At 34.0% G+C, this 115343-nt stretch carries 107 protein-coding genes and 4 tRNA genes (1 of these 111 running past the window's edge); 68 read left to right on the top strand and 43 right to left on the bottom strand.

Features of this window, described 5'->3' with window-relative positions:
• The 4 genes in view from ispD to J3U57_RS03915 are tightly spaced (at most 23 nt apart) and all read left to right on the top strand, a layout consistent with a single transcriptional unit that may run on beyond the window.
• On the top strand, positions 1 to 127 hold the 3' end of the coding sequence (gene ispD, locus J3U57_RS03930; protein ID WP_267333230.1) for a 2-C-methyl-D-erythritol 4-phosphate cytidylyltransferase. The gene continues 575 nt to the left of window position 1, outside the view; only the last 127 of its 702 coding nucleotides appear in the window; its start codon lies off the left edge, out of view; its stop codon occupies positions 125 to 127.
• Between the two features lie 8 nt (positions 128 to 135).
• Positions 136 to 621: a 2-C-methyl-D-erythritol 2,4-cyclodiphosphate synthase gene (gene ispF / locus J3U57_RS03925; RefSeq protein ID WP_267343738.1), complete on the top strand. Its 486-nt coding sequence runs from the start codon at positions 136 to 138 to the stop codon at positions 619 to 621.
• Between the two features lie 23 nt (positions 622 to 644).
• Positions 645 to 1667, top strand: a complete 1023-nt coding sequence (gene truD / locus J3U57_RS03920) for a tRNA pseudouridine(13) synthase TruD (RefSeq protein ID WP_267343739.1) — start codon at positions 645 to 647, stop codon at positions 1665 to 1667.
• A 4-nt stretch (positions 1668 to 1671) separates the two neighbouring features.
• A complete protein-coding gene (locus tag J3U57_RS03915) occupies positions 1672 to 2301 on the top strand; it encodes a protein-L-isoaspartate(D-aspartate) O-methyltransferase (protein WP_267333227.1) in 630 nt (209 codons plus the stop codon).
• A gap of 233 nt (positions 2302 to 2534) precedes the next feature.
• Here J3U57_RS03915 and pnuC read toward each other — a convergent pair whose 3' ends face one another.
• Together pnuC and nadR are read right to left on the bottom strand one after the other, a co-directional pair.
• On the bottom strand, positions 2535 to 3224 hold the full coding sequence (gene pnuC, locus J3U57_RS03910) for a nicotinamide riboside transporter PnuC (protein WP_267333226.1): 690 nt from the start codon (positions 3222 to 3224) through the stop codon (positions 2535 to 2537).
• A gap of 2 nt (positions 3225 to 3226) precedes the next feature.
• On the bottom strand, positions 3227 to 4462 hold the full coding sequence (gene nadR / locus J3U57_RS03905) for a multifunctional transcriptional regulator/nicotinamide-nucleotide adenylyltransferase/ribosylnicotinamide kinase NadR (protein WP_065633000.1): 1236 nt from the start codon (positions 4460 to 4462) through the stop codon (positions 3227 to 3229).
• 241 nt (positions 4463 to 4703) lie between these two features.
• Here nadR and J3U57_RS03900 point away from each other — a divergent pair, with 241 nt between their 5' ends.
• Both J3U57_RS03900 and recD read left to right on the top strand, forming a co-directional pair.
• Positions 4704 to 6305: a mucoidy inhibitor MuiA family protein gene (locus J3U57_RS03900; RefSeq protein ID WP_267343740.1), complete on the top strand. Its 1602-nt coding sequence runs from the start codon at positions 4704 to 4706 to the stop codon at positions 6303 to 6305.
• A gap of 26 nt (positions 6306 to 6331) precedes the next feature.
• Positions 6332 to 8188 (top strand): exodeoxyribonuclease V subunit alpha, encoded by a 1857-nt coding sequence (gene recD / locus J3U57_RS03895; RefSeq protein ID WP_267343741.1) that lies wholly within the window; start codon positions 6332 to 6334, stop codon positions 8186 to 8188.
• A gap of 438 nt (positions 8189 to 8626) precedes the next feature.
• Here recD and J3U57_RS03890 read toward each other — a convergent pair whose 3' ends face one another.
• The 12 genes from J3U57_RS03890 to trxB form a co-directional block, all read right to left on the bottom strand.
• Positions 8627 to 9352, bottom strand: coding sequence for an amino acid ABC transporter ATP-binding protein (locus J3U57_RS03890; protein WP_065634203.1), 726 nt, complete (start codon positions 9350 to 9352; stop codon positions 8627 to 8629).
• Entirely contained in the window at positions 9349 to 10050 is a 702-nt protein-coding gene (locus J3U57_RS03885; RefSeq protein WP_065634202.1) for an ABC transporter permease subunit, read from the bottom strand. Before J3U57_RS03885 ends, J3U57_RS03890 begins: the two co-directional genes overlap by 4 nt.
• A gap of 1 nt (position 10051) precedes the next feature.
• Positions 10052 to 10786, bottom strand: a complete 735-nt coding sequence (locus tag J3U57_RS03880) for an amino acid ABC transporter permease (protein WP_065799040.1) — start codon at positions 10784 to 10786, stop codon at positions 10052 to 10054.
• An 80-nt stretch (positions 10787 to 10866) separates the two neighbouring features.
• Positions 10867 to 11775, bottom strand: a complete 909-nt coding sequence (locus J3U57_RS03875; protein ID WP_267333222.1) for a glutamate/aspartate ABC transporter substrate-binding protein — start codon at positions 11773 to 11775, stop codon at positions 10867 to 10869.
• Positions 11776 to 12004: 229 nt separating this feature from the next.
• Positions 12005 to 13546 (bottom strand): apolipoprotein N-acyltransferase, encoded by a 1542-nt coding sequence (lnt, locus tag J3U57_RS03870; RefSeq protein ID WP_267343742.1) that lies wholly within the window; start codon positions 13544 to 13546, stop codon positions 12005 to 12007.
• A complete protein-coding gene (gene corC / locus J3U57_RS03865) occupies positions 13539 to 14411 on the bottom strand; it encodes a CNNM family magnesium/cobalt transport protein CorC (RefSeq protein WP_267333220.1) in 873 nt (290 codons plus the stop codon). The genes lnt and corC overlap by 8 nt, the downstream gene beginning before the upstream one ends.
• A gap of 73 nt (positions 14412 to 14484) precedes the next feature.
• Complete coding sequence (ybeY, locus tag J3U57_RS03860) at positions 14485 to 14949, bottom strand: rRNA maturation RNase YbeY (RefSeq protein WP_267333219.1); 465 nt, start codon at positions 14947 to 14949, stop codon at positions 14485 to 14487.
• A 19-nt stretch (positions 14950 to 14968) separates the two neighbouring features.
• Entirely contained in the window at positions 14969 to 15439 is a 471-nt protein-coding gene (gene rlmH / locus J3U57_RS03855) for a 23S rRNA (pseudouridine(1915)-N(3))-methyltransferase RlmH (protein ID WP_267333218.1), read from the bottom strand.
• Positions 15440 to 15443: 4 nt separating this feature from the next.
• A complete protein-coding gene (rsfS, locus tag J3U57_RS03850; protein WP_065634195.1) occupies positions 15444 to 15761 on the bottom strand; it encodes a ribosome silencing factor in 318 nt (105 codons plus the stop codon).
• A 178-nt stretch (positions 15762 to 15939) separates the two neighbouring features.
• The gene (gene cydC, locus J3U57_RS03845) at positions 15940 to 17571 is read right to left on the bottom strand and encodes a heme ABC transporter ATP-binding protein/permease CydC (RefSeq protein WP_267343743.1); all 1632 of its coding nucleotides are present in this window, start codon (positions 17569 to 17571) and stop codon (positions 15940 to 15942) included.
• Positions 17565 to 19283: a heme ABC transporter permease/ATP-binding protein CydD gene (cydD, locus tag J3U57_RS03840; protein ID WP_267343744.1), complete on the bottom strand. Its 1719-nt coding sequence runs from the start codon at positions 19281 to 19283 to the stop codon at positions 17565 to 17567. The genes cydC and cydD overlap by 7 nt, the downstream gene beginning before the upstream one ends.
• Before the next feature lie 12 nt (positions 19284 to 19295).
• Complete coding sequence (gene trxB / locus J3U57_RS03835) at positions 19296 to 20249, bottom strand: thioredoxin-disulfide reductase (RefSeq protein ID WP_267333215.1); 954 nt, start codon at positions 20247 to 20249, stop codon at positions 19296 to 19298.
• A gap of 320 nt (positions 20250 to 20569) precedes the next feature.
• Between trxB and J3U57_RS03830 the strand changes: the two genes are divergently transcribed.
• Positions 20570 to 20755, top strand: coding sequence for a hypothetical protein (locus J3U57_RS03830; RefSeq protein ID WP_065633294.1), 186 nt, complete (start codon positions 20570 to 20572; stop codon positions 20753 to 20755).
• Positions 20756 to 20822: 67 nt separating this feature from the next.
• On the opposite strand, the gene J3U57_RS03825 is transcribed toward J3U57_RS03830, so the two are convergent.
• Positions 20823 to 21488, bottom strand: coding sequence for an NAD(P)H-dependent oxidoreductase (locus J3U57_RS03825; RefSeq protein ID WP_267343745.1), 666 nt, complete (start codon positions 21486 to 21488; stop codon positions 20823 to 20825).
• An 8-nt stretch (positions 21489 to 21496) separates the two neighbouring features.
• Positions 21497 to 22759: an AmpG family muropeptide MFS transporter gene (locus J3U57_RS03820; protein WP_267343746.1), complete on the bottom strand. Its 1263-nt coding sequence runs from the start codon at positions 22757 to 22759 to the stop codon at positions 21497 to 21499.
• 266 nt (positions 22760 to 23025) lie between these two features.
• On the opposite strand from J3U57_RS03820, the gene J3U57_RS03815 reads away from it, so the two are divergent.
• Together J3U57_RS03815 and mltB are read left to right on the top strand one after the other, a co-directional pair.
• A complete protein-coding gene (locus tag J3U57_RS03815) occupies positions 23026 to 24015 on the top strand; it encodes a 2-hydroxyacid dehydrogenase (protein WP_267333258.1) in 990 nt (329 codons plus the stop codon).
• Between the two features lie 56 nt (positions 24016 to 24071).
• Positions 24072 to 25151, top strand: a complete 1080-nt coding sequence (mltB, locus tag J3U57_RS03810; protein WP_267333212.1) for a lytic murein transglycosylase B — start codon at positions 24072 to 24074, stop codon at positions 25149 to 25151.
• A gap of 118 nt (positions 25152 to 25269) precedes the next feature.
• On the opposite strand, the gene J3U57_RS03805 is transcribed toward mltB, so the two are convergent.
• Complete coding sequence (locus tag J3U57_RS03805; protein WP_267343747.1) at positions 25270 to 26082, bottom strand: sulfite exporter TauE/SafE family protein; 813 nt, start codon at positions 26080 to 26082, stop codon at positions 25270 to 25272.
• 306 nt (positions 26083 to 26388) lie between these two features.
• Between J3U57_RS03805 and J3U57_RS03800 the strand changes: the two genes are divergently transcribed.
• From J3U57_RS03800 to J3U57_RS03790, 3 genes are all read left to right on the top strand, one after another.
• Positions 26389 to 26808, top strand: coding sequence for an OsmC family protein (locus J3U57_RS03800; RefSeq protein WP_065633299.1), 420 nt, complete (start codon positions 26389 to 26391; stop codon positions 26806 to 26808).
• Positions 26809 to 26919: 111 nt separating this feature from the next.
• On the top strand, positions 26920 to 28275 hold the full coding sequence (locus tag J3U57_RS03795; protein ID WP_267343748.1) for an APC family permease: 1356 nt from the start codon (positions 26920 to 26922) through the stop codon (positions 28273 to 28275).
• A gap of 85 nt (positions 28276 to 28360) precedes the next feature.
• The gene (locus J3U57_RS03790; protein WP_267343749.1) at positions 28361 to 28987 is read left to right on the top strand and encodes a LysE/ArgO family amino acid transporter; all 627 of its coding nucleotides are present in this window, start codon (positions 28361 to 28363) and stop codon (positions 28985 to 28987) included.
• A 216-nt stretch (positions 28988 to 29203) separates the two neighbouring features.
• Here J3U57_RS03790 and J3U57_RS03785 read toward each other — a convergent pair.
• The 3 genes from J3U57_RS03785 to J3U57_RS03775 form a co-directional block, all read right to left on the bottom strand.
• Positions 29204 to 29279 (bottom strand) — tRNA-Lys (locus J3U57_RS03785).
• A gap of 20 nt (positions 29280 to 29299) precedes the next feature.
• Positions 29300 to 29375: transfer RNA gene (locus tag J3U57_RS03780), tRNA-Val, on the bottom strand.
• Between the two features lie 35 nt (positions 29376 to 29410).
• Positions 29411 to 29486: transfer RNA gene (locus tag J3U57_RS03775), tRNA-Val, on the bottom strand.
• 201 nt (positions 29487 to 29687) lie between these two features.
• On the opposite strand from J3U57_RS03775, the gene J3U57_RS03770 reads away from it, so the two are divergent.
• The 6 genes from J3U57_RS03770 (at position 29688) to tusA (ending at position 33975) form a co-directional block, all read left to right on the top strand.
• A complete protein-coding gene (locus tag J3U57_RS03770; protein WP_267343750.1) occupies positions 29688 to 30635 on the top strand; it encodes a PilN domain-containing protein in 948 nt (315 codons plus the stop codon).
• On the top strand, positions 30628 to 31101 hold the full coding sequence (locus J3U57_RS03765; protein WP_267333207.1) for a hypothetical protein: 474 nt from the start codon (positions 30628 to 30630) through the stop codon (positions 31099 to 31101). Before J3U57_RS03770 ends, J3U57_RS03765 begins: the two co-directional genes overlap by 8 nt.
• A complete protein-coding gene (locus J3U57_RS03760; protein ID WP_267333206.1) occupies positions 31098 to 31466 on the top strand; it encodes a hypothetical protein in 369 nt (122 codons plus the stop codon). Before J3U57_RS03765 ends, J3U57_RS03760 begins: the two co-directional genes overlap by 4 nt.
• Positions 31459 to 32787 (top strand): secretin N-terminal domain-containing protein, encoded by a 1329-nt coding sequence (locus J3U57_RS03755; protein ID WP_267343751.1) that lies wholly within the window; start codon positions 31459 to 31461, stop codon positions 32785 to 32787. The genes J3U57_RS03760 and J3U57_RS03755 overlap by 8 nt, the downstream gene beginning before the upstream one ends.
• Before the next feature lie 127 nt (positions 32788 to 32914).
• On the top strand, positions 32915 to 33721 hold the full coding sequence (locus J3U57_RS03750) for a Cof-type HAD-IIB family hydrolase (protein ID WP_267333204.1): 807 nt from the start codon (positions 32915 to 32917) through the stop codon (positions 33719 to 33721).
• A gap of 17 nt (positions 33722 to 33738) precedes the next feature.
• On the top strand, positions 33739 to 33975 hold the full coding sequence (gene tusA, locus J3U57_RS03745; protein WP_267343752.1) for a sulfurtransferase TusA: 237 nt from the start codon (positions 33739 to 33741) through the stop codon (positions 33973 to 33975).
• Positions 33976 to 34008: 33 nt separating this feature from the next.
• On the opposite strand, the gene J3U57_RS03740 is transcribed toward tusA, so the two are convergent.
• A complete protein-coding gene (locus tag J3U57_RS03740; RefSeq protein WP_267333202.1) occupies positions 34009 to 34416 on the bottom strand; it encodes a protein YgfX in 408 nt (135 codons plus the stop codon).
• Positions 34417 to 34678: 262 nt separating this feature from the next.
• Between J3U57_RS03740 and J3U57_RS03735 the strand changes: the two genes are divergently transcribed.
• The 4 genes from J3U57_RS03735 (at position 34679) to J3U57_RS03720 (ending at position 38192) form a co-directional block, all read left to right on the top strand.
• Positions 34679 to 37210, top strand: coding sequence for a PBP1A family penicillin-binding protein (locus J3U57_RS03735; RefSeq protein ID WP_416379648.1), 2532 nt, complete (start codon positions 34679 to 34681; stop codon positions 37208 to 37210).
• 14 nt (positions 37211 to 37224) lie between these two features.
• On the top strand, positions 37225 to 37788 hold the full coding sequence (rsmD, locus tag J3U57_RS03730) for a 16S rRNA (guanine(966)-N(2))-methyltransferase RsmD (protein WP_267343753.1): 564 nt from the start codon (positions 37225 to 37227) through the stop codon (positions 37786 to 37788).
• Complete coding sequence (locus tag J3U57_RS03725) at positions 37788 to 38045, top strand: DUF1145 domain-containing protein (RefSeq protein ID WP_267333200.1); 258 nt, start codon at positions 37788 to 37790, stop codon at positions 38043 to 38045. The genes rsmD and J3U57_RS03725 overlap by 1 nt, the downstream gene beginning before the upstream one ends.
• Positions 38046 to 38116: 71 nt before the next feature.
• A tRNA-Gly gene (locus J3U57_RS03720) sits at positions 38117 to 38192 on the top strand.
• Between the two features lie 272 nt (positions 38193 to 38464).
• Here the strand turns inward: J3U57_RS03720 and J3U57_RS03715 are convergent.
• The 9 genes from J3U57_RS03715 to J3U57_RS03675 form a co-directional block, all read right to left on the bottom strand.
• Positions 38465 to 38863 (bottom strand): hypothetical protein, encoded by a 399-nt coding sequence (locus tag J3U57_RS03715; protein WP_267343754.1) that lies wholly within the window; start codon positions 38861 to 38863, stop codon positions 38465 to 38467.
• 19 nt (positions 38864 to 38882) lie between these two features.
• Positions 38883 to 40049: a hypothetical protein gene (locus J3U57_RS03710; RefSeq protein ID WP_267343755.1), complete on the bottom strand. Its 1167-nt coding sequence runs from the start codon at positions 40047 to 40049 to the stop codon at positions 38883 to 38885.
• 20 nt (positions 40050 to 40069) lie between these two features.
• Positions 40070 to 40888 (bottom strand): PoNe immunity protein domain-containing protein, encoded by an 819-nt coding sequence (locus J3U57_RS03705; protein ID WP_267343756.1) that lies wholly within the window; start codon positions 40886 to 40888, stop codon positions 40070 to 40072.
• 6 nt (positions 40889 to 40894) lie between these two features.
• Entirely contained in the window at positions 40895 to 41713 is an 819-nt protein-coding gene (locus J3U57_RS03700; protein WP_267343757.1) for a PoNe immunity protein domain-containing protein, read from the bottom strand.
• 6 nt (positions 41714 to 41719) lie between these two features.
• Positions 41720 to 42538, bottom strand: coding sequence for a PoNe immunity protein domain-containing protein (locus J3U57_RS03695; protein WP_267343758.1), 819 nt, complete (start codon positions 42536 to 42538; stop codon positions 41720 to 41722).
• 6 nt (positions 42539 to 42544) lie between these two features.
• Complete coding sequence (locus tag J3U57_RS03690) at positions 42545 to 43135, bottom strand: PoNe immunity protein domain-containing protein (RefSeq protein ID WP_267343759.1); 591 nt, start codon at positions 43133 to 43135, stop codon at positions 42545 to 42547.
• Positions 43136 to 43373: 238 nt separating this feature from the next.
• Positions 43374 to 44882 (bottom strand): hypothetical protein, encoded by a 1509-nt coding sequence (locus J3U57_RS03685; protein ID WP_267343760.1) that lies wholly within the window; start codon positions 44880 to 44882, stop codon positions 43374 to 43376.
• Positions 44882 to 47581, bottom strand: coding sequence for a type VI secretion system Vgr family protein (locus J3U57_RS03680; RefSeq protein WP_267343761.1), 2700 nt, complete (start codon positions 47579 to 47581; stop codon positions 44882 to 44884). The genes J3U57_RS03685 and J3U57_RS03680 overlap by 1 nt, the downstream gene beginning before the upstream one ends.
• Before the next feature lie 578 nt (positions 47582 to 48159).
• The gene (locus J3U57_RS03675) at positions 48160 to 48831 is read right to left on the bottom strand and encodes a JAB domain-containing protein (protein ID WP_267333195.1); all 672 of its coding nucleotides are present in this window, start codon (positions 48829 to 48831) and stop codon (positions 48160 to 48162) included.
• Positions 48832 to 49575: 744 nt separating this feature from the next.
• On the opposite strand from J3U57_RS03675, the gene J3U57_RS03670 reads away from it, so the two are divergent.
• From J3U57_RS03670 to ggt, 18 genes are all read left to right on the top strand, one after another.
• Positions 49576 to 50811: an NRAMP family divalent metal transporter gene (locus tag J3U57_RS03670; RefSeq protein ID WP_267343762.1), complete on the top strand. Its 1236-nt coding sequence runs from the start codon at positions 49576 to 49578 to the stop codon at positions 50809 to 50811.
• 15 nt (positions 50812 to 50826) lie between these two features.
• Entirely contained in the window at positions 50827 to 51603 is a 777-nt protein-coding gene (locus J3U57_RS03665; RefSeq protein ID WP_416379647.1) for a LamB/YcsF family protein, read from the top strand.
• Positions 51604 to 51681: 78 nt separating this feature from the next.
• Complete coding sequence (locus J3U57_RS03660) at positions 51682 to 53280, top strand: 5-oxoprolinase/urea amidolyase family protein (RefSeq protein WP_267343764.1); 1599 nt, start codon at positions 51682 to 51684, stop codon at positions 53278 to 53280.
• The gene (locus J3U57_RS03655; protein ID WP_267343765.1) at positions 53273 to 55021 is read left to right on the top strand and encodes an acetyl/propionyl/methylcrotonyl-CoA carboxylase subunit alpha; all 1749 of its coding nucleotides are present in this window, start codon (positions 53273 to 53275) and stop codon (positions 55019 to 55021) included. Before J3U57_RS03660 ends, J3U57_RS03655 begins: the two co-directional genes overlap by 8 nt.
• 599 nt (positions 55022 to 55620) lie before the next feature.
• Positions 55621 to 60252, top strand: a complete 4632-nt coding sequence (locus tag J3U57_RS03650) for an autotransporter outer membrane beta-barrel domain-containing protein (protein WP_267343766.1) — start codon at positions 55621 to 55623, stop codon at positions 60250 to 60252.
• Between the two features lie 360 nt (positions 60253 to 60612).
• Positions 60613 to 61218, top strand: a complete 606-nt coding sequence (locus J3U57_RS03645) for a TetR/AcrR family transcriptional regulator (RefSeq protein WP_267343767.1) — start codon at positions 60613 to 60615, stop codon at positions 61216 to 61218.
• 301 nt (positions 61219 to 61519) lie between these two features.
• Entirely contained in the window at positions 61520 to 62515 is a 996-nt protein-coding gene (locus J3U57_RS03640; RefSeq protein WP_267343768.1) for an MDR family oxidoreductase, read from the top strand.
• Between the two features lie 209 nt (positions 62516 to 62724).
• Positions 62725 to 62955: a ChaB family protein gene (locus tag J3U57_RS03635; RefSeq protein WP_267343769.1), complete on the top strand. Its 231-nt coding sequence runs from the start codon at positions 62725 to 62727 to the stop codon at positions 62953 to 62955.
• Positions 62956 to 63078: 123 nt separating this feature from the next.
• Positions 63079 to 63363 (top strand): YciI family protein, encoded by a 285-nt coding sequence (locus J3U57_RS03630; RefSeq protein WP_267343770.1) that lies wholly within the window; start codon positions 63079 to 63081, stop codon positions 63361 to 63363.
• Between the two features lie 399 nt (positions 63364 to 63762).
• On the top strand, positions 63763 to 64149 hold the full coding sequence (locus J3U57_RS03625; protein ID WP_323849437.1) for an RNA polymerase sigma factor: 387 nt from the start codon (positions 63763 to 63765) through the stop codon (positions 64147 to 64149).
• A 224-nt stretch (positions 64150 to 64373) separates the two neighbouring features.
• Entirely contained in the window at positions 64374 to 64712 is a 339-nt protein-coding gene (locus J3U57_RS03620; protein WP_267343771.1) for a carboxymuconolactone decarboxylase family protein, read from the top strand.
• Positions 64713 to 64892: 180 nt separating this feature from the next.
• Positions 64893 to 66323, top strand: a complete 1431-nt coding sequence (locus tag J3U57_RS03615) for a 6-phospho-beta-glucosidase (RefSeq protein ID WP_267343772.1) — start codon at positions 64893 to 64895, stop codon at positions 66321 to 66323.
• A 23-nt stretch (positions 66324 to 66346) separates the two neighbouring features.
• Positions 66347 to 66664: a PTS cellobiose transporter subunit IIB gene (locus J3U57_RS03610; protein WP_267333184.1), complete on the top strand. Its 318-nt coding sequence runs from the start codon at positions 66347 to 66349 to the stop codon at positions 66662 to 66664.
• A 147-nt stretch (positions 66665 to 66811) separates the two neighbouring features.
• On the top strand, positions 66812 to 68827 hold the full coding sequence (locus J3U57_RS03605; RefSeq protein WP_267343773.1) for a BglG family transcription antiterminator: 2016 nt from the start codon (positions 66812 to 66814) through the stop codon (positions 68825 to 68827).
• Positions 68828 to 68831: 4 nt separating this feature from the next.
• Positions 68832 to 69170: a PTS cellobiose transporter subunit IIA gene (locus J3U57_RS03600; RefSeq protein WP_416379563.1), complete on the top strand. Its 339-nt coding sequence runs from the start codon at positions 68832 to 68834 to the stop codon at positions 69168 to 69170.
• A gap of 8 nt (positions 69171 to 69178) precedes the next feature.
• Positions 69179 to 69664, top strand: a complete 486-nt coding sequence (locus J3U57_RS03595; RefSeq protein WP_267333181.1) for a hypothetical protein — start codon at positions 69179 to 69181, stop codon at positions 69662 to 69664.
• A gap of 14 nt (positions 69665 to 69678) precedes the next feature.
• On the top strand, positions 69679 to 71013 hold the full coding sequence (celB, locus tag J3U57_RS03590) for a PTS cellobiose transporter subunit IIC (protein WP_267343774.1): 1335 nt from the start codon (positions 69679 to 69681) through the stop codon (positions 71011 to 71013).
• Positions 71014 to 71352: 339 nt separating this feature from the next.
• Positions 71353 to 73002 carry a gamma-glutamyltransferase gene (gene ggt / locus J3U57_RS03585; RefSeq protein WP_416379562.1) on the top strand — a complete coding sequence of 550 codons (1650 nt, stop codon included), beginning with the start codon at positions 71353 to 71355 and terminating at the stop codon, positions 73000 to 73002.
• Between the two features lie 113 nt (positions 73003 to 73115).
• Here the strand turns inward: ggt and rplI are convergent, their stop codons facing one another.
• From rplI to rpsF, 4 genes are read right to left on the bottom strand one after another with little or no spacing between them, the layout of a single operon-like run.
• Positions 73116 to 73565 carry a 50S ribosomal protein L9 gene (rplI, locus tag J3U57_RS03580; RefSeq protein ID WP_065634399.1) on the bottom strand — a complete coding sequence of 150 codons (450 nt, stop codon included), beginning with the start codon at positions 73563 to 73565 and terminating at the stop codon, positions 73116 to 73118.
• A gap of 21 nt (positions 73566 to 73586) precedes the next feature.
• Positions 73587 to 73814 (bottom strand): 30S ribosomal protein S18, encoded by a 228-nt coding sequence (gene rpsR / locus J3U57_RS03575; protein ID WP_025314965.1) that lies wholly within the window; start codon positions 73812 to 73814, stop codon positions 73587 to 73589.
• Between the two features lie 4 nt (positions 73815 to 73818).
• Positions 73819 to 74127, bottom strand: a complete 309-nt coding sequence (gene priB / locus J3U57_RS03570) for a primosomal replication protein N (protein ID WP_416379561.1) — start codon at positions 74125 to 74127, stop codon at positions 73819 to 73821.
• A complete protein-coding gene (gene rpsF, locus J3U57_RS03565) occupies positions 74114 to 74497 on the bottom strand; it encodes a 30S ribosomal protein S6 (RefSeq protein ID WP_065634401.1) in 384 nt (127 codons plus the stop codon). Before rpsF ends, priB begins: the two co-directional genes overlap by 14 nt.
• 303 nt (positions 74498 to 74800) lie before the next feature.
• Between rpsF and hinT the strand changes: the two genes are divergently transcribed.
• The 12 genes from hinT (at position 74801) to msbA (J3U57_RS03510) (ending at position 89831) form a co-directional block, all read left to right on the top strand.
• Positions 74801 to 75148, top strand: coding sequence for a purine nucleoside phosphoramidase (gene hinT, locus J3U57_RS03560; protein WP_065634402.1), 348 nt, complete (start codon positions 74801 to 74803; stop codon positions 75146 to 75148).
• Between the two features lie 7 nt (positions 75149 to 75155).
• Positions 75156 to 75791 carry a hypothetical protein gene (locus J3U57_RS03555; protein ID WP_267333178.1) on the top strand — a complete coding sequence of 212 codons (636 nt, stop codon included), beginning with the start codon at positions 75156 to 75158 and terminating at the stop codon, positions 75789 to 75791.
• Entirely contained in the window at positions 75791 to 76834 is a 1044-nt protein-coding gene (gene nagZ / locus J3U57_RS03550; protein ID WP_267343775.1) for a beta-N-acetylhexosaminidase, read from the top strand. The genes J3U57_RS03555 and nagZ overlap by 1 nt, the downstream gene beginning before the upstream one ends.
• A complete protein-coding gene (locus tag J3U57_RS03545) occupies positions 76815 to 78056 on the top strand; it encodes a sigma 54-interacting transcriptional regulator (RefSeq protein WP_267343776.1) in 1242 nt (413 codons plus the stop codon). The genes nagZ and J3U57_RS03545 overlap by 20 nt, the downstream gene beginning before the upstream one ends.
• A 2-nt stretch (positions 78057 to 78058) precedes the next feature.
• Positions 78059 to 79087, top strand: a complete 1029-nt coding sequence (gene rfbB / locus J3U57_RS03540) for a dTDP-glucose 4,6-dehydratase (protein ID WP_267343777.1) — start codon at positions 78059 to 78061, stop codon at positions 79085 to 79087.
• A 446-nt stretch (positions 79088 to 79533) separates the two neighbouring features.
• Entirely contained in the window at positions 79534 to 81486 is a 1953-nt protein-coding gene (locus tag J3U57_RS03535; RefSeq protein WP_267343778.1) for an HAD family hydrolase, read from the top strand.
• Positions 81487 to 81515: 29 nt separating this feature from the next.
• Positions 81516 to 83783: a glycosyltransferase family 8 protein gene (locus J3U57_RS03530; RefSeq protein ID WP_267343779.1), complete on the top strand. Its 2268-nt coding sequence runs from the start codon at positions 81516 to 81518 to the stop codon at positions 83781 to 83783.
• A 39-nt stretch (positions 83784 to 83822) separates the two neighbouring features.
• The gene (locus J3U57_RS03525) at positions 83823 to 84914 is read left to right on the top strand and encodes a glycosyltransferase (RefSeq protein ID WP_267343780.1); all 1092 of its coding nucleotides are present in this window, start codon (positions 83823 to 83825) and stop codon (positions 84912 to 84914) included.
• Between the two features lie 142 nt (positions 84915 to 85056).
• Positions 85057 to 85257, top strand: coding sequence for an acyltransferase family protein (locus J3U57_RS12760; RefSeq protein ID WP_416379645.1), 201 nt, complete (start codon positions 85057 to 85059; stop codon positions 85255 to 85257).
• A gap of 347 nt (positions 85258 to 85604) precedes the next feature.
• Positions 85605 to 86021, top strand: coding sequence for a hypothetical protein (locus tag J3U57_RS03520; RefSeq protein WP_267343781.1), 417 nt, complete (start codon positions 85605 to 85607; stop codon positions 86019 to 86021).
• Between the two features lie 288 nt (positions 86022 to 86309).
• The gene (gene msbA / locus J3U57_RS03515; RefSeq protein ID WP_267343782.1) at positions 86310 to 88046 is read left to right on the top strand and encodes a lipid A export permease/ATP-binding protein MsbA; all 1737 of its coding nucleotides are present in this window, start codon (positions 86310 to 86312) and stop codon (positions 88044 to 88046) included.
• A gap of 24 nt (positions 88047 to 88070) precedes the next feature.
• Positions 88071 to 89831 carry a lipid A ABC transporter ATP-binding protein/permease MsbA gene (msbA, locus tag J3U57_RS03510; RefSeq protein WP_267343783.1) on the top strand — a complete coding sequence of 587 codons (1761 nt, stop codon included), beginning with the start codon at positions 88071 to 88073 and terminating at the stop codon, positions 89829 to 89831.
• 46 nt (positions 89832 to 89877) lie between these two features.
• Here msbA (J3U57_RS03510) and J3U57_RS03505 read toward each other — a convergent pair whose 3' ends face one another.
• Together J3U57_RS03505 and J3U57_RS03500 are read right to left on the bottom strand one after the other, a co-directional pair.
• Positions 89878 to 90942, bottom strand: coding sequence for a glycosyltransferase (locus tag J3U57_RS03505; protein WP_267343784.1), 1065 nt, complete (start codon positions 90940 to 90942; stop codon positions 89878 to 89880).
• A 17-nt stretch (positions 90943 to 90959) separates the two neighbouring features.
• Positions 90960 to 91937 (bottom strand): glycosyltransferase family 8 protein, encoded by a 978-nt coding sequence (locus J3U57_RS03500; protein ID WP_267343785.1) that lies wholly within the window; start codon positions 91935 to 91937, stop codon positions 90960 to 90962.
• A gap of 174 nt (positions 91938 to 92111) precedes the next feature.
• Between J3U57_RS03500 and J3U57_RS03495 the strand changes: the two genes are divergently transcribed.
• Positions 92112 to 93071 (top strand): glycosyltransferase family 8 protein, encoded by a 960-nt coding sequence (locus tag J3U57_RS03495; protein WP_267343786.1) that lies wholly within the window; start codon positions 92112 to 92114, stop codon positions 93069 to 93071.
• A gap of 7 nt (positions 93072 to 93078) precedes the next feature.
• Here the strand turns inward: J3U57_RS03495 and J3U57_RS03490 are convergent, their stop codons facing one another.
• From J3U57_RS03490 to J3U57_RS03480, 3 genes are all read right to left on the bottom strand, one after another.
• On the bottom strand, positions 93079 to 93744 hold the full coding sequence (locus J3U57_RS03490) for a sulfatase-like hydrolase/transferase (protein ID WP_267343787.1): 666 nt from the start codon (positions 93742 to 93744) through the stop codon (positions 93079 to 93081).
• 79 nt (positions 93745 to 93823) lie between these two features.
• The gene (locus J3U57_RS03485; RefSeq protein ID WP_267343788.1) at positions 93824 to 94222 is read right to left on the bottom strand and encodes a hypothetical protein; all 399 of its coding nucleotides are present in this window, start codon (positions 94220 to 94222) and stop codon (positions 93824 to 93826) included.
• 486 nt (positions 94223 to 94708) lie between these two features.
• Positions 94709 to 95650: a glycosyltransferase family 8 protein gene (locus tag J3U57_RS03480; RefSeq protein WP_267343789.1), complete on the bottom strand. Its 942-nt coding sequence runs from the start codon at positions 95648 to 95650 to the stop codon at positions 94709 to 94711.
• Between the two features lie 132 nt (positions 95651 to 95782).
• On the opposite strand from J3U57_RS03480, the gene J3U57_RS03475 reads away from it, so the two are divergent.
• The 4 genes from J3U57_RS03475 (at position 95783) to tsaB (ending at position 100682) form a co-directional block, all read left to right on the top strand.
• Positions 95783 to 96760 (top strand): glycosyltransferase family 8 protein, encoded by a 978-nt coding sequence (locus J3U57_RS03475; RefSeq protein WP_267343790.1) that lies wholly within the window; start codon positions 95783 to 95785, stop codon positions 96758 to 96760.
• A gap of 11 nt (positions 96761 to 96771) precedes the next feature.
• Positions 96772 to 97743: a glycosyltransferase family 8 protein gene (locus tag J3U57_RS03470; protein ID WP_267343791.1), complete on the top strand. Its 972-nt coding sequence runs from the start codon at positions 96772 to 96774 to the stop codon at positions 97741 to 97743.
• 332 nt (positions 97744 to 98075) lie between these two features.
• The gene (locus J3U57_RS03465) at positions 98076 to 99986 is read left to right on the top strand and encodes an ATP-dependent DNA helicase (RefSeq protein WP_267343792.1); all 1911 of its coding nucleotides are present in this window, start codon (positions 98076 to 98078) and stop codon (positions 99984 to 99986) included.
• Positions 99987 to 100001: 15 nt separating this feature from the next.
• Positions 100002 to 100682 (top strand): tRNA (adenosine(37)-N6)-threonylcarbamoyltransferase complex dimerization subunit type 1 TsaB, encoded by a 681-nt coding sequence (gene tsaB, locus J3U57_RS03460; protein WP_267343793.1) that lies wholly within the window; start codon positions 100002 to 100004, stop codon positions 100680 to 100682.
• 44 nt (positions 100683 to 100726) lie between these two features.
• On the opposite strand, the gene J3U57_RS03455 is transcribed toward tsaB, so the two are convergent.
• Positions 100727 to 100993 carry a GrxA family glutaredoxin gene (locus tag J3U57_RS03455; protein WP_065634979.1) on the bottom strand — a complete coding sequence of 89 codons (267 nt, stop codon included), beginning with the start codon at positions 100991 to 100993 and terminating at the stop codon, positions 100727 to 100729.
• Positions 100994 to 101478: 485 nt separating this feature from the next.
• Here J3U57_RS03455 and J3U57_RS03450 point away from each other — a divergent pair, with 485 nt between their 5' ends.
• The 4 genes from J3U57_RS03450 (at position 101479) to J3U57_RS03435 (ending at position 104392) form a co-directional block, all read left to right on the top strand.
• Complete coding sequence (locus J3U57_RS03450) at positions 101479 to 102156, top strand: DUF2884 family protein (protein ID WP_267343794.1); 678 nt, start codon at positions 101479 to 101481, stop codon at positions 102154 to 102156.
• A gap of 80 nt (positions 102157 to 102236) precedes the next feature.
• Positions 102237 to 103088: a bifunctional methylenetetrahydrofolate dehydrogenase/methenyltetrahydrofolate cyclohydrolase FolD gene (gene folD, locus J3U57_RS03445; RefSeq protein ID WP_267343795.1), complete on the top strand. Its 852-nt coding sequence runs from the start codon at positions 102237 to 102239 to the stop codon at positions 103086 to 103088.
• Positions 103089 to 103155: 67 nt separating this feature from the next.
• Positions 103156 to 103647, top strand: coding sequence for a peptidylprolyl isomerase B (gene ppiB, locus J3U57_RS03440; RefSeq protein ID WP_065634976.1), 492 nt, complete (start codon positions 103156 to 103158; stop codon positions 103645 to 103647).
• Positions 103640 to 104392, top strand: coding sequence for a UDP-2,3-diacylglucosamine diphosphatase (locus J3U57_RS03435; protein ID WP_267343796.1), 753 nt, complete (start codon positions 103640 to 103642; stop codon positions 104390 to 104392). Before ppiB ends, J3U57_RS03435 begins: the two co-directional genes overlap by 8 nt.
• Here J3U57_RS03435 and modC read toward each other — a convergent pair.
• Genes modC through modA form a run of 3 tightly spaced genes read right to left on the bottom strand, consistent with a single transcriptional unit; the run spans position 104371 to position 106511 of the window.
• Positions 104371 to 105051, bottom strand: a complete 681-nt coding sequence (gene modC, locus J3U57_RS03430; RefSeq protein WP_267343797.1) for a molybdenum ABC transporter ATP-binding protein — start codon at positions 105049 to 105051, stop codon at positions 104371 to 104373. The genes J3U57_RS03435 and modC overlap by 22 nt on opposite strands.
• Positions 105052 to 105057: 6 nt before the next feature.
• Complete coding sequence (gene modB, locus J3U57_RS03425) at positions 105058 to 105747, bottom strand: molybdate ABC transporter permease subunit (RefSeq protein ID WP_267343798.1); 690 nt, start codon at positions 105745 to 105747, stop codon at positions 105058 to 105060.
• Positions 105748 to 105755: 8 nt separating this feature from the next.
• Positions 105756 to 106511: a molybdate ABC transporter substrate-binding protein gene (modA, locus tag J3U57_RS03420; protein WP_416379560.1), complete on the bottom strand. Its 756-nt coding sequence runs from the start codon at positions 106509 to 106511 to the stop codon at positions 105756 to 105758.
• Positions 106512 to 106890: 379 nt separating this feature from the next.
• Between modA and J3U57_RS03415 the strand changes: the two genes are divergently transcribed.
• From J3U57_RS03415 to dgt, 7 genes are all read left to right on the top strand, one after another.
• On the top strand, positions 106891 to 107670 hold the full coding sequence (locus J3U57_RS03415; protein WP_267343799.1) for a TOBE domain-containing protein: 780 nt from the start codon (positions 106891 to 106893) through the stop codon (positions 107668 to 107670).
• A gap of 12 nt (positions 107671 to 107682) precedes the next feature.
• Positions 107683 to 109143: a molybdate ABC transporter ATP-binding protein ModF gene (gene modF, locus J3U57_RS03410; RefSeq protein WP_267343800.1), complete on the top strand. Its 1461-nt coding sequence runs from the start codon at positions 107683 to 107685 to the stop codon at positions 109141 to 109143.
• A 394-nt stretch (positions 109144 to 109537) separates the two neighbouring features.
• Positions 109538 to 111541 carry an excinuclease ABC subunit UvrB gene (uvrB, locus tag J3U57_RS03405; RefSeq protein WP_267333150.1) on the top strand — a complete coding sequence of 668 codons (2004 nt, stop codon included), beginning with the start codon at positions 109538 to 109540 and terminating at the stop codon, positions 111539 to 111541.
• A 26-nt stretch (positions 111542 to 111567) separates the two neighbouring features.
• Positions 111568 to 111918: a RidA family protein gene (locus tag J3U57_RS03400; protein ID WP_267343801.1), complete on the top strand. Its 351-nt coding sequence runs from the start codon at positions 111568 to 111570 to the stop codon at positions 111916 to 111918.
• Between the two features lie 214 nt (positions 111919 to 112132).
• Positions 112133 to 112633 carry a 5-(carboxyamino)imidazole ribonucleotide mutase gene (gene purE, locus J3U57_RS03395; protein WP_267333148.1) on the top strand — a complete coding sequence of 167 codons (501 nt, stop codon included), beginning with the start codon at positions 112133 to 112135 and terminating at the stop codon, positions 112631 to 112633.
• A gap of 1 nt (position 112634) precedes the next feature.
• Positions 112635 to 113711, top strand: coding sequence for a 5-(carboxyamino)imidazole ribonucleotide synthase (gene purK, locus J3U57_RS03390; protein ID WP_267343802.1), 1077 nt, complete (start codon positions 112635 to 112637; stop codon positions 113709 to 113711).
• Between the two features lie 29 nt (positions 113712 to 113740).
• Complete coding sequence (dgt, locus tag J3U57_RS03385) at positions 113741 to 115228, top strand: dGTPase (protein ID WP_267343803.1); 1488 nt, start codon at positions 113741 to 113743, stop codon at positions 115226 to 115228.
• The last annotated feature ends 115 nt before the right edge of the window (positions 115229 to 115343 follow it).

Raw genomic sequence — 115343 nt, 5'->3', positions numbered from 1 at the left:
TTCTGCTATTGAGTATTGTGGAGGGCATCCTATATTAGTTGAATGTCGCCGAGACAATATAAAAATTACTCAACCTGAGGATTTAGCATTAGCTACTTTTTATTTAACTCATTCAACTTTAAAGTAGGTACCAGTATGAGAATAGGGCATGGATTTGATGTTCATAAATTTGGTGGTGATGGACCAATTACTCTCGCCGGCGTGAAAATTCCTTATCAATATGGTCTGATAGCGCATTCCGATGGCGATGTAGTATTACATGCTATTACCGATGCTTTAATCGGTGCATTAGCGTTAGGTGATATTGGAAAGTTTTTTCCTGATAACGATCCGCAATACTTAGGTATAGACAGCCGCATATTATTAAAAAAAGTTTATAGCACAATACAAGCTAAAGGGTATCAACTGGTTAATTTAGATACCACAATAATTGCACAGGAACCAAAAATGCGCCCCCATATTGATCAAATGCGGATTAATCTTGCCGAAGATCTGAATGTTCATTTTGATCAAATTAGTGTTAAAGCAACAACTACTGAACAATTAGGCTTTACTGGGCGTAAAGAAGGCATTGCTTGTGAAGCAGTAGTGTTATTAACTAAAATAGTTAAAGACAATTAAATTGAAAAAAATAGGTAGTATCTGTGTTAGCTGAACTAAATTATTTTTATGGAAAACCCACCACAATTGGCCAGTATAAACAAAAATTTGAAGATTTTGTTGTTACAGAAGATCTTGGTTTTGAGTTGACCAACGATGGTGAACATGTTTTTGTTTTTTTACAAAAACGTGATTGTAATACCATTTTTGTTGCCGAGCAGTTGGCAAAATATGTCGGTATTTCGGCTAAATTTGTGAGTTATGCAGGGTTAAAAGATCGTCAAGCTGTCACTCAACAGTGGTTTAGTTTACATATGCCAGGTCAAGCTACGCCTGATTTTTCGAATTTTAATTTAGATGGATGTAAAATACTAAAAGTAACTCGCCATAATAAGAAATTAAAAATAGGTGCATTAAAAGGCAACTATTTTAATATCAACCTAACATCATTAAGCAATAAATCCGAAATTGAATCAAAATTAGCTTTGATTATACAATTTGGTGTACCAAATTATTTTGGTGAACAACGTTTTGGTCGTGAGCAAAATAATGTTGTTCAAGCAATAAAATGGGCCAATGGTGAAATATCTGTTACTGATCGTAAAAAGCGTAGCTTTTATCTTTCCGCTGCTCGAAGTGCAATTTTTAATAATATTGTCAGCCAACGAATTGCACAGAATTTGCATCAAACAGTGCTTGATGGTGATATATTACAGCTTGCTGGTCGTGGCAGTTGGTTTGTTGCCCAAGCTGAAGAGTTACCCTCTTTACAACAACGTGTACATCAAGGTGAAATCAATATAACAGCACCTATGGTTGGTGATTCGCCATTAGGGACAACATCTGTCGCTTTTGAATTTGAGCAATCTTGTCTACAAAGTTGGTCTAATTTTAACTCATTATTTGCCAAAGAGCGCGTTGAAACAGCAAGACGTTCGATAGTCGTTTATCCATCACAATTGAGTTGGCAATGGTTAGATGATAATAATGTTAATTTGAAATTCTATTTACCATCAGGTTGTTATGCAACAAGCGTGATACGTGAATTGATAATAGGAAGTGAGTAAATACATGCAAAGTTTAAAAATGCAATCTTTAATTAAATTGTTGCGTCAGCAAGGAATCAAAGATGAGCGTGTCTTAACAGCGTTTGCTGCTATTCCTAGGGAGCATTTTGTTGATGAGGCACTTTCTCATCAGGCTTATGATAATCGGTCTTTACCTATTGGTAGTGGGCAAACTATTTCACAACCTTACATTGTCGCCAAAATGACAGAATTATTGAAACTAGAACCCCATTCAAAAGTACTTGAAATTGGAACTGGCTCGGGTTATCAAACGGCGATATTAGCTAAGTTAGTCGATCATGTTTGTTCTGTAGAAAGGATTAAAAGTTTGCAATGGAATACTAAACGGCGTTTAAAACAGTTAGATCTTCACAATATTTCAACGCGTCATGGAAATGGCTGGTTAGGTTGGCCTGAACGAGGTCCTTTTGATGGTATTATTGTTACGGCTGCTGCATCTGAAGTGCCTAGTAAATTACTCGAACAATTAGCCGATAAAGGTCGATTGGTTATACCGGTAGGTAATGAACATAAACAAATTTTGCAGGTTATTGAACGAAACGGTGATAATTTTATTGTCAATAATGTTGGTGATGTTAAGTTTGTTCCGTTAGTAAAAGGTGATATTGAATAACCAAAGCCATCAAATTGATTGATGGCTTTTATTTAATACATTTGGATTGTATTCTAGGCCTTTCTTATTTGTGGCGATCTCAAGTGAGTTTGGTAATTGTTACGTATTACGTTTTATACTAACTATATAATCTATATTTTATAGATTCTTATTTGGGCGTTTTACTTTCCTTTAGTATCCTTTTATTCTAAAACGTGAAATTGAACTTCTATACCTGACTCAAGCGTAACAATTTACTGTTTTTGTTCAGAATGTTTCCATTCACAAATTCCATAAATAGCATTGAACAAATAAATCAGGTATTGAGTTGCAATGATAATATTATTGGTATAAATATTTAAACCAATAACCAAGACATTCAAAATCACCCACAAATACCAATTGAATGAATATCTCATCATCAGTAAAAGTTGAGCAACCACACCTAATCCAAAAATAAAACAGTTTGTAATCAGTTGATATATTGTATTATCTACGCCAATAGCATTAGTTAAATAGACATTAAAAAAGACAGCTATAATCAGAAAAATAAGGGTATATAAAAAAGCTTGCTCACTAAGTGATCGAACTTTGACATGTTGATGACTATCCAGGTTTTTTTGCCAAGTGATTAATCCATAAACATGTGAGCCAAAATAGTAAAAAGTAGGCAAGCCTGCACCAATATTGCCACCAAGAAAGTTAGCGCAACACTCAGCGACTACAGCTAGCATTCCTAGCACATTCCCTAAGTTTTTGCGTTTAGCTAATAAGATTACACATAACAATCCACAAAATGCACCAGCATACGACACGGCATAACGTAAATTGAAATTATTAAATGGATCTGTATATAAAAAAGCTAAGGTGACACAAAGTACACAGAAGTAAGGATAAAATCGATTACGTCCTATAGTGATAATAAAATTGGCTAATTTATTCATGATTAAGACTCTTCATCGTTGATAAGTTGATTGACTAGTTCAATACAGCGTAAATATCGTTCATCATAGTCAGGTGAATCGATTTGAACATAGCTAATATGGTTTTTTTCTAATAATGAGATAAGTAGCTGCTGAAAGTCCTTTCGCTGTTTTGGGCTACCTAAACTACGTAATCCATCAGCAACCCAAGGAGTGTTATTACCCAATAAAATAACCAGATCAAATCGATAGTTGTTGATCATGGCTTGTAAAAATGGATGCTCTTTACCTTCATATTTTTTGCAAAATGCTTGTGTGGTAATAAAATCAGTATCAATGAACGACACTTTATTGGCATGTTTGATTGCAAAATCGATATATTGTGCATGTCCTAAAGCAATTTTATCGTAATCAGCATATTGTAATGCTCGTTCATCACCACCAAGTTGAGAAAATACATAATCACGACCATATTCCCAAGCACTAGTGGTATTAAACATATTGGCTAACTTATTGACTAATGTCGATTTACCGCTTGATTCACCACCAAGAATAGCGACAGTTCGTACAAAAAACGGTCTAACTTCAGTTGGAATATATTGCCAATTTTTTAAAGGCGCTTGACGAATTTGAGTGCCACTTACTTGCATAAATCGGCGTGTAGGATCAATAAGTACGGTATCTAAATCGAATAAATCTTTATACATCGCTACATCTTGTGGTTCACTGGAATAGACACAACTAGGATTAATGCCTTTTTCCTTAAATAACTTTTTAACGCGATCACTCCACTCATTCCAACCATTTGGATATGAAGGAATACCATCTTCTTCTAAAAGCTCAATATGGATATTTTTTTGATATTTAAACGTTTGTAATAACCAACGAATCCGATCGTTAATTGTTGGTTGGCGTGACATTGCACTTTGTTTAAATAGCGCCATATCTCGCATCGTATCGGAACAAAGAATCACATAAAGTTCGTCAACTTGGCTAATAGCTCGTTGAATAAGATAAATATGGCCAGTATGTAGTGGATAAAACTTGCCAAAAATAACGCCTACTTTTTTATGTTTACAATTGGGATCAATTTGCAAATAGTGATGGAGTGATTGTAACTTTTGAGCACTAGGATTTTTGATTTTATCATTAATTAGTTGGCTCAAATAACCTTTGGTCATTTGGCAGGCATCAGCAACTGTTTGTAATGATAAATTTTTGCGTTTTATGGCTGTTTTTAAATAACTAAAACCATTCATATCGCCCCCTTATCTTTTGTTTTTTATCTGAAACAAAATTTACAATATTATAATTAAATGTTCAATATATTAAACAAAAATTTTTCTTGATTTAATGAATTGATTTTAATTTGATAGAAATTCAATCAAAAATAGTAAATACTAGTTAGTCAAATTGATTCATTAGACAATTTTGTTGGTATGGTTAACCGGCTTTATTCTCTTGTTTAGAAGATAAAAATATTGAATAAAAGGAGAAAAAATGAACATATACAAGCTTACTTTTTTTATTGCGTTAGCTTCAAGCAATGTTTTTGCCAATAATGTTTCGTTGAATAAAGTGACAGTTTTTTTACAAGGTGCTGAATTACAAGGTCAGTCAAATGTAACTTTAATAAAAGGTGAAAATGAGATTTTACTAACCAACATTGCTAATAGTGTTAATCCTCATTCCATTAATGTTGGGTTTAGTAATGATGCAAATATTAATATATTGTCAATCGGCGTTAATAATCAAGATCCCGATAATAATGAAGATAGTGCAGAAATGAAATCTTTATTAGACAAATTACAACAATTACAAAATACCCATGATAGAACAGCAATTGAATTAAGTGCAGTTGACCAGCAAATTGCACTACTAAAAAATAATCGACTTGATCAATTAGTTAAAAGTGATCATGATGATCTTAACAACATGAAAAATGTGTTAGATTTTGTTAAAACCAATTTGGTAACCTTTCTCAATGAACAAAATAAATTACAAAAAGAACTTGCTCAGACAGATACACAAATCGCCGATATTCAAGAAAAAATCGATAACCTTAAAAATGAGTCAACCAATGGTTTAACAAATGTCATTAATGTAAAAGTCTACTCAGATAAAGCAATCACTTTACCAGTGACATTATCTTATGTCATTAATGATGCTGGTTGGTCTCCTGTATATGATATTCGTGTTGCCGATATTAATTCTAACTTGCAATTAACTTATAAAGCGGATATTTATCAAAATAGTGGTTTAGATTGGCAAAATGTCGATTTTAGTTTATCTACATCAAACCCTAAAGAAGGCATAACTGCACCTAAGTTAATGCCTTGGCAAATTGATGTATTTTCTGAAAAAAATGGCCCTTTTTTAGCTAGCAGTGAAAAAAGATATAATGATATTAGTACCACTGCTGTAAAATCCTTAGATCGTCTGGCTTTTGAAAGCGCTTCAGATAATGTGTTGATTGACAATTTGGGTATTAATACTCATTTTAATGTAAAATTACCTTATACGATAAAATCTAACAGTTACGGTAATATACTTACTTTACAAAATAAAGAAGTTCTGGCTCAATATCATTATATTGCTTCGCCAAAATTAAGTAGCAATGTATATTTAGAAGCGCAAATTTCTGATTGGGATAAATTGAATCTTTTACCTGGAAAATCGACAGTATTTTTTAATGGCGATTATCTAGGTGAAAGTTTTATTACAACCAAAGGCGTGAAAGATACACTGGATCTGTCCCTTGGACATGATAAAAATATTTTTATTTCACGCGATCGAAATTTAAATGAAACATCAAAGCCTTCCTTCTTTGGTGATGATATATCGCAAAAATATGCTTACACCATTGATGTTAAAAATAATAAATCGTTACCAATAGATATTGTTATTTACGATCAATTGCCTGTAATTTTAAATAAAATAGTCAAGCTTGAAGATGCAAAATATGACGACGCAATTTATGATAAAGAAAGTGGTTTATTGTCTTGGCAATTAAAATTAAACCCTAAAGAAACTAAAAATCTTAATTTGAGCTTTAAGCTAACTTATCCAAAGGATAAAGTGAGTGAAATTTCAGGGTTATAAACACGATCAGATAAAACGAATAACGTATGCTAACACAGTGGTTAAATCAGTTTAAACAAAATAGTCAAATTAATTTACTCGATATTCATTTAGCCCAGTTTTTAACAAAAAAAGCTCAACTAGCTGATGATATTGTCGTTAAACGTTTGGCTTTTTTGGTTTTATTGCTCAGTTTTGAGGTAAGAGCGGGGCATGTTTGTTTGGATATTTCCCAAATAAACGAGCAAAACTATGATCCGCAGCTTTGGCGTGATTTAGCTTCCCCCACTTTGCAAGATTGGTTAACCACTATTTTGCAAGCACAAAATAATCAGATAATCAGCGACGGCACGTTGCTTTCACCGCTTGTATTTATTGATAATAGACTCTATTTTCAACGTATGTACCTAGATGAAAAGCAAGTTGCATCTTATTTTAATCAACCCTCATCTGAACAACAATTAGCATCACAGGCTGATTTAATTACGATTTTAGATCAATTATTTACTCAACGATCGGCGTCCATTGATTGGCAAAAAATCGCTGTAGCAGTGGCGTTAACGCGTAAAGTGGCTATTATTTCGGGTGGACCTGGTACCGGTAAAACCACAACAGTGGCTAAAATATTAGCTGGCATTTTGTTAACCAATCCTAATTCTCGCATTGTTGCAACTGCTCCAACGGGGAAAGCTGCATCAAGGTTAACACAATCACTTAGCCAAGCCATAGCACAATTGCCTGTTAATCAAAAAATTAATATTAAGGCTGAAGCCATTACTTTACATCGTTTATTGGGCGCTAAAGCAGATAATCGTTCTTTTCATTATAATAAACAAAATCCTCTTCACGTTGATGTATTGGTGATTGATGAAGCATCAATGGTTGATCTTAATATGATGTCGCGAGTGATTGATGCATTACCCGTTGCGGCACGTTTAATTCTATTAGGAGACAAAGACCAACTTTCATCGGTTGAGGCTGGCGCGGTATTTGGTGATCTTTGCGCTTTTATTGGTAAAGGCTATAGCCCTTCACGCGCCAAGGAGTTAACGCAATTAACCGGTTATGTTGTGCCGAGTGAGCAGAAAGTTGCAACAATTACCGATAGTATATGCTTATTACAAAAAAGTTACCGATTTGATCAAACCTCAGGTATTGGTGTATTGGCTAATGCGGTAAAAGAGGGCAGTGTTAGCAAGGTAAAAGCACTGCTCATGAATGCTGAATTTAATGACATTCATTTCTATAATTTAGCATCAAAACAGACCTATCAGTCTATTTTAAATGAAAGTGTTAAACATTATTCAGATTATTTAAAGGCAATAAAGTCTAGTGGTGATAATGATATTATGTCCATTTTAGCTAAGTTTGCCAACTATCGCCTGCTTTGTGCTTTGCGATCAGGAATGTTCGGTGTTAGCGGCTTAAACTCACAAATTGAATCTCTATTAGCTAACCATAAGTTAATTCACATAAAAAATAAAGAAGCATGGTATATCGGCCGACCTATTATGATTTTACGTAATAGTGCCGCATTAGGGTTATATAATGGTGATATTGGCATAGCCCTACCTGCTGAGCATGATAGTAGTAAATTACGTGTGTATTTCCCTTTTGCTGATGGTTCAATCAAAGGGTTTTCACCCTTCAGGTTACCTGAGCATGAAACGGCTTATGCAATGACTATTCATAAATCACAGGGTTCAGAATTTGATGATGTAAATATTATATTGCCAACTGATTATTCACCATTACTCAATCGCTCTTTACTTTATACTGCAATTACGCGAGCTAAAAAAACTGTATCGATTTATGCCGATACTCAAATTTTAGCACTTTCCGTTAAAAGTCAAATACATCGTGAAAGCGGGTTAGCTCAACAAATAGAAAATACTTGCCCATAACATAGTGATGGTAACGTTTTTAGTCTAAAAAGTTTGCTAATTGTTTTAGTCAATAATAGTGTTAAGCTGTTTAAGTTCGTAAATATAATTAGCGGGTAGGATAATTTAGGTAGCCTAGACATAGCTTCTGGAATAATTTGTTATGCGTTTTTAAAATACCAAATTGATGGTGCATAGTTTATTATTTTCTTAAATCAATCCTTATTTATTGTTAAGCTATTTAGATATACCTCATTACTGGCAATATTTGACTTGCAAAGATAACTCATCAATTTTAGTGAAGGTTTTTTGTCAAACTAACTAGATAAAAATAAACGTTGTTAATACATCATGAAGAATGATTTATCTACATAATTTTTTTATGTAGATGATAAGCAGTAATCTAGGTAAACAGCACTTGCTATATTAACCAAGTGCTGTTTATTTTTATGATGATAATTAATGAATAATCTTCGCTAAAAAGTCTTTAGCACGATCTGATTGTGGATTAGTAAAGAATTGTTCTTTTGAGGTGTCTTCGATGATCTCACCTGCATCCATAAAGATAACACGATGTGCAACTTTACGAGCAAAGCCCATTTCATGCGTCACTACCATCATAGTCATACCTTCATAAGCTAACTCTACCATAACGTCCAACACTTCATTAACCATTTCAGGATCGAGTGCAGATGTTGGTTCATCAAATAACATAACAATAGGATCCATACAAAGTGCACGGGCAATTGCTACTCGTTGCTGTTGTCCACCAGAAAGCTGAGCAGGGTATTTATCTGCATGCGCCAGTAAACCTACACGTTCTAATAGATTTAAAGCTTTTTCACGCGCCTCTTCATCTGCTCTTCCCAATACTTTGATTTGAGCAAGGGTTAAGTTTTTTAATATTGTTAAATGGGGAAATAATTCAAAATGCTGAAACACCATGCCTACTTTAGATCGAAGTTTAGCTAGGTTGGTCGATTTATCCGTGATTTCTGTGCCATCTATAATAATTTTACCCTTTTGTACAGGTTCTAAACCATTTACAGTTTTAATTAGTGTTGATTTTCCTGAGCCAGATGGGCCACAAACAACGACTACTTCGCCTTTTCCCACTTTTGTTGAGCAGTTCTTTAATACTTGAAATTGTCCATACCATTTTGATACATTTTCTAAGGAGATCATCGATTTATCCCTTTTTTGAAATAATTAACTAAACGTGAAGCAGTAAAACAAATTATAAAATAACTTGCTGCTGCAAAAATAATCATAGAATATTTTACCGTGCCACCTTGCACGTTGCCGATTTGTGTCACACTTGCGCCAAATAAATCAATCAAGCTCATGACGTAAACTAAAGATGTATCTTGGAATAAGATAATACCTTGAGTGAGTAATAGCGGTACCATTGATCTAAATGCTTGCGGTAAAATGATTAATCGCATCGCTTGCGCTTTGGTCATACCGAGTGCGTAAGCAGCGTGATATTGGCCTTTAGCGACAGCGTTAATACCTGCGCGAATAATTTCAGAATAGTAAGCTGCTTCAAATAAAGCAAAGGCAATCATTGCTGATACAACGCGAACATCGGCATAAGGTGGTAAGTTAAATACATATTTAATAACTTGCGGAAGCGCTAAATAGAACCATAACAGTACTAAAAGTAGTGGGATGGAACGAAATAAATTCACATAGCATTTAGCAAATATGTTAAGTATTTTGTTATTTGATAAACGCATTAATGCAAGCACTGTTCCCCAAACAATGCCAAAAACGACCGCATTGAGTGTAATTCTTGTGGTCAACCATAAACCACTTAATAAAAGATGATAGTTGTCTGATACTAATGAAGGTATATTAGCAATCCAATCGAATAACTGCATTTTATCCTCCATGATTCATGTTAGGTAAGCGCGTATGTTTTTCAACAATTCGCATAATAGTCAGTACTGCATAATTGATTAACATAAATGCAATAGTGACGCCACAAAGTATCTCCACAATACTATTAGTCGATTCATTAATGCGATCAATTTGACCAATGAGATCGATTAGCCCAATAGTTGACGCCACAGATGAATTTTTAATGATATTCGTCATTTCTGAGGTTAATGGTGGAATTATACGTCTATAAGCATTAGGTAATAGAATGTATATGTATGCTTGACGATTCGTTAATCCAAGTGCGATAGCCGCATAACGTTGACCTTTAGGTAAAGTCTGAATACCTGTTCTTACTTGTTCTGCGATACGTGCTGAAGTAAATAATCCTAAAGCAATTGCTGCTGTGATAAAAGAGCTGACATTTGGCGATAAGCCAGATATAAACCATGTTTTTAAGCTACCTGTTAAAATTTCTGGAAATAACATATACCATAAAAACATTTGTACAAGTAATGGAATATTACGAAACAGCTGAATATAACTTGCCGCAAAGTTATTAAGAAACTTATTGTCAAGTGTTCGGCATATCCCGACCAAAGATCCTAACACAAAGGCAATGATCCAAGCGGTCACAGCTAACGACACTGTTACAAAGATGCCATCTAATAGCCAGTTTAAGTAAATCCCATCACCATAAGGGGTGGGTTCAAAAAATAGTGTCCAATTAAAACTCATAATATATTTAATTCACTAATTTAGGTTATGTACTAAATGTTAATACATTTAGTACATGGATTAGAAAGATAAGAATAGTATTAATCTAATGCTTTATCATTAGGATTTGCAAACAGCTCAACCATTTTTGGTGAAATTTCAAGTGCCATGTTGGCGCCTTTTGGTGGAACAGGTTGAGTGAACCATTTGTTGTAAGATTCAAGTGCTTTTCCTGATTTTTGTGCGTCAGAAATAGTTTTGTCCATTAATTGTTTAAATTGAACATCACCTTTTCTTAACATACAGCCATAAGATTCATAAGATAATGGTTCGCCAACAATTTTCCAATCATTTGGTTTTATTGCACGCGAACGTTCCCCAGCAAGTAACGCATCATCCATTAAAAATGCTTCAGCACGTCCTGTTTCAAGCGCATTAAATGCATCACCATGATCTTTAGGGGTAATAATACGAATACCTAGGTTTTCTTTAGCATTGATTTGATTTAAACGAATTTCAGACGTAGTGCCGGCAGTGGTAACCACATTTTTGCCTTTAAGATCTTCAATACTTTTAATATTACTGTCCGCTTTTACTAAAAAGCGCGTACCAACAATAAAAATACTATCTGAAAAATCGACAGTTTTTTGACGTTCAAGATTATTCGTTGTCGAACCGCATTCAAAATCATAAGTGTAGTTATTTAGTAGTTGAATACGTGTTTTAGACGTAACTGGTAAATATTTTACTTTAAGATTTGGTAAATTAAGTTCTTTTTTAACTGCATCGACAATTAAATTAGAATAATCTTGCGAATAACCAATAACTTCTTGATTATCACCGTAGTAGGAAAACGGAATTGACGATTCGCGATGACCAACAACAATCACACCACTTTCTTTGATTTTAGCTAATGTACCACTGAGTTCTTCTGCAACTGCAGTTCCAGCCATTAGACCTAACATTGCAAATGATAAAACTAATTTGGTTAATTTTGTTTTTTTGTTCATAGTCATCTCCTACTGTTTATTTTGTATCATATTAAATTTATTTAATATTTTTACAAAGGGCGTATATTATAACTTATTTTTTAGCATAAAAGTACTTTTTACTGTTTATTTATAGATTATTGGAGCTAGATACATTAATTGATATTTTGCATTTTTAGCAATTAATGAAGCCTCAGGTTTTAGTTGGAACTCAATTTAATTTAAGCAATAATTATGCCAGTATCTTAAATTATGAACGTTTTTTTATAAAAGTGATAATACACATGAATAGGATAAGAACATAATAAGGTAGATTTCCCCATCTTGCATAAGGGGTTAAACCAGTGGTTGGGGATAATGTTGCATTTAACACACCTTCAGTAAATGCAGGTATTTGCTGAATAATATAGCCTTTTTTATCAATAATTGCAGTTATGCCATTATTGGTACTACGGATTAAGGGTCTGCCAAACTCTAATGCTCTTGCTTGTGCCATTTGTAGATGTTGTTTTGGCCCAATACTATCACCAAACCAAGCATCATTTGATACAGTCAGTAAAAAATCAGTATCCTGTTGAAAGTTATGCCATATGTAATTAGATAAAATCACTTCGTAGCAGATTGCCGTTGTAAATTTAAATCCTTGCATTGTTAATTGGGGTTGCTTTTTATCGCCTTGTTTCATTGATGACATAGGAATGTCTAGCAATGCGGCAATCGGTTCAAGTACAGATTCTAACGGAATAAATTCACCAAAAGGGACTAAATGATGTTTTTGATAACGATTGGTTGTTGGATACTGATAAGCTTCTTTACCTCCTAACACTAAGAGCGTATTGTAAATATCACCGTTAGCTTGGTCTTCAGCGTTTTTTAAACGGTAATCAATAATACCCACCGCTATTTCGGAACCTTTAGCCCTCGCTTGGTTATCTAAATAATATAAAAACGGTTGTTGATTTATTTCGAAGTCAGTAATGCTCGCTTCTGACCAGATGATGATTTTATCTTTGCCTAAAGATTGTTGTGTGAGTTGATAATAAGTTTTTAACGTGCTTTCCAATTGTTCACTATTCCAACGTAATGATTGTGGAATATTGCCTTGGATTAACGAAAAGTTGGCTATACGATTCTGATCTACAGTTGTCCAATTAATATCTTTGAGTGAAATTGGTGCAATAAAGATCGCTATTAGTGCAATTATCGCACCAAGCACGTGCTTTTTATGAACCTTGGAGCGCAATTGGTGTAAAATATAAAGTATTAATCCACAGATAATACTAGTAATTAAGTTAACCCCTTCTATACCAATAATAGGAAAATATGCACGCAAAGGGCTATCTAGTTGGCTATATCCAAGCTCTAGCCAAGCAAATCCTGTTAAAATATAGCCACGTAGAAATTCGCTAAATTGCCAAATTACAGGTGCAGTAATAACAAGTTGTTTAAAAGAAAAGGCAGGAGCATAGCGATCCAGCGTTCTTAATAACAGTGCAAAGAGCATTGGATAAAGCGATAAATAGGCAATTAATAGTCCCAATATGACAATAGCCATTGCGGTGGGTAATTCACCATATTGTTTGATACTGATATAAATCCAATGCACGCCACCAACAAAATAACCTATTCCCCAAGTTAACCCTATCAATAAGGCCTGTTTTTTGGATTTGTCAGCAATTAACCATAATAGACCAATAAATGAGATAAAAGCTAAAGGCCAAATATGAAAAGGCGCATAACTAAAAACAGCTATGCCCCCCAAAATTAAACTTAGGAAAAGGTGTTTAAGCATTTTCTGGTAGCTCTAAATTAGGTATAGTTGCACCTTCAGGAATTGTTACATGTAATTGAATGATACGCCGGCGATCGACTATCGTCACTTTAAATTGATAGCCATCAATCAAGATACTTTCGCCGCGTAACGGTAAACGACCGAAGTGTTGCATAACCAGTCCACCAATGGTATCCATTTCATCATCACTAAATGAAGTTGCAAAAATTTCATTGAAGTCCTCAACAGGTGTAAGCGCTCGGACGGTATAAACGGATTGAGATAAACGACGAATATTACGATCTTCGACTTCATCGTATTCATCTTCGATATCACCAACAATCAGCTCTAGAATATCTTCGATAGTAACCAGTCCTGATATACCACCAAATTCATCAATGGCCATTGCCATATGGTAACGCTGCATACGAAACTCTTTCAACATATGGTCAACACGTTTACTTTCGGGCACAATGACCGTTGGTCGTAGGATTTTTTTTAAATCAAAATCAGCAACACCTTGGCGAATAAAAATCAGTAAATCTTTGGCAAGTAGCACACCTTCGATGTGATCTCTATCTTCACTGATCACTGGATAACGGGAATGCCCATGTTCAGAAATGATATCTAAACATTGATCAAGCGTGTAATTGTCTTTGATTGTGATTATTTGAGAGCGGGGAATCATAATGTCACGAACGCGTTGTTCTGCAATATCCATCACACCTTCAATCATATCAAGCGTATCAGGATCTATGAGTTCGTTTTCTTCTGCTTCGCGGATAACTTCGATCAGTTCTTCTTTATCTTTTGGTTCTGAATTAAATAACTGACTTAACCATAGTGTAAACCCTTTTTTGGTTCTCCGGTGATTATCATCACTCATTTGCTCTCTTCCTTTGTTTCGATTTATTGTTTAATTAGTTGTGGTAGATAGTTATATTAACTAAATGCTTACATTAGTCAATTGCTTGATAAGGATTATCAAAGCCTAATTGCCGCATAATGTCTATCTCAATATTTTCCATTTCTTCGGCTTCTTCGTCAAGGATATGATCATAACCTAATAGGTGTAAGCAACCATGAACAATCATATGCGCCCAATGTGAAGTTAGTGATTTATGTTGCTCTTGCGCTTCAGCTTCTACCACTTGTTTACATATGATTAAATCGCCTAATAGTGGCACATCAATTTCAATCGGTGATTCAAATGGAAAAGATAATACATTAGTCGGTTTATCTTTATGGCGATAAGTATTGTTTAGCTGTTGGCTTTCAGCTTGGTCAACAATGCGGATGGTAATTTCTGCTTGATCCATAAATTGTGGTAAAATCACATCTAACCACTGCATTATTTGTGTTTCGCTTGGTAGGTTGTCAGTTTCTTCACTTGCGATTTGCAAATCTAAAATAATTTCGCTCATTTTATTTTCCTAATGACGATTATTCACGATGATAAGGGTGATTGGTGGTCAAGCTCCAAGCGCGATATAAACTTTCGGCAACAATTACCCGTACCAGTGGATGGGGCAAAGTAAGTGGAGAAAGTGACCAACTCTGTTCAGCTGCAATTTTACATGCAGGAGAAAGACCTTCAGGACCACCAATCAGTAAGCTCACATCGCGACCATCGGTTTTCCAGCGCTCTAATTGTTGAGCTAAATTGTGTGTTGTATATGCTTTACCAGGAATATCGAGTGTGACAATGCGATTACCTTTACCGCAAGCATTTAACATCATTTCACCCTCTTTATCTAAAATGCGGACAATATCCGCATTTTTGGTGCGCTTACCGGCAGGAATTTCAATTAGTTCTAAAGGCATATCTTTAGGAAAGCGGGAACAATAATCATCAAAAGCTGTTGTAACCCAATGAGGCATTTTGTTGCCAACAGCAATAAGTTGAATCTTCACTAGATTAACTCCACAGTTTTTCCAGTTCGTATAGTTGTCGGCTTTGTTCCTGCATAATATGTACGATAACTGAATCCATATCAACTACTACCCAATCTGCATCATTTTGACCTTCACTACCTAAGACCAAATATCCTTGTTTTTTTGCTTCATCGAGTAAATGTCCAGCTATTGAGGCAACGTGACGATTAGACGTACCAGTACAGATAATCATATAATCTGTAATACTTGATTTGCCTCGCACATCTAGGGTAACAATGTCTTTGCCTTTTAGATCATCAATTTTATCAATAATAAAATCTTGTAACGATTGTTGCAAAATAATCTCTCTACTGTTAAATATAAAGCGTCATTATAGCATATTTTTTAAATAGAATGGTGGTGATAATACGCCGAACTTTTGGTAGCAAAATTAATTTAGCCGTTTACTCACTTAACAATCACTAGCTATCCCCAATAAACGTTGTGATCATTGGGCAGTAGGGAAATGTAACTATAACTTAAAGTGTAATAACCCGATCAAATAATGGATTATTGGTTAAACGATGAGTAACCATAAGTAACGTTTTTCCAGCACATGTCTGTTTAATTAATTGAATTATCTGCTGTTCGGTTTGTTGATCGAGACTTTCAGTTGGTTCATCCATCAAGATCAAAGGCGAGTTGTGGAGTAAAGCTCTTGCGATACCTATTCGTCGAATTTCGCCTCCCGATAATGTTCGTCCACCTTGTCCAAGGGGTAAATCTAATCCTTGTTCGGTTGCAAGTAGTTTGTCCAGTTCGACTTGATGTAATACCTCTTTTAATTGCTTATCTGATGCTTGGTCATTACCAATAAGTAGATTTTGACGAAGGCTATCACTAAAAATAGTGATAACTTGGGGTACAACGGCAATGACTTTGCGCAAAGTTGGCTCATCGAGTTGTTCGATAGGCGTGTTATTGATAAGAATAGTACCAGAATTGGGTTGCCAGCTACGCGTGACTAAACTTAGTAATGTTGATTTGCCGCAACCGGTTTTACCCACTAATGCTATATGTGCTCCAGCTTCAACCGTTAATGAAAAATGGGTTAATATCGCAAAAGGTTGATTTGGATAACTAAAATTTATGTGATCAAATTGTAATTTCGCTGAATTTAAATCAATTGTTTTGCCATGTTCAACAAACTGTATATCGGGTGTTTGGTTGAAAATATTCGTTGTACGTTTTGCCGAGGCAATGACTTGACCTAAAAAGATAAATGCCGCAGGAATTGGCATTAAAATTTCGTTACTGGCAAGGCAAACAAATACAAATAATGCAACGAGCGGTGATAAGGTATATTGGGTTATGAGCCAAAGCACCAGTAATGTTAAAAAGCCTGCAATTAGTATAACCAGTGCGGTTGATAATGCCACTAAGGTTGATTGGCGTTGTTGGTTGTAAAGCCAGTTTGATTCAAGTTCATCAAGTTTAATTCGGTAACGGCATTGTGCGTTAAATAAAGTGAGCTCAGCTTGCCCTTGTAAATAATTGATTAACAGCGATCGATACTCACTTTGTTGCTGAGCTAGCTGTTCACCCAATTGCTTACCAGCATAATAAAAAATAATGGGCACAGCAAGTAGGGTTACCGTAAGTATAATACAAATGATTAATGCAATGGGTAGATTAATGGTACTTAATCCAATAAATAGCAGCACAATCATGACTAATGCCGTTACAATTGGTGAAAATAATTTTAAATAAAGATGATCTAGTGCATCAATATCAACAATAAAACGATTAAGTAAGTCAGCTTTTTGATAATGCGCTAATTGATTAGTACTTAGCGGCAATATTTTTTTAAAGGCCAACGTTCTTAAATACGCTAAAATTTTAAAGGTCGTGTTATGATCCACTAAGCGTTGCATATAGCGTGAAGCTGTTCGTGTAATTGCTGCCGCACGTACACCTGCCGCCGGTAACATATAATTAAACGTATACAAACCTGCAACACCAACTACCGCTGTTGAGGCTAAAAACCAACCGGATAAAGATAATAAAAAAACACTGGCAAATAACGTCAGTATAGACAGTGATAATCCCAAAATAATTTGCCAAAAATAGTGTTTATACAGTGCAATATAGGGGCGTAAAATGGCTAACATGCATGCTCCTTGCCGTTAATACTCTGTAGTTTTCCCTGTGACAATTGCCATATTTGATCATACTGTTGCATATCTTCATTTTGGTGAGTAATGGTAATCGTGTTGGTCGCAATATGTTGTTGATCAATTTGCTGTACCGTTTGCTTATCTAAGCTGGCTGTGGGTTCGTCAAGAATCAATAATTGACACGGTTTTAACATTGCTCTAGCTAACGCTATACGTTGGGCTTGTCCAACTGATAGTCTCACTGCATCTTCTCCCACTTGTGTATCTATACCAGAGGGCAATTTGGCTATAACATCTAGTAATTGCGCTTTTTTTATGACGGTTTCGAGTTCTTGGTCTGATGCATTTTGTTTACCCAGTAAAATGTTTTCGCGCACAGTGCCATTAATTAAGTAAGGATTTTGACCAATCCAACTAATTTGTTGTTGCCATGTTTTGATCTCTATTTGGCTAAATTCAATATCATTAATGGTTAGCGATCCTTGGTAGGGTAAAAAGCCCAATAATACATTCATTAATGACGTTTTGCCTTCACCACTGGTGCCTATCAAAGCTAGATTGAACGGTGCCTTTAGCGTGAAAGTTAAAGGCCCTACAATAGGCAAGCCTTCGCTAGACATGACGATTAAATTAGTTGCTTTAATCGTCTGTAATGTTTGCTTAAATTCAATATTGGTTTGTAAGTTATGACTTGCTTGTTTTGGTTGCTGTTGGCTTAAAAATGTTTCGATATTATCGGCTGCTGCAATCGCTTCTGCTTTGGCGTGATAATATGTGCCAAGATCGCGTAGTGGTTGAAAATATTCAGGCGCTAAGATAAGCGCAAAAAAGCCTGCAAATAACGTCACTGTGCTATTGTATGAACCAAAATTAAATTCACCTAGATAAGAAAAACCAAAATAGACTGCAACAATTGCAATTGATATTGAAGTGAAAAATTCTAATACCGCAGAGGATAAGAATGCTACTTTTAATACTTGCATGGTTTTGATGCGAAAATCTTCAGATGCTTGGGTTATTTGTTTGGCTTGTTTAACACCTTGATTGAATAACCGAATGGTTGCTAGTCCTTTTAGGCGATCTAAAAAATGCCCACTAAGGTAAGCGAGTGCTTTAAAATGGCGACGATTAATATCGGCAGCCCCCATTCCAACTAAAATCATGAAGATAGGAATAAGTGGGGCTGTACATAGTAATATACCTGCCGCAGCCCAGTTGAACGGTAAAATAGCAAAGAAAATTAATATAGGAACCATACTCGCTAGCCGCATTTGAGGCAGATAACGAGCAAAAAAATCGTGCAGCTTGTCAACTTGTTCAATGAGTAAAGTGCTCCAAGCACCTGTAGTGCTCTGATTTAAATAAGCCGGGCCTAGTAATTCAAGTTGATTGATAAGCTGGTGTCGAATGTTTTTGCGAATTTTTGTAGCCAATGAAAAGTTGATTTTTTCACGAAAATAAATCAATGCAGCACGCGCTAGAAAGGTAATGACGAGCGCTAAAAAATAGGGCAGTACTTTATTTAAATTACGTTGTTCAATAATTAATTTTTGCAAAATAATAGCCAATAGCGCTGCTTGAACAATGATCAAAATAGTGAGTAAAAGGCCAGTTAATAGTGAAGCACGCAAATCAGCTTTATGTAGTTTTGCGTGCTGTTTTAACCAACTAAGTAGATAGGTTTGACGTTGTTTATCTAAAGACATGAAATTTTATTTTTATTTTAAATTATCCAAATAATGCTCGGCATCTAACGCCGCCATACAACCTGTTCCCGCGGATGTAATCGCTTGTCGATAAACATGATCCATCACATCACCTGCAGCAAAAATACCTTCAACACTCGTTTGCGTTGCATTACCTTGTGTGCCTGATTGTACTTTGATATAACCACCATTAAGTTCAAGCTGTCCTTCGAATATTGCGGTATTGGGTTTGTGACCAATAGCGATAAATACGCCCATCACAGAAAGTTGCTCGGTGAGATTGCTATCTTGTGTGCTACGCATTCTAACACCTGTTACCCCCATATTGTCACCCAGTATTTCATCCACGACTTGATGAGTATGCAATATTACTTTACCTTCTTTTACTTTTTCATTTAGTCGATCCATTAATATTTTTTCTGCTCGAAAACTATCGCGTCGGTGTATTAAGTGTACCTCACTCGCAATATTGGCAAGATAAAGTGTTTCTTCTACAGCAGTGTTACCACCACCTACGACTGCAACTTTTTGATTTCGATAGAAGAATCCATCACAAGTGGCGCAAGCCGAAACGCCTTTACTTTTGAAAGCTTGTTCTGATGGTAATCCTAAGTATTGTGCTGATGCTCCGGTAGCAACAATTAATGCATCACAGCTATATTCAGTTTCACTACCGTAAAGTTTGTAAGGTTTCTTGCTAAAATCAACACGATCAATTTGGTCGATAATAATTTCTGTATTAAATCTTTCTGCATGTTCTTTCATTTTGACCATTAATTCAGGACCGGTTAGTTCGGGTGCCCCAGCTGGCCAATTTTCAATTTCGGTAGTGGTTGTTAGTTGTCCACCTTCTTGTGTGCCAGTAATCAATACTGGTGATAAATTTGCTCTTGCAGCATAAACGGCTGCCGTGTAACCGGCAGGGCCAGAACCAAGTATTAATAAACGAGCATGTTTAGTTTTCATATTACTATCCTTATTATTTAAATATTCTGGCTATTAGCAACCAAAGCTGTGCAATTTATAACTGATAAGTTTAACATTATCAATCCATGTCATGAAAAAAAATGATTATTGCAGTAATAGGTTATCGCAATAATTTTTTATTGTTGTAATTTTCAAAGTTTATCTTTATATTTTCATTTTTTTTAAACTATTTTCTTATTTTTAAAACTATATTTTGTTTAATTTCTTTTTTTAAGTCATTAAAATTAATCTTTTAAATTTTTTATAACTTTATTCCGGTTATCTGTTTAGATTACCCGTATAAACTAAAAGGATATAAGATGAATAATACTACTATAGAAAAAGTCGAGTCAGTGCTTTCAAAAATTAGTTGGGCACAACAAATGTTAAATTCGGTGCAACAACAGGTTAATGATCCTCAACTTGGTAATATTTTATCAGGCATTGAGTTTATAATAGATTGCGCTTCTTCTGATGCAGAAGCGCTATATAATTTAGTGAAATAAAGGGTAGTGTGATGTTAGTTGGCTTATCCTTCATCTCGCCTAGTGACGAGTGAAGGCAATTACTGCCTTATTTGTCATTAGGTAAATAAGTTGTCATATCGGCAAGTGGCCAGCGAATATGTGGTGAACTAGGTTCATCAGCCCGATATCCAAAGGCGATACAAAGTCCAACACCAAATACTTGACCGCTGAATTGAGGAATTGTATTTTCAAAAATTTTGATGACTTTATCACTCTCAAACCCACCTATTGCACAGGAATCGATGCCTTTGAAAGCAGCAGCCGTCATCATATTTGCGCTTGCTATATAGATTTGCATTTCTGACCAGTGATTGAGGGTTAAACCGTCAGCGAGTCCATGTTTACAAAAATTGATAAAAGATTGACATGCAATGTCGATAGCGGTTTTATCCTCTGGATTCGGTAAGGTTCGAGCAATGGTTCGACGTAAATAATCACTTTGTAATGTAAAATTATTAGCCTTACGATAAAGGGCAACAACGTAATGCGAGCAGCTAGTTACTTGTTCTTGATCATAACAAATTGCACGTAATTGCTTTTTAATTTTATCATTGCTCACCACAACAAAATGCCAAGGCTCCATGCCAAATGATGATGGAGATTGACGTGCTGCTTCTAGAATATATTCCATATCGATATCATTGATTTTTTTATTGATGTCGAATTTTTTACATGCATGTCTAAATTCAAAGGCCTGATTTAATTGATCCATTTTCTCTCCTAATGTTGTGTATTCCATGGTGCAACTTTAATTAATAATAGCATACCTGGTAAGGCTAAAATCGTACATAAAGTAAAAAAGGTTGTCCAACCTAGATGTTCGACCATCACGCCCGTCGTTGCATTTATCAATGTTCTGGGAATTGATGCGATACTTGTAAATAAAGCAAACTGTGTTGCTGTATAAAGTGGATTAGTAGTTTTCGCGATAAACGCGACAAATGCGGCAGAACCTAATCCCACCCCTAATGCTTCAAATCCTATAACAATGGCTAACATAATTTGTTGATAACCGGTAATGGTTGTAAATGGCCCTTCAATCGATAACCAAGCAAAGCCTAAAATAGAAATAACCTGTACAAAGCCAAAAGCCCAAAGCGCTCGATTAATCCCAATTTTGATCATCAATATTCCACCAACTAACGCACCAAAAACACTCGGCCATAAAGATGCATTTTTAGCAATCCAACCAATATCTAATCGACTATAACCCATTTGTAAATAAAAAGGTGTAGCTAAAGAGGTTGCCATACTATCGCCCAATTTATAAAGAAATATGAAGGCTAAAATAATGATTGCATTTTTAACACCTTGACGAGTGATGAACTCACTAAATGGTTTTATGATGATCGCTTCAAGATTATGATTTTTGACTGGTTGGTTAAGTGGTTCTTTGACCCATAACGTCATAATGATAGCTGGAATCATAAATAGTGCAGTAATAATAAAAACACTATGCCAAGCTAAATAACTAGACAATATAAGCGATAATGATCCAGGTACGAGTCCTGCAATTCGATAGGCATTGGTGTGAATACTATTCCCTAGACCCAGTTCATTATCAAGTAAAAGCTCTCTTCTAAATGCATCTAAAGCAATGTCTTGCGTCGCCGAGAATAGCGCGATAATAAAACAAAGTGTGGCAATGAGCCAAATATTGAGTGAAGGCGATAAAAAACCTAATAAACTAATGGATAAAACTAATATGATTTGCGATATGAGCATCCAGCCTCGGCGTCTGCCTAAATGGAATAATGAGGTATTATCCATAAAGGGGGCCCAAACAAATTTAAAAATATAAGGCATTTGCGTTAAAGAAAATGCACCAATTGTTTTAATATTTATTCCTTCGCTTTCTAACCACGCAGGTAAAAGTTGTAGTAATAAATAAAATGGCAAACCAGATGCAAAACCTGTAAAAATACAGATGAGCATTTTAGTTGTAAAAATGGTTTTAAAGATGGTGTTTTGCGTATTATTCATTATTTAACATTAATGGTTAGTTTTTTTGCAAAGTGTTATCATAGCACATTAATAACAAATAATTGTTAAAGCCAATAAAAAGCGTTTTACTCTGACTAGATTGACTAAACGTAAAAATTTTAACTCGTTTTGACTTATTTTAATAACAATCTTAATCTAGGTAGTTAAACGCTTTTTGGACAGACTTAAAGTAAAAACATTCAAAACAAATAATCACGATATTCATTGCATAAATTTGAAAGAGGTTAATTAGTATGAAAGGTAAAATCAAAATAGCGGTTTTTAGTAGTAAACATTATGATAAAGAACATTTAGAGATTGCTAATAAAAAATATGGCTTTGAGATTGAATACTATGAACATAAACTTAGTCATAAAACAGCAGTTACAGCCCAAGGTTATGATGCCGTATGTGTATTTGTTAATGATGAAGTTGATAAGCAAGTTTTACAAAAATTAGCCCATTATGGCATTAAAATACTCGCATTACGCTGTGCTGGGTTTGATAATGTGGATTTAGCTGAAGCTAAAAAATTGGGTATTACCGTCGTGCGAGTACCGGCTTATTCACCTGAAGCAGTTGCTGAGCATGCTGTTGCGTTAATGATGACACTCAATCGTCGAACTCATAAAGCTTATCAGCGTACCCGTGATGCTAATTTTTCACTGGAAGGTTTAACTGGTTTTAACATGCACAACCGCACCGCAGGGGTGATAGGTACAGGTAAAATTGGTCAAGCAGTTATCCGCATCTTAAAAGGGTTTGGCATGAATATTCTTGCTTATGATCCCTATCCAAATGATATCGTTGTCGAATTAGGTGCTCAGTATGTTCAATTAGACGAACTTTATGCAAAATCAGATGTCATCACGTTGCATTGTCCAATGTCACCGGAAAATTATCATTTATTAAATAAAGATTCATTTAACAAAATGAAAAACGGCGTAATGATTATCAACACCAGCCGTGGTGGCTTATTGGATGCTACTGCTGCAATCGAAGCGTTAAAGCAGACCAAAATCGGTGCGCTAGGTATGGATGTTTACGAAAACGAACGAGATCTCTTTTTTGAAGATAAATCTAATGATGTCATTTTAGATGACGTATTTCGACGTTTATCATCATGCCATAATGTGATTTTTACAGGGCATCAAGCTTTTTTAACTCAAGAAGCATTATTAAATATATCTGACACAACTTTAAATAACATACAACAGATATCAGAAGGAAAAGCAAATCCTAATATTGTTGAGTAACGCCAATAATTTTGGGATATTGCTTATTGTTTTAAATAACAAAATATGGATGAATTATGCAACGTATTGTTATCGTAGCTTCTATGCTTTTATTGCTTGCTGCTTGCACAAGTAACAAGCAATCTTCACCCACACCGATGCAAGAACATCGAGGACATGCGAATGTTAAAGGCGGTGTTTACCTAGAACAAAAACATAATCAACCGCTAACCAATAGCGGTCCGTTAGAAATTACTAAAGAAAAATTTATCGACCGAATGGTCAATAAATATCGTTTTGATCGCCAACAATTGCGAAATGTACTTGCTCAAACAAATAAACTCGATTGGGTGATTAACTTGATGGATAAACAAGCACCAAAAACAGGTGTATCAACGATACCAAATGGCGCCTGGATTCGGTATAAAAATAAATTCATCACTGATAGCAATATACCTAAAGGTGTTGATTTTTGGAATAAGTATGAACCCGATTTGAAACGCGCTTACCAAGAATATGGTGTGCCACCCGAAATTATTGTTGGGATTATTGGTGTTGAGACTGGTTGGGGGCGAGTAATGGGTAAAACAACTATTATTGACGCTTTATCTACACTCGCTTTTTATTATCCAAGACGCGCACAATATTTTTCTGAAGAGCTGGAAGATTTCTTGTTAATGTGTCGTGATGAAGGTGTCGATCCTTTTGACTTGAAAGGATCGTTTGCAGGTGCGATGGGATATGGTCAATTTATGCCATCAGCTTTCCGAAATTATGCTGTAGATTTTGATCGTGACGGACATACCGATCTTTGGAACCCTGTCGATGCGATTGGTAGTGTGGCTAACTATTTTAAAGCTCATGGCTGGAAACGTGACAAAAAAGTGGCAGTTATGGCGAATGGTCAAGCGCCTTTATCACTTGATACTGGGTTTAGTACTAAATATTCGATTGAAACCTTAGCTAATGCCGGTTTGAAACCACAAAGTTCTTTAGAGGGTTACAAAGAAGCAAGTTTACTACGTTTGGATATGGGGGATCGTTATCAATTTTGGTATGGTTTACCCAACTTTTATGCCATAACACGTTATAATCACAGTACCCATTATGCGATGGCAGTATGGCAATTAGGATTAGCTGTTAAAGAGGCAAGATAGCGTTAAATAGATAATTTAATAAAAAAGGTCGCTTTAGCGACCTTATTTTTAAGAAGGAATTAATCTTATCTTTATCCATCCTCGTTATTCGTTACTATTAATAAGTGCTATATTTTCATTACAGAGAAGATACCAATAATTTTAATGCTAACAGTAATAAAAAAATGCCGAAATACTTGATTAATTTATTAATTGATAATTTTTGTGCTATTTGAACACCAACTTTAGCCATGGGTATACTGGCTAGCATAATTGAAAATACAGCTGGTAGATACACAAATCCAAGACTGTATTGAGGAAGCTCTGGAATGTTCCAGCCAGCAATGATATACCCAATTGTTCCACCTATTGCAACTGGCAGAGTAAATGCCGCTGATGTGCCAATGGCTTTACGCATATCGATACCACATTTTTTCAAGAATGGTACCACTAATACACCACCACCTACGCCGACCAATGCCGCAAAAACACCAATAAACGCACCAACAAGCACAAAAACACTATTCCCTGTACTTATTTTTTGAGTGGTTTGATTGTGATTAACTTTACTGGTCTTAAAAATAAATTTCCCGCCAATGTAGAACAGAAAAGCTATAAAGATCCACCTAAGATAGATACCGGGAATATAAGGGGTCATATACGATCCAATTATTGTACCGACAATGCAACCCAATACCATTTTCTTTAACACAGACCATTGAATATTATGGTTTTTATTTTGCAACCAACTCGATGATAAACTCGTACCAATGATTGTTGCTAATGATGAAGCAACTGCAATATGGTTGATCCAGTTGTTACCAAAATTGAAATGGTCAAGTGTAAAAATCAAAGCAGGAACGATTAATGCACCACCACCAATACCGAACATGCCAGCCAGCAAACCGGCAAATGCGCCAATACAGATGAAAATAACAAATTCAACAAGCATTTTAAGTCCTTATAGTGATTAACGTAAAACAAATCACTTATCCATTTGTTAATTAGATAAATTGATCACTGGGTTAATTATTTTAACAACAGTGTCGATTATTTTTCTCATTGGCTGGTTATTTTACCTGACATATTTGAATGGTAGCAATCTATCAAAGAGTAAATAATCAAATATTAGCAATGAGTTTAATCACAATCTAATACGCTAAAAGATGACATAATGATCAAAAAAGCTTATGTTATTGAGTAATTCAAAAGAAGTCACAAAATATTATGACAATTTTATATTGAAAGGAGTGAAATAATGAAAGATCGTTTAAAGTGGATTGATGATTTTGGTTTTTTAGGTGAAACCGCAAGTGGCCACTCATTGGTCATGGATGGAGGCATTGAGCACGGAGGTCGTAATCGTGGCGCTCGTCCAATGGAACTTTTACTGCACGGTGCTGCTGGCTGTATGGCTTATGATATTATCGCTATCTTAAAAAATAATAAAAAAGATGTGCGTGATCTTTGGATTGATATTGATAAAACGCAGGCAGAATCTTCACCCAAGGTTTACACCTCAATTAATTTCCATATTGTGATTACCGGTGTAAATATTGACAATGAAAGCGTTGAAAAAGCGGTAAAGCTTGCGTCAGAAAAATATTGCAGTGCTTCAATTATGTTAGGTAAAACAGCCAAAATGTCTTATACCTATGAGATTAGAGAGCAACGTTAACTATTTTATATAACTTATAATTATAATCTAATAACTAGCTGATCTTAGTCTGTTTTGCATTAATCGTATAACATTCTATTTTGTTGAATGAAATGTAATAAGAGTATGATTATGCAGCAGTTAAAGAAAAATATGCGATTCCGAGATTTAGTGATTTTGGGATTGCTTTTTATTGGTCCAGCAGCACCAGTAGGATTATTTGGTGTGTTATACGCGATCAGTGAAGGTGCCATTGCTTTAGTGTATATTGTCGCTACTTTCGTTATGGCTTTTACCGCGTATTCTTATGCTAGAATGGCTCGTGCTTTACCACATGCCGGCGCAGTTTATGCCTATTGTTCTGTTGGTATTCATCCCAATGCTGGTTTTTTAGTTGGCTGGTTATTGCTACTTGATTATATGTTTATTCCTGCTGTTGCTTATCTATTTAGTGGTATATCACTCAATGCATTGATTCCCGAAGTGCCTGTATGGATCTGGACTTGTTTAGCCGTCGTGATTACCACAACATTAAATTTAATTGGGGTTAAAAAATCAGCAAAAATCACATTAATTATCTTAATTCTTGAAATTATTATCCTATTTGCTGTGTTATTGGTGGGTATTTGGATTATCGTAAATAGTGATATTAGCCGCAATTGGTTATACCCTCTTATTGGTGGTGAGCTATTTACTTGGGGCAAATTATTTAATGCAGTGTCTATCGCAGTTTTATCTTATTTAGGGTTTGATGCAATTGCTACTTTTTCTGAAGAAAATAGTGGCCAACGTAACATAGTGAGTAGAGCGATTATCTGCTGTCTAGTTTTAGCGGGTGCTTTATTTGTAGTACAAATTTATGTTGGTGCTTTACTTAATCCATATAGTGCAGATTATTTAAATAGTCATCCTGAACTAAAAGGTAAAGCTTATTATGACATTGTTAATCACGAAATTAATGTATGGCTAGGATGGTCGTTAAGTTTAATGAAAGCGATCGGTGCATCATTTGCGGCAATGGTTGGGCAGGCTGCGGCAAGTCGTTTATTATATAGTATGGGACGAGATAAACGTTTACCTTCATTTTTAGCCAAAGTTGGTCAAAAAAGTGGTGTGCCAACTGTTGCAATTTTATTTGCGGCGATCTTTAATTTAGTTTTAGTTGTTATTGCGGCAAATAATGATAAGGGGCTGCCTACTTTAGTCTCATTTGTTGATGTCGGTGCATTAACTGCCTTTATAATGTTACATGTTGCAGTAATTGGTTATTTCAAATTCAAAAAAGCTTCTAAAGGATGGCTTTCTTGGGTTTTTGATATCTTAGTGCCTATTGCTGGTATTGTAGTATTATTACCGGTATTAACGCATATTGATAACGATGCAAAAATTGTTGGCGCAGTTTGGTTAGCTATTGGCACTGTCATGCTCTACTTGAATAAAAATCGCAATCAACCGCTTTGGTTAGAACAAAATAACCAAGACAGTTAATCGATTTTCTTCAACGGATATAACAACTTGATTGTAGCACATGATTATATAATAATACCTTCATTTTTAATTAGGTGTTATAACCATGCTTTCAGAAATAGTAAACGGTGCGTTAATTTCAGCCAGCTTAATTATTGCTATTGGCGCTCAAAATTTGTTTGTTTTAAAACAAGGATTATTAAAAAACCATATCTTTTATGTATTAGCCATTTGTTTTGTCTGTGATTTTGCCTTAATGTCTATTGGTATCTTAGGTCTTGGTACGTTTATTAGTCGTAATCCGTTAATTACCAATATATTGGCAATATTGGGCGCGCTTTTTCTAATTTGGTATGGTTTTGGTGCATTTAAAAGTGCGATTAATGGTACGAGTAGCATGCAAATAGAATCGCAAAGTACCGATAATACTAGCCGGGTAAAAGTTGTAATGGCAACCTTGGCCGTCACTTTACTTAATCCACATGTATACTTGGATACCGTTGTCATTGTTGGCGGTATTGCGGGCACGTTAAACAGTCAACAAAAATTGGCTTTTTTGATTGGTGCTGTTTGTGTTTCTTTTATCTGGTTTTTCAGCATTGGCTATGGGGCAAGATTACTTACCCCTTTATTTAAACAAAAAAGAATGTGGGTAATTTTGGACTGTATTGTCGGTGCTGTGATGTTTTATATTGCTTATCGATTAGTTACGTACGTGTTTTTTGCAAATTAGACCAACCAAATTCGATTGATGATTGATAATTCATCGTTTATTTGTTGATAACATTTATTTGAATTATTTAAAATAAATTTGCTAAGTCGTGCATTTAATCTTTCAAGATTAGCATGTAGTGTTGAAAAATTGATTCCAAACAGATTTGTCGAATGCGAGTGTATTCATGGTCACTCTATAGTTATTAAAATAAACTTGAATCGCAATGAAAAAAGATGGTGGGTCGTGAGCGATTCGAACGCTCGACAAACGGATTAAAAGTCCGCTGCTCTACCGACTGAGCTAACAACCCATATAGAAAACTGCTAAAAGTGGTGGGTGATACCGGGTTCGAACCAGTGACCCCCTCCTTGTAAGGGAGGTGCTCTCCCAACTGAGCTAATCACCCCAAATGTTTTATTTCTAAAACGTCACGGTAAAGATTGGTGGGTGATACCGGGTTCGAACCAGTGACCCCCTCCTTGTAAGGGAGGTGCTCTCCCAACTGAGCTAATCACCCTTACCGTGTGGATGTGCATTATAAGGCACGTCTTATTTCAGTCAACCTTTTTTTTTATATTTCTGCAAAAATAGCCTTGTTCGGTTTAAATTTAAACATTTTTTGGATGATACTTCACAAAAACACGTATTTGCGATTTTTATTTTGGCAATGATGCTTATGATTGAGTCATGAAAATTAAATTACATGAGCTGCTAATTGATGAAGATTATAAATAAATATCGAGTGGTTATGTTTGTTGAGCCATCAATCATACGATATAAAGTAATAAACAACCGGGATCGATTAACAGCTTCATTGTCTGAAGATTTAATGGAATATCCTTATCAGAATTTTGTTGATATTGACCTATTGCTCAGTGCATTACAAGAAAAGTTACCTACACTTGCTTCTTTTGAATTAAATTTGCATGAAGATTATATTCAATCCACTAAACTTGAACTTCCCCAAGTTAAATTAAATTTAAATGAAATACTTTTATATGTTGAAGCCTCTATCTATAAACTGTTTGAAATGCCAGCCAGTCACGCGTTTTTTGATTTTGTTTATTTGGCTAAATCACAAAAACAATTAATGGTTGCGATTTGTGATCGTAAATATGTGAATCAATGGGTTGAGCTATTTAAAAAACATCATTGTCGGTTGAGTTTTATCGGTTGTGTTTTTAAACAGTATAAATTCAATTTTTTACCTTGGAGACAGTCAAAACATAAATCACAAAAACTTTATTTAGCAATGACTACATTAAGTTTAATTGGAATTTTGAGCTGCCAATTTTGTTATTGGTGGCTGCAAGTTAGCAGCGAATTAAATTATTATTTAACACAATGTTCTAATCAACAAATAATTAAACAAAACTTAGCTCATCAGCTCTCAACATATAAGCCCGATCCTTCACCGAGTCAACAGCAAATCAAATGGTCATTATTATTGATTTCACAGCTTTTACCACAAAATATTTGGTTGACCTCGTTTACTTATACCCCCAATAAAGTGAGTTTATTAGGTCATAGCTTCAACTATAAAGATATTACAGACTTTAATTTAAATTTATTACAGCAAGACCTTATTGAACAAGGACACGTTAAAACGATCAGTAATGATAATCAAAGTTTATTGTTTGATATGGATTTAAAGCTACATGAATAATGATTTTTTTTATAGACCATTTTGGCAACAATATTTAATTTGCATTTTATTTCCTATTATTGCGTTTTTAATAGGCTATTTAGTTTTAATTGAGGATATACAAAATGAGTCAATAAAACAGCGTGCGTTATACCAAGAACAGTTGCAACAAATTGCATCATCGAAACTAAAAATTGCGCGTTATCAGGCAGGAAAACAACATGCATTACGCGTGATTAATCAAAATCAACTCGCATATTTTATCGAGAAAAATCAATTGGTATTAAACATGTTTAAATATCATCAAACGGATACGGGTGTTAGGTGGGAAGTTGGACTTAAAGGTAATTTTAGTCATTTTATTCATTTTCTATCCGAACTCAATAATGAATATTTTTATTTGGATTTTGAAAGTTTAACTATCACCAATCAAGAAACGTATCTTCAAATTATTTTTACGTTATTGTTCAAAAAGGAGAAGGAGTGAAAATCAACTTTTTTATAGCCCAATGTTTATTATTGATTAGTGCTTTTTCTCGCGCTGATAATGAAGTAAATCGTGATCCTTTTTTACCTTCTCAACAAGTGACGTGTAGTGAACAACAAGAGAGTTTACTAAAGCAGATCAAAGTCTGGCAATTTAAAGGGATAGTAGCTCAGGTGAATAATTCTTATCATCAAATTTGGCTTTATTCTGAAAATCAGTGGTTATCAATCACCGATGATATTGTGCCACATGTGTTATTTCCTTGGTTTATCCAATCTTTGCAAAATAATCAAATGATATGGCAGGCAAATCTTACGAACTATTGTCATGACACAGTGCAATGGATGATGCAATTAAATGAATAGTACACAAATGATGTGTTTTTTTCATCAAATTTTAAATGAAGTGAAATTAAAATTAAAGGTTGTCGGTTTGGGTCTGTTGATAATGATAGTCGTGACTACCAAGATTGATGCCAATCAAATCACGGCTGATCGATCATCTGATTTGAGCATCTCAAACAAGGTTTCAATTAATTTTTATCAAACTGATATTGCTATCATTTTACAGGCTTTGGCTGACTGTAAAGCATTAAATTTAGTTATGGCTGATGATTTGTCTGTGAAGCAAACTATTAAATTACGTGATGTGGAATGGCAAAAAGCTTTAGATATCACTCTTCGATCAGCAAATTTACAGGCAAAAATAGAGGAGAATATTTTATTCATTTCCAAAGCTGACGATCCTGAACAGTTAAGACAAAAACGGCAAGCTGAGATGAAGCAACAAGAGCAAACACAAGCACTAAAAGCACTTTCTATTGCCGTTAACCATGCCGATTTGACTACATTAATCGATGCCATTAAGCTGCAGGGCTTATTATCGGAACGAGGTAGTGTTATGATGGATAAACGGACAAACTCATTAGTCATCACCGACATTTCAAAGCAATTGGATCTGATTAAAAAACTGGTTGAAGTTATTGATAAACCTATGCCACAAGTCCACATATCAGCACATATTGTCACAATGAGTGATGAAAGTATGGATGAGCTTGGTATTAAATGGGGATATGCGGGGGGATCCTCACAATTACTAGATAAGTTTGATGTTGGGCTTGGTGTGATTAATTCAACTTCAACGTTAGGATTTAACTTAGCAAAACGTTCTGGGAGTTTACTTAATTTAGAACTGTCAGCATTAGAATCGGAAAATCAACTTGAAATTATTGCTAGCCCTAATTTATTAACTGCCAATCAAAATACGGCGTCTATTAAACAAGGAACAGATGTGCCTTACGAAGTATCAAGTGGTAATAATGGTGCAACGACAATAGAATTTAAACAAGCTGTTTTAGGTTTAGAAGTCACACCTAAAATACTTGACGATAAAAAAATGATTTTGGACTTGTATATTACACAAAACACTACTGGTCGTTCTATTAAACGCCGTGATGGTGGGGAAGCATTAGCGATTGATACGCAAGAAATTAAAACACAAGTTATGGTGAAAAGTGGTGAGACTGTTGTACTAGGGGGGATTTTTCAACAGTTAAATGATAAAACTAAACGTGATGTGCCCGGTGTTAGTGAAATTCCATTGGTCGGTAACTTATTTAAATATAAAGGTAAAAAACAACAAAAAAGAGAATTAGTTATTTTTATAACCCCACAATTAGTTGAGTAAATGCCAACAGCGTTGTATTATACAAGGTCTTATTTTTGATGGTTTACTTTGCTTATAATTTATTATATTCAAATTATAAGGTTTTTATTCATCATAATTACAACTTATTATTACTATAGAGAATATTATGTTTCGTGTTGTTGCTTCTGATCTGGATGGTACTTTATTAACGCCTAAGCATAGCTTGTCACCTTATACAAAAAAAGTGCTTCAAGCTTTACGTCAAAAAGATATTCATTTTGTTTTTGCAACTGGGCGTCATCACATAGATGTCGCGCAAATGCGTGAAAATATGGAAATTGATGCTTTTATGATTACATCTAATGGTGCTCGGGTACATGACAGTGCAGGTAATTTAGTTTTTAGTCAAAGCATTAAACCAAGTTTAGCCAGCGAACTTGCTAAAGAATGTATTGATGATCCACTAGTTTATACCCATGTTTATCGAGGGGATAATTGGCTTATCAATAAAGAAGATACTTATTCTCTTAGCTTTTTTCGTGATACTGATTTTACTTATCAGTTTTTTAATCCACTTGATTTTGCAACTGATGATATTGCTAAGATCTACTACACAACAAGTGGCGATGAACTCCACCCACACTTAGTAAAAATCAAAGAAAGACTTGATGCAAAATATGGCGATAAAGTAAGTATCACATTTTCGTCATTGAATTGCCTTGAAGTTATGGCGGAAAATGTATCAAAAGGTAGTGCACTTAAAAAAGTCGTTGAAAAGTTGGGGCTCGAATTAAAAGATAGTATCGCTTTTGGTGATGGCATGAATGATGTTGAGATGTTATCTTTGGCAGGTAAAGGTTGTATCATGGAAAATGCTAGTGCTGATTTAAAGCAAAGATTACCTAACTTAGAAGTCATTGGATCAAATGTTGATGACGCTGTTCCTCATTATTTGAGTCATTTATTTCTTTAAAAAATCTGAATAATTTTATGAATCTTAATTTTGATAAAGAACTTAATACGTTAGGATTACGATGTCCTGAGCCTATTATGTTAATTCGAAAAACGATTAGAGAACTTGAGATAGGTCAAGTTCTTCATATTGTAGCTGATGATTTTGCCACAACGCGTGATGTGCCAAGTTTTTGTAGGCATATGGATCATGAGCTATTAGCATCTCAAATAGAATCGGAACCTTATCACTATTGGATAAGAAAATCGCATTAATATTTGTTAACAATTTAATGAATACGATTCATATTAATCAATCAATTCAATTTGAAACAAATAATAACGTAGCGTTCGCCAATCGTTAGGTATTAGATGATCTGTCATCAATAATAATGTACATCGTTTACCATTATGACGTGATTGTAAATTAAGAATTATCATATAGCGAAGCAATAAAGGTTTGCGTAATAAATACCAACGTTGCTTATGCCAATATATCTGGTTGATATGGTGAAATAAAGCAAATTCTCCTTTTATTGTTTTGCAATAGCGTAGCGCTCGAAACCATTCGATAACCAAGATTAATGTCACAATAAAGGTATAACTATTTAATGTGGTATGAGCAAATTGTAATAAACACAATATGACTAACATCAAATAAAAAATTGAAAAAATAGCAATTTGTTGATAAGAATTCGTCAGTTTTGTGCTCCACATATTAATACCTCGATCTTGATAAAACAGGATTATTACATGGTATTGTTAAAAATTGCTTAAAATTAAGCTTAATATGGGAGATAATATCCAGAATTATGTTATTTTTATCATATAGATGTGTAATTACCAAAAGCGCTGGATGACTAAATTAATGATATATTTATTCACAACTATATGAATTAAAACATTTTAGGGTAACAAATATAGCATTTGTTGCCCATATTTTATTTAAAAATTAAATTAGGAATAATTTGTGATATTAATTAGAGTGTTGAAATTTATTCTAAAACTTTTAATCGGCTGCTTTCTTTGTGGTTTAATTATTGGGATCGCTGGATATGCCTATTATTCAAAGGATTTACCCGATGTTGCGACATTGAAAGATGTGCGCTTACAAACGCCAATGCAAGTATTAAGTAAAGATGGTGAATTGATTGCTATTTTTGGTGAACGTCGACGCACTCCATTGAAGTATGATGAAATTCCGCCCATTGTGGTTAATGCCGTGATTGCCACCGAAGATGCGCGTTTTAATGAACATTTTGGTATCGATCCTATTGGTATTGTCAGAGCAATGTATATTGGCGTGAAACAGAAAGGCTTTTCACAAGGTGGTAGTACTATCACTCAACAAGTGGCAAAAAACTTTTTTTTAACGCCAGAAAAAAGTATCTCACGTAAAGTAAAAGAGATGATTTTAGCGATTCGTATGGAAAAAGAGTTATCAAAAGAAGAGATCATGGCGCTCTATCTTAATATGATTAACTTTGGTTCCCGCGCTTACGGCGTTGCTGCTGCTGCTTATACCTTTTTTGGTAAAACCCCTGATCAGTTAACTATCGATGAAGCTGCATTATTGGCAGGTTTACCTAATGCACCTTCGGCTTTTAATCCAATATCTCATCCTGATCGCGCTTTGACAAGGCGTAATTGGGTTTTAAGTCGTATGCTTGATCAATCCTATATTACCCAAGCTCAATTTGATGAAGCGATAAAAAAACCATTAAGTGTGAGTTATCATTCACCACAGATAGAATTTTCAGCCCCTTATGTTGCTGAAATGGCACGACAATTTATGTATGATAAATTTGGTGAAAATGCTTATACTGACGGTTATAAAGTCTATACAACTATTTCCAAAACAGACCAAATAGCCGCAACTGAGGCCGTCCAAAAAAATATTATTGATTACGATATAAGACATGGTTATCGTGGTGCTGAAAAAATATTGTGGAAAAGTAACGAACCCCCATTGAATGCAGAACAAATTCAGCAAGCGTTAGATAAATATATTTGTTACAACCAAATGTGTCCAGGGGTTGTTATGCAATCTTCCGACACCGAAGCCAAAGTTGTTTTATCCGATAAAAGTGATATTAAAATATTATTTGCTGGTATGAAGTGGGCTCGTCCATTTATTAGTGATAACCAACAAGGTGCGTTTCCCAAAAAAGTATCGGATACACTAAAACCAGGTCAATTAATTTGGGTGAAAAAATCAGGTGACAATTGGGATTTAGCACAAATTCCTGCGGTAAATGCGGCACTAGTCTCTTTAGATTCTGATAATGGTGCTATAAAAGCAATTGTCGGTGGTTATGATTATAATTTAAGTAAATTTAATCGGGCAACACAAGCGCTACGTCAATTAGGTTCAAACATCAAACCCTTTATTTATACAGCCACGTTAGAACAAGGTTTGACTATGGCTACCTTGCTCAATGATGCGCCTATTGTGCGTACCAGCGGTAGTCAAATATGGCAACCTAAGAATTCCCCTCCAAATTACGCAGGACCACTTCGTTTAAGAATTGGTTTAGGGATGTCTAAAAACGTGATGATGGTTAGAGCGTTAAGGGCCATCGGTATTGATTACGCAGCAAGTTATTTGGAGCGTTTTGGTTTTCCGAAAGAAAACATTTCACATAATGAATCTTTAGCACTTGGATCAGCATCATTTACGCCGTTACAAGTGGCAAGAGCTTATTCGGTTATTGTTAATGGTGGTTATTTGATTTCACCTTATTTAATTGAAAAAATTGAAGAAAATAATGGTGACAGCGTGATATATCAGCATCAACCTTTAATTGCTTGTCACAATTGTCAGGATGATGAAGTCTCTAATGACTCAAAACATCTATCCCTTAATAATGTTGAAGATGTCGCTAATGAGTCAGGTAATGAAGAGCCTGAACAAGCCAATCTTAAATCTGATGATAAATTGATATTACCAGACATTAATGATGCTAATAAAACAAATGATAATACACCTAAATATGCGCCTCATACTATAAATAGTGGTATTGCATTTATTATGAAAGATGGCCTACGCTCTATCGTCTTTGGCGGCTCAGATTGGCAAGGCACGGCTTGGCGTGTTAAAGCTCTAGGTCGAAAAGATGTGGGAGGAAAAACAGGTACGACCAATCAGTCCAAAGATGTTTGGTTCTCAGGATTTGGTGGGAATATTGTTACAACTGTTTGGATGGGATTTGATGATCATCGCAGGGAATTAGGACGCACTTTCCGAGCCGAAGCGGGCGCTGTGACAGCAAATCCGGTGTGGGTTGATTATATGAAAGTAGCATTAAAAGATGTGCCAGTACAGGAAGATGTACAACCTGAAAATGTTATCTCTGTCACGATCGATCAAAAAACAGGATTACTCCCTAATCCTGGTGCGAAAACCATGTCAGAGTATTTTATTAAGGGAACTGAACCTACAACATATGCGACACAAGAAGTCGGTACCAGTGTGACTGATTCACAAGGTAATACTTCAGAGCTATTCTAACTTAAGGATTTTAAATGAATGGTTCGATAAGAATTATTGGTGGCAAATGGCGTGGGCGTAAATTGCCAGTTCTAAATAAACAAGGTTTGCGTCCAACCACCGATAGAGTAAAAGAAACATTGTATAACTGGTTAATGCCAGTTATACATAGTAGTGAGTGTTTAGATTGTTTTTCGGGAAGCGGATCATTAGGTTTTGAAGCTGCATCGCGCGGTGCGCAAAGTGTTACTTTACTTGAGAAAGATAAACAAACAGCTCAACTATTAATCAAAAACACACAACTGTTAGCAAGCACAGCTATTGATGTTTGTCATACTGATACTTTACAGTGGCTTAATCGTTCAGCTTATAAACAATTTGATATAGTATTTATCGATCCGCCTTTTCATCAAGCTTTAGTGGTAAAAACCATTAGCCAGCTTGAAGAGAATGGTTGGTTTAAACCTTCTGCTTATATCTACATTGAAACTGAAATAAATTATAATGTCATGAATGATATTCCATGTAATTGGTATTTACATCGCGAAAAAACCGCAGGGCAGGTGCACAGCTACCTTTTTATACGAGAAGACGTTTAATGTTTATATTTATTGGTAAAGTTTTATATTCCTTAATTTGGTTGTTTTTTTTATTTAATCTTATCTATCCTTATCCAAGACCGGCAAACATTGTAGCCTATGTTGGATTAATCGCTTTTGCTATAACCCATGGTTTACAAGCATGGATGTTACAATCAACGATGACAAACCAAGAAAAAGAGCAGGACAAATATAAAGCACTTCGTCTTTTTATTTTTGGTGTTTTTGAATCACTTAGCTGGAAACAAAAAAAATAGAGAAAAAAGTGGTTGTCAGATACAAAAATTTTTGTATAATGCTCACCACTTCTTTAGAAGTCTCCAAATATGCGGGAATAGCTCAGTTGGTAGAGCGCAACCTTGCCAAGGTTGAGGTCGCGAGTTCGAACCTCGTTTCCCGCTCCAATATAACATCGAGTATAGTCCATTAAAGTCCACAAAGCTTAGAATTCGCAAGTGATTTAACGGTTTTACTTTTCAGTATAGAATAGAGTCATCCAAGAGAATTTAGCCCAAAAAATGTGTTATTGTAGTAATGTATTTTCTGAACAGTTCGTCTAAATATTGACTAGCTATCTAGGCAGCAGCACATTACTGGAGCTACAAGGAACTTCTTGTATCGAGTTAGATGATATGTCCACGCCAAAACAAAATATAATGACTTCGCGTAGCTTTGGTCAGTTAACCGGTGAGTTATTTGATTTACAGGAAGCTATCTTCAATGGTATAGGTTTTACGGGCACAGTAGGGACACCAGCGCCCAAGTTGAATGAAACTCGCTGCGCGTTGTCACCGATGTCCCTTAGCGCATTGCATTGCCATGTGACTTTATCATTCATGGTGGTGTAGTGTTTTTCTAAACATAATCCACCTCGAGCAGCCGCTAAAGCCTGTAAATCTGCTTGTCTATGGCGTTTTTTGCCATTAATCGCACTACACAGTGCTTTGGAATATTCGGGGGTGCTTTGTCCTTTAATACTCGGCCACTTGGCAAGTGAGTGTAGGATTTTTTGTTGTAAGGCGGTTAGTGCATGTTTGAGGGCACTGCCGCAATCGGGGGGAAGTGTTAAAGTCATAATAAACCACTCAACTAATTCACTCCGTTACATTATCATCTATGGGGGGCGATACTACGGTAAACCATAGATTATCCAGAATACTCGCTACTACAAGTTGTGTTTGTTGTGTTTTTGTTACAGCTTGTGTTGTTAAAGCAAGGAGTAACCAATAACTTAATGCTTTACTGGGATGACCGAAATAGGTATCTAACGGATAGATTGCAGGGTACTCCATTTCACTAAGTATGATGTCATATTCAAAAAATAATATTCTCAAATCCGCTACAGCTTTTTCATCGAATTGACTATACCAAAGTTGTTGAATATGACTAAATGCGGGTTGAATTTCATGCATTTGTGTAATTGCCATAGGAAATTCATCCCGATTTGTTTGCATTGATCGTAAAACGTAACTTTGCGCACGTAAATTCGGGATGTTTGTGTATAAAGACTCATTAGCCAGTAATAAAGCACTCATAAATGCAGAACTATCGGTTGACAGTGCATTATCTGCAATAATCAAATAGAGCATAGGCTCTTTATTATCGATGAGCTGATTAATATCATCCTGCTGTGAACCAAATATTGACTGATAATCAAACTCAAGAGGAAGACTTCCGCCTAATTGCTTATATGCCTGTCGAATCAATTTTGTTTGTTCAATGTGGTATTCAGGCGAACCTAGTAATAACACCTTAAGTGTATAGTTATTGCCTATTTGATTTAAATAGTCATAAAAATTAGCGAATATCCATTCATAGGATTCAAGATAAAATCTGTGATTAGTTTTACGAAAACTAAAAAGTTCATGGGCAGAAAAATGCAATTGACCTTGATTTTTTAATAGGTCATCAACTGATAAATCTTGAGGCGTAATGACAACACTACCAAGCACAGCCAACGATTGCATTGACCATTCTTGCCATTGCCTATTACGGTTTTTGATTTGTTCATCCCAAATTTTGATTTTTTCCTCTTCTAAACCATACAAAAAAATGCGTACACTAAATAGCAATCCCGTTACAAATAGTGTAATACCACTAAGAATCACAATAAAAAGTGTATTATTGCTTACACTCACAGAAGTAACAAACAGCATAAAAAATAATACACACACAAATACCAGTAGCATGATACTGATCCAGTTCCACAGTCTAATTGGCTTAGGTGTTGGTAGTTTTGCAATATCTGTTTTAGTCCACACGTTTTAATTCCTATCTTTCTTTAGGCTATTGATTGACTACGTGCATACTCCACCATATCTTTAGGGTAGTACATAAAGCGGTGTAACGTACTGTCATCAATATTTTTTAAATACGCAACAGCAGCGGCTTCAAAACACCAGTAGCCATAAAATGAGCAACAATCTCGCGAGTCGCCTTGTTGCAATAAATGACTATCAATATAGACATAGCCTGCTTTACGTAATCCATCGTACCAACGGCGTAAGTATTCATCTAAGAACTTTAAGGTATCTTTAGGTGTTTCTGCATGAATCGCTTTATAAAGGGGGTTGCGAAAGCTCAGTTCTCGTGGCGTTTTTGCTTCGGTAATCGGATAGTTAGGAATTTTCATAGCAATCAGACTATCTAACGCTTTTTCTCGATTTTCTTTGTCAAAATCAACAGCTTTAACAATGGTTTCAAACCAATCTTGGCGGTCAAATAAAATAGCTAAACCTAATAGATTCGATAATGTTTCCGTTTCAAAATACTCAGTTAAAATTGTAATTTCTGCCTTGTCATCTGGGTGAGCATGATTATATCGGTTAACGTGATCAATTGTATTTTCGGTATAATTTATTACTGTGTCCATCGTCGGCAATAAATCAGCAATCGGTTTACCTACTGTATAATCAAGGCATAACTGTTGATAATAAAGATCTATCATTGATTCCATAAAAGGATCTTTAATAGATTGTATCTTTTTTTTAAACTCTTTTATCTCCCAATTAAACCTTTCTTGAACATATGGATAAAAATCTTCATCTAATAGTTTCTGGCGGCGTTGTTGTTCAAATTCGGATAACTCAGAATCAGTCATTTTCAATTAAGCTCCATGATTTGCCCGTGCATACTCCACCATATCTTTTGGGTAGTACATAAAACGGTGTAACGTACTGTCATCAATATTTTTTAAATACGCAACAGCAGCAGCTTCAAAACACCAGTAGCCATAAAATGAACAACAATCTCGCGAGTCGCCTTGTTGCAATAAATGACTATCAATATAGACATAGCCTGCTTTACGTAATCCATCGTACCAACGACGCAAGTATTCATCTAAGAACTTTAAGGTATCTTTAGGTGTTACAGCATGAATCGCTTTATAAAGGGGGTTACGAAAGCTCAAAACTTTCGGCGTTTTTGCTTCGGTAATCGGATAGTTAGGAATTTTCATAGCAATCAGACTATCTAACGCTTTTTCTCGATTTTCCTTGTCAAAATCAACAGCTTTAACAATGATTTCAAACCAATTTTGGCGATCAAATAAAATAGCTAAACCTAATAAATTTGATAATGTTTCCGTTTCAAAATACTCAGTTAAAATTGTAATTTCTGCCTTGTCATCTGGGTGAGCATGATTATATCGTTTAACGTGATCAATTGTATTTTCGGTATAATTTATTATTGTGTCCATCGTCGGCAATAAATCAGCAATAGGTTTACCTACTGTATAATCAAGGCATAACTGTTGATAATAAAGATCTATCATTGGCTCCATAAAAGGATCTTTAATAGATTGTACCTTTTTTTTAAATTCTTTTATCTCCCATTCAAACCTTTCTTGTACATAAGGGTAAAAATCTTCATCTAATAGTTTCTGGCGGCGTTGTTGTTCAAATTTGGATAACTCAGAACCAGTCATTTTCAATTAAGCTCCATGATTTGCCCGTGCATACTCCACCATATCTTTGGGGTAGTACATAAAGCGGTGTAACGTACTGTCATCAATATTTTTTAAATATGCCACGGCAGCAGCTTCAAAACACCAATAACCATGGAATGTGCAACAGTCTCGTGAATCACCTTGCTGTAATAGATGAATATCAATATAGACATTGCCTGCTTTACGTAATCCATCGTACCAACGGCGTAAGTATTCATCTAAAAACTTTAAGGTAGCTTTAGGGGTCTCGGCATGAATTGCTTTATAAAGTGGATTTCTGAAACTGAACTCTCTGAAAGTTTTTGATTCGGTAATCGGATAGTTAGGAATTTTCATGGCAATGAGACTATCGATAGCTTTCTCTCGATTTTCTTGATCTAAATCGACGGCTTTTACAATAATTTCAAACCAATCTTGGCGTTCAAATAAAACACATAGGCCTAATAGATTAGAGAGAATTTCAGATTCAAAATATTCTGTTAGAATAGAAATATTCATTGTGTCATTTGGATTAGCTAAATTATGTCGATCTACAAAACTGATTGAATTTTTTGTATATCCAATAATAATTTCTAGGCGAGAAAATAATGTCGAGATTGGTTTGCCTACAGTGTAATCTAAACAAAACTGTTCATATTGAGCATTTATCATCGACTCAACAAAAGGGTCTTTAGTCTGTTTTATTTGTGTTTCAAATTGATTTATTAACCAATTTAGATTATTTTGTACATAAGGATAAAAATCCTCATCTAATAGTTTCTGACGGCTTTGTTGTTCAAATTTGGATAACTCAGTATCAGTCATTTTCAATTAAGCTCCATGATTTGCCCGTGCATACTCCACCATATTTTTTGGGTAGTACATAAAACGGTGTAACGTACTGTCATCAATATTTTTTAAATACGCAACAGCAGCAGCTTCAAAACACCAGTAGCCGACAAACCAGCAACAATCCCTAGAATCGCCCTGTTGTATTAAGTGGCTATCAATATAAACATTGCCTGCTTTACGTAATCCATCGTACCAACGGCGTAAGTATTCATCTAAGAACTTTAAGGTATCTTTATGGGACTCGGCATGAATCGCTTTATAAAGGGGGTTGCGAAAGCTTAGTTCTCGTGGCGTTTTTGCTTCGGTAATCGGATAGTTAGGAATTTTCATTGCAATGAGACTATCGATAGCTTTCTCTCGATTTTCTTGATCAAGGTCGACAGCTTTAACAATGGTTTCAAACCAGTCTTGATGTTCAAATAAAATAGCTAAACCCAGTAAATTCGATAACATATCTGTTTCAAAATACTCGGTTAAGACAGTAATATTTATGTAATCATCTGGGTTAGCATGATTATAGCGCTCAACATGATCAATTGTGTTCTGAGTATAGTTTATTACTTTTTCCATAGTTGTAAATAAATCTACGACAGGTTTACCTATTGTATAATCAAGACATAATTGTTGGTAATATAAAGTTATCATTGGTTCTAAAAAAGGATCATCTATTTTTTTATCTCTTTCAATAATTCATTTATCTGCACATTTAAGTTATTTTGTACATAAGGGTAAAAATCTTCATCTAATAGTTTCTGGCGGCGTTGTTGTTCAAATTCTGACATATTTGTTTGTCTCCTCAATTTATTCTTTACTTAGGCTTATTACTACTGCCTTTGTTTTTAATACGTCGATGTTTTTCTTGGATAATATTTTCAATAGTAGGCTCACCATATTTATGTATTACCACACCATGATGGACAACGTGATCAAGATCCGTTTTAGTGTCATCAAGTAAAGCTTCGATATGTGATAGTCCAGGTTCAAATAATAAAGATACAACTATAATATGCCTACAATATAAACTCTGTAAATTTTTCCGAATAATAGCATTATTAATATCGGTTAAAGAATCCCCTCGTAATTTTGATGATTCAATTTTAATACGATCGTTAATCCATTTATAACTCATCTGTACGATAGGTTTTCCTTTATCCGTTTCTTTCAATACACCTAATCTACTTGCAACATATTTAGTCGTTGGCCTCGCTACACCCGCAGTGGCTTTTGCTTCAATTACTGCGTATTTTTTCCCTTGGTTAGTAAGCGGATCTGCTCGCCATAAGCCGTCTATCCCTGTATCATTGCCTATTGCACTGTTATGGTTTAGTTTTTTAGCATCATTGAGTTTACCTAAATGTAATGAACTCGGTGATTGTTTCCATGTCCCTTGCTTAGCTTTATCATGCCCCTCCCATTGCCCTTTCCCCCAACCCAACTCTTCTAGGCAATAATAATCAGCAATATGTTCGCCCACACCACCAATAACAAAGTTCATATTGATATTGTTAAACTGACTTTTGATTCGAGCTGTCAAGTTACCTCGACTTTTTGTTACTGTCGGTGTGCTATCCTTATTTGTTGTGGATGCACCAGCGTTTTTGTTTTTAGCGGTGACGTTACTGGTTGTTGCTGAATTTTTGCGGCGCATGATACAACGCTCAATAGCAATTCGCACAGCAGGAGCGAGTATATCTTCAATAATGGTGGTTAATTGGCCGCTAACAACACGTAAAAACTCATCTAGCTTTTCAGGTAATCCAAGCCAACGAGCCGCTGTATATTCACTAAGTTCAGTAACGCTTTTAACTCGAATATCATCAAGATATCCTTGCAACACAGGAACATCTATCATCTGTGTTAGATATTTTTCCGGATTTAGTGGCAAGTCCATTTTAAAAAGGCGATTAGCTTCTTCTAAAATCGCCACAACCACATCAAACATCACTGGACCATAAAACTGCGGTTTTCTAATCAATGATTTAAATGCTAATCTAAATCCGCCACCGACACCGGGAATAACACAGATAATCCCCATCAACAGTTGAAATTTCGCTTGTGAAGACTTAGCGCGTGATGTTGAATTAAACAAATCCCAAGCTGCTTTTGCCACTTCAGATACAGCTACTGCTAATGACAATGGTGGAATACTTGATGCTACTGCATAAGCCATATCGCCCATAATTTCAGCATAGGCTTTTTGTTCATCTTGAGTTAATTCTTCGCTACCTTCTTCGTTTTGTTCTTCATTTTCAAATTCATGCTCTATTTCTTCATCATCTTCTAATATAATTTCATCATCGTCGTATTCGTTAGTCATTATCCTTTCCCTAGTTTTTGTTTACCGATTTCAAGGTACTCTTCTGTGTAAGCGAGCTGACTGTCGATATAAGCCTTTAGTTCGTCTGAAGTCATCTTGATATGTTCATTGAGTTGTTCCGTGACACTCGTTTTAGAATAATCATCTACCTCATATTCTTTAATGGTTGGTAAAATTGCATCATCGGTACTGTAACCAAAATAAACATTTGCTTGACCAAGTGGAGTATCTTCGAGCAAAGCTTCGCCATTGTCATCTAAAACACCTTCGCGCACAGAACCATCTTCAAATTCAACCCGATAACTCGCTCGAGGAATTGGATTTAAATCACTGTCATGGTAAAAGAGTTTAAGCTGCCCAGAGCTATCAACAAACGGAACAGGTAAAAGTGTGGGTGATAGGTTGAGTTGTGATGGCCCCATTTTTTCAAGCGCCGCGGATTTAACACTGACATTACCTGACGTTCCTAGCTCTATGCCACTTCCACTAATTTTGATATAGGAACCCCCGCATACAAGGGTAATATCCTTTGATGCTGAAATTAATAACGAACCATCCACACTATCAACCCTAATATCTTGCTTAGCGGCAATTTCCATTGCATCATTTTGTGCCTGAACTTCTACCTTGCCTTGATTGGCAAACAGCTTCATGCCTGTTTTATGAGCAAATAAACTGATGGATTCTTCAGCCGCTAAGGTAATGTTTTGCAGTGCACTAATATCGGTATGGTTTTCGGAGGTCGTCGTTATACTACTTGCAGAGGATAATTGGATATTGTTATCACTGGTTAACGCAATCCCTTCCGGTGCATAGGCTAAAATGCCGGCTTGTTTGAGCTGCGTTAAGGAGGCTTGGAGTTGTTGTTGATTATCAATGTCAGAAGGGTGCGCTTGCGCGGTTTGCGCCGCGTTATGTAGCGCTTTAGCAATTGACAATGCATTTTCCAGTTGCGTGATAGCACCTTGCATATCAAGCTGCTTACCTTGCGCTTTCGGTTCCGTTTGGGCAGTAAGATAGAGTCCTTTATTAGCCGCTATCGCTCCCCACTCGTCGGTTCGCAGCTCAAACCCTTCACCGCGTTGTTCTTTATTCTGATTAACTAAGTGACCGATATTGAGTTGAGTTTTGCCATATTCGGTGGCCAATTTAATGTGCTCTTGACCGCGTTTATCATCCATCCGTAGCTTGTTGTTGGCCGGTGTGCGAATAACATTGCGGTGTTTGTTGATCGTTGCCACGTGGTCAGGATGAGTTGAGTCATGCAAGGCATGAGCAATATACGGCCTATCTGGATTTCCCTCAGTGAATGCGATGGCAACGCCCGTACCATCAATTAACGGGAAGTGAAAACCATAGGTATCACCCGCATACGGTTTGGCCAGCCGTACCCATAAGCTCTCTTCGCCGTTTTTCCACGTTTTTAGGTCAAAATCAAACTTAACGCGATAACGACCTATGGTATCAATATACCCATAGGTATCGTTATCCGGACTAGTCACTCTCGCAGGTAATGTGCCAGTCACTTGTGGCCAACGGAGTGGCTGTGGTCGATACGGTTTTAATACGTCATATGGGATGGCGGTAAAGTGACATCGATAGGACTCACTGCGGTCACCATAGCTTTTAGTCGAAAGGATGATAATCCCCTCATCAATATCATCAATGGCACTGCCCTCGATAATCATCCGTTGACCCGGCATTAAGTTATAGTCGTTACATTCCCCCTGAATAATCAGTTTTTGACTGAGGTGTGCCTGATGGCGAATGCTCGCATACCACTGACCGCTTTCAACCTCACTATCATCACCTTTGTTTTTGTAGTGCTCACCATAACGGTAGTCCGTACCCACAGTGGTATCATCTTTAGCATCAGTATTAACCTGTGAATATTGGTCAGCGTCTGCGGTGCGGTAATTGTAATCTTGGGTAATAACATCCTTAGGCTGCGTCGTACTGGTAAACTGCACATCCCAAACGCTGTTTTGCCTGCCATCCACCATGCCGCTGGTGGCTTTAACCGCAATCTGCCCAGCATCCTCAAAGCCTTGTTCATAGTCACTGAGAACTAACACATCACAGTGATGCTCAGCATGGCTTTCAAATCGAAACCAAATTCCAACATCACTCAATAGACGCTGGATAAATTCGAGGTCACTTTCTTGCCACTGAGTAATAAACTCGCGCGCTGGGTAGCTATCTTTGAGCTCAAGCCGATAATCCACCCCCGTAAAACTATGCCGTCTGAGTATTTCTTCGACCACGCTAACCACACTTTGATTCTGGTAAATCGCACTGTAGTGGTCGTTTGCAAATAAGGCAAGGCGTGGCTGCAAGACGACACAGTAGCGGGCTTCGTCTTTACTGACAGATAACAAACTAAACTCAGTGATCACTCCATACAGGGTGCGCGGAAGTATCGGCATATCTAGGGAACTGATGTATGCTAATTGCTTCGCAAGGCTGGGGGCTTCAAAGGTTAACGAGGCAGGCTGACTCAATAAATGATTGATTCGCAGCTGTTTATTGGGGCTGGTAAAGATGATTTCATACCGCCAAGGGGTATTGAGTGATTCACGTCCGACAACCGAGACTATCGAAAGTGATGAGAGATCACTAAGTTTTAATGTATAACGGTTGTTCAAAGAATCAGAAATGATAGAACCAAGATACCCTGTTTCTCGCTGTGAGATCAACATAGGAATTTCTTATTATTTGCAATCAATTTTTATTATTGTTCACTTATTAAATTGTTTTATACGTAATAACGATAAGCGAATTAATTCTCAGAATGATAGGTTATTTATTAATTTATATCAATTATTTTTATATTATTGTAATATTAGCCTGTAGTTAATGTTGGTAATAATCTTTAAATCACATTTTTTGTAAACAATATCAGTAATAAGCATTGTACAAATAGCCATGCACTTTTGGTACTTTTCGGGCTTTCAACCGCATACGTCCAGATACTATAACCATATTCTAATCGTTTGTGGTATTTGAGTTTTTCAAAATTTTTTTTAGATGATAAGTATATTCTAGTGCTTCAACAGTGTGTTTTAGTGTGGGTAAACTTTGCTCTACTTGTTGTATTAGTTTATCATCTTCTAAACTATTGCTTTGCAAAGTTAATTGTACCACCTCGTTTATTGATTGTTGCTGTAATAACTTAGCTAGCTTATTTACCTGACTTAGATAAATTGTTTTTAATTTTTTAGTTATGTTATTTAATCTGTGTGTAAACGTCAAAAAGATAGATTGTAAATGATGTTTATTATTTTTTATTTAATAATTTTTCTATTTGTTTAAGTGTAATTCCCATTATTTTGGCGATAGCTTGCTTATCCATGCCTTTTTCTAATAAGGTTGTAACCATGATGATCTCTAATTTTTCCCTTCTAACTTTTTCTGATTTTGTTTTATGTTTTTCACATGCTAGTTTCTCTTTTGCTATGGCTTTTTCTTCTTTGCGGATTTGTTCCATAATTTGATAAGCAGGGACATATTTCAAGCTTTTTTCCAGTTCGTCCATTAATCCAATAGCTTTGAAACTAACATAAGTTTTGGTTGAAATAATTAGATGATCAACTAGTTCGATGTTAAGAATTCGTCCAACTTGAATTAGGCGATCGGTCATATCTTTATTACACACAGAGGGGGCTAAGCGTCCTGAAGGGTGATTGTGTACCGCAATCACACGTGATGCATTTTTCATTACAGCCACTCGAAAGACATTCATTGTTTCGATATTGACTGATTTGTAGGCGCCTAAAGCGATAAGTTCAATATGTACAATATAGCCAGCAGCGTTTAAACCGATAATCCAGAAATGTTCTTTTTCTTGATCTATTTTGTTATCACGTAGTAATACGTTTTTCATGATGTTATAAACATCATCAGTTCCTTCAATATAACGTTTATCATTTTTGCCCAGCTTAATATCCATTCGCAATTCGTATTTAGATAAAAAATGTACGAAATATAACATAAATCAGATGGTATTGTAAGCAATGGCTTTTGCGTCCCTTATTTATCAAGATTTATTGCTTATTTCGTAGTGATTTTAGGATAATAATAAACGGGATAAGTAAACGACATTGAATGTGCTTTTCGACAGTAAAAATATTTGAACGTGTTGAGAAAAACTTTACATTTAGACATGATTAATGCTCACGAGATCATTGATTGTTCAATGCCAAATTATAGACATGTTCGCGTAAATCGACTTTTTAAACCGCTTCAAACAATAGAATGAGGTTAAATAGGCACTTTTTTATATCGTACGATCGAGTAAAGATCGACAAATGGCATCGTGTTTGTGTTGCCATATTGATATAAAATAGACAAATTTATGTTACTTTTTATACTTAAATATCTATATTACCTTAAACATCTTTACATAAAATGTTATTTTTAGTAAGGTTACTTTACATTGTTTGCACCATTTGATGGCATGATTTTTTCTCATTTTGGTGCAAAACTAGCCATCTTTTTGAACACTATAACTCAATTATTATCCGTTACTAAAACATTATAATTATTTTTTATTAGTTTTTTACTTTAAAAACAGTAATTATATTTATCCACTTTTATAAAGATGTTAAGAACTACTGGCATAGTAATTGCTTGTAATAATATTGAATATAATTAAGTCAATAATTATAGAAATAAGTTTAGAGGAAATATGCATATGGAAAATCATAGCAGTAGTACAGTTGCTTTTGTAAAAAAGCGGCGCTCTTCGTTAATAAGTGCCATTTTTCTAATGGCCACTTCGGCAATAGGTCCGGGATTTATTACTCAAACAGCCACCTTTACCGTTACTTTAGGTACCGCTTTTGCTTTTGGTATTTTAGCTTCTATTATTATCGATTTTGTGGTGCAACAAAATATTTGGCGCGTTGTTGCTTTAACCAAAATGAACTCTTCAGATATTGCTAATGCAACTATTCCTTTTAGTGGCTATGTTTTAGCTATGCTTATTATATTTGGTGGATTAGTTTTTAATATTGGTAATATTGCTGGAGCTGGATTAGGTTTAAACGCATTGGTTGGACTCGATCCTAAATGGGGAGGGGCAATCAGTGCGTTAATGTCAGTTTATATATTTTCATCCCGACAAGCCAGTCACTTTATTGATCGCTTAATGATCGGTTTTGGTTTATTAATGATTATTCTGACATTATTTGTGGTGTTTGCTTCACATCCACCAGTAGGTGAAGCGTTAAAAGAAACGGTTTTCCCTAGTAGCATTGATTTTGCTTCGATTACCACAATTGTAGGAGGTACGGTTGGTGGTTATATTTCTTATGCTGGTGCTCATCGATTACTAGACAAAGTAATGGTGGGTGTTGAACATATTGACTATGTTTCAGGTGCAGCAACTAAAGGCATAATGGTCGTTGGTTTAATGCGTTACATTTTGTTTTTAGCTATTTTAGGTGTTGTTGCAAGTGGTGTGACTATTGATATTTCAAGTTATGCGGCTAATCCTGCATCACAGGCGTTTCAAGCAGCGTTAGGGGAATTAGGACTACGCATTTTTGGTTTGATTTTATGGGCAGCTGCAATAACGAGTATTATTGGCGCTGCTTATACTTCTATGACATTTATAACGCCGTTCAAACGTAATATTACAGAAAGACAACGAAAAATTGCCACCATTATATTTATTGTTACTTCGCTTGCTGTTTATTTAATTATGGGAACAGCCCCAGTGTCATTGTTAGTCTTTGCTGGAGGCTTTAATGGTTTAGTATTACCACTGGGTTTAACTATTTTTGTTTATATTGGATGGCGACGATCTGATCTGATGTCTGGTTATCATTTTCCTCGATGGTTATTATGGTCCGGTGTCGTAGTCTGTGCTATTACTTGGTATATGGGAGCCATGTCAGTAGCGACTATCTTCAATTATTTAAAATAGAAGGGCAATATGATCATCGACAAATTGATTGATTTAAATAGTGACCTTGGCGAAAGTTTTGGTCAATGGAAAATGGGTAATGACGAAGCAATTCTAAAAATCGTAAGTAGTGCAAATATTGCCTGTGGTTTTCATGCTGGTTCCCCTGAGGGAATCTTAAAAACATTAAACGCTGCCAAATTAAATAATGTGGCCATTGGTGCGCATGTTGGTTATCCAGACTTAGTGGGTTTTGGTCGTCGAAATATGGACATTGCGACCGAAGAATTAATTGCCGATGTCATTTACCAGATTGGCGCTTTAAAAGGGTTAGCAACGTCAATTGGTAGTAAAGTGAGTTATGTTAAACCTCACGGTGCGTTATATAACACTATTGCACATGATAAACGTCAAGCAATGGCAGTGATTGAAGCAATTTGTCTTATTGACCCAGCATTGACATTGGTAGCACTTGCAGGTTCGCAGTTAATTAATTGGGCAAAAGATAAAGGCTTAAATGTTGTAGCTGAAGCTTTTGCTGATCGTGCTTATCATGCTGATGGGACATTAGTTTCTCGAAAACAAGAAGGTGCAGTATTGCATGATCCTGATTTAGTTGCTCAGCGAATGTTACAATTGGTCAATGAAGGCGGTGTTACCTCGATTGATGGTCAATTTGTTCGTATTGATGCTGGCTCAATTTGTGTGCATGGTGACAGTTCTGGGGCTTTAGCTATGGCGCAAAAAGTGAAAGAAAGATTACAACAAAATGGCATTACAGTAACCTCATTTGCAAAGGTGAAAGATGTGTAAACTTGCCCACAACGTTGTACATTTAGACAAAATATCTCTATTTAGTCTTGAAGTATTTACCATTTACCGAGGTGTTTAATGCGTTTTTTACCTGTTAATATTGATGCACTGATTGTTGAGCTCGCTTCCCTTGAGCAAACAATGGCTCTGACGAATTCGCTGCAAAGCTTGTTAGCACAAGGAAATATAAAAGAGATTATTCCCGCAGCGCGCACCATTTTGATTCGTTATAATCCAATAACAATTGATGCGAATACTCTTGCTAACCACATTGTAAAACTCGATATAACATCGGATGTAATAAAATCAGGTGAACTAATAACCATTCCTGTTCGTTATAATGGTGAAGATTTAGATCAAGTTGCTCAATATTTGGGTATAACGGTTGATGAAGTTATTACGCGTCATACCAGTAATGAATACCAAGTTGCGTTTTGTGGATTTGCTCCAGGCTTTGCTTATATGGTATCGAAAACAGCTCAACTGGATGTACCACGTCGACAGTCACCTCGGGTTCGTATTCCAGCAGGTTCTGTTGCTTTAGCTGGCGAGTTTAGTAGTATTTATCCACAAGCAAGTCCCGGTGGTTGGCAATTAATAGGTATCACAGACGTCGCTGTATGGGATATTTATCGTGAGCAACCAGCTCTATTTAAGCCGGGCACTCGTGTTAATTTTGTAGATGCGAGTAAAACGGCAGTACAATATCATTTACCTACGACTAAAAGGCCAAATAGTGTTATTGAACCAACATCCGATATCAAAATATTATCGACCGGTTTACAAACGCTTTTGCAAGACAATGGTCGAATGGGGCAAGCAGCTTTAGGTATTTCAGAATCAGGAGCAATGGATAAAACGGCGCTACATAGTGCTAATCGTGTTTTAGGCAATCCAATTAATGAGGCCGCATTAGAAATTACTCAAGGTGGGTTTAGTGCTCAAATAAATAGCCCTATGCTAGTTGCGGTAACAGGTGCGGTCTGTGATATCACGATATCAACCTCAACAGGTGAAAGATATCAAGCCTCAATGTATCAACCTATTCAGTTAGAGCATGGTGATACGATTTATTTAGGCCACGTTAAAAGTGGTGTACGAAGTTATTTTGCGGTGAGAGGTGGGTTTGAAGTATTACCGATTTTAACTAGTTGTTCTTTTGATACTCTTGCACAAGTCGGGCCTGCACCGCTTAAAGTTGGTGATACGTTAGCAATTAAACATCAGCAAAAATTAAATCCTGTTTCTTTAACTCAAACACCGGCTTTACATTATCCGTCTTCTAATGATGTGGTTGAGTTAGATATTGTACTAGGACCGCGTACGGATTGGTTTACAAAGCAAGCAATATCGCTACTTACTTCACAATTATGGCAAGTTACACCAGCTTCTAATCGGATAGGACTGCGCTTATTAGGCGATACACCATTAGCACGTGAAAAGCATCAAGAACTACCTAGTGAAGGAACCGTTATTGGCGCTATACAGATTCCAGCAAATGGACAACCCGTGCTGTTTTTAAATGATCACCCTTTAACGGGCGGTTATCCAGTCATTGGTGCTGTTTGTAACTATCATTTAGATTTAGCAGGTCAAATTCCTGTCAACGCTAAAATAAAATTTAATCCTATTGGGATGTTTAAAGAATTCGAAGGGAGTCATGTTGATCATGTCTGAACATAATAAAAAAATAGTGCATAAAGTATTGATTGCTAACCGTGGCGAAATTGCTGTGCGTATAATACGTGCTTGTCGTGATATCGGATTTTTGTCGGTTGCGATATATGCTGATGCCGATCTTGAGTCGCTTCATACCCAAATGGCTGATGAGGCATATGGTTTATTTGGTAATAAACCAAGCGAAACTTACCTAGATATTGATAAAATTATTACCATCGCAAAAAAATCTGGTGCAACTATGGTTCATCCAGGTTATGGTTTTTTGTCTGAACGAGTAGAATTTGCTAAAGCAGTACAAGATGCGGGTTTAATTTGGATTGGGCCGAATCCAGAAACCATCGAAATATTAGGCGATAAAGTTGAAGCCAGAAAACTTGCTATTGAAGTCGGGGCACCGTTGGTGATGGGTACTAAAGAGCCCGTTAAAAACGCCAAAGAAGTGGTTGAGTTTGCACATATGCATGGCCTGCCGATTGCGATAAAAGCAGCTTTTGGTGGCGGTGGTCGAGGTTTAAAAGTTGCGTGGCAAATGGATGAAGTTGAAGAACTTTATCATTCTGCTGTGCGTGAAGCAGCCGCCGCATTTGGGCGTGGCGAGTGTTTTTTAGAACAATTTTTGCATAATCCACGTCATGTTGAAGCGCAAATTATTGCTGATAGCTTGGGTAATATTGTGGTGGTAGGGACTCGGGATTGTTCATTACAACGCCGCAACCAAAAGTTAATTGAAGAATCGCCGGCGCCTTTTATTAGTGAGCAGTTAGAACAACAAATTATAAAGGCTTCGATTGATATCTGTGCTAAGGCAAACTATGTTGGTGTGGGTACAGTTGAGTTTTTATTAAGCCAAGATGGTAAATTATCTTTTCTTGAGGTCAATACACGTCTACAAGTTGAGCATCCTGTTACCGAAGAAACAACCGGCATTGATCTGGTTATTGAACAACTCCGCATTGCGCAAGGTTTACCACTTAGCATTGAGCAAATGCCAATTCCTCGTGCCCATGCTATTGAATTTCGTATCAATGCAGAGGATGTGGCAAATGGTTTTTTACCTGCTGCAGGGACGATTACTCGATTTGATGCCCCATCTGGACCTGGTGTACGCTTAGATAGTGGAGTAAAAACAGGATCGACTATCCCAGCAACATTTGATTCCTTGATGGCTAAATTAATTATTGTCGGTAAAAATCGAGAACAAGCAATTGATAGGGCTAAAAGAGCATTAGCTGAGTTTGTCATTGATGGCGTTGCATCCGTTCTACCATTTCATCGAGAAGTACTTGAAAGTCCTGATTTCACAACTGATTTCAAAGTACATACTCGTTGGATTGAAACAGAATTCTCTGCAACTTTACAACCTGCCAAAAGACAAATACCACATTTAGAACCAAGTATCACCCATACTTTTATTGAAATAGATGGTAAACGTTGCAAACTTGGTTTGCCTACAAATCTTTTTGCTGGATTATCAACATCAACTAAACTTTCTTTGGCAGAACCCTCTTCGACACTAGAGCCCAATTCCACTTTTAGTGTTGAGTCACCTGTATCGGGAAGTTTATTTAAATGGTTAATCGATGATCATCAAAGTGTCAATCAAGGTGAAGTGATAGCAGTTATGGAAGCTATGAAAATGGAGGTTCCTATCACAGCACATCGATCGGGCATTTTAACGCATGAACTCAAAGAAGGTGAATACATTAATGCAGGGACTAAAATTGCTGAAATAAGTTAAACCAATGTGAAGTTATTAATAAGCTTCTCCAAATTAATAATTTTATCAACACATAACATATATTGGTGAGTATATTAATGTGAAATACTTGCCAATATGTTTATATGTAATTTTAAAATCATTTCTAACTGTGTTGATTTGATGATTACTGTAATAGGTAAATTTGAATCAAATATATCAATATATTAAAAGCCAATATTAATCATTAATATACGTGATTTTGATTATTTTGTCTTAAAATTGATTTTACTCAATATTATGTAAATTTTTATAATTTGATTGCTGTTTTACTCTCCATGTGGTGAAATATAAATTGATAATTCGGTATGTATACAATTGATTGTAAAAAAGGTATCGAGTTACCAAAAGCTTTTCTTTTTTCCATCTTAAATTTTTAAAAATAGTTTTTAGCGTTATTTATTCAACAAGTCATTCTAGTTTTAGAGAATTATTGTGTTATTCAAATTACTTAGTCAATAAATAAACCAGTTTTTAAAATTTAAGTGCAACATTATAAAAATAACCAATTAATTAAGTTTTTCATGTTTTTCTATAAAAAAATTGGATGAAAGCCAATAATTGCTTTTGTGAGAGGAAATATGAACAAAGTATCTAAGTTAATTTGGAACACATCGCGTCAACATGATATTGACAGCTTAAGGAAGGCACAATCTAAACGTAAAACATTTTTGATTAATATCATTACAACCAGCATAACTGCGGCTATGATTTCGCCTAGTTATGCGAACTGTAGTAAGAATGATCAAATTAATCAGTCTTGTTCTACCACTCATTCTTCAACTTTATTTAACACTGATACTGCTAATTATATTCAGCGCTTTTCAAGCATTAGCACGCGTGGGCGTTCAATCCATTTGAGCCAAAATAGCGATGTTACAAATAATAGTGGCAATGGATATGAATATACTTCTGCGACTGATACAGACAGTTTAATCTTTGGACAAACAGCAGGTAAAATTACAGGCAGCACTAGTGGTCTAAACTTGGTACATCAAGGTACAAATACTTTATCAATAAATACTGCTGGAACCATACTGGGCGGTACAGATTATGGAATTGTGGCTGAAAATGCTGAAAACTCGACAGATATTATTATCACACAATTAACCAATGGCAGTATTACAGGTGGAAAAACAGGGATTTTAGTTGTTAATAATGGGAAAAGTACAACGAATGTTAATACTTCAGGTGCTGTTAATGGTAACCAAGAAGATGGGATATCGGTGATTAATGGTAATCAGGCAACCGACATTTCAATAAATAATGCTAAACCAGAAGGGGTTATTACGGGTGGCAATCGTGGTATAAATGTCGATAATCAAGGTATAGGTAATACCGAAATTCTGGTTTCAGGTTCGGTAAAAGGGGTCAATGGCGAAGGTATTTTTGTTAAAAATAGTAATCAAAGCAAAATAATTACTATAAACCAATTAGAAGAAAAAAGTATAATTTCTGGTAATACTTATGGTATTTCTGTTTATAATTCTGGTTCAGAGAAAACCAGTATTTTGACAAAGGGAAAAGTAATAGGAAGTAATAGTGATGCAATTTACTCTGAAACAGCTGAAACAGGATCAGATGTATTTATCACTCAGTTCGAACAAAGTGAAGTTACCGGTCATAATAATGGGATTACCGTTATTAATAAGGGTAGAGGAGAAAGTACTTTTAACCTTTCTGGTAAAATAATTGGTGAACAACAAGATGGGATTGTGGTTCAAAATTTAAACCCAGACTCAACTAAATTATCCATAACACAGGGTGGAGGAAGTATTTGGGGAAATGTTAATGGTTTAAATTTATTAAATAAAGGTAAAGGAGCGACAACCATTACAACCAGAAATGGTGTGGAAGGACAACAGAAAGATGGCATTATTGCGATAAATGAAACGGGTTCGGATCTTTTAAAATTAGATCAAACATCAGGTTCAATTAAGGGGCATAATAATGGGCTAAATTTTGTCAACAAAGGTAACAGCTCTATTATTATGAATATATCAGGTGATGTTACTGGTCAACAAGAAGATGGCATTAAGGCTATCAATCAAGAAGAAAGTGCTACAAATATCAATCTTACACAGTCTATAGGATATATCCGTGGTCACAATAACGGTATAAATGTCATAAATAATGGTCGAGGTTCTACTCAGATAGATTTGAGCAGTTATATTTTGAGTTATCAAAATGATGGTGTTTCAATCACTAATGGTAATACAGCCAATTCTCTTACGATAAATCAATATAATGGTACTATCACTGGTAATGGAAAGGGTATTAATCTCAAGAATAATGGTAAAGGAACAACCAATATCGGTTTATCCGGTACTGTGTCAGCTAATACTAATGAAGCGGTATTTGCAGAAAATGGTAATCAGACAGATGAATTAAATTTTATTCAGTCTGGTGGGAGCATAAATGGCAAGACAAATGGTGTTTATTTAATTAATAATGGATTGGCTTCGACCTATATTGAGACATCTAGTGTCATTGTGGGTGATTCTCAACATGCTTTATTGGTCGTTAATAACGATACAACTAATGATTTAAACATTAAACAGTCTGATGGCAGTATTACGGGTTTTTATAATGGTATTAATGCACTCAATAATGGTCAAGGGTTAACAGATATCGAAATTGCTGGTGAAGTAAATGGCTATAATGCTGAAGCGATTTTGATTAATAATGGTCTTAAAACCAGAGAGTTAAAATTTACAGTAACACAATCTGGTGATATAAAAGGTCATAGTAAAGGCGTGAATTTGATAAATAATGGCGAGGGATCATCTACTTTAGTTTTAAATGGTAAAATTAACTCGACGTTAGATGATGCGATAGATGTCTCTAATCAAAATAATACGACAGGCATAGATCTGACACAATCAACAGATAGTATTATCCAAGGTGCTAATAATGGTATTAAGTTAAATAATTCAGGTAAAGGCAATGTTGTAATCGTTACATCGGGGATTGTAGTAGGTAAAGCAAAAGCGGGTATTGAGGTTGATAATGGGACAACAAGCTCAGGTGTAAGTATCAAACAAAACCAAGGAGCCATTCATGGACGAGATAATGGTATTTATGTAAATAATAACGGCACCGATAATACAGTTATTGATATAGCTAATAAAGTTTACGCTGATGGTAACGATCAAAATAATAACAAAGATGCCGGTATTTACACTACAGGTCAATCAGGTACGGCAACGTATATTAACCTTAATAATGGTGCTAATGTTTATTCTATACTTGGTACAGCTATCAGAAACGAAGTAACGAATTCAACTATCAATCTTAATGATGGTTCTAAGGTTAGTGGTAAAATTTTGCTTGGAACAGGTAATGACACGTTGAATATTAACCAAGGTGCTGATATTTCTGATATAACTGTACTTGATGGTGGGCATAAAGCTACCCGAGATGGAGACTTGTCAGAGAAAGACGTCCTTAATTTTAGTACGCATCTTACTGGTTCTTCTGACTCAACAGGCAGTATCAACAATGTCGCTATTTTAGATTGGGAAAATATTAATGTTGGTCAAACAGGCATTTTATCACTAACAGGTGATCTTAATACTGATAAATTAACCCTTAGCTCGGGATCGGTGTTAGATTTAGTGCCATCCTTGCATCAAGCTACAGTGCGAGGAAGTGTGTATAATGCTGGTACTATTACACTTAATAATGGTTATGCTGGGGATAATTTAACTATTACAGGGGATTATAATGGTGTAAATGGCAGATTGTTACTTGATACAGTCGTTCAAGATAGTAATAGTCCGACCGATAAATTGCTCATTGGTGGCAATGCTTCAGGCCATACATCAGTAAACATAAATAATGTCGGTGGATTAGGTGCTAACACCGGTATGACTAATGGTATTGAGATTGTTAATGTCAAGGGTATAAGTTCAAATGATGCGTTTAACTTAGAAGGTAATCATATAGATGTTGGTGCTTTTGAATATTATTTATATAAAGGCGGTCTTAATCAAGAAAACGAAAACTGGTATTTGCGCTCTTATAAACCAACGAACCCAACAGACCCCGATAAGCCGGTTAATCCAACAAACCCGGATAAACCGGTTAATCCGACTAACCCAGATAAGCCGGTAAACCCAACAGACCCAGATAAACCGGTTAATCCGACTAACCCAGATAAGCCGGTAAACCCAACAAACCCGGATAAACCGGTTAACCCAACAAATCCAGATAAGCCCGTTAATCCGACTAATCCGGATAAACCGGTTAATCATAAAGTATCTTATCGTAAAGAAGTGCCAATGTTTGCCGCAGTTGCTGCTCAATTACGTCAAGCAGACCTTATAATGCAAGGTAATATGCACCAACGTATAGGTAATACATTATTACCTGATGATTATACTAGTTGGGGAAGACTAATTGCTGCACGTTCAGATATTAAACAAGATGGTGACGTTGATGCACGTAGTAAAGGGAATTATACCGGTTTGCAAGTTGGAAGTGATGTTTGGTTAAGTGAAGATACTAATTGGCGAGCAGGGGGCTACTTTGGTTATTTATATGGACGGTTACATATGAATGGCTTTGCTAGTGGTGACTTTGGTCAAGTTGGTAAAAATAATCTCAACTCTTACTTTATTGGCGCTTATGGTAATTACATGCAAAACGATGGCACTTATTTAGATTTGGTTCTACAAGGTGGGCGTCATGAGGTGGATATTAAACCTGATGAAAATAAAAATAGTAGTCAAAAAGGTTATGGTATTAGCGCTTCAATCGAAGCGGGAAAACCATTTAATTTAAATTATTATGATTGGAAATTAGAACCTCAAGCACAAATTATTCATCAATGGTTAAATATCAATAACAGCCATATAAGTGGACAAACAACGGTTAAACAGGACGATAATGATTCTTGGTTATTCCGAGTTGGTGCACGATTAGAGAATAATTTTCAGACTGATTTAGGTACGTTACGACCTTATACCCGTGTCAATTTGTTCTATTCGCCAGATGGTGATGATAGCACTATTTTTGCAAGTCCAAGTGCTTCAACAAAAATTAAAAGTGGTGCGGGTTATACAAGTACAGAGCTTGCTATTGGTGGAAGTTACGAGATCAATAGTCAAATAAGTGCATACACTGAAATTGGTCATACTTGGTCTAACAGCGGTGATGCAAATGTCAAAGCACCTATTACGGGATCTTTAGGGCTTAGAGCTAATTGGTAGTTTGAGTTAGATCCTAATTTTATTTTAGACAAACCGATATCTTATTTAAGTAGGGTATCGGTTTTTTTATTGAGTTCATTTAAAAAATGTAATTAACACTAAGGATATTAAGCTGATTGAAACCATTAAGTATTTATCAAACTTAGTTTTAGTAAGTAGGATTTATTTATCTTATTGTTAATAAATAAGGCATCAATATTGTGATTTTTTCTACGTTTAATTGTCTTTAAATATTCCAAGTATTATTAAACTATTATAGTCGTATGTTTTACTAAGTATATAATCTGGTTGCTTTTGTCTAACTGACTGCTTATTATTAAAGAACTAGAATTGTGTAAAAATCGAATAATCGTTATTTATATGTCATCTCAAACACTCTCAAAAAAAGGAAATGATACTAAAACAGCATTAATTCGTAGTGGTATGGAGTTAATGACAACATATGGTTATCTATCATCAAATATTGAAAGTATATTAAAGCAGGTCGGAGTGCCAAAAGGTTCTTTCTATTACTACTTTAAAAGTAAAGAGGATTTTGGTCATGCCATTATTACCTCATACAACAATTTTTTTATGTATAAATTAGATAAACATCTAACTAATAATGCAATTTCATCACCTTTAGCCAGAATACAAGCGTTTTATGAAGATGCGAAGCGAGGTATGGCAAAGTATGATTACAATCGAGGCTGTTTAATTGGTGAATTAATTCAAGAAGAATCGTTACTGCCAAAGGGGTATGCAACAGTTCTTGAACAAATTTTGCTAAATTGGCAAGCTAAACTTGAAAAATGTCTACTTCTTGCACAGCAATGTGGTGAACTAAAATCAAATAGTGACTGCAAGGCATTAGCTGAATTTTTCTGGATTGGTTGGGAAGGCGCGGTTACACGTAGCAAGTTAATTAAACGATCTGATCCATTAGATTGTTTTATTCAACTGTTTCTCGATAAAATTGTCCACTAATACCGGCAAGATTATTTATAATAAGACAATAACAATTTGTAGATTATATACATTTAGAAAATGATAGTATGACTAAATATTCCCCTTTTTTGAATCATCAAACATAATAAACCCGCTAAAACAAAAGTTATGTGTAGAATAAAAGTATCTGATTGTCATCAGTTGCAATTAACTAGACGATCGGTCTATAATATTTAGACTATTTGTCTACAAACAGTAATTCAATAAGTTAACTTTATTACTAAGCTTTATTGTAGTGAATTACCCAATCCGATTTACAAAAATTTGATAAGGAATATGTATGTCATTTAACGCCATTATTTTAGAAAAAGATGAGATTAATGGGTTTTCACATTCATTAAAAACCATCACTAAACAACAGTTGTTGCAACAACAGGGTGATACTCTAGTTCAAATTCACTATTCAAGTATCAATTATAAAGATGCATTAGCGTTAACTCATAAAAGTCCTGTTGTTAGGCAATGGCCTATGGTGCCGGGTATTGATGGTGTGGGTACAGTTATTGAATCTAACAGTGATCGATATCATGCTGGTGATACTGTTATTTTAAATGGTTGGGGATGTGGTGAAACCCATTGGGGGTGTCTGGCGCAATATGCTTACTTAAAATCAGATTGGTTAATTCCATTACCCCAAAATATCACACCCTATCAATCGATGATTATTGGTACCGCTGGATATACCGCTGCATTGTGTGTAAAACGTATTGTTGATTTTGGGATAAAACCGCAAAGCGGAACTATACTTGTGACAGGGGCGAGTGGCGGAGTTGGCTCGGTTGCGGTAGCTTTATTAAGCAAATTGGGTTATCAAGTTACTGCGTCAACAGGTAAATTAACTGACACAGAATATTTAAACAAACTTGGTGCAAGCAATATTATTGATAGTAAACAGTTGAAAGAGGCAGGTAAACCTCTACAAAAAGAACAGTGGTCAGCCGTTGTCGATGTGGTTGGTTCTCATACCTTAGCTAATGTATGCGCCCAAACTCAGTATGGTGGCATTGTAGCCTGTTGTGGTCTCGCTCAAGGCATGGATTTACCCGCAACGGTTGCTCCGTTTATTTTACGAGGCGTCACACTAGCAGGTGTAGATAGTGTGATGGCAAGCTATGATAAACGAATTGCTGCTTGGCAATTAATAGCAGAAAACATGGATGAAAAGCTGTATTCTCATATAGCTCAGACTATTACATTAAATGAATGCTTTGAAGTGGCAAATAAGATGATCGCAAGTAAAATTAAAGGTCGCTTTGTAGTTGATGTAAATAACTAAATCGATATTTAATAAAGTGGTGTAATTTTACACTGCTTTATTAATCCTGAAATTGATTTAGATAAAAATTAACCCAATTCATTGATTAATAATTCTTGTATTTCCTATAAAATCAGACTAAATTTAATCTTAACTGTTTTGAAAGTAGAGTTCGCAACAACCGTTTAGAATTATCCATATTGTATGATTAATTTATAGGGGAATGTGATATGCCTTATCAAACACGAGACGACCTACCTGAGTCTGTTCGACATGTTTTACCAGCACATGCTCAAGATATTTTTAAAGAAGCATTTAATAGTGCCATAAAAGAGTATCAAGATCCTAAAAAAAGACGAGATAATAGTTCACCTGAGCAAGTTGCTTTCCGTGTTGCCTGGTCGGCGGTTGAAAAGCTTTACCATAAAGATGAAAACGGCAAATGGGTCGCTAAATCGTAACGTTAATGCTGTACACTTGTTTTAACAAACCATAATGCTATATGATTGATGCTCAATTAAAAATAGTATAATCCAAGCCAACATGTATGGTTGGCTTATTTATATTCAAATTAAGAGATTAAAATGTTCATTTTTTCAATTACCTACCTCAAGCCGATTAGTGAAGTAGAAAAATACTTACCACAACATATCGATTATTTAGAACGTCATTATCAATCAGGGCATTTTATTGCTTCTGGTCGCAAAGTTCCTCGTACTGGTGGGGTGATTCTTTGTCGTGCAGAAAGTAAAGAACAAGCACTAGCAATAATGCAAGAAGATCCGTTTTATATTTATCAAATTGCCGAGTACGACATAATTGAATTTGTACCAACTAAATATGCCAACGGATTTGAAGCATTTATTTAATACTTACCAATTGAATATTCAAGCTTAAATATTCAATTTAGTGATATCTTCAAAATTTCATAAATATGATAGGAATTTGCTTGACTAATTGATCGTCATAATCCGCACGCAGATTTAATCAATATCTAAAATTGCAAATTTTTATGAATCCTTTTGCCACTATTCATCCTCTATATAATCAAATAAATGTTATTTAAAAGTCTTAGGAAATGATACTTTTAGCATAACAAAATTAAAAAATTCACAATAATTAAATTATATGAACCTAAAAAACGAAAAACTCATTCAAGCGGCTTGTATGGGCAATAAACAAGCTTTAGAACAACTACTTATCCTTTGCCAACCTGATAAAGGTTTGCTAGGCGAACTTGTTCTTCAGCTGAAGATGTTGAAGATGCTGTGCAAATCGCTCTTTGGCTAATGTATAGAAAAATTGGCACATTGAAAACAATAGCGACTTTCGCCAGCTGGTTATTTCGAATTATTGAAAGGGAGTGTTATCGATTATTTAGAGCTAGACAATCAAAAAGTATTAATAGTGAATTTAATCTAGAAAACATCGCTATGCAAAATACAGATTTGAGTCTGCATATTGATTTAACCAATGCTATTGGTTCGTTACCATTCATCTATCGTCAAGTATTAATTTTGCGCGATATTGAAGAATATAGTGCCCCCGAAGTTGCTGAAAAATTGGGTATCACTATTGAGGCAGTAAAAAGCAGATTGCATCGAGCAAGAATGATTATAAAAGAAAAGTTGGATTCAAAAACCTATCTAAATTAATAGATTTAAAAAAGGAGAGTTTATGTATTGTCGTAATTCTGTAAGTTTGCATTTAATAAGAGGCGTGTGTGCCTTGATGCTAGTTTTAGCACTTTTTTTATTTCAGTTTCCTTTATTTGCTAAGCTTGCTTGTTTGGCTTGTGTTGTATTTTTATTGCGTGGCTGTCCGGCATGTTGGTTTAGCGGATTAATTTATAAATTAAAAAATAACAAGGCGTAACAATATGAGTAATTACCAATCATCTAATGTTTTTAAATATGTCATTACTTTATTGAAATATGCACCTAAAGAAACTCAAGCTTTTATTGATTTTGATCATAGAACGATTAAGCGGACTGAAGGGCATATTCCAGTCAAAATAAGAGAACTTATTGCATTAGCTGTTGCACTTACGACACAATGTGCGTATTGCATTGAAGTTCATAGTAAGAACGCTAAGCGCTTAGGTGTAAGCAAAGAAGAGTTAGCAGAGTTAATTTCTATTGCTGCTGCGGTAAGAGCCGGCGCAACAATGGGACATGGCTTTTTAGCTATACGTTTGTTTGATGAAACCACTTCTTAATCCCTTCATTTTTATCTTTTAAGATAAGTTGATACTGTTCTAAATATGTCCTAATTATGTTTAGGACATTCCAGCAATGCATATCTATTTTCCTGATCAATACGGAAAAAGTTGGTTAGTAATTCAGCTTTTTTCCTTTTATACTGAATTCAATCTCTCATTTAATACAGGTATTTGATCATGAATAACAAAGGTTTACCAAAAGGTTTTTTATGGGGTGGTGCTGTTGCTGCACATCAATTAGAAGGCGCATGGCAAGCTGGTGGTAAAGGGCCTAGTGTTGCGGATGTGATGACAGTTGGATCGACTAAAAGTTATCGTAAAATCACCGAAGGTATAATTCCCGGTGAGTATTATCCTAATCATGAAGCTATCGATTTTTATCATCATTATAAAGATGATATTAAACTCTTCGCTGAAATGGGGTTTAAATGTTTTCGAACTTCGATTGCATGGACTCGCATTTTTCCTAAAGGTGATGAACTGGCACCCAATGAAGAAGGCCTAAAATTTTATGATGACCTATTTGATGAATGTTTAAAATACAATATTGAACCAGTTGTTACCCTCTCACATTTTGAATTACCTTATTATTTAGTTACTGAATATGGTGGTTTTCGTAATCGTAAATTAATTGATTTCTTTGTGCGCTTTGCAGAGGTCTGCTTTGATCGTTACAAAAATAAAGTCAAATATTGGATGACCTTTAATGAGATCAATAACCAAGCTAATTTTAATGAAGATTTTGCGCCTTTTACAAATTCAGGTATCTACTATAAAGCTGGCGATGATCGCGAACAAATTATGTATCAAGCGGCACACTATGAGTTGGTTGCTAGTGCAAAAGCGGTTCAAATTGGTCATGCTATCAATCCTGATTTCCAAATCGGTTGTATGATTGCATTCGTACCAATCTATCCGGAAACCTGTAAACCTGGTGATATCTTAATGGCACAAAAAGTCATGGAACGTAAGTATTTCTTTACCGATGTTCATGTTCATGGTCAATATCCTAACCATATTATCAAATACTGGCAACGCAAAGGCTTTAAATTAGACGTGACAAGTCAAGATCTCGAAGTGTTAGAAAACGGCACTGTTGATTACATTGGTTTTAGTTATTACATGTCTAATGCGATTAGAAAAAAATCAGATAACTATGAATATAACGAAAAAACCGATTTAATTGGTAATCAATACGTTAAAAAATCTGATTGGGGTTGGCAGATCGATCCTGAAGGTTTGCGCTACACATTAAATTGGTTAACTGATATGTATCACTTACCGCTTTTCATCGTAGAAAATGGATTTGGTGCATATGATAAAGTTGAAGCTGATGGTAGTATTCATGACAGCTATCGTATTGAATATCTTCGAGAACATATTAAACAAATGAAGTTAGCGGTTGAAGAAGATGGCGTTAATTTGATGGGATATACCCCTTGGGGCTGTATTGATTTGGTATCAGCGGGAACAGGTGAAATGGAAAAACGTTACGGCTTTATCTATGTCGATAAAGACAATAAAGGTAAAGGCACTTTAAAACGAAGTCGAAAAGAGTCATTTGCTTGGTATAAAAAAGTCATTGAGTCAAATGGTGAAAATTTATAACGGATAAGTTTATAGGAGACACTATGAAAAAGGCATTAATTATTTGTGCTGCTGGTATGTCATCATCGTTAATGGCAAAAAAAGTCACGGAATTTTTTGCAAAAGAAGATAAAGCTATTACCGTTGATGCAGTTTCAGCCACTGAAGGCACTAACATGATCAAAAACAGTGACTTCGGACTTTTTTTAATTAGTCCACAAACCATGATGATGTTCGATAAATTCAAAAAATTAGGTGATGAAGTAGGTAAACCCGTGGTTAGTATCCCTTTTCAAGCCTATATCCCTATCCAATCAGGGATTGAACAATTAGCAAAGTTGATTGAGGATAATATTAACTAAGTTGAATTTGTATATACAGGTTGGCGCTGTCTTTGCTATGCCTTAAATAACAGCGCCTTATTACCTTGGTCGGTGAGTTTTTCGCGTAGATAAATTTAACCACGATATTTTGTATAGCGGTTTTAGTTGCCACAGGTAAGAATGATAATGATAAAAAACAAACAACGTGACCTTATTGCTTTAATGGTCTGTTCTAAAAATATATTCAAAAGTAGTGCCATGCTCGCAAAAGCATTGTCGTTATCCGATAGAACGGTACGTACTTATCTTCATGATCTCAAATCACTCATTGAAGAAAATGGTGCCATTATTGTGAGTAAGCAAGGTTATGGGTACCAACTACAAGTAAAAGATAGAACCGTATTTAATCAATTTTTAATTAAACATCACTTATTGGATCCCAATCAAGAACAAGTTAATTGTCGAGAACTTTGCCAAAGAAAACATCATATCCTAAATCTTTTATTACTTGAAAGCCAAACAATAGATATTGAAACATTATCAGAACAGTTATTTATTAGTACATCGCAATTATGCAAAGACATGCAAGATATCAAGCTTCAACTGCAACCTTTTGAACTCACTTTAAAAAAAAATCGCAGCTTGTTTTATGTTGATGGTGCAGAAAAAGCAAAGCGACATTTCATTATGAGCTATTTTTTTCATGAAGAAACACTCAATTTTTTACACCGTTTGAGTTATCTCAATAAATTTAGTGATGTAATAAGTTTTGATACTTTAACCATTATTATTTTAGATGAATGTCGTGAAGCAAAAATTAAACTATCTGATGTAATGATGCAAAATATTGTGTTGCATTTGGCATTAAGTATAAAACGTTTACAATCAGGATTATTAATTCAAAATCTTGATTTGCCCAGCTCAGCTAATCACGCTTTGGAGTACCAAGTTGCTCAAAAAATTATTAATCGAATTGAAGTCGTAATTGGATTTTCTTTCCCTAAAGAAGAGCAGATGTACTTAACTTTACATTTGATGAGTAAATCCAATGTTATTGAGCAGAATTTAGATAGCCAATTAAGCTTAATATTGAACAATTTGCTAGTCAAAATTCAACATGAAACAGGTTACCAATTTTTGAACGATGAGCAGTTAAAAAATGGATTAGTACAGCATTTAAAACCGATGTTAGTACGCTTAGAACAAAATATAACTTTAGAAAATCCATTACTTAAAGAAATCAAAACCTGTTCGGCTGAACTGTTTGAATTGGTTAAACATTATTTTAGCCAACTTCCAAACTTAAAAAACTATTCTATTCAAGATGATGAGTGGGGTTATTTAGCCCTCCACTTTTTAGCATCAATCGAAAAACTAAAAAATGAACAAAAAGCGAAAGTTTTAATTATTTGTGCTACAGGCTTAGGCAGTGCTCAACTATTAAAAAATCGGGTTGAACGTGAATTTCAAGAACGAATTAAAATTGTCGACACACGAGGATATTATGAAATTGATCCCGAAATGTTAGATGAGGTGGATTTTATCATCTCTTCCGTCGATCTTTCATCAAAAGTGTTTAAAATTCCCGTTTTTCAGGTTTCTGTATTTTTTACTGAAGACGATGTGCAAAAAATTCGTTGTTATCTTGCTTCAAAAAAACATTTTAATTCTGTGAATCGTACCGCATTCAACAAAGTAATGCCCAGTGTTTCAGGTGAATTAACGCATATTGAGCAAGTTATTGATGATTTAAGTGCCGACTATTTTTATATCTGTCAACATCCTATATCAAAAGATGAATTGTTAGTTCGATTACTGGATCGATTATCGATAAATGAATCCTGCTGTTATACAAATAAAATGCTAAAACAGATAGATAAGCGTTCGTTACTAGGCGATATTTTTTTTAGTGATACCATTGCCGTCCCTCATCCGGCTGAACCTGTAGGCAAGCTGTCAAAAATAGGCATTGCTCTTATTCCTGAAGGGCTATTTTGGCAGCAAAATCACCCGAAAATACATTTTGTTTTTTTGATTTCACCGTCTATTTATCAAAATCCCAACTTAGCGATGATGACTAAAGCGATTGTCAATTTAATAGATAGCTTTGATATGCAAGCCAAATTACTCAAAACGCAAAATTTTAATCAATTTAGACAACTTTTTATTCAACTTATTGAAAAGGAGCATAGCCATGAATGATGAAATGAGTTCCGATGATCTTCAATTGATTGCTTTTAACATTATTTTACATAGTGGTAATGCCAAAACCAAAATTCATGATGCATTTAACGCTATGCGGCAAACTGATTTTAACTTAGCAAAACAACTCCTTGAACAAGCCAATGAACAGATTCTTCAAGCACACAAATCGCAAACTGGTTTACTGCAAAGTTATGCTAATGGCATCAAAATCAACATGGAAATTATTATGGTGCACGCACAAGATCATTTAATGACAACCATGACTATGCGAGAAATTGCCATTGAAATGGTCCATCTGTACGAACTCAATCATCAGCTTACCGAAAAATTACGAGGTTAAATCTAATCATGGACAAACAGTTAAAAATACATCAGAAAGCAAGTTTAACTAACCTTTATTTCAATCGCTTTTTAGCCGTTCGTTACAGCACCGCGTTATTCCTATTTTTAAATCTCTATTGGTTGGTATTTTTACTTGGTTCACTGTCATTTATGGCTATTTTACCAGCTATGATTTTTATTCTGGGCACATTAGCCAGCTTTGAACAAATTAAATTATATCGACAACATCAAAATAGATTACCGTTTGCCAAGTTATTTTATCAAACCATTTTTATCAGTTATTGCATGGTAACTATTACTGTTTATAGCTCTGTGTTTCATTTATTTTTTCCATTTTTAAAAGTAGCACCAACAACATTAACTACTATTTTTGTGCTCTTGTTGGGGTGTCTAACTATTTCGCTGTTAATGCTCTATAAATTGAAAAAGATTGAGCGTAACAAAGATAAACACTATCAAAGAATTCTAGCTTACCAAGCGATCATTAATTAGATGAGGAAAACAAGATGAATACTGGATTTATGTTTTTACAAAAGTACTTGATGTCGCCTATGGCAAAAATATCACAATTTAAAATTGTACGAGCAGTGATGGCGGCAGGTATGGCATCAATTCCTTTTTGTATCGTAGGATCGATGTTTTTAGTCTTTAATACATTACCGATGACTTTTACTGGTTTAGAAAGTCTATTTGAGAATACGATTTTTCGAATAAGTGATCTTTATATGATTGCTAATACAGCAACCATGGGGATTTTAGCGATCTATTTTAATATTGTTGTTGGTTATGAACTAACTAAAATTGAACAAGAAGAGACGGGTTTAAAAGTTAGTCCACTCAATGGAGCCATGCTTTCCATATTTGCTTTTATGATGACTTTACCTGAGCTTGTTTTGAAAAATGGCTCTGTCGTTTTACTTAATGATACAACAGAATTGGTTTTTAATGGTTTACGCTTAAAACCTTTTATTTTTCGGTTAGGTACTTCGGGTATTTTTATTGCTATTGTCATGGCGATAGTTGCAACTCAACTTTATTTTGTTTGTGTTAGACGAAATTGGGTTGTCAAAATGCCCGAAACTGTTCCGTTAGGTGTTTCACGATCGTTCACTGCTTTAATTCCAACATTTGTCATCGCATTTACTATCATCATTCTTAATGGCATTTTAATTTACTTTGGTACCGATATTTTTGATATTATTGGTGTGCCATTTACTTTTGTGACCAATCTAACCAAAAGTTGGCTTGGTATCATGGTAATTCTATTTTTAATTCATGCACTTTGGGTTGTTGGTATTCATGGTGCTAGTATTATCGGTGCGTTTATAACGCCAATAATGTTAGCCAATATGGCTGAAAATGCTTCTGGTTCACATATTCCTTTTGCTGGTGAATTTAATAATTCATTAGTCATTTTAGGCGGATCTGGCTCAACGCTATTAATGACCTTTTTTATTGCTTTTTTTGCTAAATCTAGTCAATTAAAAATATTAGGTCGGGCTTCGGTTGTGCCTGCGATTTTCAATATTAATGAACCTATTATCTTTGGTATGCCAATCGTTTATAACCCATATCTTGCCATACCATTTTTATTAGCGCCAATGGCTTGCGGTACGTTGGGTTATTTTGCTATAAGTAGTGGTTTTATGAATCCTATTATTGCGTTAGTGCCTTGGCCATCCCCAGCAGGATTAGGTGCTTTTATTGGTACAGGTGGAGATTATAAAGCCGCGATTGTTGCTATATTTTCGGCCATTTTGGCATTATTGATCTATTTACCTTTTGTAAAGTTATACGACAACAAACTTTTTAAAGGAGAACAACAAAAGGTAAATAGTTAAATACAGAACCTATATTCTGCCTTTGATTCTTGTTAGAGCGTTTAAATTTTTATTAAAATGATGACGCTCTTTCTATTTCTCTCTCAAATTCTCATATTTGACATATGCCTCAAATATTTTGGTTCACCTTAATTTGATATTGTTTAATATTTACTCAATTTTTTAAAATTATATGCTATATTGATAATTCCCTTTTATTCAATAGTATTATGATTTAATCATGTTTTGTTGGTACTTTGAGTAAAAGGGAAGGACGAAAATACAATATTGATGAGGAGGTACAAAATGTTAAATTGCAAAGGCCAGTTGATAAAGTATTGCTACCTTATCCTGTTTTTTATGTTTTGTCAGCCCATATATGCGGTTGAAAATGGTAAACAAAAATTTGAATCAGGCGCAATAGCGTCGCCTGATTATTATGGTGCGATTGCTGGGCAAGAAATGTTAACCAAAGGTGGTAATGCTGCTGATGCTGCTGTTGCTACCGCCTTTGCATTGGCTGTGACTTATCCTGAAGCAGGTAATATTGGTGGCGGTGGTTTTATGACGCTTTGGATGGAGGGAAAGCCCTATTTCATTGATTATCGAGAAACTGCCCCACAAAAAGCCGATAAAGATATGTTCCTTGATGAAAATAAGAATGTTATTACTGACTTAAGTTTGTATTCTCATAAAGCTTCGGGCGTACCTGGAACGGTTGCAGGCATGTGGGCAATCCATCAGCGATTTGGTAAATTAACCTGGAAAGAGGTATTAGCACCTGCAATTCGTTTTGCCAATGATGGGTTTACTGTCAATAAACAGTTGATTGAACGTTATCAAGAAGTTGAAGCATCAGCCCCTACTAATGGTCACTTTAAACAATACTTTGGTTCAATGCAAGAAGGTAAAGTGTTCAAACAACCTGAACTTGGCAAAGTACTTGAAAGTATTGCTGAGCAGGGAAGTGATGGCTTTTATAAAGGAAAAACGGCAAAATTAATTGCACAGCAAATGATACAAAATGATGGCTTAATTAGTGAAAGTGATTTAGCTAATTATCAAGCTAAATGGCGAGATCCACTTGTTGCAAATTGGCATGATATGCAGATTGTGACAGCGCCTCCACCAAGTTCAGGTGGTGTGGGCTTAATTCAATTACTTTTAATGAAACAAGATTTAGCAAATGATTTTGAAAATGTTTCCGTTAATTCTCCACAATATATCCATTTATTAGCTGAAATAGAAAAGCGAGTATTTGCCGATCGCGCTGAATATATGGGTGATCCCGATTTTGTTACTGTGCCCGTTGCGAAATTGATTGATGCTAAATATGTGGCAGAAAGAGCTAAACAAGTGAATCCAACAGCAATTTCTATCACCGAACAAGTTAAACCTGGTTTAACTAGTGAACCTGAAAAACTGCAAACAACGCATTTTTCAGTGGTAGATAAATGGGGTAATGCGGCTTCTAATACTTATACGCTTAATGGCTGGTTTGGATCAACGGTTGTGATTGAAGGCACAGGCATTATTTTAAATAATGAAATGGATGATTTTAGCAGTAAGCCAGGTGTTGCCAACCAATTTGGTGTAGTGGGTAAAGATGCTAACGCTATTGAACCTAACAAACGACCCTTATCGTCGATGACGCCAAGTATATTGATTAAAAATAATGATGTGGTTATGGTCATTGGTACGCCTGGTGGTTCAAGGATTTTTACTTCAATCTTCCAAGTGATAACAAATGTATTTGATAATCACATGTCATTGAAAGCCGCTATGGATGCACCACGTTATCATCATCAATTATTACCTAAAAATGTGATTTTTACCGAACCTTATCAAAAGAAAGTCCCTGAGGATTTTAAACACAAACTAGAACAAATGGGCTATCGTTTTGAGCAACAGGATTTTAATGGTGATATTCAAGCGATTAAGGTAACTGATAAACAACCAGAGGCTGTTTCAGATAGTCGTGGAAGAGGAACATCCCTCGTCATTAACTAAAATAGTTGATTTAATGTAATAAATTGCTATTTAGTTAAATTTGCTTTGTAATGGTAATCGAGAAAATAAAAAAACCCGTACATAATTGACGGGTTTTTATCATTGTAGAATGATTATTCAGGAATAATATCAACAATAAGTTTAGCAAAAGCTTCACTATGAACTTGGAAGAATACTTCGTGTTCACCAGTGGTACGCAATACACCATTTGGTAAGCGAACTTCGCTTTTTGATACATTAATACCACGAGCTTTAACTGCATCAGCGATATCACGAGTACCAATTGAACCGAACAATCTACCTTCATCACCTGCTTTAGATTGGATAGTAACTTTACCTAGAGCATTGATTTCAGCAACGCGTTGTTCTGCGGCTTTTAATGTTTCAGCAAGTTTAGCTTCTAATTCAGCACGACGTGCTTCAAAGAATTCAATATTCTTTTTAGTTGCAGGTACGGCTTTACCTTGTGGAATCAAAAAGTTACGTGCATAACCTGCTTTAACATTAACTTGATCACCTAAGCTGCCTAAATTAGCAACTTTATCGAGTAGAATAATTTGCATTATATGTTCCTCTGTTGCTAATTACTGATGGTTGTCAGTATATGGTAATAATGCCAAGTAACGAGCGCGTTTAATAGCGCGAGCTAATTGACGTTGATATTTTGCGCTAGTACCAGTAATACGGCTTGGTACAATTTTACCACTTTCTGTGATATAGCTTTTTAATAAAGAAACATCTTTATAATCAATTTCTTTAACGCCTTCTGCAGTAAAACGGCAGAATTTGCGACGACGGAAATAACGTGCCATTTGGCTATTCTCCTAATAGTTTAATTTGGTCAGCATGTAAAACTATTTGACTGGTTTTATCTCGTTTAGTATGTGTGCTGATAAAGCCACTTACTAATACTTTGCTGCCTTTTTTAATACTGTAACTTAACTCTTGTTGCCCGCTGACGATAACTGGTATTGTACACCATGCTTGTCTTGGGAGTTCTGCTTCGATTTGTTCAGAAACGTGTTCTAAATAAAACTGACAGTGCGAAATCCCACTCGGACTCATTCTTCGTATCGGTGTTTTAGTAACAATACCCGATAACTCTAAACGATTATTCTTCGGAATCATCATCCATGTTTACATCGCTAAAATCTTCTTCAGCGTTACGACGCTCGTCTTTAGCTTTTAACATAGGTGAAGTTTCAGTTACAGCGTGTTTTGTACGCATAATTAAACTGCGAATTACTGCATCATTAAAACGGAAGTTATCTTCAAGTTCATTTACTGCTTCTTGAGTAGCTTCTACATTCATTAACACATAGTGTGCTTTATGCAGTTTTTCGATAGGATAGGCTAATTGGCGACGACCCCAATCTTCTAAACGATGGATTTTTCCACCATCAGTGGTTAATGTACCAGTATAACGTTCAATCATACCAGGTACTTGTTCACTTTGATCTGGGTGAACCATAAATACAATTTCGTAATGACGCATTATCGCTCCCTACGGATTAATCAGCTTTCTGTCGGGGCAACCGCAACCCATTGAAAGCAAGGAACATGAAAAATAGGCGGTTGAAATCGACGGGGCATTATATATCAACACAATATAATTGACAAATGGTTGCATTAGATTTTTTACTTGCAAAGTACGGATAATTTTAAGTGTCATGGCAAATTTGATATTACACCTGTAAAATGTAACGATTTGTATACATTTTTCTCTTCAAAATATGCTATGCTTGCAATAATGAAGTTATGAAATCATAAATATTGATAAATGAAAAGGAGAAACACGATGGCTGAGGAAACCATTTTTAGTAAAATTATTCGGCATGAAATTCCAGCAGATATTGTTTTTCAAGATGAAAAAGTCACTGCATTTCGAGACATTTCTCCTCAAGCACCCACCCATATTTTAATTATACCTAATAAATTGATCCCAACGATTAACGATATTACCGAACAAGACGAATTAGTATTAGGTCATATGATGACTGTCGCTGCTAAAATAGCAAAACAAGAAGGCATAGATGAAAGTGGTTACCGCTTAATTATGAATTGTAATAAAGACGGCGGTCAAGAAGTGTTTCATATTCATATGCATTTACTTGGTGGTAAGAATTTAGGTCATTTAATAGGTTAATTATTATATGAAACAGATCAAGCATGTTGTCATTATTGGTGCATTAAGTTTTATCTTAGCTGGTTGTCAGATTTTTAGTCAAACTAAACCTATTGAAATAAAACCACCGGTTGAAGACTCGCAAGTAAATAATACTGATGTGATTGAGACGCCGCCATCAATTGTGAAATCAACTGATTGGAATAGTATATTGTCACCGTTTGTGCATAAAATATTGCAATCCTCATCTTCAATTGATGGTAATAAAGTTTTGCTGATTAGTGATATTCAGAATCGTAGTGGTGATTATTTAGCAAAAAATCAGATTGATGAAACATTGCACAGCTTAATGAATAAACAAAATCTTTTTGTTATTGCTGATAAGCAATCTATCATCCAAGCAAAACAAGCGTTGGGTATTTCTGCTGATGATAAACTGGTTTCACGTAGTAAAATGATTGGCTTAGCGAAATCTATCAATGCGGGTTATGTGTTATTTACAACGATTAATAAACTGCCGACAGACAACAATGATGCTAATCTTTCTATGGAGTTACTGTCAACGCAAACTGGTGAAATCTTAACTCGCGTAACATCAAAAGATTTCCCTCAACAACACAATTCGTCATCATCGGTTTCTTCAACCCAAGAGGAAACTAAATAATGGGGCCGTTGTTAATTGATGTTGAAGGTATATCATTAAGTGAAGATGATAAAAAACTTCTGCAAAATCCATTAGTTGCTGGAGTGATCTTATTTGGCCGTAATTATCAAGATCCAGCACAATTGAGTGATTTAATTAATCAGATTCGAGCTGTCTCATCAGAGCGTTTATTAATATCTGTTGATCATGAAGGTGGGCGAGTTCAACGTTTTAAACAGGGCTTTACTATTATTCCTCCTGCGCAATCTTTTGCCGCTCTAAATGCGTTACCTCAAGCTAAATCCTTGGCATTTGATGCCGGTTGGATGCTTGCTACAGAGCTTATGGCTTTCGATATCGACCTTAGCTATGCACCAGTATTAGATTTAGGTCATGATTGCTTAGCAATTGGAACACGCTCATTTCATGAAGATGTCAATATCGCTTATCAAATTGCTTCTGCAATGATTGATGGAATGCACAGTGCTGGTATGAAAACAACTGGCAAGCACTTTCCGGGGCATGGTCATGTGATTGCTGATTCACACAAAGAAACACCAATTGATCACCGTGACAAATCATCAATAGAGCAAGATATGCAGATTTTTGCCAAACTTATTGCCGATAACAAACTTGATGCAATTATGCCAGCACATGTAATTTATCCAGCTTTTGATGATAAACCTGCCAGTGGTTCTCCTTATTGGCTCAAAACAGTCCTTCGCCAGCAACTGCATTTTAATGGTGTGATTTTTTCTGATGATTTATCGATGGAAGGTGCGTCCATCTTGGGTAACCATGCGCAGCGTGCTCAAGCAGCATTATTGGCCGGTTGTGATTTACTTTTAGCCTGTAATAATCGTCAAGGAACATTGTCTATTTTAGAGCAATTAGACGTTTTAAATAAAACACAGCCTTTAACTACAAGTAAAGCCAAACTGTTACTGGCTGACAGCAAAATTACTAATAAAGATTTGAAGACAAGCCATGATTGGCAACGTCGTCATGTAAATTTAATGAGACTAAACGAGAAGTGGGCAGATTATGCAAGCCGCCATCATTGAAATTAATCATAACCAGCAACTCATTGCATATAATGACAAGGCAATAGAGCTATTTGGTTCAACGTCGTTAATATTAAATCAACCATTTGATTATCAGATTATTTTTAATCTTAAACATCTCGATGAATTAGAACAACAAGACGACTTAATTATTGTTTTAAATTCTCAGTACTTTTTATTACAAAAAGTCGTGGAATCATCAAAAATCGTCTTTATTGTTCAGTCTATTGAATACTTAAAAAAACACTTGTCAAAAATTAAAGTAGTTAATCATCATGCGTTTGCTATTTTTGCCACTCAAAGTGTTGTAATGCAAAAACTTATTAAACAATCAAAAGCTTTTTCAATGCAAAGAGAACCGCTTCTCATTTCTGGTGAAACGGGTACCGGAAAGGACCTGCTTGCCAACGCTTGTCACCAGTATAGTGCACGAGGTGATCAAACTTTTCTTGCATTAAACTGTGCGGCGATGCCCGATGAAGTGGTTGAAAGTGAATTGTATGGTCATGCAGCCGGAGCTTATCCAGGCGCAATTGAAAGTAAAAAAGGTTTTTTTGAGCAAGCGAATGGTGGCTCAGTTTTGCTTGATGGCATAGATGAAATGTCATTTCAAATGCAAACTAAATTACTACGTTTTATCAATGATGGCTATTTTCGTCGTGTAGGTGATGATAATGAAGTTTATGTTGATGTCCGTATTATTTGTGCAACAAAAGTAGATTTAGCCAATTTAGTTGAGCAAGGTAAATTTAGAAAAGATTTGTATTACCGGCTCAATGTCCTTTCATTGCACCTACCTTCATTGCAAGAGCGTAAAGAAGATATCGCTCCTTTAATCAAGATTTTTGTCAATGAATTTGCAGACAAGCAAGGAATTAATCCTCCTGAAATTGATAATGAAGTTTTTGATTATTTATCAAGTTACTCATGGCCGGGAAATGTTCGGCAACTCAAAAATATCTTATATTCTGCATTGTCTCAATTAGCGTGCTCTAAATTAACAATAAAAGATATTGAACTACCAATGCAAACTTCATCAAAATTGTCTAATTTCGATAATATCGAGAATAAGACACTCGATGAAATAACCAAACAATTTGAAAAAGAGATCTTATTAAAATTGTATGATCAATATCCAAGCTCAAGAAAATTGGCCAAACGATTAGGTGTATCGCATACTGCGATTGCCAATAAGCTTAGGGATTATGGCATAGGGCGGTAGTTTTGTCTAATAGCAAAAAAATTTTAATAACTGGTGGTGCGGGTTTTATTGGTTCGGCTGTTATTCGCTATATTATTGAACAGACAGTGCATCAAGTTATTAATATTGATAAACTGACTTATGCTGCAAATTTGCAAGCACTTGCAGAGGTATCTGACAATAAACGTTATTTTTTTGAAAAAATCGATATTTGTAATAGACCAGAGCTAGATCGGATTTTTCAACAATATCGTCCTGATGCAGTAATGCATCTTGCAGCTGAAAGTCATGTCGATTGCTCTATCAATCGTCCTGATGTATTTATCGAAACAAATATAGTGGGTACTTATACTATACTTGAAGCATATCGCTGTTATTTTGATACTTTAACTACATTAGCAAAGAATAATTTTTGCTTTCTTCATGTTTCTACCGATGAGGTGTATGGGGAACTGCAAAATTCAAACCATCTTTTCACTGAATCGACTTCTTATGCACCAAACAGCCCGTATTCAGCATCAAAGGCATCGAGCGATCATCTAGTTAGATCTTGGTATAAAACTTATGGCCTACCAACAATTATCACTCATAGCACAAATAATTATGGTCCTTTTCAACACACTGAAAAATTAATTCCATCAGTCATTTCAAATGCACTTGCCGGTAAACCGATCCTTATTTATGGTAATGGACGACAAATACGTGACTGGATATATGTAGAAGATCATGCTAAAGCTTTATATTCAGTTTTAATCAATGGTAAAATAGGCGAAACATATAATATTGGTGCTAATAACGAATCAACCAATATAGTATTAGTTGAAAAACTTTGTAAAATACTCGATGAACTTGCTCCCCAATATAAAAATGGAATAATAAAATATCGGGATTTAATTCAATTTGTATCTGACAGACCGGGCCATGATTATCGATATGCTATCGATTCATCTAAAATAACGAAAGAATTAGGTTGGCAACCTCAAGAGGAGTTCGACAGTGGGTTGAAAAAGACGGTTATAGCATATTTAAATAGCAAACAAATAATAAGATGAATTTTAGATTACCTAATGTTTCAATTTCAATATGTGTGTATAATGTTAAAATTTATTCAAGACACTGTTAAAAGTGAAGCTCTATTTTCTTAATAATAGTGTGAGGTAGGCTTTAAAAAATTTTATCGTTTTTAAGTGAATTTGTAAGAGTATGATGAAAATAGTTTCAGCTCAAATTCTTACTTCATGCCTTTTTAAATAAATTGCCGTTTTTAGAGACATTATTCTGTTAATTATAATTTATAGAAATTAGTTTAAGCATTACTTTGTGAATTATTGTATTTAAATAATGTATTTTCTTAAGATAACAGAGTAATTTTAAAAAGCTATACTTACCAAAATCATGTAAATTATTTATATTAAATATACAAATATATATTGCTTTTTGTCAGAAACAGAATATGTATGCATATAATTTTTATACATTTAAAAGGTTTTAAATACTTATGCTAGATAAAGTAAAAAAATTAATTGACACTCATGAAATAATTTCGTTTGATATTTTTGACACTCTATTATTAAGAATATATGCAAAACCTACAGATTTATTTTTGCATATGGAAAAGCTTTATAATATTCTTGGTTTTTTTAAAGCGCGAATAGCGGCTGAAACTAATGCTAGAGCCCACACTTCGGCAGGGGAAATAACATTAGATGAGATATATCAACAATTACCAGATTATTTCCGAACCTTTAAATGTAAAGAAATAGAGCATGAAATAGCGGCTTTAAAAGTCAATAAAGATATCTATCAAGTTTACAAATACGCCTTGAAGAAAAAAAAGAAAATAATTATCACTTCAGACATGTACTTGTCAAAAGATATATTAATTAATATCTTACATAAAAATGGTTATAACAAATATGATCATTTTTATTTATCTTCTGAAACTTTAGTTACAAAACACAATGGCACACTTTATACACTTATTTTAAATGATTTAAATATCACTGCTCCTAATACACTATTACATATTGGGGATAATTATTATTCCGATTATGAAAGAGCGATAGAGAAAGGAATTGATGCTTATCATTACAAAAAAGCAATAGATCAGTTATTTGAAAGCAATATACGTACTAAAATGTACTATGATCAAAATCCTAATGATGTTGGTGCCTCAATATTGCTTGGATTACTTGCTTATAATCATCTAAAATTTGATAAAAATTATTGGAAAAACTTTGGTTATAATTATGCCGGTCCGACCGTATTTTCTTATGTTTATTGGTTAAAAAAGTCATTCGAAAAAGATAATATCAATAATGCACTTTTCGTTGCTAGAGATGGATATTCATTAAAAAAAGTGTTTGATCTAATGAATGATGATGAAGTTAAATCAAGTTATATTTATGCACCAAGGGTATTGAGTACTCTGTTTTATCTAGATTTTAATCAAAATAAGTATATTGATCCCAATGAAAAATTTTCAGCAGTCAAAAACATATTATCTCACTATAAAGAACGAAATAATATTTTGAAAGAAAAAACACCTAATATCACTTCAACTGAAGAAGGTGTAGCTTTTATTGAGCAACATATTGATATATACAAGAAACTTGCTGAAGAGGAAACGAAATCTTATAAAGATTATATAGAAAATTTATCCTTAAAAGAAAATCTCGCTATTATCGATACCTGTTCAATTAATTTATCATCGCAAAGATTGATTGAAAAAATAATAGGGAAGCAACTTTATGGATACTACTTTTTGTTACAAGCTAATGAAAATACAAATATTAATCTAGATGATTATATATTAAGAGCTTATCGAGAAGATAAATTTTCGTGGATAAAAGATTGGGATGTCATGGAATTTTTTATGACATCACCTGAACCGCCAATCAAAGATTTTAGAAATGGGAACCCAATCTATAAAAAACCAGATAATAATGACAAAATTCGTAGTGAAATCTATCCTGTTCTCTCGCAAGGTATTGTAGAATTTGCGAAGGATTTATTGTCTTCATTTCCAAATTGGAACCCATTTATTACGTGGAAAAATATTTTTGATTGGGTCAATATTTTTTGCTCTGTTTCCACTCCAAAAGATAAAAAGATGCTTGCTAATGTCAATCATGCTTTTGATTTTAATCATGAAAAATATGTTCCAATTTGTAAAGAATGGTATAATTTTGAATATGAGAATAAAATTCAGACCAAAAATAAATTCAAAATAGGTAATTTAGTTGTTTTCAAAAAATTATCTAAGAAGAATTTATCATCATATTTTTTCTTTAATTTGCCAATCTTAACAGTCAATAAGGAAAATAAGCGTATCAATTATCATTTGTTCAAATATATTCCGGTTTATAAAAGAAAAGAAAAGAAGAACAAAATGAAATATTATGCTTTCAACCTACCTATTTTAACAATTACTAAGAAATATTATCGATAGAAATATAAATTTTTAGGAATACATTAACGATGAAAAGTAGTTATATAAATTTTGTTTTAACTGGTGATAATAATTATGTAGCTCCATTAGGTGTTTGTATGACTTCTATTCTGCTTAACCTAGCCGAGAATAGACGAGCACGTTTTTTTGTATTTGTTCAAGGTTTTACTAAAGATGATAAGAAGAGGCTTGAAGATGTAAAAAAAGTGAGGCCGTGTGAAATCATTTTTGTAGACATGGAAGATTATATCCATCTTTTTGACTGTATCGATACTAGTAAATTTGTTTTGCAATATGTAAATCTTGTTGTTTACTATAGATTGTTAATGTTAGATATATTACCAGATGATGTTGATAAATGTTTTTATATTGATGGTGATATGATTATTGATTCTGATCTTTCTTATTTATATGATAAGTTTGATGAAGAAAACGTTATGGGTGCTGTTGTTGAAATACTTGCTATGCAATATAGAGATAGTATTTTAAAACATTTTATGGAATGGAAAGATCTAAAAAATTTTCAGAATAATCCATTAAAGTATCCTTATTTTAATGCTGGTTTCTTTTTATTAAATGTTAAAAAAGCAAAAGAATTAGAGTTATTCAAAAAAGCTTTTGAATTTTTAGATAATCATCCAAACCCTCCGTACGCAGATCAAGATACGCTTAATTATATTGTTGGTCAGACTCATCCACACTTATTGGAACATTTTCCTCCTTCATATAATGTGTTTTGTGATATGCATCACGACATTGATTTATACTATGATGCTTTTTACGATAAGAAAGATATTCAAGAAGCCTTCACTCATCCTAGAATCTATCACTATGGTGGGGCTAACAAGCCTTGGATAAATCGAAAAGTTAGATTTTTTTATTCAATATGGTGGCGATATTGTCATTTATCTCCATGGTCAGATTTGCCCGAACCTGAACCGGAAGAAATCAATCATGAGGAATTAATAAATACAACGTCAAATATAAATAATTCTGATGAGTATAAAAACCTTAATAATTCAAATAACTCATGTTCAACTTTTAAATTATTTAATTTTATTCCGTTTTTTAAGAAAAAGATTAAATATAATGAGAAAAAATATTACTTTTTAGGTATACGCTTGTATTCTAAGAAACAAGTAAATTCTTATTTCAAGTGCTACCGAATTTTAGGACTGAAATTTAAAAAAATCAATTTGCAGAAAATGTTTGAATTCAAAATTGAAGATGTGAAAAACGTCATGAATTGGCATTTTCAAGACTCAAAAAATAGAGCTGATCGGTTATATGATAAATTGATGCATCATGTTGATTGTCAATTACAAGGATTGCGAGATGATATCCATTTGGCGATTAATAATTCTGATAATCCAACAAATACAATGAATGACGAATATAACCAATTATTAGATTCTAAATTTGAAAATATTAAAAATGAAATAAATGACATAAATGACAAATTTATTGACATTAAAAATGAGTTCAATTTGATATACAAAAATAGTTTAGAAAATTTTGCTTTATTGAATAAAAACTTTGAAACAGAAGTTAATAAACTTGTAGCTGATAATTTAGATACAAAACAAAGTTTAAATGTTCGAATGCAGGGTTTAGATAAGAAAATAAGTATTAATAATTCTGTGTTTATCACACATCAAAAAACTTTCTTACCATATAAAAATATGTTTAATAATAAAGAGATTGCAATACTTGCTACAGGTCCATCTTTGAATGATTATGTACCTATCCCTAATGTGATTCACATTGGAGTAAATAGAGCGTACAAATTTGATAAAGTAGATTTTGATTTTTTATTTATCCAGGATATCTCCGGATTAAAAAATGAAATTTCAAACATAAATCACTATGGACAAGGTAAATGTCAGAAATTTTATGGCGATGTACTAACAATGGAAACATGTGCAATACCTGAAAGCTATTTAATTAAATATGGTGCAAAACGTTATTATACGGGAGGAATGCATACACCATTTGTGAGGGATATTTCTTCTTGCTTGTTGCCTGATTTTGGTTCAGTGGTTTTTTCTGCTCTAGCATTTGCCCTTTATACCAATCCTAAGAAAATTTATTTAGTTGGATGTGATTGTACTGAAGAGGGTTACTTTGATGATAATAAAAAATCAATTTCACCTTCTTTAAAAGGTGATTTGCCAAATATTTTACAAGGTTGGCAAAATTTCAAAACCTTTTCCAATCATGTTTATCCAGATACTGAAATAGTTTCTGTTAACCCTGTAGGTTTGAAAGGATTATTTCAGGAAATTGTGGTAAAATAATGTTTAATCCCATTAGCTCAGGTAAATTTTGATAAATTTATGAATGTTTTTCCAATACTTACTGTTATTATACCTGTATATAATACAGCTAATTATTTAAAAAGATGTTTAGATAGCGTCATTAATCAAACAATAAATAATATTGAAATAATATGTATTAATGACGGATCTACCGATGATTCTTTATCTATTTTAGAAAAATATCAAGAAATAGATCAAAGAATCAAAATCATTTCGAAACAAAATGAAGGTTTATCTGTAGCTAGAAATGTTGGTATATCAAATGCTTCAGGAAAATTTATCACATTTGTTGATTCTGACGATTATATTGAAATAAATACTTATGAATTAGCTCTCCAACACTTCAACTCAGATGATATAGATGCAGTTTATTTTTCAACTAATTTAGTATTTGAATCTCAATGTTCTGATACGAATCAGGAAAAATATTATATACATAAATATCATGGGAGTATTAGTTTAACTCCTGAGATTCTAAAAAATATGGATGTGTGTGCATGGAATAAAATTTACAAGCAACAGCTTATAAAAGAATATAAAATCAGTTTTCCTAATGGTCTGTTATACGAAGATAATCCTTTTTTTTGGTCATACATGTTAGTTTCTCATAAAGTGTATTTTATGAATGAAAAGCTATATAACTACACGATACGAGATAATTCAATAATGGGATTAACCTCAAAAAGAAATATTGAAAAATTAGGAAAATATAATAATGGATTAGACAAATTATTATGTTTTGAATATCTTTTAAAATTCATTTTTAAATGGAATTTATTTTCAAAAATAGAACCAATATTATGTGATTTATTTGAAAAAAATCTTTGGGATAGCCTTTATTATGCAAAAAAGAATGGCAGAAAAAAAGTATTATCCAAAGCAACGGATTTAGTCAATAAATTTCAATTACTCGATTTTTATCCTACAAATCCTTTTATTATTTCATTGTATAAAAAAAATTATTCCCACATTGAAAATGTCAACTCTCTTTTTCTAAATCTTTGGCAAAGAATGATTGGGGTTTGGAAAACAGATAAATGCTACATAATTTGTTTTTTAGGAATAAAAATAAAAGTCAAAACTAAGCCTAACAAAATCAAAAATAACTAATGTTAGCTTTATAATCGTGTAATTTATCTAATTTTATAATTAATAGAAATTTAATCCAAAATAATAACGTGATAAATATAAAGAAACCTGAAATGAAAATAAAAACAAGAATTGAAGCGCTAGATGGACTTAGGTTTGCAGCTTGCATGATGGTTATTTTTTATCATTATTTGCTAGCCCATTATCTGGCTTTATTCCTCAAGCTTATGTTATTAATGCCTTATATTTCGGGGATTTTGGGGTAGATATATTTTTTCTAATTAGTGGATTTGTTATTTCATTATCATCAGAAGGAAAAAGTTCATTTGGTTTTATAAAATCCAGAATAAATAGAATCGTATAGACTTTTGTCATTTTTGGTTTGATTATTTATATCTTTTCTATTTCTATTCCTATGATTGATCCTTTGGAAAGAATAGTATCACTTCTTTATAGTCTCACATTTTATTCACAAGCTTTTGGCCATGCTTTTTTCAGTAGCATTTATTGGACGATACAAATTGAAGTCGCTTTTTATATTTTAGTTTTTATTATGATGCAATTGGATTTATGGAAAAGATACAAAAATCAAATATGCTTCATTTGGATTATCATATCTTTTATTAATCAGTTTGTTTTAAATTCAACTTTAATTATGTCCTGCTTACACAATATGCAGGTCATATTGTAGCCGGTATTGTTATTTTTAACATGAGAAAAAATAAATGTGAGCCATCAGATATTATATTGATTCTTTTTAGCACGATATTAATTTATAATCGAATGGTGTATTTTAATAATACTGATGCTATCAATTTATTCCACTATCAAGTATCACATGTTGCTCTTTTACTTTCTGCTGTTTGGGTAGTCTCGTTAGTTTGGTATGCTTCTAACTTAAATGGTGTAGGCAAATATTATAATTTGATCAAGTTTTTAGGTGCGATGACTTATCCTTTATATTTAATTCATTCTGATATCGGTTTTTGGTCTCATGCAATATTTGAGCGTTTATTTTGGGATAAATATCCGTTCACCCGCGAAGTTATTGGTTATGGCATGACAATTTTTATTGCCTTGTTTGTATCTTTCCTTATATCTGCTATTTATATTAAATATCTAGATTAGCCGATTAATCATCTGTTTAATAAAATTTGGCATTAAATAATAACTAACTCAATTATTAATAGTTCTAACTTCTAACCTTAACTTGTTAATTATAATATAATTTTATATGGACATTTAAATTTCCACTCTATAGTTTTTTTATTGTTAAATATAACTAATGTGGAGATAAAAACTTTTTTTTAATCATTGTTTATCTAATTATAAATACGAAATTTTTAATAAAGCTAACTTCAATAGTTACATTTATAGTATAATAAGTTCAATTGTTATTACGTCATAGTGTTCGCAATGTCTCAAAAATATAACTCTTACACGGCTCTTAAAAAGCTTTGGCCATTCATTAAACCTTATAAAAAAGCATTGTTCGTAGCTATTTTGGGGTTACTACTAAATGCCGCAACCGATGCTACTTTAATATCATTAACTAAACCATTACTTGACAACGGGCTAATGGGAAAAAATTATGCTCTACTGATAGCTATTGCTTTTGGTATTATTGGCTTAATCGGATTAAGAGGAATTTCTAATTACGCATCTACTTATTGCCTTTCGTGGTTATCAGGTAAAGTAATAACAAATTTTAGACAGATGATATTTGATCATTTAATTAAAAGTCCTACCAGTTTTCATGATAAGCAATCCGTTGGTGATCTTGTTTCCATTATAACTTTTAATACTCAAATGTTATCAAAAGCTTCTTCCGATGCACTGATTATTCTTATTCGAGAGATAGCTTATGCAATAGGATTATGTATTGTTATGCTATATGGTAGTTGGAAATTGGCTTCAGTGCTTATTATTTTAGTTCCATTAGTTATCTTAATAGCTCAATATATAGCTAAAAAGTTTAGACAAACCATCGCTTCCATGCAACAAGGAATGGGACAAATTACTACAGCAACTGATGAAATGCTGAAGGGACATAAAGAGGTTTTAATCTTTAATGCTCAAAAATATGAAAAACGTAACTTTAATTATATTACAGATGGTGTTCGGCGTGGTATGCTCAAAATAGAGTTAGTCTCAAGATTGTCAACTCCTATCATTCAGTTAGTTGCTACTTTAGGATTAGGCTTTATACTTTATTTAGTTGCTAGTCAACATCTTGATATTACGCCAGGTTCATTTACTGTCGTTTTTTCAGCGATGGTGGCGGTTATGCGGCCATTAAGGGAATTAACAAGCTTGCATGTTGAATTACAAAAAGGTGCAATTGCTTGCGAATCACTATTTGATCTTTTGCATTCGCCTTTAGAAGAGGATCGCGGTAGTATTGTTGCCGATAAAATTAAAGGAAATATTGAGTTCAAAAATGTAACCTATACCTATCCCACAAGGAATGCCCCAGCGCTGAATAATCTTTCGTTAAAGATTGAAGCCGGTCAAACTATAGCTCTTGTTGGTCGTTCAGGGGCAGGTAAATCCACCATTGCAAGCTTACTTCCACGTTTTTATGATGTATCTATAGGTGAAATTCTAATGGATTCTATAAATATTCAACAATATACATTAAGATCATTACGCAACCAAATTGGTTATGTTTCTCAAAATGTACATTTATTTAATGGAACGATTGCTGAAAATATAGCTTATGGTGAAAAACATCTTTACAGTAAAGAAGATATAATTAGAGCAGCAAAGCTAGCTAATGCAATTGAATTTATTGATAAATTGGATAAGGGAATTGATACCGAGATCGGAGATAACGGTATCTTGTTATCCGGTGGGCAACGACAACGAATTGCAATAGCACGTGTTTTATTACGAAATAATCCAATTTTAATTTTAGATGAAGCAACTTCAGCATTAGATAATGAATCTGAACGATTGGTTCAAGATGCTATAGATATTTTACAAAAAAATAGAACATCAATTATTATTGCTCATCGTTTATCTACTATTGAAAAAGCAGATCGAATATTAGTTATCGATGATGGTAAGGTTGTAGAAGATGGAAATCATCAATCATTAATGTCCGCAAATGGAATTTATGCTCAAATGCATAAAATGCAATTTAATTCTTAGAATAAACAAAAGATAATATTGAATATGACACAACAAAATATAAATGAAATAGATAAAGATTCATCAACATTGAGAACTTTCTTAAAGTTATGGCCATTTATTGCAGAACATAAATTTATCTTATTTTTATCTGTTATTTTGCTGATTGCTAGTGCTTTTGCTGATACTTCATTAATTGCATTATTACGACCATTACTTGATCTCGGTTTTTCTATGAATGATCAAGAATTTTTATTTATGGCACCTTTTTATATTTTTGCTTTAGTTTTGTTGAGAGGGATTGCTAATTATGGTTATTCCATTTTTCTATCATTAGTTTCTGGTAAAATTGTGATGAAAATTCGGCAAAAATTATTTAGCCATTTTGTTGATGCACCAGTTAGTTATTTTGATCAAAATTCAACAGGTAGATTGTTGTCAAGAATTACTTATGATACTGACCAAGTCGCAGCGTCTTCATCAGATGCTTTAATTACAATAATTCGTGAATCAGCCTTTATTTGTGGGTTGTTTTATACAATGTTTTATAATAGTTGGCAGTTATCACTATCTTTGATTATCATTACCCCGATTGTAATTGCTTTAATCACTTATATCTCTGTTAGATTTCGGCGATTAGCCAAAAATATGCAAAATTCGATGGGTAATGTCACTATGTCTGTTGAGCAAATGCTAAAAGGGCATAGAGAAATTATAATATTTGGTGCACAGGACGAAGAATCGAAAAATTTTGAAAAAGTAAGTAATAAATTTAGACGTGATGGAATGCGTTTAGTTTCAATATCAGCATTATCAACACCGATTGTGCAGTTAGTAATCTCATTTGCTATTGCATTTGTTTTATTAACTGCGAGTAATCCAGATTTGAATATCACTCCAGGTGAGTTCACCGTCGTTTTTTCCTCATTGGTTGCTTTAATGCAACCAATAAAAAGCTTAACTAGTGTTAATGCTGGATTCCAAAAAGGTATGGCTGCGTGTCAAACGTTGTTTGCAATATTAGAGCAACCTGTAGAAAATGATCGCGGGACTTTAGATGTTGAAAGAGTAGAAGGTAATATAGTTTTTGAAAACGTATCATTCGGTTATGAAACAAGAAATGAATTGGCTTTAAATGATATTAGTTTTACTGTCCCTGCTGGTAAAACTGTTGCTTTAGTGGGGCGTTCAGGATCAGGAAAAACTACAATAGCCAGTTTATTAACCCGTTTTTATGATGTATCTCAAGGAAATATTTTAATTGATGATATTAATATACAAAACTATACTCTTTACTCTTTAAGAAATCAGATTGGATTAGTGTCTCAAAACGTTCATTTATTTAACGATACAATTGCTAATAATATTGCTTATGGACGGCTAGGAATATATTCTCAAGAACAAATAGAAGAAGCAGCTAAGAAAGCCTATGCTTATGATTTTATCATGGGCCTTGAAAATGGCTTTGACACAAAGGTTGGTGAAAGTGGTGTTTTATTGTCAGGTGGTCAACGTCAACGTATTGCTATAGCAAGAGCATTATTACGCGATACGCCTATTTTAATTCTTGATGAAGCAACATCGGCTTTAGATTCTGAATCAGAACGTGCGATCCAAAAAGCTTTAGATGAACTGCAAAAAGGAAGGACAGCTATTGTAATTGCCCATCGATTATCAACTATTGAAAATGCAGATGAGATATTGGTTATGAATGATGGTAAAATTATTGAAAAAGGCACTCATTCAGAGTTATTGAGCCTTAATGGTACATATACAAGGTTGCATAAAAGTAATTTCAACGAGTAATGTACGTCTTTTTTGATCTTATTGTGTTGGTTTGAACTCGCTTTTATTAAAATTTATCCAATGAACAATATTGTTTGTAGTTGTTTTTAATATCCGAACAGGGATGCTGTTTGGATATAGCGCATTTCAATAATGCTATTTTTGTTGATATTGAACAATGGTGCTGTTTTAAAAATTTTGAAATAAAACAAATATTACCAATGATGTTAGATTTGTTGTTGATATAAATGCGTATGAGAAGTTTCAATAAACCTAATTCCTTAATCAAGTTATCTTTTTCGTCTTTGTTAATAAATTTCTCTGATTTTAATACTGTTTCTAAATAAGTAGCATTCATAACTAATATATAGTTACGTGTAGCAATAGCAGATAAAGGTAATGTAGTAATTTTTTGTATACATTTATGTAAAACGCTTCTGAGAGTATTAGTATAAAGATTGTCTACACCTAGATTTGACAGTGAACAATGACCTATACGATGAAAATATGCCATCTTATTCTTTAGATAATGAGAAATTTTTGCTTTTGTTATAATCGAAAGAGAAAATAAATGATCTTCATGATTTTTTTCTATAAATTTTTCTGTAACTAATTGTCTTTTAAAAATATAACGCCATACAACACCAGAGTAATTTTTTCTTTCTAAAAGATAATTTAACAAGCTAATACCTGATTCAAATGTTTTTGTTTCTATGCCTGTTATATGTTCTAACTTTAATATATTTTTATCTGTAAAAGCTGTGTAATCAAAATAAAATAACTCCAACTGTGGATTTGTTTTTAGTGATAATTCGAAATATTTCAGTAAATCGGGATTTAGGATGTCATCAGAGTCAATAAATAAGATATATTCACCTGTGGCTAATTCAATCCCTTTATTTCGAGCTGCACTTACCCCTTGATTTGTTTGTTTATAAATTTTGATAAACTCATAGCATGATGCATATTTTTCAAGAATTGAGATTGTATTGTCAGTAGAACCATCATCTATACAGATAACCTCTTTAGATACATAAGATTGGCTAATCAAAGAATCTAAGCAATCTTTAATGTAATTTTCAACATTATAACAAGGTATAATTATAGAAAGACAAATGGTTTTATTAATCATAAGATTCGGTCAGATAATTACTTTTTAAGAAATAATTTATATTTTAAATAGATAATATAATAATAAACAAATTTTGAATAGAATTTCTGTTTAAATAGATATTTAGCATAGTTTCTAATTGATGAACTATCACCACTTAAAGGTAATGGCTCATCTTTCCAGGGAGAGAGAGCTAAATAGTCGTTAAAAATTTCAGAAAGATAGACTTTATACCAAGGTTTATTTTGTGAAATATAGTGTAATATAACAGTATAGGGCCTTATCTCTTTTTCCTGATGGGCATCGATAGAAATTTTTATTTTAGTATTAAACTTTATTGGTAATAATAGTGTCTTATTTTCCAGTAAAATATTTAAAACATCTTGATCGGCAAACTTATAAATATTTCCATCATTTATCATAGTTAGTGCTTTTTCAGAAATATTTTCTTCACACCATTTCTTGGTATTTATTAACAAAACTCCAGCATTAAAGTATTTTGTTGAATCAATATTATACATTTTGCTAATAGTTTGCTGCATATCTTTAGTATCACTAATTACGCCTGCAATATAATTGTCAATATTGTATTCAGTTATTTTATTTAATGATTGTAAACAAATTATGTCACTATCAAGATAAATTAATTGATCCGTTACTGAAACGAGAAGTTTTGGCATAATAAAGCGAATACAAGTTGATACCGTTGGAATATGCAAAACTAATGTTTTGGGATTGATAATAAAATTATTATTTAAGTAATAAAGTGTAATTGATACATTATCAAATATTAACTCTTTAAATTTTAATATATTTGCATCAGAAACATTATCAATAAAAAGGTGAAAATTAAGATTATAATTTGGAGTATTTTTAATTACAGACAATATTGCAACTCCCGCTGGTAGTGCATAATTATTGTCAAAACCTAAGGCAATATGTAAAGTTGGATATTCTGGATTACAATTATTAATAAGTGGTTTTATTTCATCAATGAAGTCATTGGCATCAAGCATGTAATTTAATCTAGTAATAAAATATTTAATAATTATATAGTTAATTTTTCTTAAAATATAGGTATAAATTTTTTTATTAAGTAGTATAAATTTAAATATTGATAATATTAAATAAATTTACACATAGCTACATTTTATTTAAAATAAAACAAATCCTTCTCAAAAAAATAATAAATGTTTAATTCAGAAAAATATATTAGTGAAGTACAAGTTTTTTCGCAAACAAACAAAAAAAATTCAGAAATCATTAATATTGCATTAGCTTTCGACAATAATTATGCAATGCCTGCGGGAGTAACTATTTCCTCTGTCATTTGTAATAACCCTGATGTTTGTTTATGTTTTCATCTATTTGTAAATACAATATCACCGGATAATATAGAAAGATTCAAGCGACTAGTTAGTGACACTTGTTGTATAAAAATATACTATTTGAATGATAATTTTCAAATTAATTCGGAAACATTGGTTTTAAATTATTTATCCATTATGTCATGTGTTAGATTTATCATTCCTGATATTTTAAAAGAACAAACTAAACAGTTTATCTATATGGATAGTGATATTTTATGTTTAAAATCAATGAATACATTGTTTCATATAGATCTTGCAAACAATATTGCTGGTGTTGTCTCTGATGATAGTGTAATGAAAAATGCGATTAAAGATTTATATTCCATCAACTCTGACAAATATTTTAACGCTGGAGTATTGGTTATTAATACCCAACTGTGGGCAATAAATAATCTTACTGAAAAATGTATGAAAATGATAAATGATGGAAATATCTATCGTTTTGCCGATCAAGATGTTTTAAACATTTTATTAGAAAATAAAACAACCCTCTTACCTATAAAATATAATACGAAAATTCACATAAGTGTTTCTTGTAAAGAAGAGCAATTAATCGCACCCTATACAGTTTTATTACATTATGTTACAGGGTATAAACCTTGGTACCAAACATTTGATTCTAATTTATTCAAAAAGTATTTTAATTTATCTCCATGGCGTGATACAAAACGCCCTTTGGCATTAAAAAGATCATGGCTACGCCATTTTGCTAAATATAATTTTAAGAAGGGTAAAATAGCAACGGCTTTAAAATTTTACTATCTAATAAATTCATTATAAAACAATACTAGGGTTGGTATTGTTTTATAATGTCGTTATATTCGTAAGATTTCCCATCTACTGATAATATTAGATCTTTGTTAATAAAGGATGGATCAATATTTACAGAATAACCAAGTAAATTACTTAATAAATAAACAAGATTAGATGTATTTATCGTTTTGTTTTCATTTCGGTAACTTTCGGTTTCCTGACAAGGATAATTATCATAAGATGAATATATCATTAGTGGAATTTCAAATTGGTTACTAAATTCTTTGGATTTTCTCAATAATCCATGTCCCAAGTTAACTATTTCGCCATGATCGGGTGTATAAATTAAAATAAAATCATCTAATTTTTCTTTTAAAATGGTATAAATTTCTTTTATGACTCGATCTGTATGGTGAATTGTTCGATCATAATCATCGCCATCAGGTAAACTTATCTTATCAACTTCATCATACCCAAGTTTGTAAGGTTTATGACTCCCAGCTAAGTGAACGACAATGAAATTTTTTTCATTATTTTGAAAATTGGTTTCAATTAATTGTTTAGGTAACTCTAGATCGTCTTTTAAATCTTCTACAAATATATTACTTAGTTTGGCAATAATTGAATATTTACTACTATGGGGTCCTGATTCACCATTTTTTGATATCCATGATGTTTTATAGCTTTGATTGTTCGCCATTTCTATTATATTTTTTTACTTCTAGTAATGGTTGTTCGTCATTTGGTTTGGCGAATGAGAATAACATAGGGATTGAATCTCAAGTGATAGAAGCAGGAGAATGAACTTCTGGTACTATGCAGCTATTTGATTGAGTAAAAATATTGTGCATTTCTGGTGTTGTATTTTTATTATATCCATAAATGCTATGTCGCCCTTTATAGGCTGATTCACCTAAAATGAAAATAATATTTTTATATTTGTTAAATGTATTTTCATTATGTAAATTTACGATTGAATGATTAAAGTTTTCGTGCTCAATGACGTTTGTATATTTTTCGCTAAAACCCAAATAATCAATGACTAAAATAATCGAATTACCAATTACTACTGGGTATTTTACACGTACAGATTTATTTATTGAAAAAAAAGGATCGACCTGAAATTCAACAACATGTCGCTTATCTGATAAATAGTAGTATAGAGTGTTTTTAAACAAGAAAAAGCAACAGACACAAATTATTGATCAATATAATATTCTATTTTTTAAAGATATTTTTATTTTATTAAAAATAAAATAGGTATAAGTGAATGAAAAAATAAAAGCGGGTAGTATGATTGCAAAAAATTCATGTTGAATCATTAAGTAACTTTGATTGGTATCATTTTCCAAAGCCGTTTTCAAAAGTGATTCAGTGATATGGCCATATCGAAAATTAAAAAATAGTTCAATGCCTAAAATAAAATTGAATAACCCAAATATCATTAATCTTATTAACTTAACTTTCGGGGAAATAAATAAAAACAGAAAATAAACTAGAAACGTATAACTAAAATTTTTTAATTTATCGACATTTATTATGTAATATGTGGCAAAAATAATTGCAAAGTATATAAAAATAAGAAAATTTTGTTTTGTTAGAATTATGATATTTAGACTCTTTATTTTGGGCATGAAATATAACCTTTTTACATTTTCCTTAATTTAATGACGATTTAATTTTTTATATAAATACATTATGTAACTTTTCACTCCCTTAACTATCGCCCCTTTTCGAAACAATTGTTTGGCATAAACTCTATAATCAACCGCTCTCATTTTATTTTTGTAAGATTTTAAGACATCATTACTCCATGGCGTGAAATGTTTATAGAATTGATATAAATTTTGTGACAAACCTTCATGCTCGATGTACCACATTTTTCTAGGGCCCGTGAAATGAATAAAGTAAGGTAATGTCTCTTTATTATCGAAAAAAGTCTCTTTTTGTTTATCTGTCATCCAAGTAAATAAATAATTCCATTTAGCGTCAATTATTTTTATGTGATCTTGTAACACAATATTTAAGGCATCTTGATCGGCATATTTTAAATCTTTATTTTTATACAATATCTCATTTGTTTTATCTTCGACATTAAATTTCATCCAATTTTCAATGTTAATGTAAAGTACGCCAGCATTAAAATAACTATTAGATTTTATATTTAATCGAATTGCATTAGGATCTTGTTTTTCTTGCATTGAGTCTAAACTTGCGGCACAAATAATATTGTTAATATTAATTTTATTAATAGCAGAGATATTTGAAAAACATAATACATCAGCATCAAGATATAGTAATTTATCGACTTTACCTGACAACAACCTAGGGACCATGAGACGAATGAAAGTTGAATTTGAGATGTGGCTTGTTGAAAATTTATGCTGATATTGATTCATTTCATCTTTTTTTATTTCATAAATAGTAATTAGAGAAGATGTTTTTTTTAGTTTTTCGATATCTTCATTTTTTACATCATATAAAAAAACATGAAATTGAAGTTTTTCAGTTAAATTATTTAAAATAATGGATTTTATTGAAACTGATACATGTTCCAAGTAGTTAGAATCTGTACAATAAGCAATGTTGATAATTTCTTTGTCCATATTGGATTTTACTTTATATAGTTCACTTCATTCAGTTATTAAATTATAAAATTAATTATATATTCATAGTTTAGATTAAGGTATGTTACAATATTTTTAGTTATTTCTCCATAACCTAAAAAACAGTATAAGATGAAAGAAAATCTTTTTGTCAGTAAAATGACAACATTATTCAACAATACCCTCGAATCTTTACCCACTTTGCACATCGCTTTTTGTTTTGATGATAACTATGCTATGCCGGCTGGCATTGCAATGTCATCAGTGATAGTAAATAACCCCGATAAAAATCTAGTTTTCCACTTATTTGGTAATCATGTTTCAAATGAAAAAATTCTAAAATTTAATGAATTAAAAAAAACAAATGTTTCTATCATTTATTACGAAATTAGTGATGATTTTTCAATTAATCCCGACACATTGGTTTTACATGTGTCAGCATCGACTTGTTTGCGCTTTGTTGTTCCTCAAATTTTGAACAAAGTGACTTCTCGAGTGTTATATTTAGATTGTGATGTGCTTTGCACTGATAATCTTAATGAATTAATCAATACAGATTTAAATAATAAATATTCAGCTGTGGTGCCTGATGTAGATAAGACTCAAGAAAAACAGAGCACTGCATGTAATATTACTTATGGCGAATATTTTAATGCGGGTATGATTTATATCAATACAGATATGTGGGTAGAAAACAACTTAACCGATAAAGCATTTACTATGATAAATAGCGGTAAAGTCTATAAGTTTGCTGATCAGGATGTATTGAACATTTTAATGAAAGGTAAAACAGTATTTTTACCTCGACGATTTAATAATATAACTGCACTCACTGTTGGTGGAAAAGAGGATGATTTAGTTGGACAACGTTCTGTTATTATTCATTATGTTACCGGCAATAAACCTTGGTATCGATTGTATCTAACGCCACTTTATCAACAGTATCTGTTATTATCACCTTGGGCAAATGATAAACTATTACTAGCCAATGAGAATGCACCGTCGACAACAAGACGTTATGCCAAAATGCTTGCTAAGGAGCATAAATATTTTTCAGCTTTTAAATATTATTTATTGTATTTAAAACATAAAGCTTTTAAAAAACACTAAAGGTTTATTTTGTGATTGATGTTGATAAATTTATTACTACAAAAAATGAATTATTATCTAACTTTATTAACAATGAAGATGTATTACATATTCTTTTATGTTTTGATGATAATTATGCCTTACCTGCTGGTGTAAATATTATTTCAGTTATCGAAAATAATAAAAAATATCAGCTTCATTTTCATTTGTTTACACACAGTATTTCAGATGGAAATAGAAAAAAATTTGCTTCAATAAACTCTAATAACGTTAATATAACTGAATATGTTATCAATGATCATTTTCAAGTTGATCATAAAAATACAGAGCAATTTCCAATTTCTGCATGTGTTCGATTAATTGCCCCTATGATTTTGAAACATGTCACTGACAGATTACTTTATATTGATAGTGATACACTTTGTCTTAAGTCTTTGGAATTTATCAATGAAACTAATTTAGATTCGGCAATTATTGCTTCTGTTGCCGATGTCGCTTATATGCAAGAGTCTCAATGCGTTAAATATAATATTGCCTTTGGTTCTTATTTTAATTCAGGTGTCATGTTAATTAATATTCCGTTATGGTGTCAGGAAAATATTACCTCTAAAACATTACAATTATTAAATAGTGGTAAAAAATATCAATTTCCAGACCAAGATGTATTAAATATTGCTATAGGTGAACGAAGAGTGATATTAGAAAATAGATTTAATAATCTATTAGCATTATCAATTAATGGAAATGAAGATGCTATGGTGCAAGACAATACGGTAATAATTCATTACATTACTAAAAATAAACCTTGGCATGAACCTTATCGATCTAAATTATTTGATTATTATTTAGAAAAATCACCATGGAAAAATGCCTCTTTAATCCCCTATAACAATAAAAAGACCTCATCAATTCGGGCATACTCTCGGTTGATGTTCAAGCAAAAAAAATATTTGGCGGGAATTAAACATTATCTTATTTATTTAAAAACAAAATTAAAAAAATAATATACTATTTTTTTATTGGTTTTAACGGTAAATCAGGATTACAGTTTTAAAAGTTGATTTTTTTATGGTTATTCGATGAGTGAGTAATAGTTATATATTTTATTATATTAAAATAGCGTATCTATTACCGACCATGGTTAGATATATCTTTTTTCGGTGGTTACTGGTATAGTATACAACTTATTTTAGTCGTTAGTTGTTCAATTCAGTTACAATAAATCCATCATAATTTTGATGATGAAATCATTTTATTCTGACGTTATTCCTGAAATATTTTTCTTAATTTTATTGATGTGTTGAACTTATCTTATTCATTAGTAGGTGCATGTTAAGTGGTTGATGATTTTGCCGAGAATGGTTTACTGGCGAAAGCAATAGATGGTTTTGTGGCAAGAGAGCCGCAGCGCAATATGGCCAATAAAGTCTCGGAATCAATAAAAAAACAACGCTCTCTTGTAGTTGAAGCTGGCACAGGAACCGGTAAAACTTTTGCTTATCTTGTTCCCGCTCTTCGTAGTGATAAAAAAGTTATTCTATCTACTGGATCAAAAAATCTTCAAGAACAGTTATATAGTAAAGATTTGCCAATTATCAAAAAGGCGTTAAATTTTACAGGTAAAATAGCATTGCTTAAAGGTCGAGCTAATTATCTTTGTTTGGAACGTTTATATCATCAATATGCTGCCGCGGGGGACCTTGATAAAACGTTAAGGGTTGACTTAGCCCGTGTTAAAAATTGGTCGATTAAAACTAAAGATGGTGATATTAGCAAATGTACAACTGTAACTGAAGACAATCTGATTTGGCCATTATTAACCAGCACTAATGATAATTGCTTAGGAAGTGATTGTGAACATTATAATGATTGTTATGTTGTTAAAGCCCGTAAACGAGCGTTAAATGCTGATGTAGTTGTAGTTAATCATCATCTCTTTTTGGCTGATGTTGTTGTAAAAGACACGGGATTTGGCGAATTGATTCCTAAAGCCGATGTTATGATTTTTGATGAAGCTCATCAATTGCCGGATCTGGCTTGTCACTATTTTGGCCAACAATTGACTAGTCGTCAACTTTTTGATCTTGCTAAAGAAATTAACCTCACTTATCGCACTGAAGTAAAAGATATGTCGCAACTACAACAATGTGCAGATAAATTACAAAAATGTACTCAAGATTTACGTCTAGCAATTAATCAGCAATCGCCAAAAGGTAATTTGCGTTATTTATTTCATCAAGAAGACGTTAAAAAAGAATTATCTTATCTCATTGATGCGTTAACTTTTTGTCATGAAGTATTGCAATTGGCTGTTGGACGTTCTTCAACATTAGATAACTGTTTTGAAAGAGTCGGTCAATACAGCATGTTATTAAAGCGATTACAGCAAACCGATGTAACAGGATTCAGTTATTGGTATGAAAGTAGTTATAACTATTTTGTTTTTGCTTTAACGCCATTATCGGTGGCGGATAAATTTACAGAACTATTAGCAGAACGTAAAGGCAGTTGGATTTTTACTTCAGCAACGCTTTCTGTCAATAATCAATTAGATTATTTTACTAAACGTTTAGGTTTAACCGATGCCGATTCACTTATTTTAGAAAGTCCTTTTGATTATATACATCAAACGGTTTTATGTGTACCTCGTTATATTCCATCGCCAAATGAACAAGGAAATGCTGAAAAATTAGTTGATATCTTATTGCCAGTCATAGAAGCAAACAAAGGGCGTTGCTTCTTTTTATGCACTTCATATGCAATGATGCATGCTTTAGCTAAACAGTTTCGAGAATTGACAAAACTCCCCGTTTTAGTACAGGGTGAAACCAGTAAAATCAAATTGTTAGATCAATTTATCCACAGTGGTAATGCACTATTAATTGCAACAAGTAGTTTTTGGGAAGGAATTGATGTTAGGGGAGATACTTTGTCTTGTGTTATTATTGACAAACTCCCTTTTACATCACCTGATGATCCGTTAATTAAAGCCCGTATGGAAGATTGTCAAATGCAAGGTGGTGATGCCTTCAACGAAGTGCAGTTACCTGAAGCGGTGATTACTTTAAAACAGGGCGTAGGGCGATTAATTCGTCATCATAATGATCGCGGTGCAATTATAATCTGTGATAATCGTTTAGTTATGCGACCTTATGGTGCAACATTTATTAACAGTTTACCACCATCACCAAGAACACGTGATATAAACAAAGTTAAAGAATTTTTATTAAAAAAAGTTAACGGATAAAAAATTGGAAAAAACATGAGTACTATTTTAGCCATTGATACCTCAACAGAAGCTTGTTCAGTAGCTTTACTCTATTGTAATGAAATTACGCACGATTTTAAAATATCGGCCCGCGATCATACCAAACAAATTTTACCGATGATTGATAATATTCTTAAACAATCTAACTGTTCCCTGTCACAAATTGATGCAATTGCGTTTGGACAAGGGCCGGGTAGTTTTACGGGTGTACGTATTGGTATTGGTGTTGCTCAAGGGTTAGCATTAGGCATTAATAAACCCATGATAGGGGTATCAACGTTAATGACTTTAGCTCAAGGTGCTTATCGAACCAATCATGCAACGCACGTTTTAGCCGCCATTGATGCTAGAATGAGTGAGGTGTATTTAGGGCAATACCGTTATGAGCATAATCAATGGCAAGCTATGATTCCAGAATGCGTAATTGCACCTAAATGCGTTTTTGACAAAGTAGAAAATCTTAGTAGCGATACCTACAGTGCGGGAACCGGCTGGCAAACCTATCCTGATATGATAAACACTATCAAGCAAAGTGATATACTATTACCCCATGCTCAAGATTTGGTTGTTTTAGCTCAACAAAAATGGCAAAACAATGAATGGGTTTCGGTAGAGGATGTTGAACCGACCTATTTGCGCAATGAAGTCACTTGGAAAAAGCTTCCCGGTCGATAAAATAAAAGCCACAAACTGTGGCTTTTATTTTAGTAGATTACTTTTTATTCTTTAAAAAGTCCCAAATGCTCTTTTGCATAAGCTTCAAAATCTGTACAACCACCAATTGGTTTTTCATCAATGAAAATTTGTGGAACGGTTTCGACAGGTTTACCCACGCTTTTAGACAGATCTTCTTTAGTAATGCCTTCTTCGTTTATATCAACATAACGATAAGAAAAATCATCACGTTCTTGTGATAACTTTTCAGCTAATTCTTTAGCTCTTGAACAATATGGACAGCCCTGACGGCCAAAAATTACAGTATACATTTTTCACCTCTAATCATTTATTTAAGTTTATTTCACTATACTGAATTTTGATAGAAAAAAAAGCACTTAAACATAGTTAATTAAATAGATTATATCTATTGATAATAAATTTTGAAAGTAAATAGAACCTCAAATTTAATAATTAACATCAGATTGATTATTTATATGTCAATTTGAGCGTTATTGCGTTTAACGTGAATTTTATACTTTAGATGAAATAAGTTGTACTAAAATAAAACATCAACGCCACAAAATTAAAAATTATTCATGTAGTCGACAGTCATTTTGATTTTAGGCGAGATTTTTTAACATAAAAATAGATTAATATTTGTCTGTTTTGATCGGTTTCATTTTGCGAAAACTATCTATTAAAAATGATATTTCAAGTAGCTTAATATAAAATGGCATCTGGTTTATGCGTTTGTGTTCAATCTGTATCAAACGTAAAGTTTTTATTCAGTAAACTTATTAAATAGTGGGTATATATGTTAAAAAAATTATTGTTAATTCTATTAATATTCCCAGTTATCGCCGTAGCTAAACAAAAAGAATGCGCTGTTAAACCCTATTATGATATTACTATAACTGAAAAAAATGTGCGAATTTTCAATAAAAATAGTGATCTAACTATTTTATCTAATGGAAATGTCGAGCTCAATCAAAGCCCCGTTTTGCTAAATGCACAACAACAAAAACAGGCGTTAATGTTTCAAAAGAATATTAGGCAACAGCTACCACAACTTGAACAGCAGGCTTTAACTATGTTGTCTAGCGTTAAATTTAGTTTTGAAAATGCGATTAAAAATAAGCTTGGCAATGATAGTAAGTTACAAAGTGAATTAAATAAATTATACAAAAGATTAGTAAAATTGTTACACCAGTCGATTATTACGGAAAATGGTAGAACAGAATTTCACTATCAAAATTTTAATAATTTGAAAAAAGATGGCGAAGAGATAGGCCAACGAATTTTTTATAATGTTGTGGGGGGGAGTCTAGTCAATTTTAACTTCTTTCAAAATTATGCCACAATCAATGAAATTTCAAAAAATGAATGGAAAGCACAAAAGCCAAAACTTAAGGCTTTTGATGCCCATATTTGTTCAGTTATTACTGATATAAATAATCAATATCAGCAAATATTAAGCGAACTCGAGCATTGATAAATAAGTCAATAGACATTGATACAAACTTTTGCGAAAATAGCCTATCTTAAACGATAGAATGAAAGACATAGAGATTTATGACAGCACGTATAATTGATGGCAAACAGTTAGCTCAGCAAATTAGAAATGACATTGCAAATAAAGTAAAAGAACGCGTCGCTAAAGGATTATCTATTCCTGGACTTGCTGTTATCCAAGTTGGTTCGGATCCGGCTTCAAAAATTTATGTGCAAAATAAACAAAAAGCATGTGATGAAGTTGGTTTTGCATCATTTGCTTATGATTTTCCTCAATCAACGACCGAAGCTTTGTTAACACTGATTGACGAGCTCAATGAGCGTAGAGATGTTCATGGTATCTTAGTGCAACTTCCGTTACCTGATAATATCGATAAAACTAAAGTCCTTGAACGGATCCATCCAAGTAAAGATGTTGACGGTTTTCACCCATATAATATCGGACATTTACTACAAAGAGACCCAATTTTACGTCCTTGTACGCCTTATGGCGTCGTGAAAATGTTACAATCAACAGGCGTCAATTTATCTGGGCTGAATGCTACGGTTGTAGGCGCGTCGAGTATTGTTGGGCGGCCAATGGCATTAGAACTGTTATTATTAGGTTGTACAACGACTATTACCCATAGCCGTACTATAGATTTAGCTAAACATGTAAGCAATGCTGATATTGTTGTTGCCGGTGTTGGAATAGCTAATTATGTAAAAGGTGAGTGGATAAAACCAGGTGCAATAGTGATTGATGTTGGTATTAATCGATTACCAAATGGTAAGCTTGCTGGTGATGTAGAGTTTGAAACTGCCGTTGAGCGAGCTGGATGGATAACGCCAGTTCCAGGCGGTGTTGGCCCTATGACTGTCGCTATGCTTATGAGTAACACCCTTGAAGCATGTGAAAAATTTAGTCATTGATTTGATAGATTCGATGAATTTTGGATTGGTAGATGTACATTAAAAAAATGGAAATAAGGAACATTTTATGATTATATTTCACACTTCTTTAGGTGATATTAAAATTAAAACCTTCGATAATGAAGCGCCAGAAACGGTTAAAAATTTTGTTGAATATTGCAAAGAGGGTTTTTACAACAACACTGTATTTCATCGTGTGATTAATAATTTTATGATTCAAGGTGGTGGTTTTGAACCCGGTATGAAACAGAAAAAAACCAAAGCACCTATTAAAAATGAAGCTGATAATGGTCTGAAAAATGATCGGGGTACTTTAGCGATGGCTCGCACCTCTGATCCTCATTCAGCGACTGCACAGTTTTTTATTAATGTAGTGGATAATGATTATTTGAATTATCGATCACCTGATGTAAATGGTTATGGTTATTGTGTATTTGCGCAGGTTGTTGATGGTATGGATGTGGTAGATAAAATTAAAGCAGTCAAAACAGGTCGAAGTGGCATGCATTCCGATGTGCCTGTTGAAGATGTGATTATCAAGAGTGTAACGGTTGAATAATCCTACTCGTTATTTTATTGCAGATATTCATCTTACTGATAATGAACCTGCTCACGATCATTTTGATATAACAGCAGGTTTTTTATCTTTCTTAGACAGTTTACCCGATCACTGTGAACTTTATATTTTAGGTGATCTTTTTGACTATTGGATTGGAGACGATGTCAATTCAATCTTACATAGTAAAATTGCCGATGCGCTAAATGAACTTTCTAACCGACATATAAAAAAATATTTTGTACATGGTAATCGTGATTTTTTATTAGGTAAAAAATATGCTAATGCCTGTGATATGACAATATTGCCAGAGATTAATTGTTTACCTAATCAAGATAGCAATATTATATTTTTGCATGGTGATGTGTTATGTCTTGATGATCCACAATATCAAAAATTCCGTAAAGTAATGCATAAAAAATGGTTACAAACCCTTTTTTTATTATTGCCACTTCGTATTCGTTTAAAAATAGCAGGTAAACTACGTCAAGAAAGCAGTGCACATAATCAAATCAAGTCAGAAAATATTATGGATGTTAATCAAGATGCCGTTGAAAACATGATGAGCAATTATAATGCTAACATAATGGTACATGGTCATACGCATAAACCGGCAACTCATCATTTTTTTATTAACAATCAGCCAGTAACTCGTCTGGTCCTTGGGGCTTGGCATGACGGTATATCTTTTATTAAGCAAGAAGCGAACAGTAATATTTTAAAACTTTATAACCACTCTTTTAAATAATCAGTTTGTAAAATGCTATCTTTTTCGCCAAAATCTCTTAATTTGCCTTGTTCTAAGATTAATACATAGTTGGCGATACGCTTAACTTCATTTATGTTATGGGTGACGTAAATGACGGGTATTTTTATTTCATTAATTAACTGGTCGATATAACTTAACAGCTCTTTTTTTCTCGGCATATCCAGGGCTGATAATGGTTCATCCATTAATAATAATTGTGGGTTAGTTAATAACGCTCGTCCAATAGCAACACGTTGTTTTTCTCCGCCAGATAGCATGGCAGGATAACGATTTAATAAATGACCAATATTAAGTACTTCAATCATTTCATCTAATTTTTGCGAACTAAGTTTTTTTATACCATAAGTTAAGTTTTTCAACACCTTATAGTGAGGAAACAACAAAGCATCTTGAAAGACGGTCGCAATGTTTCGTTTTTCAGGCGGAATAAAAATATTTTGAGTGGTGGCAACCAACGTCACTTGGTTAAGCGAGATATTGCCATGGTCAGGTTTAATCAGTCCATTAATAAGATTTATTAAAGTTGATTTTCCCGAGCCTGATACGCCTAAAATTGCTGTCACTCCTTGGCAAGGTATTGAGTGTTTAAATTCAAATGCAAAGGAAGATAGTTGTTTTTTTACATCTATTTCTAACATAACTCATTATCCAAATAATTTCTTCTTGTGCCAACGATTGAGCATTTCGGATAAAAATAGTGCCGCCAAAGACAACACAATGGATATTATACATAACCTCAATGCAGCATGTTCGCCATTAGGCATTTGTAACAGCGTATACATAGCAAGCGGTAGTGTTCGCGTTTCACCTTGAATATTAGAAACAAAAGTAATAGTTGCACCAAATTCACCTAAACATCTTGCAAAACCTAATACAATCCCCATTAAAATGCCAGGAAATGCTAATGGTAGCGTAATTGTTATAAATACTTTTAATGGATTTGCACCTAATGTTCGAGCAACACATTCTAAACGTAAATCGATGGATTCAATTGCTAGACGAATGGAGCGAACCATCAATGGAAATGCCACAACTGCCGATGCTAATGCGGCACCTTGCCAATTAAAACTAAAGCTTATCTGTAAATAATAACTTAACCACTCCCCTATAAAGCCATGTCGTCCCATGGTTATTAGCAGCAAATAACCTAAAACGACAGGGGGTAAAACTAGAGGCAAATGCACAATACTATCAAAAAGTGATTTACCTAAAAATTGGCATCTAGCTAAAATCCATGCAGTCAAAATACCAATTGGTAAACTGAATAAAATTGCAGCCCCCGCGATTTTTAAGCTCAGTAGCAGTGTTTGCCATTCATATTCGGTCAATATCATGATTTTTATTATTTTGTTACAAAACCATATTTTTCAAATATGCGTTTAGCTTCAGGTGATTTTAAATATTGATAAAACTCTTTCGCTTCGGGTTTTAACAATGCTATTGGGTACTCAATAGGATCAAATGAGTTAGCAGGAAAAACACCAATGATTTTGACTTTATCACTAACTTTTGCATCTGTGCTATATACAATGCCTAATGCAGCTTCGTTACGTTCAACCAGCATTAACGCATCACGTACATTACTTGCTGGTGCAAATTGTGGAGCTAATTTATCAAATACACCTAAATAAGTTAAGGATTCTTTGGCATACAATCCAGCCGGAACATGATCAGGATCGCCAATCGCTAATCTTTCTGTTTTAGGTAAAATTGCATTCCAGTCAGTGCTACTATTAATATCGATTTTTTCTAATTTTGACTGTTTTGGTGCGATTAATACTAAAGAATTTTTAAGTAAATCTTCTTTGTTTTTAACTAAATTATGTTCTATTAAATAAGTCATCCATTTTTGATCTGCTGACATAAAAATATCAGCGGGCGCACCTTGTTCGATCTGTTTGGCTAATACCGATGACGAAGCGAACGAAAATATAATTTCCTGATTTTTGTGATTTGTTTTATATTCAGCTGCAATATCTTGCATCGCATTGGTTAATGATGCCGCTGCAAATAGGGTTACTTTTTCAATAGCTAAAGTGGAAAATGTGGTTAATAAGGTTGTTATCATTAAAAAAATGTTAATACGTGTTTTCATCATATCCCTCACGCTAAAAATAACTTATGTAATTTTGTAAATTGATGATGATGCGTAAAGCGGTAACTAAGATTTAACATAAAAATCGATAATTAAAACCGCTATTATATCGCTCACTCATCAGATGCATCATATTATAATAAACTTTCCGTTATATAAAATAAAATATATCGATAAATTGATAAACCTTTTCCAGATTTAATCATAAGTTAATGATTGTAAATTGGATTGTTCACAATAACTTAATTATATAATTGATCTAAGAGATCGTTGAAAAGAACATAATTCACTTGACGTAAGTTTTTTGAAGGTCGTTGAAAAAACGTCTACAATAATTGAAATTATCTGAATAAGATGTTTTTCAGTTTATCAAGGTGGTGTCATGAGCTTTTCTCCAGAAATTTTATTAACTATAAATTCAAATCAGCAATTATTTACTGATCCAAGGCGTATAGCATTACTTAAAGCCATTGACCAAACCGGTTCTTTAAGCCAAGCCGCCAAATCAATTGGCATAAGCTACAAAACAGCTTGGGATGCAATAAGCGAAATTAATCGTTTAGCGCCTACGCCATTTTTGATAACGATAACTGGAGGTAAAAATGGTGGGGGAACCAAACTCAGTGCTTATGCCGTCAGATTTATTCAACTTTATGATCTTTTGACTCACATACAGCATAACGCGTTTAATATTTTAAGTGATGATAACGTTCCCCTGGATGATATTTTAAAAGCTACGGCAAAATTATCATTACAAACCAGTGCACGTAATCAATTATATGGCAGTGTTAAACGGATTGAGACCAATAACATTGCCGGTTTTATTACGGTTTTGCTTGGCGATAATCAAACGGAATTAAAAGCTTATATAACTCACAAAAGTCTCGAAAGGTTAAAGTTAACTATGGACAAGACTGTGCTACTGTTAATTAAAGCTCCCTTGATTGAATTAAATGATTCGCTTGAAAATTGTTTATCAGTAACAGTTGAGAAAGTCACAACAGATGGTGAGTGGACTGAAATTGCCTTTTGTTTAGCATCAGGTATGATGCTTTATGCAAGTAAATTAACGAATACAGTTAAAGATTATGCATTAGTTGCAGGCAAAAAGCTGACAATATCAATTGATCCTCAGCATATTATTGTTGCTACATTAGTTTAATTTGAGGTATTTATGTTACATATTGAACACGCACACTATAAAATTAATGATCATAAAGTTTTTGTTATCGAATCATTAACCATCAATCAGGGGCATAGTGTTGCTTTTGTTGGGCGTAATGGCAGCGGTAAATCAGTTTTAGCTAAAGCATTAGCCGGTGAACAACCGTTGCTATCGGGTAATGTGATTAATGAGTTTGAATCAATAGCGTATATTTCTTTTGAACAATTACAAAAGTTGGTCGATGAAGAATGGAAGCGCAATAATACTGATATGCTCAGTGAAGGCGAAAATGATACAGGATTAACGACATCGCAAATCATACAGGAATTTAAAACAGATGAAGAGCGATGTTTACAGTTGGCTAAACAGTTTGGTATTAGTCAGCTGCTGACTAGAAAATTTAAATACTTGTCAACAGGTGAAACACGAAAAACGCTAATTTGCAAAGCGTTAATGTCAAATCCCGATTTATTAATTTTAGATGAACCTTTTGAGGGTTTAGATGTTTTATCGCGTGAAAATTTAGCCGATAAGCTTGGTGAATTGTCTAAACAGGGGGTAACAATCGTATTAGTATTAAATCGTTTTAATGAAATTCCCATTTTTATTGAAGATATTGGTCTGCTTGTTGACTGTCAGCTCTTGAAATTTGGTAGCAAAGCAACAATATTAAATGACGAAACAGTTAAACAGCTAGCTGATCTAGAAAGCTTACCCAATGTACCTTTACCTGATGCAGATGTGCCTTCCGCTGCATTATCCAACGAAATTGATCGTGTGGTTTTAAATAATGGCTATGTCCATTACGATGATAAAGCTATTATCGATGGGTTAACTTGGCGGGTAAAAGCGGGTGAAAACTGGCAAATAGTTGGACCTAATGGTGCAGGTAAATCAACGCTATTAAGTTTAATTACCGGTGATCATCCTCAAGGATACAGTAATGATCTAACATTATTTGGTCGTAAACGAGGTTCAGGTGAAACTATTTGGGACATTAAAAAGCATATTGGCTATGTTAGTAGTAGTTTACACCTTGATTATCGTGTCAGTTCCAGCGTTAAAACAGTACTCGTTTCGGGTTTTTTTGACTCAATTGGTGTCTATCAAGCCACAAGCGATAAACAAGCAAAGCTAGCCGATGAATGGCTTAAATTGTTAGGATTATACACACAAGCTGATAAGCCTTTTCAATCTCTATCGTGGGGGCAGCAACGATTAGTGCTAATAGCTCGTGCTTTAGTTAAACATCCAACCTTGCTGATTTTAGATGAACCATTGCAAGGATTAGATCATCTTAACCGAGAATTAGTCAAAGGTTGGATAGATCGATTAATCAAGGAAGGAAACACGCAATTATTGTTTGTGTCGCATCATGCCGAAGATGCGCCAAAATGTATCACTCATCGTTTAACTTTTGTTCCTAATTTCGATCTCAGCTATCAATACCAAATTGAGACACTTAAGTAATCATTAGTTAATAGCTATTAAAATCAGTATTAAAAATAGAAATAATCAATAAAAAAAACGTATTTTAATCATGAAATTTTTACTTGATTATTGAAAAAAGTTTATAACGGTTATACTTAGAGAGTTATCCCCGATGCCTGTGGATAACTCTGTGAATAGTTTATTGAAAAACGCTCAAACTTCAATAACCATCAGGTTTTAGCTTGGTTTGGTTACAAGTTAAGCATGAATTTGTATTTTATTATTAATCAATTAGTTATCTTAAATCAAGTTATCTTTTCAAGGTGTGTTTGGTGAGTTTTTAAGTTAACTGAACAAAAAATATAAGATTTTAAAAGGTCAAGTCTTTTTGGGGATAATTTTTATTAATAGGTAAAATATTAGGTCACAAGTAATGAAAAAATTTAAATTATGTTCTGAATTTAAACCTGCTGGCGATCAACCTGAAGCCATTAGACGAATAAGTCAAAATCTTGATGACGGTATTGCCCATCAAACATTATTAGGTGTAACGGGGTCGGGTAAAACCTTTACTATGGCAAATGTTATTGCTCAGCATAATCGTCCAACAATTATTTTGGCGCCAAATAAAACGTTAGCCGCCCAATTATATGGTGAAATGAAAGCGTTTTTTCCTGAAAACGCGGTTGAGTATTTTGTCTCTTATTATGATTATTATCAGCCTGAATCTTATGTGCCATCAACCGATACTTTTATCGAGAAGGATGCGTCGATCAATGAACATATTGAACAGATGCGCCTTTCGGCCACTAAATCACTATTGGAGCGTCGCGATGTTGTGATTGTTGCATCGGTATCAGCAATTTATGGTTTGGGAGCGCCCGAGACCTATATGGCGATGATTTTGCACCTGACTAAAGGCACCATTACCGATCAACGCTCAATCTTAACCAGATTGGCTGAACTACAATATACTCGCAATGAAATGGGTTTTAGTCGTGGTACGTTTAGAGTAAGAGGTGATGTGATTGATATTTTTCCTGCCGATTCAGACGAGTTAGCTGTACGAGTTGAACTGTTTGATGATGAAGTAGAACGCATTACTATGTTTGATCCTTTAACAGGCAGTAGTGTTAATGATGTCTCGCGGATTACTATTTATCCAAAAACCCATTATGTTACACCAAGAAACATTATGGAAAACGCTATTGCTGAAATTAAGCAAGAACTTAAAGAACGACAAAAAGTATTGTTAGAGAATAATCGCCTGTTAGAAGAGCAGCGCTTAACTCAGCGAACACTATTTGATATTGAAATGATGACTGAACTTGGGTACTGTTCAGGTATCGAAAACTATTCCCGCTTTTTATCTCAGCGTAAACCCGGTGATCCGCCTGCAACCTTATTCGATTATTTACCTGCTGATGGTTTACTGTTTATTGATGAATCACACGTTGCAATACCACAAATTGGTGCAATGTATAATGGCGACCGTTCACGTAAATTAAATTTAGTTGAGTATGGATTTCGTTTACCGTCAGCACTGGATAACCGTCCATTGAAATTCACGGAATTTGAAAACATTATGCCACAAACTATTTATGTTTCGGCAACGCCAGCTAAATACGAGATTGAAAAATCAGGTGGTGAAATTATTGAACAAGTAGTGAGACCGACTGGTTTATTAGATCCGATTATTGAAGTTCGCCCTGTCGCGACTCAAGTTGATGATCTTTTATCCGAAATTAAAATTCGAATGGAAAACGAAGAGCGGGTATTAGTAACAACACTAACCAAACGTATGGCTGAAAACTTAACAGATTATTTATCCGAGCATAATGTGAATGTGAAATATTTACATTCCGATATCAATACGGTTGAACGGATGGAAATTATTCGTGATTTACGCTTAGGTAAAGTTGATGTATTGGTTGGTATAAACTTATTACGTGAAGGATTAGATATTCCTGAGGTGTCGTTAATTGCTATTTTGGATGCGGACCGAGAAGGCTTTTTGCGTTCAGAAAGTTCACTCATTCAGACAGTTGGACGTGCAGCCCGAAATGTAAATGGTAAAGCCATATTGTATGCTGATAAAATCACGCCAGCTATGCAAAAAACCATTGATGAAACAGCCCGTCGTCGTAAAAAACAGGAAGATTTCAATCAAGCTCATGGTATAACACCAAAATCAGTACGCAAAGAGATTAAAGATATTTTAGATGCAGGATTAAGTACTAAAAAATCAACGGCTAAAGTACAAGCATTTGAACCGGGTAAACCTTATCATTATGTTTCTATAAAAGAAGTTCAAGCAAGGGTGAAAGAACTTGAAGCCATGATGTACGAAGCTGCTCAAAATCTTGAGTTTGAAAAAGCCGGTGTATTACGTGATGAAATAAAAAAATTACGTGCTGATTTTATTAAAGTCTCTTAAAAAACTCATCAAAAAAGGAAAACATGATGACAATTATTCGACTCGATCCACAAGACCGTTGGTCTGAAGCGGTTATTCACAATAATGTAATTTATTACACGAGTGTGCCAAGCAATTTAGTTAATAATGCCTATGAACAAACCAAAAGTGCTTTGGCTGAAATAGACAAAATTTTAGCTAGAGCAAACAGTGATAAAACCCGTATTTTAGATGCAACTCTATTTTTGGTAAACAAAAGCGATTTTGCTGCTATGAATAAAGCGTGGGACGAATGGGTTGCTCACGGCGATGCTCCCGTGCGCTGCACAGTCCATACCGGATTAATGAAAAGTGAGTATTTAGTCGAAATAAAAATCGTTGCAGCAGTGAAGGTTTAATGTTGTAAAATAAACAACTCAATAATAGTTGGTGAATAATTACTTGATTATTCTAGATAGACTAAAATGGTAATATTATTAGCTTATTTTAGTAATAATATTATCACTACTAGTGAGTTTTTCTTGTCATCTTACATATTGATTATTATCCCATTTGCTAAATTTTAGTGTATACTTTGAAAACTTTAAATTTCATCTATTGATATAATTTGCTATGCATACTCAAGCTAAAATTGCCATTGTAATGGGATCGAAAAGTGATTGGAGCACAATGCAACATGCTGCCGATATACTCGATACACTTACAGTTAGTTATCATGTTGAAATAGTTTCAGCCCATCGAACGCCTGATAAATTGTTTCAATTTGCTCAAGATGCTAAACGTCGAGGTTTTGATGTCATCATTGCTGGTGCTGGTGGTGCTGCTCATTTACCCGGTATGCTAGCGGCGAAAACACTGGTACCCGTATTAGGCGTACCCGTACAAAGTGCCACACTAAATGGTATTGACAGCTTATATTCCATTGTACAAATGCCTAAAGGTATTCCGGTTGGTACCTTAGCGATTGGTAAGGCTGGGGCTGCTAATGCTGCATTATTAGCTGTGCAAATTCTGGCTTTACATGATAAAGACATCTATCAACGATTATCAACTTGGCGTTTAAGTCAAACTGATGAAGTTTTAAATAACCCCGATCCAAGAGTCGATGCATAATATGATAACTAAATCAGTTTGTGTTTTAGGTAATGGTCAATTAGGCCGAATGTTAAAGCAAGCTGGCGAGCCATTAGGTATCCATGTTTTTCCTGTTGGTTTAGATGTCGATCCAGCAACGATTCCTTATCAAAATTCAGTCATTACTGCTGAAATTGAACGTTGGCCCGATACGCCTTTTACTCAGATTTTAGCTCAGCATGGGCATTTTATTAATCGGGATGTGTTTCCGATTATTGCCGATCGTTTGAGTCAAAAACAACTATTAGATGAACTTAATTTACCCACAGCTAAATGGTTTTTATTGAAAAATAGACAAGATTGGCCAACGCTCTTTCAACAGTTAGGTCAATTGTTAATTGTTAAACGTCGTACTGGTGGTTATGATGGTCGAGGTCAATGGCGTATAGCGATTGATGACGATATTGACGTACCTGAAGATATCTATGAACAAGCGATTGTAGAACAGGCAATTGCATTCGATAACGAATTATCATTGATTGGTGCTCGCAATGCGAAAGGTGAAACCGTTTTTTACCCATTGACGCATAATTTACATCAAGATGGTATTTTAAGAATGAGTATTGCTTTACCCGATAAAATGTCTGTATTACAAGCCAAAGCTGAAAAAATGTTATCTGCTATCATGCAAAAGCTCAATTATGTCGGTGTAATGGCAATGGAGTGTTTTGTTGTCGGTGAAAATCTATTAATCAATGAATTAGCACCAAGAGTCCATAACAGTGGTCACTGGACCCAAAATGGCGCTTCAATAAGCCAATTTGAGCTTCATTTACGGGCAATCTTGGGATTACCAATACCAAAGCCGAATGTTTTTGCGCCTTCTATCATGGTTAATCTGATTGGAACTGAGTTAAATTATGATTGGTTATCAATTGATTTAGTCCATTTACATTGGTACGAAAAAGAAGTGAGAACTGGTCGTAAAGTGGGTCACTTAAATTTAATTCACCCTCAAATATCAACATTGATCGATTCGTTAGATAAATTGTTACCTATGTTGCCTGTTGAATATCATCCAGCTATTTGTTGGGCAAAACAGCAATTTGAGTCGTGATAGCTTCGTTGAACGAAAAGGGTAGCGCCATGGTCAACTTTAGCAAAAAAATTAATTACCAACGTTATGCTAGTAAACAATATGACAGTTTAACAGATGAATATTCAGTTTTACGCTGTTTTGAAAGTGATCGTGGACGAATTATCAATTCTGCAGCTATAAGGCGCTTACAGCAAAAGACTCAAGTGTTCCCCCTTGAACGTAATTCAGTTGTCAGAAGCCGTTTGACGCATTCAATGGAAGTTCAACAAGTTGGGCGCTATATTGTTAAAGAAATTGTTAATCGTTTAATAAAAGCAGGACAATTAAAGGCGTTTGGTCTGGATAAATCGATTATGTCGATTGAAAGTTTAGTTGAAATGGCGTGCTTAATGCATGATATAGGTAATCCCCCTTTTGGTCATTTTGGTGAATCGGCAATTAATCAGTGGTTTACTTTACGACTAGGTCTTGATAAACCTTGCAGCTACAGTATTCTTGAAATAAACAAACAAGATGATGAGTTACTTGCTGAATTAAAACAAAAAATCCGCCAAGATTTGTCCAATTTTGAAGGGAATGCGCAAGCTATTCGTTTAGTTCATACGATTTTACGTCTTAATTTAACTTATTCTCAAATCGCCTCAATTGTTAAATATTCAAAACCCGCTTATTGGAATCATGCTGTACCGACTGAATTTGCTTATTTAATGAAAAAACCCGGTTTTTACTTATCGGAAGAGCCCTTTATCAATGAATTATATCAACAACTTGATATAAAACCTTTTCATCGTTACCCGCTAACCTACATTATGGAAGCGGCTGATGATATCTCATATTGCATAGCCGATCTTGAAGATGCCGTTGAAAAGAAAATCTTTACTGTACAACAACTTTATCAATATTTAAAACAAGCGTGGGGACCAGTTAAAACAGGTGATTTATTTGATGAAGTGATCAATCGGCCTTTTGATAATTTTAAGCAAATTGAGTCTACCGCTATTGGTATCGATGAGTTTTTTATGTATTTGCGAGTCAATACTATCAATAAACTTGTTCCCCATGCCGCAGAACGTTTTATTGAAAATATTGAAGCCATTTATCATGGCTCATTTAATCATGCATTGCTTGAAGATCACGACGCTGAATACAAACTCCTCAATATTTTTAAAACTGTTGGTTTTGAACATGTCTTCAATCATGAATCAGTTGAAAATCTTGAACTACAAGGTCATCGAATTATTACCGGTTTGCTCGATATTTATAGCCCCTTACTTGCGATGCCGGTTGAGGATTTTATTAAATTATCGACGACAGGCAATCACAAAAAATACCCAATAGAAACCCGACTATATCATAAACTATCCCATAAACATTGTGATGCTTACCAACAAGTTATTAGCAAACTTGATAAAAATCAGCCGGCTTTTGATTGTTGGGAATTTTATTACCGTTGTCGTTTAATTCAAGATTACATTAGTGGCATGACAGATCATTTTGCTTACGATGAATATCGTAAATTGATGGTCACATTCTAATTTAGTTAATTGATCAAAGTTTTAGCACCAAAAAAAAGCATAAGCACTACAATAGTGCATTAATTTTCAAACGCTATCGATAATCACAGTATTAGTATCAACATATCCAAACACC

The organism is Gilliamella sp. B3464 (assembly GCF_026536145.1).
Classification (GTDB): domain Bacteria; phylum Pseudomonadota; class Gammaproteobacteria; order Enterobacterales; family Orbaceae; genus Gilliamella.
Note: the sequence above shows the minus strand (reverse complement) of the source record. Positions and strands in the feature narration are given on the sequence as shown.

Coding starts and splice junctions, on each gene's coding strand:
- ispF (WP_267343738.1), top strand. CDS start 136: ATGAGAATAGGGCATGGATTTGATGTTCATAAATTTGGTGGTGATGGA.
- J3U57_RS03915 (WP_267333227.1), top strand. CDS start 1,672: ATGCAAAGTTTAAAAATGCAATCTTTAATTAAATTGTTGCGTCAGCAA.
- pnuC (WP_267333226.1), bottom strand. CDS start 3,224: ATGAATAAATTAGCCAATTTTATTATCACTATAGGACGTAATCGATTT.
- nadR (WP_065633000.1), bottom strand. CDS start 4,462: ATGAATGGTTTTAGTTATTTAAAAACAGCCATAAAACGCAAAAATTTA.
- J3U57_RS03900 (WP_267343740.1), top strand. CDS start 4,704: ATGAACATATACAAGCTTACTTTTTTTATTGCGTTAGCTTCAAGCAAT.
- recD (WP_267343741.1), top strand. CDS start 6,332: ATGCTAACACAGTGGTTAAATCAGTTTAAACAAAATAGTCAAATTAAT.
- J3U57_RS03890 (WP_065634203.1), bottom strand. CDS start 9,352: ATGATCTCCTTAGAAAATGTATCAAAATGGTATGGACAATTTCAAGTA.
- J3U57_RS03885 (WP_065634202.1), bottom strand. CDS start 10,050: ATGCAGTTATTCGATTGGATTGCTAATATACCTTCATTAGTATCAGAC.
- J3U57_RS03880 (WP_065799040.1), bottom strand. CDS start 10,786: ATGAGTTTTAATTGGACACTATTTTTTGAACCCACCCCTTATGGTGAT.
- J3U57_RS03875 (WP_267333222.1), bottom strand. CDS start 11,775: ATGAACAAAAAAACAAAATTAACCAAATTAGTTTTATCATTTGCAATG.
- lnt (WP_267343742.1), bottom strand. CDS start 13,546: ATGCTTAAACACCTTTTCCTAAGTTTAATTTTGGGGGGCATAGCTGTT.
- corC (WP_267333220.1), bottom strand. CDS start 14,411: ATGAGTGATGATAATCACCGGAGAACCAAAAAAGGGTTTACACTATGG.
- ybeY (WP_267333219.1), bottom strand. CDS start 14,949: ATGAGCGAAATTATTTTAGATTTGCAAATCGCAAGTGAAGAAACTGAC.
- cydC (WP_267343743.1), bottom strand. CDS start 17,571: ATGTTAGCCATTTTACGCCCCTATATTGCACTGTATAAACACTATTTT.
- cydD (WP_267343744.1), bottom strand. CDS start 19,283: ATGTCTTTAGATAAACAACGTCAAACCTATCTACTTAGTTGGTTAAAA.
- trxB (WP_267333215.1), bottom strand. CDS start 20,249: ATGAAAACTAAACATGCTCGTTTATTAATACTTGGTTCTGGCCCTGCC.
- J3U57_RS03830 (WP_065633294.1), top strand. CDS start 20,570: ATGAATAATACTACTATAGAAAAAGTCGAGTCAGTGCTTTCAAAAATT.
- J3U57_RS03825 (WP_267343745.1), bottom strand. CDS start 21,488: ATGGATCAATTAAATCAGGCCTTTGAATTTAGACATGCATGTAAAAAA.
- J3U57_RS03820 (WP_267343746.1), bottom strand. CDS start 22,759: ATGAATAATACGCAAAACACCATCTTTAAAACCATTTTTACAACTAAA.
- mltB (WP_267333212.1), top strand. CDS start 24,072: ATGCAACGTATTGTTATCGTAGCTTCTATGCTTTTATTGCTTGCTGCT.
- J3U57_RS03805 (WP_267343747.1), bottom strand. CDS start 26,082: ATGCTTGTTGAATTTGTTATTTTCATCTGTATTGGCGCATTTGCCGGT.
- J3U57_RS03800 (WP_065633299.1), top strand. CDS start 26,389: ATGAAAGATCGTTTAAAGTGGATTGATGATTTTGGTTTTTTAGGTGAA.
- J3U57_RS03795 (WP_267343748.1), top strand. CDS start 26,920: ATGCAGCAGTTAAAGAAAAATATGCGATTCCGAGATTTAGTGATTTTG.
- J3U57_RS03790 (WP_267343749.1), top strand. CDS start 28,361: ATGCTTTCAGAAATAGTAAACGGTGCGTTAATTTCAGCCAGCTTAATT.
- J3U57_RS03770 (WP_267343750.1), top strand. CDS start 29,688: ATGAAGATTATAAATAAATATCGAGTGGTTATGTTTGTTGAGCCATCA.
- J3U57_RS03765 (WP_267333207.1), top strand. CDS start 30,628: ATGAATAATGATTTTTTTTATAGACCATTTTGGCAACAATATTTAATT.
- J3U57_RS03755 (WP_267343751.1), top strand. CDS start 31,459: ATGAATAGTACACAAATGATGTGTTTTTTTCATCAAATTTTAAATGAA.
- J3U57_RS03750 (WP_267333204.1), top strand. CDS start 32,915: ATGTTTCGTGTTGTTGCTTCTGATCTGGATGGTACTTTATTAACGCCT.
- tusA (WP_267343752.1), top strand. CDS start 33,739: ATGAATCTTAATTTTGATAAAGAACTTAATACGTTAGGATTACGATGT.
- J3U57_RS03740 (WP_267333202.1), bottom strand. CDS start 34,416: ATGTGGAGCACAAAACTGACGAATTCTTATCAACAAATTGCTATTTTT.
- rsmD (WP_267343753.1), top strand. CDS start 37,225: ATGAATGGTTCGATAAGAATTATTGGTGGCAAATGGCGTGGGCGTAAA.
- J3U57_RS03725 (WP_267333200.1), top strand. CDS start 37,788: ATGTTTATATTTATTGGTAAAGTTTTATATTCCTTAATTTGGTTGTTT.
- J3U57_RS03715 (WP_267343754.1), bottom strand. CDS start 38,863: ATGACTTTAACACTTCCCCCCGATTGCGGCAGTGCCCTCAAACATGCA.
- J3U57_RS03705 (WP_267343756.1), bottom strand. CDS start 40,888: ATGACTGATTCTGAGTTATCCGAATTTGAACAACAACGCCGCCAGAAA.
- J3U57_RS03700 (WP_267343757.1), bottom strand. CDS start 41,713: ATGACTGGTTCTGAGTTATCCAAATTTGAACAACAACGCCGCCAGAAA.
- J3U57_RS03695 (WP_267343758.1), bottom strand. CDS start 42,538: ATGACTGATACTGAGTTATCCAAATTTGAACAACAAAGCCGTCAGAAA.
- J3U57_RS03690 (WP_267343759.1), bottom strand. CDS start 43,135: ATGGAAAAAGTAATAAACTATACTCAGAACACAATTGATCATGTTGAG.
- J3U57_RS03685 (WP_267343760.1), bottom strand. CDS start 44,882: ATGACTAACGAATACGACGATGATGAAATTATATTAGAAGATGATGAA.
- J3U57_RS03680 (WP_267343761.1), bottom strand. CDS start 47,581: ATGTTGATCTCACAGCGAGAAACAGGGTATCTTGGTTCTATCATTTCT.
- J3U57_RS03675 (WP_267333195.1), bottom strand. CDS start 48,831: ATGGATATTAAGCTGGGCAAAAATGATAAACGTTATATTGAAGGAACT.
- J3U57_RS03670 (WP_267343762.1), top strand. CDS start 49,576: ATGGAAAATCATAGCAGTAGTACAGTTGCTTTTGTAAAAAAGCGGCGC.
- J3U57_RS03660 (WP_267343764.1), top strand. CDS start 51,682: ATGCGTTTTTTACCTGTTAATATTGATGCACTGATTGTTGAGCTCGCT.
- J3U57_RS03655 (WP_267343765.1), top strand. CDS start 53,273: ATGTCTGAACATAATAAAAAAATAGTGCATAAAGTATTGATTGCTAAC.
- J3U57_RS03650 (WP_267343766.1), top strand. CDS start 55,621: ATGAACAAAGTATCTAAGTTAATTTGGAACACATCGCGTCAACATGAT.
- J3U57_RS03645 (WP_267343767.1), top strand. CDS start 60,613: ATGTCATCTCAAACACTCTCAAAAAAAGGAAATGATACTAAAACAGCA.
- J3U57_RS03640 (WP_267343768.1), top strand. CDS start 61,520: ATGTCATTTAACGCCATTATTTTAGAAAAAGATGAGATTAATGGGTTT.
- J3U57_RS03635 (WP_267343769.1), top strand. CDS start 62,725: ATGCCTTATCAAACACGAGACGACCTACCTGAGTCTGTTCGACATGTT.
- J3U57_RS03630 (WP_267343770.1), top strand. CDS start 63,079: ATGTTCATTTTTTCAATTACCTACCTCAAGCCGATTAGTGAAGTAGAA.
- J3U57_RS03620 (WP_267343771.1), top strand. CDS start 64,374: ATGAGTAATTACCAATCATCTAATGTTTTTAAATATGTCATTACTTTA.
- J3U57_RS03615 (WP_267343772.1), top strand. CDS start 64,893: ATGAATAACAAAGGTTTACCAAAAGGTTTTTTATGGGGTGGTGCTGTT.
- J3U57_RS03610 (WP_267333184.1), top strand. CDS start 66,347: ATGAAAAAGGCATTAATTATTTGTGCTGCTGGTATGTCATCATCGTTA.
- J3U57_RS03605 (WP_267343773.1), top strand. CDS start 66,812: ATGATAAAAAACAAACAACGTGACCTTATTGCTTTAATGGTCTGTTCT.
- J3U57_RS03600 (WP_416379563.1), top strand. CDS start 68,832: ATGAGTTCCGATGATCTTCAATTGATTGCTTTTAACATTATTTTACAT.
- J3U57_RS03595 (WP_267333181.1), top strand. CDS start 69,179: ATGGACAAACAGTTAAAAATACATCAGAAAGCAAGTTTAACTAACCTT.
- celB (WP_267343774.1), top strand. CDS start 69,679: ATGAATACTGGATTTATGTTTTTACAAAAGTACTTGATGTCGCCTATG.
- ggt (WP_416379562.1), top strand. CDS start 71,353: ATGTTTTGTCAGCCCATATATGCGGTTGAAAATGGTAAACAAAAATTT.
- rplI (WP_065634399.1), bottom strand. CDS start 73,565: ATGCAAATTATTCTACTCGATAAAGTTGCTAATTTAGGCAGCTTAGGT.
- rpsR (WP_025314965.1), bottom strand. CDS start 73,814: ATGGCACGTTATTTCCGTCGTCGCAAATTCTGCCGTTTTACTGCAGAA.
- rpsF (WP_065634401.1), bottom strand. CDS start 74,497: ATGCGTCATTACGAAATTGTATTTATGGTTCACCCAGATCAAAGTGAA.
- hinT (WP_065634402.1), top strand. CDS start 74,801: ATGGCTGAGGAAACCATTTTTAGTAAAATTATTCGGCATGAAATTCCA.
- J3U57_RS03555 (WP_267333178.1), top strand. CDS start 75,156: ATGAAACAGATCAAGCATGTTGTCATTATTGGTGCATTAAGTTTTATC.
- nagZ (WP_267343775.1), top strand. CDS start 75,791: ATGGGGCCGTTGTTAATTGATGTTGAAGGTATATCATTAAGTGAAGAT.
- J3U57_RS03545 (WP_267343776.1), top strand. CDS start 76,815: ATGCAAGCCGCCATCATTGAAATTAATCATAACCAGCAACTCATTGCA.
- J3U57_RS03535 (WP_267343778.1), top strand. CDS start 79,534: ATGCTAGATAAAGTAAAAAAATTAATTGACACTCATGAAATAATTTCG.
- J3U57_RS03530 (WP_267343779.1), top strand. CDS start 81,516: ATGAAAAGTAGTTATATAAATTTTGTTTTAACTGGTGATAATAATTAT.
- J3U57_RS03525 (WP_267343780.1), top strand. CDS start 83,823: ATGAATGTTTTTCCAATACTTACTGTTATTATACCTGTATATAATACA.
- J3U57_RS03520 (WP_267343781.1), top strand. CDS start 85,605: ATGAGAAAAAATAAATGTGAGCCATCAGATATTATATTGATTCTTTTT.
- msbA (WP_267343782.1), top strand. CDS start 86,310: ATGTCTCAAAAATATAACTCTTACACGGCTCTTAAAAAGCTTTGGCCA.
- msbA (WP_267343783.1), top strand. CDS start 88,071: ATGACACAACAAAATATAAATGAAATAGATAAAGATTCATCAACATTG.
- J3U57_RS03505 (WP_267343784.1), bottom strand. CDS start 90,942: ATGATTAATAAAACCATTTGTCTTTCTATAATTATACCTTGTTATAAT.
- J3U57_RS03500 (WP_267343785.1), bottom strand. CDS start 91,937: ATGCTTGATGCCAATGACTTCATTGATGAAATAAAACCACTTATTAAT.
- J3U57_RS03495 (WP_267343786.1), top strand. CDS start 92,112: ATGTTTAATTCAGAAAAATATATTAGTGAAGTACAAGTTTTTTCGCAA.
- J3U57_RS03490 (WP_267343787.1), bottom strand. CDS start 93,744: ATGGCGAACAATCAAAGCTATAAAACATCATGGATATCAAAAAATGGT.
- J3U57_RS03480 (WP_267343789.1), bottom strand. CDS start 95,650: ATGGACAAAGAAATTATCAACATTGCTTATTGTACAGATTCTAACTAC.
- J3U57_RS03475 (WP_267343790.1), top strand. CDS start 95,783: ATGAAAGAAAATCTTTTTGTCAGTAAAATGACAACATTATTCAACAAT.
- tsaB (WP_267343793.1), top strand. CDS start 100,002: ATGAGTACTATTTTAGCCATTGATACCTCAACAGAAGCTTGTTCAGTA.
- J3U57_RS03455 (WP_065634979.1), bottom strand. CDS start 100,993: ATGTATACTGTAATTTTTGGCCGTCAGGGCTGTCCATATTGTTCAAGA.
- J3U57_RS03450 (WP_267343794.1), top strand. CDS start 101,479: ATGTTAAAAAAATTATTGTTAATTCTATTAATATTCCCAGTTATCGCC.
- folD (WP_267343795.1), top strand. CDS start 102,237: ATGACAGCACGTATAATTGATGGCAAACAGTTAGCTCAGCAAATTAGA.
- ppiB (WP_065634976.1), top strand. CDS start 103,156: ATGATTATATTTCACACTTCTTTAGGTGATATTAAAATTAAAACCTTC.
- modC (WP_267343797.1), bottom strand. CDS start 105,051: ATGTTAGAAATAGATGTAAAAAAACAACTATCTTCCTTTGCATTTGAA.
- modB (WP_267343798.1), bottom strand. CDS start 105,747: ATGATATTGACCGAATATGAATGGCAAACACTGCTACTGAGCTTAAAA.
- modA (WP_416379560.1), bottom strand. CDS start 106,511: ATGATGAAAACACGTATTAACATTTTTTTAATGATAACAACCTTATTA.
- J3U57_RS03415 (WP_267343799.1), top strand. CDS start 106,891: ATGAGCTTTTCTCCAGAAATTTTATTAACTATAAATTCAAATCAGCAA.
- modF (WP_267343800.1), top strand. CDS start 107,683: ATGTTACATATTGAACACGCACACTATAAAATTAATGATCATAAAGTT.
- uvrB (WP_267333150.1), top strand. CDS start 109,538: ATGAAAAAATTTAAATTATGTTCTGAATTTAAACCTGCTGGCGATCAA.
- J3U57_RS03400 (WP_267343801.1), top strand. CDS start 111,568: ATGACAATTATTCGACTCGATCCACAAGACCGTTGGTCTGAAGCGGTT.
- purE (WP_267333148.1), top strand. CDS start 112,133: ATGCATACTCAAGCTAAAATTGCCATTGTAATGGGATCGAAAAGTGAT.
- purK (WP_267343802.1), top strand. CDS start 112,635: ATGATAACTAAATCAGTTTGTGTTTTAGGTAATGGTCAATTAGGCCGA.
- dgt (WP_267343803.1), top strand. CDS start 113,741: ATGGTCAACTTTAGCAAAAAAATTAATTACCAACGTTATGCTAGTAAA.